Source organism: Streptomyces sp. JLYT201 (genome assembly GCF_059448825.1).
The window spans coordinates 6,892,688-7,005,777 of record NZ_CM182551.1; the positions used below are offsets into that span (position 1 = coordinate 6,892,688).

General features: G+C 73.9%; 99 protein-coding genes, 1 other RNA gene and 2 pseudogenes (2 of these 102 running past the window's edge). 54 read left to right on the forward strand and 48 right to left on the reverse strand.

What is annotated here, in order from left to right:
• Positions 1-208 carry the 5' portion of a glycine betaine/L-proline transporter ProP gene (proP, locus tag AC5WAM_RS29100; protein ID WP_495519351.1) on the reverse strand. It extends 1,283 nt beyond the left edge of the window, so only the first 208 of its 1,491 coding nucleotides appear in the window; it begins with the start codon at positions 206-208; the stop codon falls past the left edge of the window.
• 370 nt (positions 209-578) lie between these two features.
• Here proP and AC5WAM_RS29105 point away from each other — a divergent pair, with 370 nt between their 5' ends.
• Positions 579-2,789, forward strand: a complete 2,211-nt coding sequence (locus AC5WAM_RS29105) for a bifunctional glycosyltransferase 87/phosphatase PAP2 family protein (protein ID WP_495519352.1) — start codon at positions 579-581, stop codon at positions 2,787-2,789.
• On the opposite strand, the gene AC5WAM_RS29110 is transcribed toward AC5WAM_RS29105, so the two are convergent.
• Together AC5WAM_RS29110 and AC5WAM_RS29115 are read right to left on the reverse strand one after the other, a co-directional pair.
• Complete coding sequence (locus tag AC5WAM_RS29110) at positions 2,746-4,380, reverse strand: DUF8823 domain-containing protein (protein ID WP_495519353.1); 1,635 nt, start codon at positions 4,378-4,380, stop codon at positions 2,746-2,748. The two genes, AC5WAM_RS29105 and AC5WAM_RS29110, sit on opposite strands and share 44 nt — an antisense overlap.
• A 232-nt stretch (positions 4,381-4,612) precedes the next feature.
• Positions 4,613-5,857, reverse strand: a complete 1,245-nt coding sequence (locus tag AC5WAM_RS29115; protein ID WP_495519354.1) for a cytochrome P450 — start codon at positions 5,855-5,857, stop codon at positions 4,613-4,615.
• 293 nt (positions 5,858-6,150) lie between these two features.
• Between AC5WAM_RS29115 and AC5WAM_RS29120 the strand changes: the two genes are divergently transcribed.
• The gene (locus AC5WAM_RS29120) at positions 6,151-7,320 is read left to right on the forward strand and encodes a steroid 3-ketoacyl-CoA thiolase (RefSeq protein WP_495519355.1); all 1,170 of its coding nucleotides are present in this window, start codon (positions 6,151-6,153) and stop codon (positions 7,318-7,320) included.
• A gap of 263 nt (positions 7,321-7,583) precedes the next feature.
• Here the strand turns inward: AC5WAM_RS29120 and AC5WAM_RS29125 are convergent, their stop codons facing one another.
• From AC5WAM_RS29125 to AC5WAM_RS29150, 6 genes are all read right to left on the reverse strand, one after another.
• Positions 7,584-7,991 (reverse strand): aggregation-promoting factor C-terminal-like domain-containing protein, encoded by a 408-nt coding sequence (locus AC5WAM_RS29125; RefSeq protein WP_242717529.1) that lies wholly within the window; start codon positions 7,989-7,991, stop codon positions 7,584-7,586.
• Between the two features lie 384 nt (positions 7,992-8,375).
• Positions 8,376-9,182, reverse strand: a complete 807-nt coding sequence (locus AC5WAM_RS29130; protein ID WP_495519356.1) for an ECF transporter S component — start codon at positions 9,180-9,182, stop codon at positions 8,376-8,378.
• Between the two features lie 83 nt (positions 9,183-9,265).
• Positions 9,266-11,011 carry an ABC transporter ATP-binding protein gene (locus tag AC5WAM_RS29135; RefSeq protein WP_495523669.1) on the reverse strand — a complete coding sequence of 582 codons (1,746 nt, stop codon included), beginning with the start codon at positions 11,009-11,011 and terminating at the stop codon, positions 9,266-9,268.
• Between the two features lie 2 nt (positions 11,012-11,013).
• Positions 11,014-12,186, reverse strand: a complete 1,173-nt coding sequence (locus AC5WAM_RS29140) for an energy-coupling factor transporter transmembrane component T (protein ID WP_495519357.1) — start codon at positions 12,184-12,186, stop codon at positions 11,014-11,016.
• A 14-nt stretch (positions 12,187-12,200) separates the two neighbouring features.
• Positions 12,201-12,860, reverse strand: coding sequence for an SCO2322 family protein (locus tag AC5WAM_RS29145; protein ID WP_495519358.1), 660 nt, complete (start codon positions 12,858-12,860; stop codon positions 12,201-12,203).
• Positions 12,857-14,068: an SCO2321 family membrane protein gene (locus AC5WAM_RS29150; protein WP_495519359.1), complete on the reverse strand. Its 1,212-nt coding sequence runs from the start codon at positions 14,066-14,068 to the stop codon at positions 12,857-12,859. The genes AC5WAM_RS29145 and AC5WAM_RS29150 overlap by 4 nt, the downstream gene beginning before the upstream one ends.
• Positions 14,069-14,491: 423 nt before the next feature.
• On the opposite strand from AC5WAM_RS29150, the gene AC5WAM_RS29155 reads away from it, so the two are divergent.
• The gene (locus tag AC5WAM_RS29155) at positions 14,492-15,313 is read left to right on the forward strand and encodes an SDR family oxidoreductase (RefSeq protein ID WP_495519360.1); all 822 of its coding nucleotides are present in this window, start codon (positions 14,492-14,494) and stop codon (positions 15,311-15,313) included.
• Between the two features lie 25 nt (positions 15,314-15,338).
• Here AC5WAM_RS29155 and AC5WAM_RS29160 read toward each other — a convergent pair whose 3' ends face one another.
• Positions 15,339-16,430, reverse strand: a complete 1,092-nt coding sequence (locus AC5WAM_RS29160) for a Strvi_7410 family MBL fold metallo-hydrolase (protein ID WP_495519361.1) — start codon at positions 16,428-16,430, stop codon at positions 15,339-15,341.
• Between the two features lie 119 nt (positions 16,431-16,549).
• On the opposite strand from AC5WAM_RS29160, the gene AC5WAM_RS29165 reads away from it, so the two are divergent.
• Complete coding sequence (locus AC5WAM_RS29165) at positions 16,550-18,022, forward strand: aldehyde dehydrogenase (protein WP_495519362.1); 1,473 nt, start codon at positions 16,550-16,552, stop codon at positions 18,020-18,022.
• Positions 18,022-18,255 carry a ferredoxin gene (locus AC5WAM_RS29170; protein WP_138959463.1) on the forward strand — a complete coding sequence of 78 codons (234 nt, stop codon included), beginning with the start codon at positions 18,022-18,024 and terminating at the stop codon, positions 18,253-18,255. Before AC5WAM_RS29165 ends, AC5WAM_RS29170 begins: the two co-directional genes overlap by 1 nt.
• A 75-nt stretch (positions 18,256-18,330) precedes the next feature.
• Here the strand turns inward: AC5WAM_RS29170 and AC5WAM_RS29175 are convergent, their stop codons facing one another.
• Positions 18,331-18,960 (reverse strand): TetR family transcriptional regulator, encoded by a 630-nt coding sequence (locus AC5WAM_RS29175; RefSeq protein WP_366794778.1) that lies wholly within the window; start codon positions 18,958-18,960, stop codon positions 18,331-18,333.
• Positions 18,961-19,288: 328 nt separating this feature from the next.
• Between AC5WAM_RS29175 and AC5WAM_RS29180 the strand changes: the two genes are divergently transcribed.
• The 3 genes from AC5WAM_RS29180 to AC5WAM_RS29190 are packed head-to-tail and all read left to right on the forward strand — an operon-like array spanning position 19,289 to position 22,535.
• The gene (locus AC5WAM_RS29180) at positions 19,289-20,698 is read left to right on the forward strand and encodes a glycosyltransferase family 4 protein (RefSeq protein WP_495519363.1); all 1,410 of its coding nucleotides are present in this window, start codon (positions 19,289-19,291) and stop codon (positions 20,696-20,698) included.
• Positions 20,692-21,468 carry a class I SAM-dependent methyltransferase gene (locus tag AC5WAM_RS29185; RefSeq protein WP_366794780.1) on the forward strand — a complete coding sequence of 259 codons (777 nt, stop codon included), beginning with the start codon at positions 20,692-20,694 and terminating at the stop codon, positions 21,466-21,468. The genes AC5WAM_RS29180 and AC5WAM_RS29185 overlap by 7 nt, the downstream gene beginning before the upstream one ends.
• Positions 21,465-22,535, forward strand: coding sequence for a prenyltransferase/squalene oxidase repeat-containing protein (locus tag AC5WAM_RS29190; RefSeq protein WP_495519364.1), 1,071 nt, complete (start codon positions 21,465-21,467; stop codon positions 22,533-22,535). The genes AC5WAM_RS29185 and AC5WAM_RS29190 overlap by 4 nt, the downstream gene beginning before the upstream one ends.
• A gap of 22 nt (positions 22,536-22,557) precedes the next feature.
• Here the strand turns inward: AC5WAM_RS29190 and AC5WAM_RS29195 are convergent, their stop codons facing one another.
• On the reverse strand, positions 22,558-22,860 hold the full coding sequence (locus AC5WAM_RS29195; RefSeq protein ID WP_366794783.1) for a hypothetical protein: 303 nt from the start codon (positions 22,858-22,860) through the stop codon (positions 22,558-22,560).
• Between the two features lie 177 nt (positions 22,861-23,037).
• Here AC5WAM_RS29195 and AC5WAM_RS29200 point away from each other — a divergent pair, with 177 nt between their 5' ends.
• The 4 genes from AC5WAM_RS29200 (at position 23,038) to AC5WAM_RS29215 (ending at position 27,378) form a co-directional block, all read left to right on the forward strand.
• The gene (locus AC5WAM_RS29200; protein WP_366794784.1) at positions 23,038-23,589 is read left to right on the forward strand and encodes a hypothetical protein; all 552 of its coding nucleotides are present in this window, start codon (positions 23,038-23,040) and stop codon (positions 23,587-23,589) included.
• Between the two features lie 216 nt (positions 23,590-23,805).
• The gene (locus AC5WAM_RS29205) at positions 23,806-25,056 is read left to right on the forward strand and encodes a hypothetical protein (RefSeq protein WP_495519365.1); all 1,251 of its coding nucleotides are present in this window, start codon (positions 23,806-23,808) and stop codon (positions 25,054-25,056) included.
• The gene (locus tag AC5WAM_RS29210; RefSeq protein WP_366794787.1) at positions 25,053-26,609 is read left to right on the forward strand and encodes a substrate-binding domain-containing protein; all 1,557 of its coding nucleotides are present in this window, start codon (positions 25,053-25,055) and stop codon (positions 26,607-26,609) included. The genes AC5WAM_RS29205 and AC5WAM_RS29210 overlap by 4 nt, the downstream gene beginning before the upstream one ends.
• Positions 26,596-27,378, forward strand: a complete 783-nt coding sequence (locus tag AC5WAM_RS29215; RefSeq protein ID WP_495519366.1) for a hypothetical protein — start codon at positions 26,596-26,598, stop codon at positions 27,376-27,378. The genes AC5WAM_RS29210 and AC5WAM_RS29215 overlap by 14 nt, the downstream gene beginning before the upstream one ends.
• Positions 27,379-27,388: 10 nt before the next feature.
• On the opposite strand, the gene AC5WAM_RS29220 is transcribed toward AC5WAM_RS29215, so the two are convergent.
• The 5 genes from AC5WAM_RS29220 to AC5WAM_RS29240 all read right to left on the reverse strand — a co-directional run bounded on the left by AC5WAM_RS29220 (position 27,389) and on the right by AC5WAM_RS29240 (position 33,191).
• On the reverse strand, positions 27,389-28,399 hold the full coding sequence (locus AC5WAM_RS29220) for an LLM class F420-dependent oxidoreductase (protein WP_495519367.1): 1,011 nt from the start codon (positions 28,397-28,399) through the stop codon (positions 27,389-27,391).
• Positions 28,400-28,515: 116 nt separating this feature from the next.
• Complete coding sequence (locus tag AC5WAM_RS29225) at positions 28,516-29,379, reverse strand: hypothetical protein (RefSeq protein ID WP_366794790.1); 864 nt, start codon at positions 29,377-29,379, stop codon at positions 28,516-28,518.
• A gap of 223 nt (positions 29,380-29,602) precedes the next feature.
• Positions 29,603-30,643, reverse strand: coding sequence for an N-acetylmuramoyl-L-alanine amidase (locus tag AC5WAM_RS29230; RefSeq protein ID WP_495519368.1), 1,041 nt, complete (start codon positions 30,641-30,643; stop codon positions 29,603-29,605).
• A 10-nt stretch (positions 30,644-30,653) separates the two neighbouring features.
• The gene (locus tag AC5WAM_RS29235) at positions 30,654-31,328 is read right to left on the reverse strand and encodes a class I SAM-dependent methyltransferase (RefSeq protein ID WP_495519369.1); all 675 of its coding nucleotides are present in this window, start codon (positions 31,326-31,328) and stop codon (positions 30,654-30,656) included.
• A 108-nt stretch (positions 31,329-31,436) separates the two neighbouring features.
• Positions 31,437-33,191 carry an MFS transporter gene (locus AC5WAM_RS29240; RefSeq protein ID WP_495519370.1) on the reverse strand — a complete coding sequence of 585 codons (1,755 nt, stop codon included), beginning with the start codon at positions 33,189-33,191 and terminating at the stop codon, positions 31,437-31,439.
• A 413-nt stretch (positions 33,192-33,604) separates the two neighbouring features.
• On the opposite strand from AC5WAM_RS29240, the gene AC5WAM_RS29245 reads away from it, so the two are divergent.
• Positions 33,605-34,822: a lipid-transfer protein gene (locus AC5WAM_RS29245; protein ID WP_495519371.1), complete on the forward strand. Its 1,218-nt coding sequence runs from the start codon at positions 33,605-33,607 to the stop codon at positions 34,820-34,822.
• Between the two features lie 72 nt (positions 34,823-34,894).
• Positions 34,895-36,322, forward strand: coding sequence for a DHA2 family efflux MFS transporter permease subunit (locus AC5WAM_RS29250; protein WP_366794795.1), 1,428 nt, complete (start codon positions 34,895-34,897; stop codon positions 36,320-36,322).
• A 9-nt stretch (positions 36,323-36,331) separates the two neighbouring features.
• Here the strand turns inward: AC5WAM_RS29250 and AC5WAM_RS29255 are convergent, their stop codons facing one another.
• The 3 genes from AC5WAM_RS29255 to AC5WAM_RS29265 all read right to left on the reverse strand — a co-directional run bounded on the left by AC5WAM_RS29255 (position 36,332) and on the right by AC5WAM_RS29265 (position 39,123).
• On the reverse strand, positions 36,332-36,973 hold the full coding sequence (locus AC5WAM_RS29255) for a response regulator transcription factor (protein ID WP_138959446.1): 642 nt from the start codon (positions 36,971-36,973) through the stop codon (positions 36,332-36,334).
• A gap of 130 nt (positions 36,974-37,103) precedes the next feature.
• Positions 37,104-37,619, reverse strand: a complete 516-nt coding sequence (locus AC5WAM_RS29260; protein WP_138959445.1) for a lytic polysaccharide monooxygenase auxiliary activity family 9 protein — start codon at positions 37,617-37,619, stop codon at positions 37,104-37,106.
• 226 nt (positions 37,620-37,845) lie between these two features.
• Complete coding sequence (locus AC5WAM_RS29265; protein WP_495519372.1) at positions 37,846-39,123, reverse strand: sensor histidine kinase; 1,278 nt, start codon at positions 39,121-39,123, stop codon at positions 37,846-37,848.
• A 311-nt stretch (positions 39,124-39,434) separates the two neighbouring features.
• Here AC5WAM_RS29265 and AC5WAM_RS29270 point away from each other — a divergent pair, with 311 nt between their 5' ends.
• The 3 genes from AC5WAM_RS29270 (at position 39,435) to AC5WAM_RS29280 (ending at position 42,410) form a co-directional block, all read left to right on the forward strand.
• Complete coding sequence (locus AC5WAM_RS29270) at positions 39,435-40,307, forward strand: MaoC/PaaZ C-terminal domain-containing protein (protein WP_366794797.1); 873 nt, start codon at positions 39,435-39,437, stop codon at positions 40,305-40,307.
• 74 nt (positions 40,308-40,381) lie between these two features.
• Positions 40,382-41,458, forward strand: coding sequence for a Zn-dependent alcohol dehydrogenase (locus AC5WAM_RS29275; RefSeq protein ID WP_495519373.1), 1,077 nt, complete (start codon positions 40,382-40,384; stop codon positions 41,456-41,458).
• 10 nt (positions 41,459-41,468) lie between these two features.
• Positions 41,469-42,410: a 3-oxoacyl-ACP reductase gene (locus tag AC5WAM_RS29280; protein ID WP_495519374.1), complete on the forward strand. Its 942-nt coding sequence runs from the start codon at positions 41,469-41,471 to the stop codon at positions 42,408-42,410.
• Positions 42,411-42,599: 189 nt separating this feature from the next.
• Here AC5WAM_RS29280 and AC5WAM_RS29285 read toward each other — a convergent pair whose 3' ends face one another.
• Together AC5WAM_RS29285 and AC5WAM_RS29290 are read right to left on the reverse strand one after the other, a co-directional pair.
• The gene (locus tag AC5WAM_RS29285; RefSeq protein WP_366795596.1) at positions 42,600-42,755 is read right to left on the reverse strand and encodes a hypothetical protein; all 156 of its coding nucleotides are present in this window, start codon (positions 42,753-42,755) and stop codon (positions 42,600-42,602) included.
• 44 nt (positions 42,756-42,799) lie between these two features.
• Positions 42,800-44,104, reverse strand: coding sequence for a hypothetical protein (locus tag AC5WAM_RS29290; protein WP_495519375.1), 1,305 nt, complete (start codon positions 44,102-44,104; stop codon positions 42,800-42,802).
• Positions 44,105-44,322: 218 nt separating this feature from the next.
• On the opposite strand from AC5WAM_RS29290, the gene AC5WAM_RS29295 reads away from it, so the two are divergent.
• The 4 genes from AC5WAM_RS29295 (at position 44,323) to AC5WAM_RS29310 (ending at position 48,582) form a co-directional block, all read left to right on the forward strand.
• Positions 44,323-45,360, forward strand: a complete 1,038-nt coding sequence (locus AC5WAM_RS29295; RefSeq protein ID WP_495519376.1) for an ABC transporter substrate-binding protein — start codon at positions 44,323-44,325, stop codon at positions 45,358-45,360.
• Positions 45,361-45,565: 205 nt separating this feature from the next.
• Entirely contained in the window at positions 45,566-46,444 is an 879-nt protein-coding gene (locus AC5WAM_RS29300; RefSeq protein ID WP_495519377.1) for a Nif3-like dinuclear metal center hexameric protein, read from the forward strand.
• Positions 46,441-47,184, forward strand: a complete 744-nt coding sequence (locus AC5WAM_RS29305; protein WP_495523670.1) for a zinc ribbon domain-containing protein — start codon at positions 46,441-46,443, stop codon at positions 47,182-47,184. Before AC5WAM_RS29300 ends, AC5WAM_RS29305 begins: the two co-directional genes overlap by 4 nt.
• Positions 47,185-47,193: 9 nt before the next feature.
• The gene (locus AC5WAM_RS29310; protein WP_495519378.1) at positions 47,194-48,582 is read left to right on the forward strand and encodes a bifunctional RNase H/acid phosphatase; all 1,389 of its coding nucleotides are present in this window, start codon (positions 47,194-47,196) and stop codon (positions 48,580-48,582) included.
• Positions 48,583-48,674: 92 nt separating this feature from the next.
• On the opposite strand, the gene eda is transcribed toward AC5WAM_RS29310, so the two are convergent.
• On the reverse strand, positions 48,675-49,307 hold the full coding sequence (gene eda, locus AC5WAM_RS29315) for a bifunctional 4-hydroxy-2-oxoglutarate aldolase/2-dehydro-3-deoxy-phosphogluconate aldolase (protein ID WP_495519379.1): 633 nt from the start codon (positions 49,305-49,307) through the stop codon (positions 48,675-48,677).
• 72 nt (positions 49,308-49,379) lie between these two features.
• Complete coding sequence (gene yaaA / locus AC5WAM_RS29320; RefSeq protein ID WP_495519380.1) at positions 49,380-50,180, reverse strand: peroxide stress protein YaaA; 801 nt, start codon at positions 50,178-50,180, stop codon at positions 49,380-49,382.
• A gap of 170 nt (positions 50,181-50,350) precedes the next feature.
• On the opposite strand from yaaA, the gene AC5WAM_RS29325 reads away from it, so the two are divergent.
• Positions 50,351-51,799, forward strand: a complete 1,449-nt coding sequence (locus AC5WAM_RS29325; RefSeq protein ID WP_495519381.1) for an RNB domain-containing ribonuclease — start codon at positions 50,351-50,353, stop codon at positions 51,797-51,799.
• Here the strand turns inward: AC5WAM_RS29325 and AC5WAM_RS29330 are convergent.
• Positions 51,786-52,457 (reverse strand): hypothetical protein, encoded by a 672-nt coding sequence (locus AC5WAM_RS29330; protein ID WP_495519382.1) that lies wholly within the window; start codon positions 52,455-52,457, stop codon positions 51,786-51,788. The two genes, AC5WAM_RS29325 and AC5WAM_RS29330, sit on opposite strands and share 14 nt — an antisense overlap.
• A complete protein-coding gene (locus AC5WAM_RS29335) occupies positions 52,454-53,281 on the reverse strand; it encodes a MerR family transcriptional regulator (protein ID WP_366795605.1) in 828 nt (275 codons plus the stop codon). Before AC5WAM_RS29335 ends, AC5WAM_RS29330 begins: the two co-directional genes overlap by 4 nt.
• Before the next feature lie 124 nt (positions 53,282-53,405).
• On the opposite strand from AC5WAM_RS29335, the gene AC5WAM_RS29340 reads away from it, so the two are divergent.
• The 5 genes and pseudogenes from AC5WAM_RS29340 to rnpB all read left to right on the forward strand — a co-directional run bounded on the left by AC5WAM_RS29340 (position 53,406) and on the right by rnpB (position 56,855).
• Entirely contained in the window at positions 53,406-53,840 is a 435-nt protein-coding gene (locus tag AC5WAM_RS29340; RefSeq protein ID WP_495519383.1) for a DUF4260 family protein, read from the forward strand.
• 18 nt (positions 53,841-53,858) lie between these two features.
• Complete coding sequence (locus AC5WAM_RS29345) at positions 53,859-54,392, forward strand: TetR/AcrR family transcriptional regulator (RefSeq protein WP_495519384.1); 534 nt, start codon at positions 53,859-53,861, stop codon at positions 54,390-54,392.
• Positions 54,393-54,646: 254 nt separating this feature from the next.
• Positions 54,647-55,432 (forward strand): AraC family ligand binding domain-containing protein, encoded by a 786-nt coding sequence (locus tag AC5WAM_RS29350; RefSeq protein WP_495519385.1) that lies wholly within the window; start codon positions 54,647-54,649, stop codon positions 55,430-55,432.
• Positions 55,433-55,615: 183 nt separating this feature from the next.
• Positions 55,616-56,335, forward strand: a pseudogene (locus AC5WAM_RS29355) (DMT family transporter); the annotation flags it as partial.
• A 118-nt stretch (positions 56,336-56,453) separates the two neighbouring features.
• An RNA gene (gene rnpB / locus AC5WAM_RS29360) (RNase P RNA component class A) lies at positions 56,454-56,855 on the forward strand.
• 263 nt (positions 56,856-57,118) lie between these two features.
• On the opposite strand, the gene AC5WAM_RS29365 is transcribed toward rnpB, so the two are convergent.
• Positions 57,119-58,444 (reverse strand): tetratricopeptide repeat protein, encoded by a 1,326-nt coding sequence (locus AC5WAM_RS29365; RefSeq protein WP_366795608.1) that lies wholly within the window; start codon positions 58,442-58,444, stop codon positions 57,119-57,121.
• A 148-nt stretch (positions 58,445-58,592) separates the two neighbouring features.
• Between AC5WAM_RS29365 and AC5WAM_RS29370 the strand changes: the two genes are divergently transcribed.
• The 9 genes and pseudogenes from AC5WAM_RS29370 to AC5WAM_RS29410 all read left to right on the forward strand — a co-directional run bounded on the left by AC5WAM_RS29370 (position 58,593) and on the right by AC5WAM_RS29410 (position 71,369).
• Positions 58,593-58,772, forward strand: a complete 180-nt coding sequence (locus AC5WAM_RS29370; protein WP_366795609.1) for a hypothetical protein — start codon at positions 58,593-58,595, stop codon at positions 58,770-58,772.
• Complete coding sequence (locus tag AC5WAM_RS29375; RefSeq protein ID WP_495519386.1) at positions 58,769-58,972, forward strand: hypothetical protein; 204 nt, start codon at positions 58,769-58,771, stop codon at positions 58,970-58,972. Before AC5WAM_RS29370 ends, AC5WAM_RS29375 begins: the two co-directional genes overlap by 4 nt.
• Positions 58,973-59,138: 166 nt before the next feature.
• Entirely contained in the window at positions 59,139-59,639 is a 501-nt protein-coding gene (locus AC5WAM_RS29380; protein ID WP_366795623.1) for an NUDIX domain-containing protein, read from the forward strand.
• A gap of 150 nt (positions 59,640-59,789) precedes the next feature.
• A complete protein-coding gene (locus AC5WAM_RS29385; RefSeq protein ID WP_495519387.1) occupies positions 59,790-60,695 on the forward strand; it encodes a radical SAM/SPASM domain-containing protein in 906 nt (301 codons plus the stop codon).
• 18 nt (positions 60,696-60,713) lie between these two features.
• The gene (locus tag AC5WAM_RS29390; RefSeq protein ID WP_495519388.1) at positions 60,714-61,520 is read left to right on the forward strand and encodes a BUD32 family EKC/KEOPS complex subunit; all 807 of its coding nucleotides are present in this window, start codon (positions 60,714-60,716) and stop codon (positions 61,518-61,520) included.
• Positions 61,521-61,792: 272 nt separating this feature from the next.
• Positions 61,793-62,872: pseudogene (locus tag AC5WAM_RS29395) on the forward strand (sensor histidine kinase); the annotation flags it as partial.
• A 587-nt stretch (positions 62,873-63,459) separates the two neighbouring features.
• The gene (locus tag AC5WAM_RS29400) at positions 63,460-64,200 is read left to right on the forward strand and encodes a response regulator (protein ID WP_495519389.1); all 741 of its coding nucleotides are present in this window, start codon (positions 63,460-63,462) and stop codon (positions 64,198-64,200) included.
• Between the two features lie 326 nt (positions 64,201-64,526).
• Entirely contained in the window at positions 64,527-70,781 is a 6,255-nt protein-coding gene (locus AC5WAM_RS29405; protein WP_495523671.1) for a DNRLRE domain-containing protein, read from the forward strand.
• An 81-nt stretch (positions 70,782-70,862) separates the two neighbouring features.
• A complete protein-coding gene (locus tag AC5WAM_RS29410; protein ID WP_495519390.1) occupies positions 70,863-71,369 on the forward strand; it encodes a hypothetical protein in 507 nt (168 codons plus the stop codon).
• A 46-nt stretch (positions 71,370-71,415) separates the two neighbouring features.
• Here the strand turns inward: AC5WAM_RS29410 and AC5WAM_RS29415 are convergent, their stop codons facing one another.
• Complete coding sequence (locus AC5WAM_RS29415; protein ID WP_366795614.1) at positions 71,416-72,300, reverse strand: glycosyltransferase family 2 protein; 885 nt, start codon at positions 72,298-72,300, stop codon at positions 71,416-71,418.
• Between the two features lie 366 nt (positions 72,301-72,666).
• Here AC5WAM_RS29415 and AC5WAM_RS29420 point away from each other — a divergent pair, with 366 nt between their 5' ends.
• Together AC5WAM_RS29420 and AC5WAM_RS29425 are read left to right on the forward strand one after the other, a co-directional pair.
• On the forward strand, positions 72,667-73,134 hold the full coding sequence (locus AC5WAM_RS29420) for a hypothetical protein (protein WP_138959425.1): 468 nt from the start codon (positions 72,667-72,669) through the stop codon (positions 73,132-73,134).
• Between the two features lie 114 nt (positions 73,135-73,248).
• Positions 73,249-74,208: a phosphotransferase family protein gene (locus AC5WAM_RS29425; protein WP_495519391.1), complete on the forward strand. Its 960-nt coding sequence runs from the start codon at positions 73,249-73,251 to the stop codon at positions 74,206-74,208.
• Positions 74,209-74,215: 7 nt separating this feature from the next.
• Here the strand turns inward: AC5WAM_RS29425 and AC5WAM_RS29430 are convergent, their stop codons facing one another.
• Positions 74,216-74,995, reverse strand: coding sequence for an SAM-dependent methyltransferase (locus AC5WAM_RS29430; protein WP_495519392.1), 780 nt, complete (start codon positions 74,993-74,995; stop codon positions 74,216-74,218).
• 219 nt (positions 74,996-75,214) lie between these two features.
• Here AC5WAM_RS29430 and AC5WAM_RS29435 point away from each other — a divergent pair, with 219 nt between their 5' ends.
• Entirely contained in the window at positions 75,215-75,538 is a 324-nt protein-coding gene (locus tag AC5WAM_RS29435; RefSeq protein ID WP_366795617.1) for a nuclear transport factor 2-like protein, read from the forward strand.
• Between the two features lie 27 nt (positions 75,539-75,565).
• Here the strand turns inward: AC5WAM_RS29435 and AC5WAM_RS29440 are convergent, their stop codons facing one another.
• The 3 genes from AC5WAM_RS29440 to AC5WAM_RS29450 all read right to left on the reverse strand — a co-directional run bounded on the left by AC5WAM_RS29440 (position 75,566) and on the right by AC5WAM_RS29450 (position 78,182).
• Positions 75,566-76,450 carry a PhzF family phenazine biosynthesis protein gene (locus AC5WAM_RS29440; RefSeq protein WP_495519393.1) on the reverse strand — a complete coding sequence of 295 codons (885 nt, stop codon included), beginning with the start codon at positions 76,448-76,450 and terminating at the stop codon, positions 75,566-75,568.
• Between the two features lie 73 nt (positions 76,451-76,523).
• On the reverse strand, positions 76,524-76,991 hold the full coding sequence (locus tag AC5WAM_RS29445) for a lamin tail domain-containing protein (RefSeq protein ID WP_495519394.1): 468 nt from the start codon (positions 76,989-76,991) through the stop codon (positions 76,524-76,526).
• A 312-nt stretch (positions 76,992-77,303) separates the two neighbouring features.
• Positions 77,304-78,182 carry an SDR family oxidoreductase gene (locus AC5WAM_RS29450; RefSeq protein ID WP_495519395.1) on the reverse strand — a complete coding sequence of 293 codons (879 nt, stop codon included), beginning with the start codon at positions 78,180-78,182 and terminating at the stop codon, positions 77,304-77,306.
• Positions 78,183-78,314: 132 nt separating this feature from the next.
• Between AC5WAM_RS29450 and AC5WAM_RS29455 the strand changes: the two genes are divergently transcribed.
• The 5 genes from AC5WAM_RS29455 (at position 78,315) to AC5WAM_RS29475 (ending at position 85,658) form a co-directional block, all read left to right on the forward strand.
• Positions 78,315-79,946 (forward strand): alkaline phosphatase D family protein, encoded by a 1,632-nt coding sequence (locus AC5WAM_RS29455; protein ID WP_495519396.1) that lies wholly within the window; start codon positions 78,315-78,317, stop codon positions 79,944-79,946.
• A 218-nt stretch (positions 79,947-80,164) separates the two neighbouring features.
• On the forward strand, positions 80,165-81,463 hold the full coding sequence (locus AC5WAM_RS29460; protein ID WP_366796052.1) for a multidrug effflux MFS transporter: 1,299 nt from the start codon (positions 80,165-80,167) through the stop codon (positions 81,461-81,463).
• Complete coding sequence (locus AC5WAM_RS29465) at positions 81,412-82,593, forward strand: serine hydrolase domain-containing protein (RefSeq protein ID WP_495519397.1); 1,182 nt, start codon at positions 81,412-81,414, stop codon at positions 82,591-82,593. The genes AC5WAM_RS29460 and AC5WAM_RS29465 overlap by 52 nt, the downstream gene beginning before the upstream one ends.
• A gap of 47 nt (positions 82,594-82,640) precedes the next feature.
• Entirely contained in the window at positions 82,641-83,648 is a 1,008-nt protein-coding gene (locus AC5WAM_RS29470; protein WP_366796050.1) for a small ribosomal subunit Rsm22 family protein, read from the forward strand.
• A gap of 60 nt (positions 83,649-83,708) precedes the next feature.
• Complete coding sequence (locus AC5WAM_RS29475; protein ID WP_495519398.1) at positions 83,709-85,658, forward strand: glycoside hydrolase; 1,950 nt, start codon at positions 83,709-83,711, stop codon at positions 85,656-85,658.
• A 103-nt stretch (positions 85,659-85,761) separates the two neighbouring features.
• Here AC5WAM_RS29475 and ddaH read toward each other — a convergent pair whose 3' ends face one another.
• Complete coding sequence (gene ddaH / locus AC5WAM_RS29480; protein WP_346347257.1) at positions 85,762-86,589, reverse strand: dimethylargininase; 828 nt, start codon at positions 86,587-86,589, stop codon at positions 85,762-85,764.
• Positions 86,590-86,752: 163 nt separating this feature from the next.
• Positions 86,753-86,932 (reverse strand): DUF6243 family protein, encoded by a 180-nt coding sequence (locus tag AC5WAM_RS29485; RefSeq protein ID WP_366796047.1) that lies wholly within the window; start codon positions 86,930-86,932, stop codon positions 86,753-86,755.
• A gap of 182 nt (positions 86,933-87,114) precedes the next feature.
• Here AC5WAM_RS29485 and AC5WAM_RS29490 point away from each other — a divergent pair, with 182 nt between their 5' ends.
• Positions 87,115-87,759 (forward strand): TetR/AcrR family transcriptional regulator, encoded by a 645-nt coding sequence (locus AC5WAM_RS29490; RefSeq protein WP_138959413.1) that lies wholly within the window; start codon positions 87,115-87,117, stop codon positions 87,757-87,759.
• Here AC5WAM_RS29490 and AC5WAM_RS29495 read toward each other — a convergent pair.
• Positions 87,746-88,624: a glycerophosphodiester phosphodiesterase gene (locus tag AC5WAM_RS29495; protein WP_366796046.1), complete on the reverse strand. Its 879-nt coding sequence runs from the start codon at positions 88,622-88,624 to the stop codon at positions 87,746-87,748. The two genes, AC5WAM_RS29490 and AC5WAM_RS29495, sit on opposite strands and share 14 nt — an antisense overlap.
• Positions 88,625-88,794: 170 nt before the next feature.
• Here AC5WAM_RS29495 and AC5WAM_RS29500 point away from each other — a divergent pair, with 170 nt between their 5' ends.
• The gene (locus AC5WAM_RS29500) at positions 88,795-89,541 is read left to right on the forward strand and encodes a bifunctional DNA primase/polymerase (RefSeq protein WP_495519399.1); all 747 of its coding nucleotides are present in this window, start codon (positions 88,795-88,797) and stop codon (positions 89,539-89,541) included.
• A gap of 3 nt (positions 89,542-89,544) precedes the next feature.
• On the opposite strand, the gene AC5WAM_RS29505 is transcribed toward AC5WAM_RS29500, so the two are convergent.
• The 7 genes from AC5WAM_RS29505 to AC5WAM_RS29535 form a co-directional block, all read right to left on the reverse strand.
• Entirely contained in the window at positions 89,545-90,519 is a 975-nt protein-coding gene (locus tag AC5WAM_RS29505; protein WP_495519400.1) for an SCO2278 family lipoprotein, read from the reverse strand.
• 75 nt (positions 90,520-90,594) lie between these two features.
• Positions 90,595-91,467 (reverse strand): iron uptake transporter permease EfeU, encoded by an 873-nt coding sequence (gene efeU, locus AC5WAM_RS29510; RefSeq protein ID WP_495519401.1) that lies wholly within the window; start codon positions 91,465-91,467, stop codon positions 90,595-90,597.
• A 4-nt stretch (positions 91,468-91,471) separates the two neighbouring features.
• Entirely contained in the window at positions 91,472-92,743 is a 1,272-nt protein-coding gene (efeB, locus tag AC5WAM_RS29515) for an iron uptake transporter deferrochelatase/peroxidase subunit (protein WP_366796042.1), read from the reverse strand.
• A gap of 27 nt (positions 92,744-92,770) precedes the next feature.
• Positions 92,771-93,937, reverse strand: a complete 1,167-nt coding sequence (gene efeO / locus AC5WAM_RS29520) for an iron uptake system protein EfeO (RefSeq protein ID WP_495519402.1) — start codon at positions 93,935-93,937, stop codon at positions 92,771-92,773.
• A gap of 132 nt (positions 93,938-94,069) precedes the next feature.
• Positions 94,070-94,906 (reverse strand): heme ABC transporter ATP-binding protein, encoded by an 837-nt coding sequence (locus tag AC5WAM_RS29525; RefSeq protein WP_495519403.1) that lies wholly within the window; start codon positions 94,904-94,906, stop codon positions 94,070-94,072.
• A complete protein-coding gene (locus AC5WAM_RS29530; protein ID WP_495523672.1) occupies positions 94,903-95,985 on the reverse strand; it encodes a FecCD family ABC transporter permease in 1,083 nt (360 codons plus the stop codon). The genes AC5WAM_RS29525 and AC5WAM_RS29530 overlap by 4 nt, the downstream gene beginning before the upstream one ends.
• Before the next feature lie 5 nt (positions 95,986-95,990).
• Positions 95,991-96,977, reverse strand: coding sequence for a heme/hemin ABC transporter substrate-binding protein (locus tag AC5WAM_RS29535; protein WP_495519404.1), 987 nt, complete (start codon positions 96,975-96,977; stop codon positions 95,991-95,993).
• Between the two features lie 134 nt (positions 96,978-97,111).
• Here AC5WAM_RS29535 and AC5WAM_RS29540 point away from each other — a divergent pair, with 134 nt between their 5' ends.
• The 3 genes from AC5WAM_RS29540 to AC5WAM_RS29550 all read left to right on the forward strand — a co-directional run bounded on the left by AC5WAM_RS29540 (position 97,112) and on the right by AC5WAM_RS29550 (position 101,064).
• A complete protein-coding gene (locus AC5WAM_RS29540) occupies positions 97,112-98,608 on the forward strand; it encodes an HtaA domain-containing protein (RefSeq protein WP_495519405.1) in 1,497 nt (498 codons plus the stop codon).
• Positions 98,609-98,680: 72 nt separating this feature from the next.
• Entirely contained in the window at positions 98,681-100,234 is a 1,554-nt protein-coding gene (locus tag AC5WAM_RS29545; protein ID WP_495519406.1) for an HtaA domain-containing protein, read from the forward strand.
• Positions 100,235-100,326: 92 nt separating this feature from the next.
• Complete coding sequence (locus AC5WAM_RS29550; RefSeq protein ID WP_366796036.1) at positions 100,327-101,064, forward strand: PhzF family phenazine biosynthesis protein; 738 nt, start codon at positions 100,327-100,329, stop codon at positions 101,062-101,064.
• A gap of 107 nt (positions 101,065-101,171) precedes the next feature.
• On the opposite strand, the gene AC5WAM_RS29555 is transcribed toward AC5WAM_RS29550, so the two are convergent.
• On the reverse strand, positions 101,172-101,858 hold the full coding sequence (locus AC5WAM_RS29555; protein ID WP_366796035.1) for a biliverdin-producing heme oxygenase: 687 nt from the start codon (positions 101,856-101,858) through the stop codon (positions 101,172-101,174).
• A gap of 148 nt (positions 101,859-102,006) precedes the next feature.
• On the reverse strand, positions 102,007-102,864 hold the full coding sequence (map, locus tag AC5WAM_RS29560; RefSeq protein ID WP_138959401.1) for a type I methionyl aminopeptidase: 858 nt from the start codon (positions 102,862-102,864) through the stop codon (positions 102,007-102,009).
• Positions 102,865-102,934: 70 nt separating this feature from the next.
• On the opposite strand from map, the gene AC5WAM_RS29565 reads away from it, so the two are divergent.
• On the forward strand, positions 102,935-103,168 hold the full coding sequence (locus tag AC5WAM_RS29565) for a hypothetical protein (RefSeq protein ID WP_366796034.1): 234 nt from the start codon (positions 102,935-102,937) through the stop codon (positions 103,166-103,168).
• Positions 103,169-103,864: 696 nt separating this feature from the next.
• On the opposite strand, the gene AC5WAM_RS29570 is transcribed toward AC5WAM_RS29565, so the two are convergent.
• Positions 103,865-105,127, reverse strand: a complete 1,263-nt coding sequence (locus AC5WAM_RS29570; RefSeq protein ID WP_495519407.1) for an MFS transporter — start codon at positions 105,125-105,127, stop codon at positions 103,865-103,867.
• Positions 105,128-105,246: 119 nt separating this feature from the next.
• Positions 105,247-105,858 carry a hypothetical protein gene (locus AC5WAM_RS29575; RefSeq protein WP_172386028.1) on the reverse strand — a complete coding sequence of 204 codons (612 nt, stop codon included), beginning with the start codon at positions 105,856-105,858 and terminating at the stop codon, positions 105,247-105,249.
• 80 nt (positions 105,859-105,938) lie between these two features.
• On the opposite strand from AC5WAM_RS29575, the gene AC5WAM_RS29580 reads away from it, so the two are divergent.
• From AC5WAM_RS29580 to AC5WAM_RS29590, 3 genes are all read left to right on the forward strand, one after another.
• Positions 105,939-107,024: a sialidase family protein gene (locus AC5WAM_RS29580; RefSeq protein ID WP_495519408.1), complete on the forward strand. Its 1,086-nt coding sequence runs from the start codon at positions 105,939-105,941 to the stop codon at positions 107,022-107,024.
• A 37-nt stretch (positions 107,025-107,061) separates the two neighbouring features.
• Positions 107,062-107,766: an NADPH-dependent F420 reductase gene (npdG, locus tag AC5WAM_RS29585; RefSeq protein ID WP_366791455.1), complete on the forward strand. Its 705-nt coding sequence runs from the start codon at positions 107,062-107,064 to the stop codon at positions 107,764-107,766.
• A gap of 96 nt (positions 107,767-107,862) precedes the next feature.
• Positions 107,863-108,057: a hypothetical protein gene (locus AC5WAM_RS29590; RefSeq protein WP_366791454.1), complete on the forward strand. Its 195-nt coding sequence runs from the start codon at positions 107,863-107,865 to the stop codon at positions 108,055-108,057.
• Here AC5WAM_RS29590 and AC5WAM_RS29595 read toward each other — a convergent pair.
• On the reverse strand, positions 108,047-108,841 hold the full coding sequence (locus AC5WAM_RS29595) for a site-2 protease family protein (RefSeq protein WP_366791453.1): 795 nt from the start codon (positions 108,839-108,841) through the stop codon (positions 108,047-108,049). The two genes, AC5WAM_RS29590 and AC5WAM_RS29595, sit on opposite strands and share 11 nt — an antisense overlap.
• A 211-nt stretch (positions 108,842-109,052) precedes the next feature.
• Between AC5WAM_RS29595 and AC5WAM_RS29600 the strand changes: the two genes are divergently transcribed.
• Positions 109,053-112,433, forward strand: coding sequence for an AfsR/SARP family transcriptional regulator (locus AC5WAM_RS29600; RefSeq protein WP_495519409.1), 3,381 nt, complete (start codon positions 109,053-109,055; stop codon positions 112,431-112,433).
• Between the two features lie 28 nt (positions 112,434-112,461).
• On the opposite strand, the gene AC5WAM_RS29605 is transcribed toward AC5WAM_RS29600, so the two are convergent.
• On the reverse strand, positions 112,462-113,090 hold the 3' portion of the coding sequence (locus AC5WAM_RS29605; RefSeq protein ID WP_366791451.1) for an ABC transporter permease. The gene runs 226 nt beyond the window's last position; the window shows 629 of its 855 coding nt (coding positions 227-855); its start codon lies beyond the right edge, outside the window; it ends in the stop codon at positions 112,462-112,464.

Here is a 113,090-nt window from a genome sequence, read left to right on the forward strand (position 1 = left end):
TCACCGCGCGCCTGACGAGCGCCGGGTCGGTGACGGTGGCCTCGGGGGCCGGGGCGCCGCCGGGTCCCGCGGGGGGCGGCGCCTGCTGCTTGCTCGGGGCGACGGGGGTGGCGTACGGCAAGAGCTCGCTCGCCTGCCTTTCGATCGACGACAAGGACACAAGTCGACGACCATAGGTGTAAGCACCATCATTACGGAGAGTGGCCATCTCGTGCCATAGGGCTGTAAAAGTGGGTGTACGCAGCTCAAACGGATCAAGATGGGCCAGTGCGGACATGGCGGCTTTGTGATCTATGTCGCGTCCCGCCCCGGGAACCGAACCCCGGGGCGCCGAGAGTTCTGTGAAAGAGGGGGTGGCGGTCGTCGTGCCTGGTACGGGCCTTGTCCGGGCGGGCGCTCCGGGGACGGCCCCGGTTGGCCACCCCGGCCGGAAAGCCGGTAGAAAGCGGTGTGGCTGCCAGGTGAAGCGGGGGTTGCGCGCGTCTCTTCCCAGGGCGTGCGAGCCTCTTCAGGTGAGATCGAGGATCTCCTGGCACTTTGATCGAGGATGACGGATGGGGCGGGAGGGCCGACAGGGCGTGGCGAATGTTGAGCACAGGGGACCGGGAAGCGCCTTGGGCGCGGGGACGTCCGGCCCGCCCAAGGCGCGGATCGAGGCGATCCGTGTCGCCCTCTGGCTGATCGCCGCCGTCCTGGCGGTCCGGCAGGCCGCCGTCGTCCTGCGCACCCCCAAGGGCGAGCGGCTGACCGATCTGGAGACCTGGATCGGGCCGAACGGCGTGCTGCACGTGAAGGGCTCGCTGTACGACGCGGACAAGTTCACCGGCACGCCGTTCGCCGGGCTCGTCCTCAAGCCCTTCGCCAGCTCCGCCGAGCAGGCGCTCGGCTGGGCCTGGACCTTCGGCACCCTCGGGCTCGTCGTCGCCCTCGGGGTCGTCGCCGCCCGCGCCCTGCCGCAGCCCGTCTCCCGGCGCGCCTCGCTGCTCGCGGCGCCCGTCGCCATCTGTCTGCTCATGCTGTCCCTGCCGGTCCGCAACACGCTGCACCTGGGGCAGACCAGCATCATCCCGGTCCTGCTCGTGCTGCTCGGGTGCTTCGCCGCCCGGGGCGAGCGGGCCAGCGGCATCCTGATCGGCGTCGCCGCCGCGCTCCAGCCCGCCGTGCTGCTCTTCGCGCCGCTGCTGTGGTTCACCGGCCGCAGGAAGGCCACCGCGTCCCTCGGCCTCACCTTCGCGGGGCTGACCGCCGTCGCCTGGGCGGCCCTGCCGCACGACTCGACGACGTACTGGGTGCACCACCTGGCGGGCGCGGGCCTCGGCGCGAACCCGGACGCCAACGCCAACCAGTCCCTGCACGGCGCGCTGCTCCGCTTCGGCCTCCAGGGGCCGCTGGAGATCGGGCTCTTCCTGGCCCTGGGCGCCGCCGTCGCCTTCGTCGGCCTGCGCCGCGCCGTGCGGTACGCCGAGGACGGCCAGCTGCTGCTCGCCGTCGCGCTCACCGGCTGCGTGGCCGTCGCGGTGTCCCCGACGAGCTGGCAGCACCAGCTCCTGTGGCTGCTGCTCGCGGTCGTCGGCCGGGTCGGCAAGCGCGCGTCCGACCGGTACGTGTGGCCCATCGCCATCGTCCTGGTGATGACGCTGCCGTCGAAGATGATGCTCCCGAACATGTCGGTCCTGGACCCGCTGCGCGACAACGTGGTCCTGCTCGCCGCGCTCGCCTCCGCGCTGATCGTGCCGTTCCTGTCCCGGACGGCGCCCGAGTACCAGCAGCCGATCCCCACCTCGTACGCCGATCCCGTACCGGCGCGGTGGAAGTGGGTGCCGCTGTTCCCGTTCTGGCGGCGCGTGCTCACCCGGCCGAACCTGCTGCTCGAACTGCTCCTGATCCGCGTCGGCTACTCCGCCTACCAGCAGACCCGCCTCGCCGCGACCGGCGGCACCATCTCCGGGGGCCGCGAGCGGGCCGAGGCGCACGGCGAGCAGATCCACTCCATCGAGCAGTTCCTGCACATCGACATCGAGCACTGGTTCAACCATCTGACGGCACGGACGCCGTGGATGGAGAGCTTCTTCAACTTCTACTACACGTCGTTCCACTTCGTGGTGCCGCTGAGCGTCCTCGCGATCCTGTACCTGCGGCGCCCCGCCCAGTACCGCTGGGCGCGCTCCGCGCTGGGCTTCGCCACGCTGCTCGCGCTCGTCGGCTTCTGGGGCTACCCGCTCGCGCCGCCGCGGCTGATGGAGGACCTGGGCTTCATCGACACCATCCACGGCCCGCAGGACTTCTCGCAGCCGGACTACGGCACGCTGACGAAGCTCACCAACCAGTACGCGGCGATGCCCTCGCTGCACTTCGGCTGGTCCCTGTGGTGCGGTCTGACCATCGCGATCCTCGCCCCGAAGTGGTGGATGAAGGCCCTCGGTCTGCTGCACCCGTTCTTCACGGTGTGCGCGATCGTCGGCACCGGCAACCACTGGGTGCTCGACGCGGTGGGCGGCGCGGCGGTCGTCGGCGCGGGCTTCGGCCTGACCTATCTGCTCCAGGGGCCCCGGGTGAAGGAGGTCCTGAAGCCCGGTGCGCCGCGCCCCGGGCCCGGGATCCCGCAGCCCGCGACGGCGAGCCCGCCCGCGCGGGCCGCGGCGCCGGACCGCCTGACCAAGTCCGCGCCCGAGGAGACCGCGGCCGGGGCCGCCGGGCCCGCGGGGAGCGGGGACGGGCCCGAGCCGCCCGGCGGATCGGACCCCGTCAGCAGCGCGCCGGACGCGCCGGGCGGCCGTAGCCCGAGCTGATCGTGTAGGTGCCGGGGGCGGGCACCGTGAGCCGGGTGAAGTCGCCCTCCTTCGCCAGGCACGCGCCCTCGGCCCGCAGCCACGGCGAGTACACGATCCGCACCGTCACCGGCCCCCGCTCCGGGACCCGCACCACCACGTCCGTACTGGTGGAGCGGACCACGGAGGCGGGGGCCGACACCATCGGGACGGCGTTGCGCACCCGGAAGATCCGCCAGTGCCTGCCCTTCCACACCGGCTCCAGCCACTCGGGGCGGCTCCGGACGAGGGCGGCCTCGTCCAGGGCGGGACCGTCCGGGCGCCCGGAGGGCAGGACCACGAAGCCCACCGCCCACTTGTCGAGCCAGGCCCGGTAGGTGGTGGCGGAGAACGAGCCGTCGTAGAAGAGGCGGCCGCGCTCGATGTCGAGCTGGCGGTTCCAGCCGCGCGCCATGTTCACGTACGGGGCGAGCGCGGTGGCCTCGCGGTGGTTGCGGGCCGGGACCACCTCGACCCGGCCCCGGTCGGCGCCGAGCCGCCGCAGGGCGCTCACCACGCCGTGGGTGTCGGTGGCCCACGCCGGGACCACCGTCGACACCTCCAGGTCGTCGACGGTCTTCTGCGCCACCCACGCCGTCGACACGACGAGCGCCGTGACCAGCGCGACGCGGCGCAGCACCGGGAGCGCCGGGGTCAGCAGGGCGGCGAGCAGCAGCGCGGGCGCGACCAGCTCGGCGAGCCGCTCGACGTTCGTGCCGATCGGCGAGGGGATGAGGTACGTCAGGACGGTCCCGGCCGCGTACACGCCCGCGCCCCAGCGCAGCACCCGCCACTCGCGCGGCCCCGCGACGATCAGGACGAGGCTGAAGAGGACCGGCGGGAAGATCCGGTCCGCCCACATCAGGTGCTCGCCCTTGAAGGGGAACAGCACGGTCGTGGTGCCGACGACCGCGACGGGCGGAAGGAGCAGGACCAGGGCCCGGCCCCACTCGCGTACGAAGAAGTAGCCCGCGCCCGCCACGAGCAGGAACAGGCCCGCCACCGGCGACGCCATGGTGGCGAGCGCCGCGCACAGGGCCGCGACGGCCGGGCGCCGCGTGCCGAGCAGGGCGAGGACGGCGCCGAGCCCGAAGGCGAGGCCGAGCGCGAACGTGGTGCGCCCGGAGGCGACGTTGCACCACACGGCGAGCGAGGCGAGCACGGCGGGGGCGACCGGGCGGTCCACCCCGGCGCGCTCGATGAGCTTGGCGACCAGCCAGGCACCGGCGACCCCGGAGAGCACGGTGACGGTCTTCACGCCGAGCGCGGCCATCAAGTACGGCGAGATCACGCTGTAGTTGGCGGTGTGCATGCCGCCGTACCAGAACAGGCTGTACGCGGCCGTGCCGTGGTCGTCCGCGAAGCGGGCCCAGGCCTGCTGCGCGGCGAGGTCACCGCCGCCGGTGGCGAGGAACGCGGCCCAGATCGCGTACAGCGGGAGCGTGGGGGCGGTGGCGAGCACGGGGACGCGGTGGCGCCGGTAGAAGGAACGGACGACTCGGAAGGGATTCTTCCGGTCGGTGGGTGAGCTGCCGGCGGGAACGATCGAGAGGTCGGCAGAGACCACGGTCACCGTTTCCGTTCGAAGTCTTGACGCTGGTGAAGGGGTGGCGTTCACCCCCCAAGACGCTCCGGATGACGAAAACGTTGGCGCATTCTGCCGATCAAGTGAACATATGGCGGAATGACTCGGGCGGTTCGGGGCGGTACGAGCGTGATGCGCGGTTCGTTCGGGGCGCGGGATCCGGCCAGGGGAGGCAGGGGCGGAGCGTAGGGGATGGGCCCCTGCCTCCCGTGGGGCCCGGTCAGCGGGTGCTGACCCGGAGCTCCTTGACGCCGTTGAGCCAGGCCGAGCGGAGGCGTCGCGGGTCGCCCGTCAGGCGCAGGTCGGGCATCGCCTCGGCGACGGCGTTGAAGATGAGGTTGATCTCCAGGACCGCGAGGGACTTGCCGAGGCAGAAGTGCGGTCCGCCGCCGCCGAAGCCGAGGTGGGGGTTCGGGTCCCGGGTGATGTCGAACGCCTCGGGGTCCGCGAAGACCTCGGGGTCGTGGTTGGCGGAGGAGTAGAAGATGCCGACGCGGTCGCCCCGCCTGATCGCGGCGCCGCCCAGCTCGGTGTCCTCGGTGGCCGTGCGCTGGAAGGAGACCACGGGCGTGGCCCAGCGCACGATCTCCTCGGCGGCGGTCACCGGCCGCTCCCGCTTGAAGAGGTCCCACTGGTCGGGGTGGGTGAGGAAGGCGTGCATGCCGTGGGTGATGGCGTTGCGCGTGGTCTCGTTGCCCGCGACGGCGAGAAGGATCACGAAGAACCCGAACTCGTCGGAGGAGAGGTTCCCCTCGTCCTCCGCCGCGACCAGCTGGCTGACGATGTCCCCGGCCGGGCACTCCTTGCGCGCGGCGGCGAGGTTCATCGCGTACGAGACGATCTCCATGGCGGCCTCGGTGCCGACCTCCTCGGTGATCGCGTACTCCGGGTCGTCGTACCCCGCCATCTTGTTGGACCAGTCGAAGATCTTGGAGCGGTCCTCCTGGGGGACGCCGATGAGTTCGGCGATGGCCTGCAGGGGCAGTTCGACGGCGACGTCGGTGACGAAGTCGAAGCCGCCGTCGGCACCGGCGCGCTCCAGGGCGGTGCGGACGATCCCGTGGGCGCGCGCCCGCAGGGCGTCCTCCAGGGAGCGGACGGCGCGGGGCGTGAAGCCGCGCTGGACGATCTGGCGGACCCGGGTGTGCTCGGGCGGGTCCATGTTGAGCATGATCAGCTTCTGGACCTCGATCTGGTCGCGGCTGATCGACTCGTTGAAGCGGATGATCGCGGTGTTGAGGTTCGAGGAGAACAGCTCGGGGTGCGTGGAGACGTGCTTGACGTCGGCGTGCCGGGTCACGGCCCAGTAGCCCGCGTCGTCGTAGCCGGATATCCCGCGCCGCTGCGCCACCCAGCGCACCGGCTCCACCTGCCGAAGGCGCGCGAACTCCGGGAAGGGCACGCGGTCTTGGAGGACGTCCGGGTCGGTGAAGTCGAACCCGTCGGGCAGCGCGGGGCAGGGCATCGGGGGCTCCAGGCGTTCGGCACCGGTGTGGGCGGGCGGCGGGTGTGCGGCCGCCCGTGGTCTGACGGTCCATCAGGAGATGGCTCGAAAGGTAATAACCGGTTCTACAAGTAGCAAGGCTCGTGGGGCGGTTCGTTGCGCGCGCGGCGGGCCCGGGTGTGTGCACGACCCTTGCGGGAGAGGGGTGGGGCTCAGCAGACTGCTGACCGGAACTAGAACGCGTACCAGTTCTCGCGTGCTACGCGGGCGGGGTGCCGGGACGCCCCGCGGCATCCGGAGGAGAGGACGAGATCGTGGCCGCCGAACCTGTCATCGTCGAAGCCGTACGCACCCCGATCGGCAAGCGCGGAGGAGCCCTCGCCAACCTCCATCCCGCCTACCTCCTCGGCGAGACCTACCGCGAGCTCCTCGGGCGGACCGGCATCCACGCCGACTGCGTCGAGCAGATCGTCGGCGGCACCGTCACGCACGCGGGCGAGCAGTCCATGAACCCGGCGCGCACGGCCTGGCTCAGCATGGGCCTGCCCTACGAGACGGCCGCGACGACCGTCGACTGCCAGTGCGGCTCCTCGCAGCAGGCCAGTCACATGGTCGCCAACATGGTCGCGGCGGGCGTGATCGACATCGGCATCAGCTGCGGCGTCGAGTCCATGTCCCGGGTGCCGCTGGGGTCCGGCAGCAAGCACGGCCCGGGCAAGCCCTTCCCCGACGAGTGGAACGTCGACCTGCCCAACCAGTTCGAGGCCGCCGAGCGGATCGCGCGCAGGCGCGGGCTCACCCGGCGGGACACGGACGCCCTCGGGCTGCTCTCCCAGGAGCGGGCGGCCGCCGCGTGGGCCGAGGAGCGCTTCAAGCGGGAGACCTTCGCGGTCCAGGTGCCCACCACCGAGGAGGAGCAGGCCGCGGGGCAGGGGATGTGGCGGCTCGTGCACCGGGACGAGGGGCTGCGCGACACGTCCCTTCAGGCCCTCGCCGCGCTCAAGCCGGTCATGCCGAGCGCCGTGCACACCGCGGGCAACTCCTCCCAGATCTCCGACGGGGCCGCGGCCCTGCTGTGGGCCTCCAAGCGGATGGCCCGCGCCCTCAGGCTCAGGCCGCGCGCGCGGATCGTCGCACAGGCCCTCGTGGGGGCAGACCCGCACTTCCACCTCGACGGGCCCGTCGACGCGACCCGGGCCGTGCTCGGCAAGGCCGGGATGTCCCTGCGGGACATCGACCTCGTCGAGATCAACGAGGCCTTCGCCTCGGTCGTGCTCAGCTGGGCGCGGGTCTTCGAGCAGGACCTGGAGAAGGTGAACGTGAACGGGGGCGCGATCGCGCTCGGGCATCCCGTGGGCGCGACGGGGGCGCGGTTGATGACTTCGGCGTTACATGAGCTGGAGCGGCGCGACAAGGAGTTCGCGCTGGTGACGATGTGCGCGGGCGGTGCGGTGGCCACCGCCACGATCTTGCAGCGGCTGTAGCCGCCAGGGGGGCTCCGCCCCCCTGGGCCCCCGTATCGGCACTCCGCGCCTCGTCCTCAAACGCCGGACGGGCTGAAAGTCCCGGTGGCCGCCGGACGCCTTCTGCGGGCCCGCAGCCGACATCCGGTCCGCACCGGCGACGATTCAGCCCGTCCGGCGTTTGAGGACGAGCGCGCCAGCGCGATGAGGGCGGGCGGGTGAGGAAAGGGCGGCCACCCCGCCGGGGGTGACCGCCCTCACTGTTCAAGGCCCAGGGGCCAGGCTCAGTACCAGCCGTTGGCCTGCCAGTGGTTCCACGCCGCGCACGGGCTGCCGTAGCGCTCCTTCATGTAGGAGTGGCCCCACTTGATCTGGGTCTCGGCGTTGGTCTTCCAGTCGGCGCCCGCCGAGGCCATCTTCGAGCCGGGCAGGGCCTGGACCAGGCCGTACGCGCCGGACGAGGAGTTCGTGGCGGTGACGTTCCAGCCGCTCTCGTGGGAGACGATCTTGTCGAAGCACTGGAACTGGCCGGCGTCGCCGATCACTCGCTGCGCCACGGCCTTGGCCGAGTCGGACGCCGGGGCGGCCTGAGCGGGGGCCGCGGCGAAGACCATGCCGGTGGCGGCGGCGGCGAGGGCACCGCCGACGAGGGCCTTCTTGGGCGTGATGCGGCGGAGGAGCGTGACGGACACAGAGGACCTTCCGGTCGGGTACAGGACGGTCGCGGGGCGCTTGCCGCTCCGGCTCGTGAGGAGCGGGGGCAAATGCGTCGGCGCCGAGGCCTTGAGCTGTTTCCCGGAGTGCCCGGGGGGCTCGTGGACGGCCGGTCGGCGCCGTGCGACTCATCCAGAGAAGCAGGGCTGTTACGTCGCCGCAATGACCCCTCTTACTAGTGGCACTCGCATCTCGGACGAAGGGCCCCGTTGTGATCTGGCTCTCAATCCGCAGGTCAGAGCGTAAATTGGCGTGTACGTGACAGCGAAGTGCGGCTACGGGGTCCCGTAGTAGAGGACCAAAGTCCTGTGGGGCGGCTCACCGCCCACCCCCCTGTTTCCTCACGGAACGCGCAACGCCGCTCACGGCTTCGGGGCCTCGAATGTGACCGGCGCCTCGAACGCGGCCCGCCGCGTGGCCCGGCGCAGCGCCTTCAGGACGGCCGGGCCGAGCGCGAGGCTCAGCACGACGGTGAGCACCGCCCGCGGCAGGTCCCAGCCGAGCGACGTGGCCAGGCAGTACGCGAGGAAGCGGGCCAGGTTGTCGCCGACCGCGTCGCCGGGCACGAAGGAGACGCCGGTGGCGAGGCCGGAGATGTAGGGCCAGCCCTGGAGGTTCATCACGGTCCCGTACAGGACGGACGCCACCGCCCCGTACGCGCCGAGCAGCCACAGCTCACGGCGGCCGCGCAGGGTGTCGGCGCCCGGCAGGAGCCCCGCGCCCATGCACACCCACCCCATGGACAGCATCTGGAACGGCATCCAGGGGCCCACGCCGCCGGTGAGCAGCGCCGAGGCGAACATCGACACGGCGCCGAGGACGAAGCCGAAGCCCGGCCCGAGCACCCGCCCGCTCAGCACCATCAGGAAGAACATCGGCTCGATCCCGGCCGTCCCGGCGCCGAGCGGCCGCAGCGCGGCCCCGGCCGCGGCGAGCACCCCCAGCATCGCGATGGCCTTCGCGTCCAGGCCGACGTCGGAGATGGTCGCCACGACCACGCCCACCAGCAGGGGGAGCAGGGCCGCGAACAGCCAGGGTGCGTCTTGCGCATGTGCGCTGATCGTCGACTCGGGCCCGGCGAGCAGGGGCCAGGCGAAGGCCGCCACGCCGATGGCGCTCACCAGGGCCAGGGCGGCCACGGAGCGGGGGCCCAGCCTTATGGGGCGCACCTGGGCGTCCGGCCGGACCGGTTGCCCTCCGCGCGTTGTCCGTGGCCGGGCGCGCCGTTCCCGGCGCGCCCTCGGGGCGCTGCTCACCGGGCCGCCTCCAGCGCCTCGCGCACCTGTGTCACGGTGAGCCACCGCTGCGGTGCCAGGACCTTGGTGACCTGCGGGGCGAAGGCCGGGGACGACACGACCACCTCGGCGGTGGGGCCGTCGGCGACGACCTCGCCGTCGGCGAGGATCACCACCCGGTGCGCCAGCTCGGCCGCGAGCTCCACGTCGTGCGTGGCCAGGACGATCGCGTGGCCCTCGGCGGCGAGGCCGCGCAGGATCGTGACCAGACGGGCCTTGGCCGCGTAGTCCAGGCCCCGGGTCGGCTCGTCGAGGAGCAGCAGCGGCGGACGGGCCGTGAGGACGATCGCGAGGGCGAGGGCCAGGCGCTGGCCCTCGGACAGGTCCCGCGGGTGCGTGTCGTCGGCGATGCCCGGCAGCAGCTGAGCCACCAGGTCGCGGCAGCTGCCCGCGGGCGCGTCGGCGTCGTGGTCGGCGGCCGCGCACTCGGCCGCGACCGTGTCCGCGTACAGCAGGTCGCGCGGCTCCTGCGGAACGAGGCCGACGCGGCGGATCAGCTCGCGCGGGGCCGTGCGGTGGGGGGCGAGGCCGCCCACGCGGACCGTGCCGGCCGTGGGCGGCAGCAAGCCCACCAGGGCGGACAGGAGCGTGGACTTGCCCGCGCCGTTGCGGCCCATCAGGGCGAGGGTCTCGCCCGGCGCCACGGCCAGGTCGACGCGCCGCAGCGCCTCGACGCGCCCCCGGCGCAGCGCGAGCCCCTCGACCCGCGCGCCGCCCGCGGCCGCGCCCCGGTCCGCGGGCTCCCCGGGCGACGTCCGCCCGAGCCGCCACCACCGGGCCGCCGGGGCCGCGCGCCGCTCCTCGGACGCGGAGGGCGCGGAGGGCGCGGAGGGCGCAGAGGATGCGGAGGGCCCGGCGGACGCCGTGCTCCGCTCCGGCGGCACGGCGTCGGCGAGCCGCTCGCGCAGCCCGGCCGCCTTGCGCCGGGCGTCCCGCACGGTCAGCGGCAGCGGGGTGAGCCCGGCGAGCCGGCCCAGGGCCACGACCGGCGGATACACCGGCGAGACGGCCATCAGCTCGGCCGGATCGCCCAGGACGGGGGCCGCGCCGGGCGATGCCAGGAGCAGCACCTGGTCGGCGTACTGGACGACCCGCTCCAGGCGGTGCTCGGCCATCAGGACCGTGGTGCCCAGGTCGTGGACCAGGCGCTGGAGGACGGCCAGGACCTCCTCGGCCGCCGCCGGGTCGAGCGCGGACGTCGGCTCGTCGAGGACCAGGACCCGGGGGTGCGGGGTGAGGACGGAGCCGATGGCGACGCGCTGCTGCTGGCCGCCGGACAGGGTGGAGATGGGCCGGTCCCGCAGCTCGGCGAGGCCGAGCAGGTCGAGGGTCTCCTCGACGCGGCGGCGCATCACGTCGGGGGCGAGCCCGAGCGACTCCATGCCGTACGCCAGCTCGTCCTCCACCGTGTCCGTCACGAAGTGGGCGAGCGGGTCCTGGCCCACCGTGCCGACCACGTCGGCGAGCTCGCGCGGCTTGTGGGTGCGCGTGTCGCGGCCCGCCACGGTCACGCGTCCGCGCAGCGTGCCGCCGGTGAAGTGCGGCACGAGCCCGCTGACGGTGCCGAGCAGCGTGGACTTGCCGACCCCGGACGGGCCGACCACCAGGACCAGCTCACCCTCCGGGACGGCCAGGTCCACGTGCTCGACGGTGGGCCGTGCCGTGCCTTCGTACCGTACGGAGACGTCCTCGAACCGGATCATCGTCATGGGCTCTGCTCCTGGGCGGCGGCTCGGGACGGGCGGGGGGCGGGGGCCTGCGCGGGCGGCGGCACCGGCGCGACGAACGCCGGGAGCAGGCCGAGCAGGATCGCCGCGGCGGGCCACAGCGGCAGCTCCGGCGCGACCAGCGGGACGACTCCCGGGTGCAGGGCCGCGCCGCCGGGCGAACTCGCGGCGATCATCAGGCCCGCGACGGCGGCGCCGGACCCGGCGACGAGCCAGGCGCGCACGCCCCACACGTCGGGCCGGTAGCGGGTGCGCACCGCGCGCCGCCCGCCGAGCCACAGCCCGCCGAGCGCCGCGGCGAGCCCGGCGCCGAGCACCGGCAGGCCGTACGTCCCGCCGTCCGCGGTCAGCAGCCCGTACGTGCCCGCGCACACGCCCATGAGCCCGCCGAGCGTCAGGGCCGCCGTGGTCCTGCGCACCCGTGCGGGCACGGCCGCGGTGCGCCCGAAGCCGCGCGCGTCCATCGCGGCGGCCAGCGCCACGGACCGTTCGAGGGCGCCCTCCAGGACGGGCAGGCCGACCTGGAGCAGGCCGCGCACGCCGCGGTCCGCGCGTCCGCGCAGCCTGCGCGCGCCACGCAGCCGCTGGACATCGGCGATCAGGTTCGGCGCGAACGTCATCGCGACGACGACGGCGACACCCGCCTCGTACAGGGCGCCCGGCAGGGACTTCAGCAGCCGGGCGGGGCTCGCCAGGGCGTTCGCGGCGCCGACGCAGATCAGCAGGCCCGCGAGGCGCACCCCGTCGTACAGCGCGAACACCACGCCCTCCGCGGTGACCCGGCCGCCGATCCGCACGCCCTGCGCCCAGTCGGGCAGCGGCACTTCCGGCAGCGTCACGATGAGGTGGGTGCCCGGGATCGGCGAGCCGAGGAACACCGCGAAGACCAGGCGGACGCCGATGACGAACAGGGCGATCTTCACGAACGCCCCGTACGCGCGCGCCCACGGAGCGGAGGTGCGCCGGGCCGCGACGACGTACCCCGCGACCCCGACGAGCAGCCCGATGAGCAGCGGGTTGGTGGTGCGCGACGCGGCCGTGGCGAGCCCGAGGGCCCACAGCCACCAGGCGCCCGGGTGCAGGGCGTTGGAGCGGTGCGCCTCGGGGGCGAGGCGGCGCGGGGCGGCCCGCACGGCGCGTGGGCTGGTCATCGCGTCGGGCCGGTTCACCCGCGCCGGCGGCGGGCCTGCCAGACGGCGGCGGCGCCGAGCACGACCACGGCGGCGACCCCGGCGACCAGGCCGACGGACGGGCCGCCTTCGCCCTCGTCGGCGGCGCGCCCGCTCCGGTCGCCCTTGTCGCCGGACACCTGCTCGCCGCAGCCGGACTTCGGGTAGTCGGAGATGGCGCACAGCAGCGCGTTGTTGTCGTAGCGCAGGGGCTTGGCGACGGCGGCGAGCGCGTCGGCGCTCGACCCGCCGTCGTCGATGCGGGCGCACGCGGTGCGCGGCTTCGGCGGAGTCCGCCCGTCAGGGGCGTCCGCGGCCGTGCCGAAGTCGATGACGACCGCGATCCGCTTCTTGCCCGCCGCGGCCTTCGTGTCCGCGCAGACGGTGGCGAAGTCGGCGGTGCCGCGCGGCTTCTTCGCGGTCTTCGCGTCCGCGGACACGGCGAAGCGGAACCCGTCCACGTCCCCGTCGTCGGGCCGTGCGGTCGAGGGCCCCTGGGTGGCGTACGCCCACGTGCCGCCCCCGCCGCGCTGCCAGAACGACCAGTAGCGGTAGTCGGCGGCGTGGGCGGGGACGGCCGCGAGGAGCGCGAGCAGGGCGGCGAAGAGCACGGCCACCGCGCGGCGGGGGCCGGGTCCGCGACGGCGGTGTGTCACGGCTGGGACTTCTTGCGGCCGCTCAGGAGGAAGCCGATGCCCGCGCCCGCGGCCAGGCCGACGCCGACGATCCACCAGACGCTCACGCCGCTGCCGTCGTCGTCCTTGTCCTTCTCCTCGTCGGCCGCCTGCGCCCGCGGGGCCGGGCCGGTCGCGTTCAGCTGCTTCACCAGGTCGGCGCCGCCGAAGTCGCGCGGGTCGAGGCCCGCGGCGTGGGCGGCGAAGACCAGCTGCGCGTAGGCGGCGGGGCCGCCCTGCTTCGCCCAGTCCGCGGAGTTGTCGGCGAGCCACCGGGCGGACTTCTGCGCCTGCTCGCCCTGGCCCGCGGCGGCCAGGGCGACGACCGCGTCGGCGGTGTTGCCGACGTCCGGCTTGTCCGTGGAGCCGGGCAGCGACGAGGTGAGGTGGCCGGACTTGCCGAGGGCGTCGATGAGGTAGCCGGTGCCGTTGGCCGCGGCCTGGTCCGCCGAGGCGGCCTTGACGCACTTCGGCGCGGCGGCGTCCTTCTTCGGCGCGCTCACGACCAGGCCCTTGCCGAGGCCGCCGAGGACACCGGCCGCCGTGGCGTCGGCGTTCGGCGCGAGCTTGCCGGACTTGGCGTCGGCGAGGCCGAAGGCGCCGCCGTCCTTGCCGCAGTCCAGGGCGAGCTTCGTCAGCGCGTCCAGCGGGGTCCTGCCCTTCTGGGACTTCGCGGCGGCGGGCTTCTCCCCGGCGGCGGCGAGCGCGCCGATCACGATGCCGGTGGAGTTGGCGTCGCTCGGCAGGCCCGGGGTGTAGCCCCAGCCGCCGTCCTGGTTCTGCACGGACTTCAGCCAGGCCACGCCCTTGTCGACGGCCTTCTTCTCGCCGCCGAGCGCGGCCAGGGCCTGCACGGCCGCGGCCGTCGAGTTGCTGTCGACCTGCGCCTTGGAGTCGCAGGGCACGTCCGCGTCGGCGCGGTAGGCCGCGAAGCCGCCGCTGGCGCACTGCTGGCCGGTCAGCCAGTCCACGGCCTTCGCCGCGGGCGTGACCCCGGTCGTGTCCTGCGCGAGCAGGGCGTACGACTGCCGGAACACGCCGTCGAACTTCGGGTCCGACTTGCCGTACAGACCGGAGGGGAGCGCGCCGGAGGGCGAGGGCGAGGCCTCGTCGGCGAGGGCGGCCGGGGCCGCGGCCATGCCGAGGGCGACGGCGGCGGCCAGGGCAGCTGCGCTGCGGCGAACGTTCATGATGCGGCGGGTGCCTCTCCCTGCGGGGAGCCGGGCGGCACGGCACGACAGGGGCACCGGGCGGCTCCGGCTCCGTATGCCTCGACGGTGCCGGCCATCGGTACGGTCCCGATGACGCGAGCCGGTCACGCGTCGCACGAGGTGCTCCGGCTCGCCACGGGCGGGTGGTGCCACGGCGGCTCCTCCCGGACCGAGCGAAGCCAGGACCCGGGGAAGGTGCAGCGCCGGATTTCCACCGGCTTCCCCTCGTACGTACGTGATGACGACCCGCACACTCTACCGGCCCGTACGCCGCCCCTCCCGGCACGCGGCCCGGCGGACGCCGAGAGGGGGCGGGGCCGGTGATCGCGCTCTGGTGCGGTCCGTGCGGCGGGCGTAGCGTGGCGGGAGCCTCAGAACGCGGCAGTCGAGGGGAGCAGCACCGTGACGGACCCGAGCCGCGGGCGGCAGCACCGCGGGGACGACCAGGCCGCCCGCACCTGTCTGATCACCGGTGCCGCCTCCGGCATCGGCAGGGCCACCGCGCGCCGGCTGGCCGCGCGGGGCCACCGGGTCATCGGCGCGGACCTCAAGGACACCGACATCAGCGCCGACCTCGGCACCGGGGAGGGCCGCGCGCTGCTCGCCGAGGCGGCGGCCGACCTCGGCGGCGGGCGGCTCGACGCCGTGATCGCCTGTGCCGGGGTCGCCGCGTACGACCCGGTGACCGTGCGGGTGAACGCCTTCGGCGCGATCGCCACGCTCACCGGACTGCGGCCGCTCCTTGCCGCGGGCCGCGATCCGCGCGCGGCCGCCGTGGCGTCCGTGGCCGTCCTGCACCCCGCCGACCCGGCGATCGTCGAGGCGGTGCTCGCCGACGACGAGGCAGCGGCCGTCGCCGCCGCGCGCGCCGCGGTCGAGCGCGGCGAGGGGCAGCGGGTGTACGCCTCCGCCAAGCACGCCCTCGCGCGGTGGGTGCGGCGAGCCGCCGTGAGCGACGCGTGGGCGGGCGCGGGCATCCCGCTGAACGCGATCGGGCCCGGCATCATCCGCACCCCCATGAGCCGCCCCATGCTCGCGGACCCGGAGGTCCGCGCCATCGCGGACGCCGCCGTCCCCATGCCGCTGAACGGCTACGGCGAGCCGGAGCAGGTCGCCCCGCTGCTCGACTTCCTCACCTCGCCGGAGAACACCCATGTCACCGGCCAGGTGGTCTTCATCGACGGCGGCGCGGACGCGGTGCTGCGGGGGGACGCGAGCTGGTGACGGGGCGGGCCCGCGCCGCGGGGCCTCACACCGCCGCGTACGCCACCGGGTCGCTGCCCGGCACCGCCTGCGCCCGCCCCAGCTTCACCAGCCTGCGCACATGCGCCTCCGCCTCGGAGACGGCGATGGTGCGCGAGCCCGCGGGGATGTCGGCCCAGGGCCTGTTCCACTCCATGCGCTCGGCGAGCTGCCAGGGGGTGCGCGCCTCGGCGAGCAGCGCGAGCAGGCCCGCGAGCCGTGCCTCGTGGTGGGCGAGCAACTCCCGTACGCGGGCGGGCGCGTGGGCGAAGGCGTGCTGGTGCGCGGGCAGGACCTCCGCGACGCCGAGCCGCCCGATCCGCTCCAGGGAGTCCAGGTAGTCGCCAAGGGGGTCTCCCCTGCTCGAGCGAAGCCGAGAGCCTGGGGAAGGATCGGTGACCGTCCGGTCGTCGGGGTCCTCGTACAGGCCGATGTGCGGGGTGATGCCCGGCAGGAGGTGGTCACCGCTGAACAGGCGCCCGCGCCCGGGGAGCCGAGCCGGGTGCTCCTCCTCCAGGTGCAGGCACACGTGGCCCGGGGTGTGGCCCGGCGTCCAGATCGCGCGCAGTCGGCGGCCGGGCAGGTCGAGGAGCTCGCCGGGCGGGATCGGCCGGTCCGGCAGGGCGGGCAGGCGGGCGGCGAGGCCGGGCACGCGCCCCGCGTCGCGGGCGGCGGCCAGCGGTGCCACGTGTTCGGCGGGCGCGCCCGCGGCGGTCAGCTTGTCCACCAGATACCCGAACCACCGCCGCATCGGATACTCCCGGGTGCGCCGCACCACGTGCGCGTCGGCCTCGTGCATCGCGAGCCACGCCCCGGACGCGGCGCGCACCCGCGCGGACAGGCCGTGGTGGTCCGGGTGGTGGTGGGTGAGCAGCACCCCGTGCACCTCGGCGACCTCGGTGCCGCAGGCGGCGAGCCCCGCGACGAGCACGTCCCACGACGCCGGGTCGTCCCAGCCGGTGTCGATCAGGACCGGGCCCCGGTCGGTGTCGAGCACGTACACCAGCGTGTGGCCCAGGGGGTTGTCCGGGATCGGTACGGCGATGCTCCACACCCCACCGCCGTGCCCGGTCACCCCTGTGCCCGTCACCCGGGTCATCCGCCGCCCCCCGTCCCTGCCGCCGGAGCTGTCGGCCGCACGGCCGTTGCCCACTATAACTAGAACTGATATCAGTTCTGAAACAGCGTCAGAAAGCGTCCCGCAGGAGGCGGTCGGCCATGACGGAACTCGTGGAGCACGGACAGCTGTTCATCGGCGGGGAGTTGACCCGGCCGCTCGGCAAGGACGTCATCGAGGTCGTCTCGCCGCACACCGGCGAGGTCTTCGCGCGGGTGCCGCACGCCGCGACGGCCGACGTCGACCGGGCCGTCGCCCTCGCCCGCGAGGCCTTCGACGAAGGGCCCTGGCCGCGCCTTGCCCTCGACGAGCGGATCGAGGTCGTCACGAAGATCAAGGACGGCCTGGCCGCGCGGCACGAGGAACTGGCCCGGGTCATCAGCTCCGAGAACGGCACCCCGATCACCGCGTCCGTCCTGGTCCAGGCCCTGGCCGCGATGATGGTCTGGGACGCGGCGATCACCACGGCGCGGGAGTTCCGTTACGAGGAGGCCCGCGCGGGCGCGCTCGGCCGGATCCTGGTGCGGCGCGAGCCCGTGGGCGTCGTGGCGGCCGTCGTGCCGTGGAACGTCCCGCAGTTCACCGCCGCGGCCAAGCTCGCGCCCGCGCTGCTCGCCGGGTGCCCGGTGATCCTCAAGACCTCGCCGGAGACCCCCCTGGACGCGTACGTCCTCGCGGAGATCGTCGCCGAGGCGGGCCTGCCGGAGGGCGTGCTCTCCATCGTCTCCGCGGGCCGGGAGGTCAGCGAGTACCTCGTCGGGCACCCCGGCGTCGACAAGGTGTCCTTCACCGGGTCCGTGTCCGCGGGCAAGCGCGTCATGGAGGTCTGCTCCCGCCATCTCACGCGCGTCACCCTGGAGTTGGGCGGCAAGTCGGCCGCCGTCGTCCTGCCGGACGCCGACGCGGCGAGCGCGGTGGCGGGCATCGCGCCCTACGCGTGGATGATCAACGGCCAGGCGTGCGTGGCGCAGACCCGCATCCTCGTGCCGCGCTCCCGCGCGGGCGAGTTCGCCGAGGCCTTCGCCGCCGCCGCGTCGGCGCTCAAGGTCGGCGACCCGATGGACCCGGCGACCGAACTGGGGCCGCTGGTCGCCGAGCGGCAGCAGCGGCGCTCGCTCGACTACATCCGCATCGGCCAGGAGGAGGGCGCCAAGATCCTCGCGGGCGGCGGCCGCCCCGCCGGGTTCGACCGCGGCTGGTACGTCGAGCCGACGCTGCTCGGCGGCGTCGACAACTCCATGCGGGTCGCCCGCGAGGAGATCTTCGGGCCCGTCATCTGCCTCATCGAGTACGGCGACGAGGAGGAGGCCGTGCGGATCGCCAACGACTCCGAGTACGGCCTCAGCGGCAGCGTGTGGACCGCTGACGTCGAGCGCGGCCTGGACGTCGCCCGCCGGGTGCGCACCGGCACGTACGCGGTGAACACCTTCAGCCTGGACATGGCGGGCCCCTTCGGCGGCTACAAGAACTCCGGCCTGGGCCGGGAGTTCGGGCCCGAGGGGTACGGCGAGTACTTCGAGCACAAGATGATCCACCTGCCCGCCGGGTACGCGCCCGAGGGGGCCGGGGCCTGATGGGCGACCGCTGGCACGTCGAGGTCGACCGGTCGGTGTGCATCGGCTCCGGGATGTGCGTGAACCTCGCGCCGGACGGCTTCGCCCTGGACCCCGCCCGCCAGTCGCACCCCCGGCGGGCGGAGACGGACGCGTCCGAGCAGCTCCTGGCGGCCGCCGAGGGCTGCCCGGTCGAGGCCATCACGATCACCCTGCTCGGCAGCGGCGAAGTGGTGTTCCCGCCGGAGGAGTAGCGGGGTGCTGCCCGGGGCCGGGCGTGCGTTCCCCTGGGGGCTAAGGCGGGTCCGGGCGTGCGTTTCCTTGGGGGGCTACGCCGCGTCCGGCGCGGTCAGGTCGATCAGCCGGCACACCATCTCGATGTCGATCTTCACCTGGGCGATCGAGGCCCGGCCGGAGAGCCAGGTGATCAGCGCCGAGTGCCAGGTGTGCTCGATCACCCGCACCGCGGAGAGCTGCGCCGCCGTCGGCTGCCCGTCCAGGCCCATGGCGTCCAGGACGATCGCCGTCGTGAGCCGCGAGACCGTGTCCACCTCGGGGCTCACGGAGCGGTCGGCGAAAGTCAGGGCGCGCACCATGGCGTCCGCGAGGTGCGGCTCGCGCTGCAGCGCGCGAAAGGCCCGCATCAGGGTCTCCGCGACCCGCTCGGCGGACGTCTCCCCGGCGGGCGGCCGCTTGCGCAGCGTGGTGTGCATGTGCTGGAGCTGGTCCTGCATCGTCGCGACGAGCAGGTGCACCTTCGAGGGGAAGTAGCGGTAGAGCGTGCCGAGCGCGACCCCGGCGGCCTCCGCGACCTCGCGCATCTGGACCGCGTCGAAGCCGCCCCGGCTGGCCAGTTGGGCACTGGCGTGCAGGATGCGGCGGCGGCGCGCCTCCTGGCGCTCGGTGAGCGGGGGTGACACCGTCGCCCGCGCCCCGGCCGTCTTCGCGTCAGCTGTCATCGTCCCGTCGCCCCGTCAGTCCCGTCAGCCGTCCCTGGGGTCCCGGGGGTCCCGAGCCCGGCCCACTCGTCCGCAAAAGATCCCACAGTTCCGCCCCGTGGTCCCGCCCGTGGGACGCCGGGACCGCGACCGCGATGCGACCGTACAGCAGGGCGGTCGCCGTGGCGCGAATCACCTGATCCGGGCCTTCCGGCGTGGCTACCTGCCGGTAGATTCGAGCCCGTCCGGCGATCACGGGCGGTCGCGACGGGAACCAACTCTGAAACTTGTTCTACATTACCGTCCCGGCGTAGTCTCGCGGACAACTGAAGGAAGAAGGGGGCCGACAGTGACCGCTGAGGCCAGAGAGGCGGGCCCCCCGCCGGGCCCTGCGACGGACGGCGGCCGCGCCCTGCGCATCGCTCTCCTGACCTACAAGGGGAACCCGTTCTGCGGCGGCCAGGGCGTGTACGTCCGGCACCTCTCGCGTGAGCTCGCCCGGCTCGGCCACCGCGTCGAGGTCATCGGCGCCCAGCCCTACCCGGTGCTCGACGAGGGCGAGGACCTCGACGGGCTCAGCCTGACCGAGCTGCCGAGCCTGGACCTCTACCGTCAGCCGGACCCCTTCCGCACGCCCAAGCGCGACGAGTACCGCGACTGGATCGACGCCCTCGAAGTCGCCACGATGTGGACCGGCGGCTTCCCGGAGCCGGTCACCTTCAGTCTGCGGGCCCGGCGCGAACTGCGCGCCCGGCGCGGCGCGTTCGACGTCATCCACGACAACCAGACGCTCGGCTACGGCCTGCTCGGCGACCTCGGCGCCCCGCTGGTGACGACCATCCACCACCCGATCACCGTCGACCGGCAGCTGGAGCTGGACGCGGCCGCCGACTGGAAGCGCCGCGCGTCCGTGCGGCGCTGGTACGCGTTCACGCGCATGCAGAAGCGCGTCGCGCGCCGTCTGCCCTCGATCGTCACGGTCTCCGGGACCTCGCGCCAGGAGATCGTCGACCACCTCGGCGTCCGCCCGGACCGGATCAACGTCGTCCACATCGGCGCCGACACCGACCTCTTCTCGCCCGACCCCGCCGTGCCCCAGGTCCCGGGCCGGATCGTGACGACGTCCAGCGCGGACGTGCCGCTCAAGGGCCTGATCCACCTGGTCGAGGCGCTCGCCAAGGCCCGTACGGAACACCCCGACGCGCACCTCGTCGTCGTCGGCAAGCGCGCCGAGGACGGCCCGGTCGCCGCCGCCATCGAGCGCTACGGCCTCCAAGGGGCCGTCGAGTTCGTCAAGGGCATCACCGACGCGGAACTCGTCGACCTGGTGCGCTCGGCCCAGGTCGCCTGCGTGCCCTCCCTGTACGAGGGCTTCTCGCTGCCCGCGGCCGAGGCGATGGCCACGGGGACGCCGCTGCTCGCCACGACCGGCGGGGCCATCCCGGAGGTCGCGGGGCCCGACGGCCGCACCTGCCTCGCCGTGCCGCCCGGCGACTCGGGGGCGCTCGCCGCGGGCCTCGGACGGCTCCTCGGCGACCCGGAGCTGCGGGCCCGGCTCGGCGCGGCCGGGCGCGCCCGCGTCCTCGAACGGTTCACCTGGGCGCGGGCCGCGCAGGGCACGGTGGAGCGCTACCGCGCGGCCATGGCCGGCTCCGCGGGCACCGCCCCGGTCCGCCCCGCGGCCCCGCGCGGCGCGGCGCCCGCCGCCGCTCTCTCCGAAGTTGCTGGCCCCCACCACGAAAGCAGGACCCCGTGCTGACCGTCGACTTCACCCGCTTCCCGCTCGCGCCGGGGGACCGCGTCCTCGACCTCGGCTGCGGGGCCGGACGGCACGCCTTCGAGTGCTACCGGCGCGGTGCCCAGGTGGTGGCGCTCGACCGGAACGGCGAGGAGATCCGCGAGGTCGCGAAGTGGTTCGCGGCCATGAAGGAGGCGGGCGAGGCCCCGGCGGGCGCCACCGCGACCGCGATGGAGGGCGACGCGCTCAACCTGCCCTTCCCCGACGAGTCGTTCGACGTCGTGATCATCTCCGAGGTGATGGAGCACATCCCCGACGACAAGGGCGTCCTCGCCGAGATGGTCCGGGTCCTCAAGCCCGGCGGCCGCATAGCCGTGACGGTTCCGCGCTACGGCCCGGAGAAGGTCTGCTGGACCCTCAGCGACGCGTACCACGAGGTCGAGGGCGGCCACATCCGCATCTACCGCGCCGACGAACTCCTCGCCAGGATGCGGGAGTCGGGCCTCAAGCCCTACGGCACCCACCACGCGCACGCGCTGCACTCCCCGTACTGGTGGCTCAAGTGCGCGTTCGGCGTGGACAACGACAAGGCGCTGCCCGTCCGCGCCTACCACAAGCTCCTGGTCTGGGACATCATGAAGAAGCCGCTGGCGACCAAGCTCGCCGAGCAGGCCCTGAACCCGCTGATCGGCAAGAGCTTCGTGGCGTACGCGACCAAGCCGCACCTGCCGCGCGCCGCCGCCGCTCCGGCTCCCGCTACCGCTCCCGCCGACGCGAAGGCCGGGGCGTGACGAGTCCCGAGCGCACCGAACACCTGGTCCTGCCCGGTGTTCTGACGGCGCATCAGGCAGCGCACACGGTCCGCGGCATCCTCGCCGCGCAGCGCCCCGACGGCGCCATACCCTGGTTCCGCGGCCACCACCTGGACCCGTGGGACCACACCGAGGCGGCCATGGCCCTGGACGCGGCGGGCGAGCACGCGGCCGCCGCCCGCGCCTACGACTGGCTCGCCCGGCACCAGAACGCGGACGGCTCCTGGTACGCGGCGTACGCCGACGGCGACCCGGACGCCGTCACCGACCGCGGCCGCGAGACCAACTTCTGCGCGTACGTGGCCGTCGGCGTCTGGCACCACTACCTGACCACCGGCGACGAGGCGTTCCTCGACCGGATGTGGCCGGTGGTCGTGGCCGCCGTCGAGTTCGTGCTCGCGCTCCAGCAGCCCGGCGGCCAGATCGGCTGGAAGCGGGAGCCGGACGGCACCGCGGTCGCCGACGCGCTCCTGACCGGCTCCTCCTCCGTCCACCAGGCGCTGCGCTGCGCCCTCGCCATCGCCGAGACGCGCGAGGACCCCCAGCCCGACTGGGAGCTTGCGGCGGGCGCCCTGGCCCACGCGATCAGGTGCCACCCCGAGCGGTTCCTCGACAAGGACCGCTACTCGATGGACTGGTACTACCCCGTCCTCGGCGGCGCGCTCACCGGGGCCGAGGCCAAGGCCCGCATCGAGGAGGGCTGGGACCGCTTCGTCGTGCCCGGCCTCGGCGTGCGCTGCGTGGTGCCCAACCCCTGGGTCACCGGCGGCGAGAGCGCCGAGCTGGCCCTCGCCCTGTGGGCGCTCGGCGAGTCCGACCGGGCCGTGGACGTCCTGAAGTCCATCCAGCACCTGCGCGACGACGAGACCGGCCTGTACTGGACGGGCTACGTCTACGACGACGCGGCCGTCTGGCCCGTCGAGCAGACCACCTGGACGGCGGGCTCCCTGCTGCTCGCGGTGGCGGCGCTCGGCGGCGACGAGGCGACCTGCCGGGTGTTCTCGGGCACGGACCTCCCCGCGGGGCTCGACCCGGACTGCTGCTAGGGCCTGCCGGCGGGGCCCGCGCTCAGTGGCGGCGCAGCCGCCCCGCCACCAGGTGGCCGACCACGAGGTACACGACGGCGGCCAGGCCGTAGCCCGCCACGACCCGCGCCCAGCGCTCGTCGAAGGTGAACAGGTCGTGCGACCAGCTCGCGAGCCACCGGGCGACGTCGCGCACGACCTGCACCAGGTCGTTGCCCCGGTTGGCCTTCAGCAGGTCCATCAGGATCCACAGGACGATGATGACCGCCGCGACGTCCGCGATGACGACGATGACCTTCGCGGCGTCGGCGCCGCCTCGGGTGCTCTTGGTGAATCGGGGGGACATGAGGGGCGGGTACCGGCCTCCGCGCCGTTGAAACCCGGAGGGCCGGGGCCCCGGGGCCGGGGCCGGGAGGGAGGGCCGGGGCCGGGGCCTCCAACGGCCCCGCCCGCCTTGCGGGGCCGCTCCGGCGGGGTGAGGCTGCTGGCCGGGGGAGCCGTCCCCGCCTCCGGGAGGTCACCCGTGTTCCGCTCCGCACCGGCCACCGCGGTACGCCGCGCGCTCGTCCCGCTCCTGCTGTGCTGCGCCCTCCTCGCCGGGGCCACGGCCTGCGGCGGCGGCGACGGCGACGCGGCGAGCCCCACCGGCACCAGCTCCGCCGAGCGGCAGAAGTTCGCGAAGACCCGCTTCGTCACCAACGCGGGGCTCGCCGCCGGGGCGACGTACCAGTGGATCGTGAAGCCGTACCGGGACGGCCGCTTCAAGGCGGGCGCGGACGGGCGGAGGTTCGCCCTGGTCAAGGCGGGGATCGCCGGGGCCTTCAGCTACAACCGGCTCAGGGCGGCCCTGCGCAACGCCCAGGGCGACGCCGCCCTCGCCCGGGCCATGGCCCCCCTGACGGCGGGCATCGACGCGCTCAAGGGCCTCCCGTCCAAGCTCCGCAAGGGGGACTCCACCGAGGCGGTGGTCGGGTCCTTCGACGACACGATCAACTCCGTCAAGGAGGCGGGCCGCGCCGCGGGCGTGGAGGTGACGGACCAGGTCCCGTCGGCAGGTCAGCTCACCAAGGGCTGAGGGCTCCTCGTAGCCCCTCCGGCGTTTGAGGAGCGGGGGTCCGGGGGCGGAGCCCCCCCGGGTTCGGGAAGGGGCGGGTCAGGGGCGCCCCCGCGAGGGACCCAGTACCTGATGGCCCGTCATTCACCTTAGATTCAGGCGGAGTTACCCACTCCAAGGCACCCCGTTCGCGGCGGGGGCGCATGCTCCTGCCCCCGCACACGGCAGGAGAGCGCGGTGCCCGACAGAGCCAGCACGTCCAGCAGAGAAGAACCCCGCCTGGCCACCCGCCGCCCGGCGGCCCGGCGCCGCCGTTTCCCCCGGCACGTGCTCGCCGCGATGCCCCTCGCCCTCGCGGGCACCCTCGCCCTGCTCGTCTCGGGCAACGCCCTGCGCCCCTTCGAACGCATCACGACGATCGACGGCAAGATGGCGTCGAAGTCGGACTACTTCAAGGACCCCGAGGTCCAGCGACTGCTCCTGAAGCACGGCCTCCGCGTGGACATCCACCGCCTGGGCTCGCGCGGCATCGCCACGCAGTCGCTCAAGGGCATGGACGTCGTCTTCCCCTCGGGCCAGCCCGCCGCCCGCCTGATCATGCGGGGCCAGCAGCGCTCGGTGCGCACCGCCCGCCCGTTCGTGACGCCCCTGGCGCTCGGCACGTTCCGCGAGTACGCCCGGACGCTGGCGGCGGCGGGCGTGGCCCGCCCGCAGCGGGCGCGCGGCGGCGGGGACACGCTGTACTACGACCTCGACATGGAGGGGTTCCTGCGGCTCATCGAGCGCGACAAGACCTGGAACGGCATCGGCTACCGCGCCCACTCCGCGCACAGCAACAGCGGCCGCGTCCTCGTGCGCACCTCCAGCGTCTGCGAGTCCAACGCCGCTGGCACGTATCTGAGCATCCTCGCCTTCGTGAAGAACAGGAACCGGCCCCCGGGCACCGAGCGCAGACGCGGCGACGCGCGCGGCGGCGACCCGGTCCTCGACGTCGCCGCCAAGGTCAAGCCGCTGATCAACCTCCAGGGCATGGCCGCCGACGAGCAGGCCGACAGCTACTTCTCCGACGAGGGCGAGTCCATCGCGCCGGTGTCGCTGATCTACGAGCACCAGTTCCTCGCCCACCAGGTGGACTTCCAGAAGCGGCACCGGCGGGCCGACAGCCGCCGCGTGCTGCTCTACCCCTCGCCGCAGGCTCTCACCGAGCCGCAGCTCATCTCCCTCAACGGGCGGGGCGACCGGCTCACCGAGCTGCTGGAGTCCGACCCCGAACTGCGCCGGCGGGCCATCGAGCTGGGCTTCCGGGTGCGGTTCTCCGGCGAGGACAGCACCAGCGAGCAGCTGAACTCCTATCTGCGCGAGCACGGCGTGCAGGTGCCCACCCCCAACCCCGACCAGACGAAGGCCGACGCGCCCGACCTGGACGCCCTGGAGCGGATCATCAACTACGTCGGCACCTGCCCGCCCGTCACCGGCGGCCCCTCGTGAGGCGGCGCGCCCTCGCCGTCTGCCTGGCGCTGCTCGCCACCGCCCTGACCGGCTGCGGCCGGGGCGGGGACACCACGACCCTGCGGGTGCTCGCGAGCCCCGAACTCGCCGACGTGGAGCCGTTCCTCGGCGAGCTGAAGGACGACACGGGGGTCGAGCTCGACATCGACTTCAAGGCCACGGCCGACCTCTCCGAGCCGCTCGGCTCCTACGACCTGGCCTGGCCCGCGTCCGACCGCTCGTACCTGCTGCGGCTGCGGGAGCGCGGGCGGCCCGCCGCGCCGCCCGAGTCCACCGCGATCATGCGCTCCCCGGTCGTCGTCGGCCTCACCCGTGCCACCGCGGAGCGCGTCCGCGCCTCGGCCCGCGGCGGCCGGATCACCTGGGCGGACGTCGCGGACGCCGCCGCCGACGGGACCGTACGCTTCGGCATGGCCGACCCGCGGCGCAGCGACACCGGGCGCGCCGCGCTCGTGGGCGTGGCCACGGCCGCCGCGGGCACCGGCGGGGTGCTGCGCGAGCGGGACGTGTCCTGCGACCGGCTGCGCGGCTTCCGCTCCGGGCAGACGCTCACCGCCGCCAGCTCCCGCGCCCTGCTCGACGCCTACGCGCGCAGCCCCGGCCGGGCCAACGCCCTCATCGCGCACGAGGCGGAACTCCTCTCCCTGAACGCGGCGGGGACCCTGCGCCGCCCCCTGGAGATCGTGCACCCGGCGGACGGCATGGTCCTGTCCGACTTCCCGCTGATGCTCCTCGACGCCGAGCGGCACGAGGCGTACCGCAAGGTCGTCGACTGGCTGCGGCGCGCCGACGTACAGAAGAAGCTGGTGGAGCGCACCTGGCGGCGGCCCGTCGGCGCGGACGTGCCCCGGCCGCCGCAGCTGCGGTCCGCCATCGGCAACGCGCTCTCCTACCCCGACCAGCTCTCCGTCATCCGGCGCCTGATGGACGACTACGGCGACCCGGCCCGCCGCACCGGCGACCACGTGGTGTTCCTGCTCGACTTCTCCACGTCGATGCGCGGCGCGCGGATGGCGGACCTGCGCGCGGCCTTCGCCGGGCTGAGCGGCGCGGACCCCACGGCGGCGGGCAAGTTCGCCCGCTTCTACCGGGGCGAGCGGCTCACCGTGGTGCGGTTCGCGGGCCGCGTCCTTCAGGAGCGGACGGTGACGGTGCGCGGCGACGGCGACCTGCGCGCCCTGAACTCCTTCGTCGCGAGCGGCGGCTTCGGCGACGCGACGGCCGTGTGGTCGGCCCTCGACCGGGGCTACGACCGGGCCGAGGCCACCGTCGACGCCGACCCGGCCCGCCGCGCCTCGATCGTCCTGATGACCGACGGCGAGAGCAACTCGGGCCTGTCGTACGGCCAGTTCGCCCGCCGCTACGCACAACGGGGCGCCGCCGCGCGGTCGGTGCCCACCTTTCCCGTCCACTTGGGAGAGGCCGACGCCGGGGCGCTGCGGCGCGCCGCCGGGGCGACCGGCGGCCGCGTCGTGGACGCCGGGGCCTCCTCCCTCTCCCAGGCGTTCAAGGAGATCCGTGGGTGTCGTTGACAGCGCGTGGTGGGACCTGTGGTGGCCGTGGATGACCGTCTGGCTCCTGACGGCGGTGTGTGCGGGCGTGCTCGTGCGCCACGCCCTGGTGCGCCTCGGCTGGCTCCGGCGCGGCCCGCGGCGGGCCGCGCGGGGCCGCAGGACCTTCCACGGCATGTGCTTCTACCTGCACGAGCAGCGGGTGATGGACCTCTATCAGACGGGCGGCTTCTCGGCCGCCCTGGAGCAGGAGGTGGCCGACCGCACGAACGTGACGGCGGGCTTCAGCCTGTGGACGAGGTTCCGCGGCTCCGGCGGCACCGCCGGGCGGGACGTCACCAAGGAGCGGTTCACCTCGTACGTCCAGCAGAACACCCCCATCACGGTGATAGGGCTGCTCATGGACACCATGCGCCGGGAGGACGCCGTCGTCCACGCCGACCTCACCACGGGGCTGCTCGTCCCCAACCGGGCCCTCGCCGACAGCCTGCGCGACAGCGACGACGACCGCGTCGCGCTCAGCGCGGTGATGTCCGAGTTCGTCTCGGTCACCGGGCGCTTCACCGCGCGCGGCCTGCCCGGCGGCGACGTCGTCCTGCGCGCCCGCTACGGCGAGGGCCGCCCCGCCGCCCACGTCAAGATCACCTGCGCCGAGGACGGCATCCGCGAGGAGTTCCACGAGGAGGACTACTTCAGCGGCGAGTTCCAGGCCCGCTGCCTGGGCAAGGTCCGCACCTGGAACCGCGACGCGGGCGAACTGACCCTGGACCCGGTGGCGATCTTCCGCTGAGCCGCGGCGGCTAGGCGCAGAGCTCGGCGAGGACGCGCAGGGTGCCCGGTTCCCGGGCGAGGACGAGCAGGTCGGTGACGGGTCCCTTGCGCCAGAGCTCCAGGCGTTCGGCGATCCGCTCGCGCGGGCCGACCAGGGAGATCTCGTCGGCGAAGGCGTCCGGCACGGCGAGCACGGCCTCCTCGCGCCGCCCGGCCAGGAACAGCTCCCGCACCCGCCGCGCCGCGTCCGCGAAGCCCATCCGGGCCATCAGGTCGGCGTGGAAGTTCCGCTGCGCGTGTCCCATGCCGCCGATGTAGAAGCCGAGCATGGCCTTCACCGGCAGGAGCCCCTCCTGTACGTCGTCGCACACGGTCGCGCGGACGAGCGGCGCCACCATGAAGCCGTCCCGCAGCCCGGTGAGCGAGGCCTCGTAGACGTCCGTGCGGGTCGGGGACCAGTACAGGGGGAGCCAGCCGTCCGCGATCCGGGTCGTCTGGGCGATGTTCTTCGGCCCCTCGGCGCCGAGCAGCACGGGCAGGTCGCCGCGGAGCGGGTGCGTGATGGACTTCAGCGGCTTGCCGAGCCCGGAGCCGTCGTCCCCCGGGTACGGCAGCGGGTGGAACCGGCCGTCGAGGGCCACCGGGGCCGCGCGCCGCAGCACCTGGCGCACCACGTCCACGTACTCCCGCGTCGCGGTCAGCGGGGAGGCGGGGAACGGCCTGCCGTACCACCCCTCCACCACCTGTGGCCCCGAGAGCCCGAGCCCGAGGAGCACGCGGCCGCCGGAGAGGTGGTCGAGGGTGAGGGCGTGCATGGCCGTGGCGGTGGGGGAGCGGGCGGCCATCTGCGCCACCGCCGTGCCGAGCCGGATCCGCGAGGTGTGCGCCGCGATCCAGGTCAGCGGAGTGAACGCGTCCGAGCCCCAGGCCTCGGCGGTCCACACCGAGTCGTACCCGAGCCGCTCGGCCTCCTGGACGAGCGCGAGCTGCCCGGGTTCGGGGCCGCGCCCCCAGTACCCGAGCGCGAGTCCGAGCCGCATGGTCCCTCCCGGCCGTCACCTGACGGTACGTCAATTCCCGCTCCCGCCGGGACTGTACGCCAGCGGCCCCCCGCCCGGAAGGGCGAGGGGCCGCTGAAGGCTTGCGGGGGGCCGGGTCAGCCGCGCTGGATCCCGGTGGTGTCCTGAAGCACACCGCGACGCCCGTCCTGCGTCTGCGCCACCAGGCTCTGGCCGCGCTGCTCGACGGCCAGGTACCAGGTGCCCGGCGCCAGTTCGGCGATCGGGGTCGGCGAGCCGTCCTCCGGGTACAGCGGGCGCGGCACCGGCACGGCGAACCAGAACGGCGAGAAGTCCGCCGACGCGGGCTGCGCCTGCGCGGCGGCCGGCGGCGGAGTGGCGCCGCCACCCTGCGGCTGCCCACCGAACGAGGGCTGCTGCGGCTGCCCCGGCTGCGCACCGTAGGGCTGCGACTGGGCGGCCCCCGGGTAGCCGTAGCCACCCTGCGGCTGCCCGCCGTAGGGCTGCGGGGCGACGGGGCCCGGGGCGCCCATGAGGGGGGCCTTGAGGGCGGGGACGATGTTGGAGGCGACGGCGGCGGCGACGAGGACCAGAGCGCCGATCAGGCCGAGGATGAGGCCCACACCGGCGTCGGGGGATTCGACACCGTTACCGCCGCTGGCGCCGAACCTGGAGTTGAGAAGCTCGAAGAACTTGTCGTAGGACTGGCCGGTGTCGAAGATCGCGCCGAGCGAGCTCCAGGCGGCGGCGAAGGTGAGGCCGATGCCGAAGGTTCCGAGGTCCAGACCGGCGACCTTGCGCTGCGAGCCCATGGCGCGGCCCACGACGATGAGCCCGGCGCCGATGATCCCGGCGAGGTAGACGCTCATCAGCAGGTTGCCGTTGTCCCAGGCATTGGGAGCTTCGTCACCGTCAAAGGTGTCGAGGAACGAGGCGATGAAGAGCAACACCGCTGCTCCGATCACCACGCCGTCGCCTCGAGTGAGGGAGCGGAAATTCACTTCAGGTCCTTCGTCAGTCGTCTCGTCGTTAGAGGCGTCGCTGTCGCCTGGTCGCGGTTGGCTCGCGGGCGTGAAGCGGCGGGGGTGGCCCCTCATCGTACGGAGGACCTTATCGTCCGCCCGGCCGGGGTGTCTGCTTGAGATAAAGATCGTCACTCAGTGAAGATCTCCCGGTTGCCGTCCCGTGACGAGGCGGCAACGGACTCGTCGGGACCGCCCGTACTCAGCCGGTGAGGAAGCTCGCGATTCCGGCTGAAATGCCGTTCGCGGCCTTCTGGCGCCAGCCGGAGTTCGTGAGCAGTGCCTCGTCCTTCGGGTCGCGCATGTTGCCGCATTCGATGAACACCTTGGGGACCTTGGAGAGGTTGAGGCCGCCGAGGTCGCGGCGGACGTCGAGGCCGGTGCCGTCGCCGACGTAGTTGGAGGGGGCGCTCTTGGTGGCGGAGAGGAACTGGCCCGCGATGCGTTCGCCGAGGTCGCGGGAGGGGCCGACGATGGCGGTGGTGTCGGCGGCGCCGCCGCGGACCTTCGCGGGCAGGATCACGTGGAAGCCGCGGTTGCCGACGGCCGAGCCGTCGGCGTGCAGGGAGACGACCGCGTCGGCGCGGGCCGCGTTGCCGATGCGGGCGCGCTCGTCGACGCACGGGCCCCACGCCCGGTCGCCGTCCTGGGTGAGGCGGACCGTGGCGCCCTGCCGGTGCAGCAGGTCCCGCAGCCGGTGGGCGACGTCGAGGGTGAACCGGGCTTCCGTGTAACCCCGGTTGGTGGAGGTGCCGGTGGTGTCGCACTCCTTGGAGTTGGTGCCGATGTTCACCGGGCGGTTGATCTCCGTGGTGTGCCGGAAGTTGCCCGGGTTGTGGCCCGGGTCGATCACCACGACCTTGCCCTTGAGGGGGCCCGAGGGCGCGGGGCGGCCCCCCGACGGGGCCTTGCCCGACGGCTTGTCGTCCGCCTTGCCGCGGCCCTTGCCGTCGCCCTTGCCCTTGCCGGCCGGCTCGCCCTTCGGCTTCTCCGGCCCGTCCGGGGCGGGGGACTTCGAGGGGCCGTCCGCGGTCGGCTTCGAGGGCGCGTTCTGGTCCGAGCGGCTTGCCGACGGCAGCGATCTCGGCGGCTTGGCGTCCTCCGGCCCGCTCGTCGCGTCGTGGATGAGGTAGCCCGCGAGCGTGGCGGGCGCGAGCACGGCGAGGGTGACCGCGAGCGTGCGGCCGCCGCCGAAGCGGCGGGGCGGGCGCGGTGGCTGACTGTCCGGACCTACGTACGACACGACAGGGAGCCTATCCGCGGCCGGAGTCGCCCGCGCCGGTTCGGCGCAGGACGCGGAGGGAGTCGGTGACGGAGGCCTCTGTGAACGTCCCGGACTCAAGGGCCCTGAGGTAGACGCGGTACGGGGCCTGCCCCGTCCACTCGTCCACCGGGTCGGGGAACACGTCGTGGATGACGAGCAGACCGCCCGGCGCCACGTGCGGCGCCCACCCCTCGTAGTCCGCGTTCGCGTGCTCGTCGGTGTGCCCGCCGTCGATGAAGACCAGGCCGAGCGGGGCGTGCCAGAGCCGTGCCACCTGCGGGGAGCGGCCGACGACCGCGATCACGTGGTCCTCCAGGCCCGCCTTGTGCAGCGTGCGCCGGAAGACGGGAAGCGTGTCCATCCGGCCCACCTCCGGGTCCACGGTCTGCGGGTCGTGGTACTCCCAGCCGGGCTGCTGCTCCTCGCTGCCGCGGTGGTGGTCGACCGTGATCACACTCACACCGGCCGCGCGGGCCGCGTCCGCGAGCAGGATCGTGGAGCGCCCGCAGTACGTGCCGACTTCGAGCAGGGGCAGGCCGAGGGCCGCCGCCTCGCGCGCCGCCGCGTACAGGGCGAGCCCTTCGTGGACGGGCATGAAGCCCTTGGCCGCCTCGAAGGCGCCGAGGACCTCCGGTGCCGGGGCCTGAGCCTGAGTGGCAGCCATCGTCGTTCCTTCCGGGCTCGTCCTGCGCGGGATCCACCCGCGTGCGTACGGGCGCCCATGGTGCACCACACCCCCGGCGCCGGGGCGACGGGGGTGCGGCCCGACGGCTCAGGCCAGGACCTCGCTGTCGCCCGGCAGCGCCAGGTCGACCTCGACGGCCCGCTCCTCGCCGCGGTGCACGGCCGAGACGGCGCCCGGCGCGTGCCCGGCGGCGGTGGCCGAGAGCACGTACGCGCCGTCGGCCGGGACCGCGAGGGCGTAGCGGCCCTCGCCGTCGGTGAGGGCCGCGCCCGCCCGGCGGCCCTGCGGGTCGATCAGCGTGACCTGCGCGCGGGCGACGGGCGCCCCGGCGGGGGACAGGACCCGCCCCCGGAACCCGCCGGTGAGCGCCTCGGCGGCCCGGGCGAGCGCGGCGTCCTCCTCGCTGCTGGCCCGCAGCTGCGGGTGCTGCCCGGCGGCGGCCCGCTCCTTGCCCGGCAGGAACAGCGCGAACACGAGGCCGATCGCGACGGCCCCGGTGGCGATGAGGAAGGAGGCGCGGAAGCCCTCCATGGTGGGCACCTCGACGGGGCCCGCGGTGTGGGCGGTGTTGGCGAGCACCATGCCGATGACGGCGCTGGACACGGAGGTGCCGATGGACCGCATCAGGGTGTTGAGGCCGTTGGCCGCGCCCGTCTCGGACGGGTCGACGGCACCGATGATGAGCGCGGGCAGCGAGGAGTAGGCGAGACCGATGCCCGCGCCGACCACGACCGAGATGACGATGGTCTGCCAGGCGGCGCTCATCAGGCCGAGGCCCGAGCCGTAGCCGATGGCGATGACGAGCATGCCGAGGATCAGGGTGACCTTCGGCCCGTACGCGGCCGAGAGCCGGGCGTACAGGGGTGCCGTGAACATCATCGTCAGGCCGAGCGGCGCCACGCACAGGCCCGCGACGACCATCGACTGGCCGAGGCCGTAGCCCGTGGCGGTGGGCAGCTGGAGGAGCTGGGGGAGCACGAGCGAGATGGCGTAGAAGGCGACGCCGACCATGATCGAGGCGAGGTTGGTGAGCAGCACCTCGCGCCGGGCCGTGGTGCGCAGGTCGACCAGCGGCGCCGCGACGCGCAGCTCCATCACGCCCCACAGGACGAGCACCACCGCCGAGGCCGCGAACAGGCCGAGGGTCAGGCCCGAAGTCCAGCCCCAGTCACTGCCCTTGGTGATGGGCAGGAGGAAGAGGACCAGGCCCGCCGAGAGGCCGAGCGCGCCGAGGACGTCGAAGGTGCCCGGGGCGCGCAGCGGGCTCTCCGGCACCAGCAGGACGATGAGCAGCATGGCGAGCGCGCCGAGGCCCGCGGCCCCGAAGAACAGGGCGTGCCAGTCGGCGTGCTGCGCCACCAGGGCGGCGGCGGGCATGGCGAGGCCGCCGCCGACGCCTATGGAGGAGCTCATCAGGGCCATCGCCGAGCCGAGCTTCTCGCGGGGCAGCTCGTCGCGCATCAGGCCGATGCCGAGCGGGATGGCGCCCATCGCGAAGCCTTGCAGCGCCCGCCCGGCGATCATGACGACGAGGTCGTCGGTGAGGGCGCACACCAGCGAGCCGACGACCATGACCGCGAGGCTCGTGAGCAGCATCCGGCGCTTGCCGAAGAGGTCGCCGAGTCTGCCCATGATCGGGGTGGCGACGGCGCCCGCGAGGAGCGTCGACGTCATGACCCAGGTGGCGTTGGACGGCGTCGTGCGCAGCAGGGCCGGCAGGTCCTTGATGACGGGGACGAGCAGCGTCTGCATGACGGCGACGGTGATGCCGGCGAAGGCGAGGACGGGCACGACGCCGCGGGGTGCGCGGTCGGCGCGGGAGTGGGCCGTCGCGTGGGACATAGGGCTGGTGCCTCCGGGACGAAGGGTGGCGGGGCGGTGGGGCGGTGGCGACGGCCGGGTGGGGCGTCGCGCGCGGCGTGGGTGCGGGTGTCGTCGGTGTGGGTGTGAGGGACAGGACGTCACGCGTGTGGCAGGTGGGGCGTGCGGGACGCCCGCGGTTACATGCACGATGAACTTGTTTCCCCGGGCGACTATTCCGACGTACGTCGAACCAGGGGAACTCTTGACCTCCCATTGACCGCGCCTGTACGCGCGCCGATCGCCCGCCCCGCTCGCCGCCCGCCCCTCACTCTGCCCGCCGCTCGGCGCCCTACCCTCTCGCGCGCGCCTCGCGCCCCGCATCTGACCTTCCGTCAGATTGGAACGTGTTCTATTCTGCCGCCGTCCCGCAGGGCACTGCCAGGGAGGCACGGATGAAGGCGTACGTCGTCGGCGTCGGCATGACGAAGTTCGAGAAGCCCGAGACCAGGGACTGGCAGTACTGGGACATGGCGGAGGAGGCGGGCACCGCGGCCCTGGCGGACGCCGGGATTCCGTACCCGGTGGTCGAGCAGGCGGTCGTCGGCTACTGCTTCCAGGCCTCGACGGCGGGCCAGCGCGCGGTGTACGGGCTCGGCCTGACCGGGCTGCCCGTCTACAACGTCAACAACAACTGCGCGACCGGCTCGACCGCCCTGATGCTCGCCCGTCAGCTCGTCGAGGGCGGCGCGGGCGACTGCGTCCTCGCCCTCGGCTTCGAGCGGATGAAGCGCGGCTCCCTCGGCGGGGGCGGCGGCGACTTCGCCGCGTCGCCCGTGGCCCGCCACTACGGCGTCATGGCCGCCCGGCACGGCTTCGCGGCCACCCCACCCACCGCCCAGATCTTCGGCAACGCGGCCCGCGAGCACATGGAGCGGTACGGCACGACGCCCGCGCAGCTCGCGGCGGTGGCCGCCAAGAACCACCGGCACTCGGTGCACAACCCCCTCGCCCAGTTCCGGTCCGCCCCCACCGCGGACGAGATCCTCGCCGCCGAGGTCGTCCACGCCCCGCTCACCAAGCTCCAGTGCTCGCCCACCTCCGACGGCGCGGCGGCGGCGCTCGTGGCGTCCGAGCGCTTCGTGGAGCGGCACGGGCTCGCGGACCGGGCGGTCGAGATCCTCGCCCAGGCCATGGCGACGGACACCGAGGAGTCCTTCGCCTCCGGCTCCTGCCTCGACGTCGTGGGCCGCCCGCTGACGCGCGCGGCGGCGGACCGGGTCTACGCCCGCTCGGGCCTGACCGCCGACGACCTCGACGTCATCGAGCTCCACGACTGCTTCTCCGTCAACGAACTCCTCACGTACGAGGCGATCGGCCTGTGTGCGCAGGGCGAGTCCGGCAAGCTCGTCGAGTCCGGCGCGACCACGTACGGCGGGCGCTGGGTGGTGAACCCCTCCGGCGGGCTGATCTCCAAGGGACACCCCCTGGGTGCCACGGGCATCGCCCAAGTCGCCGAGCTGACCTGGCAGTTGCGCGGCGAGGCGGGACAGCGGCAGGTGCCGGGGGCGCGGACCGGGCTCGCGCACAACATCGGGCTCGGCGGCGCGGCGGTGGTGACGCTGCTGCGGCGGCCGGAGCGGGGCGGCGCGGGACCGGGACTTCCGGCCTAGGTCCCGCGCCCCACGGCCTACCCCGCCAATTTCCGATGTACGGGGCACGCGTCGGCTGTCAGCATGGAGCCCATGCTGGAGACCCCCGTCGACACCCCGATATCCCGGCGCGCCGCCGCCCCCCTGTGGCTCGTCGTGGCCGCCGCCTGCGCCGGACAGTTCCTCGTCGTCCTCGACGTGTCCGTCGTCAACGTGGCCCTGCCGTCCATGCGCGCCGACCTGGGCCTCAGCGCCACGGGCCTGCAGTGGGTCGTCAACGCCTACTCCATCGCCTTCGCCGGGTTCATGCTGCTCGGCGGGCGCGCGGGCGATCTGTTCGGGCGCAAGCGGATGTTCCTGGTGGGGCTCGGCCTGTTCACGCTCGCCTCGCTCGGCGGGGGGCTCGCGCAGGAGGGGTGGCAGCTGCTCGCCGCGCGGGCGGTGCAGGGCCTGGGCGCCGCCGTCCTCGCGCCCTCCACCCTGACCATCCTCACCTCCGCCGTGCCGGAGGGGGCCGCGCGGGTGCGGGCCATCGCCACCTGGTCGGCGGTCGGGGCCGGGGGCGGCGCCGCGGGCGGACTCGTCGGCGGCGTCCTCACCGACGGGCTCTCCTGGCGCTGGGTGCTGCTCGTGAACGTGCCCGTCGGCGTCCTCGTGTTCGCCGCCGCGCTGCGCTGGATCAGCGAGAGCCGGGCGAGCGGCGCCCGGCGGCTCGACGTGCCCGGGGCCGTCCTGGTCACCGCGGGCATCGCCACGCTCGCCTACGGCATCGTGCAGACCGAGGGGGAGGGCTGGACCGCCGCCGCGACCCTGGTGCCGCTCGGGGCCGGGCTCGCCCTGATCGCCGCGTTCCTCGGCGTCGAGGCCCGCTCCAAGGCGCCGCTCATGCCCCTGAAGCTGTTCCGGGTGCGGTCCGTCTCGGCGGCCAACGCGACCATGTTCGTCTGCGGCATGGGCCTGTTCGCGATGTGGTTCTTCATGACCCTCTACGCGCAGAACGTCCTCGGCTACACGCCCCTGGAGGCCGGGCTCGCGCTCATCCCCAGCTCCGTCAGCGTCGTCGTGGGATCCAAGGTCGCGCCCCGGCTGATGCGGGTCATGGGGGCGCGGGCGGTCACCGTCATCGGCGCCCTGACCGCCGCCGCCGGATTCGCCTGGCAGTGGCGGATGCTCGCCGGGGACGGCGCGCACGGCGCGTACGTCACCTCGATCATGCTGCCGGGCATCCTCATGATGCTGGGCGCGGGGCTCGCGGGCACCCCCCTCGCGTCCCTGGCCACCAGCGGGGCCGAGCCCGGGGACGCGGGGCTCGTCGCGGGCCTCATCAACACCTCGCGCACCATGGGCGGTTCGCTGGGGCTCGCGGTCCTCTCCACGGTCGCCACGGCCCGCACGGCGGGGCGGCCCGGCGCCGCGGCGGTCGCGGACGGCTACGCCCTCGCGTTCCTGTGGGGCGCGGTGTTCCTCGCCCTGGCCGCGCTCGTCGTCCTCGTCTGGATGCCGCGCGCCGCCCGCGACTGACCGGCGGGACTACAGCCACCCCTGGTGGCGGGCCTCCCGCACGGCCTCCATGCGGTTGCGCGTGCCCGTCTTGCCGATGGCGGCCGACAGGTAGTTCCGTACGGTCGACTCCGACAGGTGCAGCGCCGAGGCGATGTCGGCGATCGTCGCCCCGTCCACCGAGGCCCGCAGCGCGTCCGCCTCGCGCGGCGTGAGCGGGCTCGGCCCCGCGCTCAGGGCGGCCGCGGCCAGGGCCGGGTCGATGACGGTCTCGCCGCGCAGCACCTGGCGGATCGCCTCCGCGAGGTCCTCCACCGGCCCGTCCTTGACCAGGAAGCCCGCCGCGCCCGCCTCCATCGCCCGCCGCAGATACCCGGGCCGCCCGAACGTGGTGAGGATGAGCACCCGGCAGTCCGGGCACTCCTCCCGCAGCTCCGCCGCCGCGTCCAGGCCGCTGCGCCCGGGCAGTTCGATGTCGAGCAGCGCGACGTCGGGCCGCGCCGTGAGCGCGGTCCGCACGATCTCGTCGCCCGCCCCGACCTGCGCGACGACCTCGATGTCCGGCTCCATGCCGAGCAGCAGCGCGAGCGCGCCGCGCATCATGCCCTGGTCCTCGGCGAGGAGGACCCGGACGCATTTCGCGGGGCGGCGGTCTTCGGGCATCTCGTCCATGGCGTCAGGCTAAGGCCGGAACGCCAGGTCGGGGCAGCGGGCGTGGTCCCGCCGGCCGGCCGGACCCCCGGGGGCTTTCGGGTCCGGCCGGCCTGCCCCCCGTCCGGGGGTTCGGGCGTGCCCCGGAGCGTCAGCCCCTGATGTTGATGTCGACGCAGGCGTAGAACGCGTTGGCGGTGTCGTAGATGTTCCAGACCGCGAGCATCTTGTGGCGGCCCGTGATGCCGCCGAAGTCGACGGTGTGCGTGACGGTCGTGGGCGGCTGGCGGCCGCCGTCGTTGATCTCCTTGACCTTGCGGCCGTCGACGAAGTACTGCCAGGTGCTGGTGCGGTGCGGTGCCGTGAGGCGCCATGTGAACTGCTGCGACGCGTTGACGTCGGAGACCTTCCAGCCCTTGCTGTCGTCGTCCAGGTCGCGGAACCGCGCGTTGCCGCCGCTGCAACTGGTGAGGCCCTTGGGGCCCTCGACGCTCTGCGGCTCCCACTTGATCTCGCCGCACGGGACGGTGTTCGCCGCGCACTGGGCCTGGCGGCTCGGCGGCGAGTTGATGTAGCCGTGGGCGCTCGCCGGGGTGACCGAGGCGAGGACGAGGACGGGCGCGCACACCGCGCCCAGGCCCGCGGCCAGCTTCCGTTTGGTGTGCATCGTGTGCTCCCTCCGCGGTGGGGGATGAGGGGCAGACCGGCCCGGCGCCTGGGCCGGTCCATTGGCCTAGACCTTACGGATTGACTGAACTCCGTCAAGAGTTGCGACAGGTTCTGGCACACCGCTCGCCATGACCGCAGGTCCGTGGGGCCCGTCGCGGGCGGGCTCCCCGTCATGAGCGGGTCCCCCGGTCGGGGCAGGCCCCGTCAGAGGCGGGCGCCCCCTGTCACGCCCGAGCTGTCCCGGCCGCCCGGGCGGTCCCGGCCCACCCCGCCCCCGCCTCCGCCCGCTCCCCGCCCCCGGCAGGCAGCGCCGCCGTGACCCGGAAGCCGGAGCGCGGCGCCGGCCCCGACTCCAGGGAGCCGCCCGCCGCGGCGAGGCGTTCGGCCAGGCCCTTGAGGCCGCTGCCGGGCGGGGTCGAGCCGACGCCGCGGCCGTCGTCGGTGATCGCCAGGCGGGTCCGGTCCGCGGTGCCGGTGACCTCGATCTCGCACCGGCTGGCCCGGGCGTGCCGGACGACGTTGGTGGCCGCCTCGCGCACCACCCAGCCGAGCAGCGCCGACGACGGCGGGTCCAGCGGCGGCCCCGACTGGCGCACGACCGTCTCCACGCCCGCGGCGTCCAGCAGGTCGCGCACCCGGTCGAGCTCCGTGGCCAGCGAGGCCTCGCGGTAACCGGTGACGGCCTCGCGGATCTCGGTGAGCGCCTGCCTGCCGACGGACTCGATGTCCGCGACCTGGCCGAGCGCCGCGTCCATGTCGCGCGGCGCGAGGCGGCGCGCGGCCTCCGACTTCACCACGATCACCGACAGGGTGTGGCCGAGCAGGTCGTGCAGGTCCCGGGAGAAGCGCAGCCGCTCCTCCGCCACCGCGCGCCGCGCCAGCTCCTCCCGGGCCGCCCGCAGGTCCCGTACCGCCTCGGACAGGGACAGGATCGCCGCCGTCACCATCGTCGAGAGGAACGTGCCGTAGGCGATGTTGACGCCGTCCCAGCCCTCCCTGAGCCCGGCGACCGCGCCCGCGAGGGCGCTCAGGGCCAGGCCGACCGGGCCGAGGCGGCGCCCCCGGACCACCGCGCCGACGGCGAGGCCGAACAGCGGGAAGAACATCAGCCAGTTCCCGCCGTACCCCGCGGCGAGCGCGACGGTCAGCGCCCCCATCGCCAGGAGCGCGCCCAGCGTGGTGCGCGACTCCCGCTTGGCCTTGTCGAAGGCCCGGAACGCGATCGAGACGTACAGCGAGTTGAAGACCAGCAGCCCGATGGCCGCGATCCACGGGTTCGCGGTCCTGCCTTGGAGCAGATGGGAGAACGCGCCCAGGCCCATGAGCAGCCACGGGAGCAGCGCGAAGCCGTTGGGCGGGCCCGCGAGCGCCGTCCTGTCGTTCTTGCAGTTCCGCCGCTGCTCCCGCCAGGCGGCCTTCTGCCGCGGCCACTCGGCGTGCCAGGCGGCACGTGCCGCGCGCGCCTCGTGCAGTCGGCGGGTGACACCGCGCATCCAGGACATCTCGTACTCCCCCGATTCCGTTCCTTGCGTGAGGTCGACAGTACGAAACGCGGACCGGGGCTGCGTAGACCGCTGCGTACGGTCCTGGCCAGGACAAATGTCACGGGTGTCGATGGCGGCGACAGAACTGACGGCGCGTCAGGAAGTGGTCGTCGGCAGCCTTCCCAACTCCGGGGCGCTGGGCTATACAGGAGAGCGCCGGACTGGAACGCGTTCTAGAACGGGCTCCTCCGGCCCCGTCGCGACCTCGGTGCGGCCGACGGTGCGGACGGTCGCACCGAGGTCTCACGACCACCAAGGAGCCGCCACCCATGCCCATCGATGCCGCCAAGGCCCTGGCCGCCGAGCCCCGCAGCGCCGAGATCGCCTGGGGCCACAAGGACGTGCAGCTCTACCACCTCGGCATCGGCGCCGCCGCCAACCCCGACAAGGAGCACCCCGCCACCGACCCGGACGAGCTGCGCTACACGCTGGAGTCCCGGCTGCACGTGCTGCCCAGCTTCGCCACCGTCGCGGGCGCGGGCATGGGGGCCATGAGCGCGCTCTCCGCACCCGGCATCGACGTGCACCTGGCCGCCGTCCTGCACGGCGGCCAGGCCATCGAGCTGCACCGCCCCATCCCGGTGAGCGGCACGGCCACGCTGACCTCCAGGGTCGCGGCCGTCCACGACAAGGGCAAGGCCGCCGTGATCGTCCTGCGCGCCGAGGCGGTGGACGGCGACGGGCCGCTGTGGGCGAGCGAGGCACAGCTCTTCCTCCGCGGCGAGGGCGGCTTCGGCGGCGAGCGCGGCCCCTCCGCGCGGCTCGACCCGCCCGACCGGCCCTTCGACCGGACCGTCGAGCGCCCCGTCCGGGAGGACCAGGCACTGCTCTACCGCCTGTCCGGCGACTGGAACCCGATGCACGCCGACCCCGAGTTCGCCGCGCTCGGGGGCTTCGACCGGCCGATCCTGCACGGCCTGTGCTCGTACGGGATGACGCTCAAGGCCGTCGTGGACACCGTGCTCGGCGGCGACGTGTCACGGGTGCGCGGCTACCGCACCCGCTTCGCCGGGGTCGTCTTCCCCGGCGAGACCCTGCACATCGGCATGTGGGAGTCCGCGGGCCGGGTCCAGGCGGTCGTCACGGCCCTGGAGCGGGACGGGGCGCCGGTGCTCGCGGACACGGTCGTGGAGCACGACTGACGTGTCCGGCCGGGCACGGCCGACGTACGGACCACCGGTGCACGTACCCCAGAGGTGAGAGGAGCCCCACCCCCATGCGCGCAGCCGTACTGCACGAGACGGGCCAGGACAAGCTCGACGTGCTCGACGACGTCGAGGCCGTGGGCTTCGGCCCGGGCAAGGTGCGCATCCGCGTCCGGGCCACGGGCCTGTGCCACTCCGACCTGTCCGCGATGAACGGCGTCCTGCCGCAGCCCGCGCCGTTCGTGCCCGGGCACGAGGGCGCGGGCGAGGTCATCGATGTCGGTGACGGCGTCACGAACGTCAAGCAGGGCGACCGGGTCGTGGTGTGCTGGCTCCCGGCCTGCGGACGGTGTCCCGCCTGCCGGCGCGGCCAGACCGAGCTGTGCCTCGCCGGGTTCATGAACGCGGGCACGCCCAACTTCAAGCGCCCGCAGGGCGACGTCTTCGGCTTCGCGGGCACCGGCACCTTCACCGAGGAGGTCGTGGTCGACGCGGCCTGCGCGGTGCCCGTCCCGGACGACGTGCCCTACGACATCGCGGCGCTCATCGGCTGCGGCGTCACCACCGGGCTCGGCGCCGCGCTCAACACCGCCGACGTGGCGGCCGGTTCGTCCGTCGCCGTCATCGGCTGCGGCGGCGTCGGCGTCTCGGCGATCCAGGGCGCGCGGCTCAAGGGCGCGGCCCACATCGTGGCCGTCGACCCCGTGGCGGCCCGGCGCGAGGCGGCGCTGCGGTTCGGCGCGAGCGAGGCGGTGGCGCCCGACGCCCTCGACGACGCCAAGCAGCGGGCGACGGCGGGCGAGGGCTTCGACTACGTCTTCGAGGTCGTCGGCAAGTCCGCCACGGCCCGCGCCGCGTACGAGGCGACCCGGCGCGGCGGCACGCTGTGCGTGGTCGGCGCGGGCGCCATGGACGACCACGTCCGGTTCAACATGTTCGAGCTCTTCTTCGACGAGAAGCGCATCCTGCCGTCCCTGTACGGGGGCGGGGACGTGCTGCGGTCGTACGAGCGGGCCATCGCGCTGTGGCGCGCCGGACGCGTCGACCTCGCGGGCATGATCACGCACCGGGTGCAGCTCGCCGAGATCAACGAAGCCCTGGACCAGATGCGCACGGGCGCGGCCCTGCGGACCTGCATAGAGATCTGAGGGAGGCACCGTGCTGCAACCGCTCGACGGTTTGTCGGCCGTCGTCACCGGAGCGGGCCGCGGGCTCGGCCGGGCCGAGGCGCTCGAACTCGCCCGGCTCGGGGCGAGCGTCGTCGTCAACGACTTCGGACAGCCGGGCCGCGACGGCACCGGCGCGGCGTCCGCCGGGCCCGCGGAGGACGTCGCCGCCGAGATCCGCGAGGCGGGCGGCAAGGCCGTCGCCCACTGCGGGGACGTGGCCGACCACGCCCAGGCCCGCGCCCTGGTGGACCTGGCCGTCGAGACCTACGGCAAGCTGGACGTCCTGGTCAACAACGCGGGCATCCTGCGGGACCGGATGATCTTCTCGATGTCCGAGGACGAGTGGGACTCGGTCGTCCGCGTGCACCTCAAGGGCCACTTCAACACCGTCCGGTTCGCGTCCGCGCACTGGCGCGAGCGCTCCAAGGCGGCGGGCGGCCCCGTCTACGGCCGGATCGTGAACACCTCGTCGGAGGCGTTCCTCGCCGGATCCGCCGGACAGCCCAACTACGCCGCCGCCAAGGGCGGGATCGTCGGCCTGACCACGTCCACGGCGCTCGCCCTCGCCAAGTACGGCGTGACGGCCAACGCCATCTGCCCCCGGGCGCGTACGCGGATGACGTCCGACGTGTTCGCGGGCTTCGCCGAGCCCGCCGAGGGCGAACTCGACCCGCTGGCGCCCGAGCACGTGGCCCCGCTGGTCGGCTATCTCGCCTCGCCCGCGGCGGGGCGCGTCAACGGCCAACTCCTCGTCGTGCACGGGGGTGTGGTGGCCGTGATGGAGCGGCCCAGGATCGCCGCGGTGTTCCGGGCCACCGCGGGGGCCTTCAGCTCCGGGGAGCTGGAGGAGTCCCTGACCCCGTACTTCGCGGGCCGCCCGGAGGGCGAGACCTTCGCGGCGACGGAGGTGCTGGGGCTGAAGAGGGATTGATCCCCTAACCCGCCCCTTCCCGAAACCGGGGCTGCCGCCCCCGGGCCCCGCCCTTTTCGGCGCTCCGCGCCTCGTCCTCAAACGCCGGACGGGCTGGAAATCCAGCCCCTCCGGCGTTTGAGGAGCGGGGGTCTGGGGGCGGAGCCCCCAGGAAGCGGGAAGGGGCGGGCCTGGGGCGCCCCGCGAGGGCTAGGCCTCGGGGCCCTGCCGACGGTGGCGGCCGCTCGGCTCGGCCTCCTCGTCGTGCGCGGCCCCGGGCCCCCGATGGCGCCCGTGCCCCGCTTCCTCGCCGCCCTCGGCGAACCGCGGATCGGCCAAGGTCTCCGCCGTCGTGTCGGTCGTCATGAAACTCACCCCGTAGTAAAGATCGTTCGTACCGGCGGGCGAGTCTAACCGCCCGCCGCGCGCCCCCCTAGGGGTGCCTGCTGGAGGGGCACGGGCCGGGTGGCCCGGGGGGCGCCGCCCCGCCCCCCGGGCCCGTCGGAGCCGCGCGGGCACGCGCCCGCGGCGGCGGTCTGCGGCGGCGCCCCGGCGGTCTCGGCGGGCCGGGCGGCCGGGGCGCCGGGCACCTCGACCCGGGCGACGCCGCAGACCGCCGCCCCACCGGCGTACGGCAGGTGCAGCACGCCCTCGGGCGTCCAGTGGCCGACGCCGGGCAACCAGCCGTCGGGCGGGGCGAGTTGGTGGACCTTGCGGTCGGCGGGGCGCCAGGCGCAGAGCGCGGGGCGGGACGCGGGGCCGGCGGCGTCGAGGCGCAGGGCGACCGCGCAGGCCTCCGGGGTGAGGACCTGGCCGGGCTGGATCGCGAACGGCGTCGCCGCGCTGCCGGGAAGGCGCAGGCACTCGGGGAAGCGCACCGGGTGCGTGCTGCCCAGCACGCCCCAGCCGAGGCGCGGTTCGCCCGGCGCGTCGGAGCGCAGGAGCAGCAGTCCGCTGGCGGCGTCGGCGAGCAGCAGCCGGTCGTCGCTGTCGGCCGCGATCTGGAGCAGCGGCGTCACCTCGCCGCCGCGCTCCAGGTCGACGGCCACCGTCTTGGTCAGCCCGTCGAGCTCCCGGTCGAGCGCCAGCATGCGGTTGGTGCCGTCGAGCCAGACGCCGCCGGTGCAGCGGCCGGGGACCTCGGCGAGGTGCTCGGGCCCGAACGAGCCGCCCGCGACCAGCCACACCGCCGTGGAGCGCTCGCCCGCCGCGAGGGCGTACGCGTACGTGCCGTCCGGGGCGGGCGGCAGCAGCGTCAGCTCCGCGCCCGCGCACTCCACGCCGCCGAGCGCCACCTCGCCGGTGCCGGGCCCGGTGGGGTACAGGAGCGCGAAGACGTGGCGGCCCGCGGTCCGCCGGTGCACCAGGACGCGGCCGTCGGCCATCGGGTGCACCGCCGTGCCGGGCTCCTCGGGCTGGTGCCCCGGCAGCGGCACGGCGTACGGCTCGGGGGAGCCGAGCGTCCAGCGCTCGGGGTACCAGGAGCCGCCGGTGTGCGCGAGCCGGGCGGCGTAGGCGCCGTCGGCGGTGAGGACGGCGGCCGGGGCGGGTCCCCGCCGCGGGGCGGCGGGCGCCGAGGGGCCGGGGGGTCCGGGCACGAGGACCGTTCCGCCGCCCGGCACCGGGACGCGCCGCGGCGGGGGTCCGGCGGGCGGCGGGGGCGGCGACGCGGCCGGGGGAGTGGGCGGCGAGGGCTCGGCCACAGGCGCTGTCATGGGGGTCACCTCCGCTCGCGACGCTAGTTTTCGCACGTTCTGGCGTGGCACCCGAGGCCGGTCGCTTCACGCGTACGTGTGGTGATGTCCCGAATCGCCTGAGAAGCCGGGGGCGAGTGTGCTGGGTGGGGGAGCAGCTATGGTTAGGCAACCCTAAGTTGCGCCCGGGTCCGCCCCCTCGGTCCCCGTGCGCCCCGCACGTCCCCCTGGAGCACCGCATGTCCGTACGCCGCCGCCGACCCGCCCGCGCCGCCGCCGCGGCCCTCGCCGTGGCCGGGGCGCTCGCCCTCGCGGCCTGCGGCTCCGGCGTCGGCTCGGGCACGAGCGACCACGGCGGCGGCAGCAAGGCCGTGGCCCAGGGCGGCGAGGACTTCGCCAAGGCCGCCGAGCGGACCGCGCGGATGGGCACCACGGCGAAGCCCGGCCAGTTCCCGCGCACGCTCACGCACGCCCTGGGCAGGACGGAGCTGAAGCAGCGGCCGCAGCGGGTCGTGGTCCTCGACGTCGGCGAGCTCGACAACGTCGTGTCCCTCGGCGTCAAGCCCGTCGGCTACGCGCCCACCGAGGGCGACGACGGCGTCCCCGGCTATCTGAAGGAGCGGGCGGGCAGCCCCCAGGACGTCGGCACGATCAACTCCCTCAACCTGGAGGCGATCGCGAAGCTCAAGCCCGATCTGATCCTCGGCAGCGAGCTGCGCGCCGCCAAGCTCTACCCGCAGCTCTCGAAGATCGCCCCCACCGTGTTCTCCGTGCGCCCCGGCTTCACCTGGAAGGAGAACTACCTCCTGAACGCCGCCGCGCTCGACAGGTCCGCCGAGGCCAGGGCCCAGCTCGGCGCGTACGAGAAGAAGGCGAAGGCGCTCGGCGACGAGCTCGGCCCGAAGAAGCCGACCGTCACCATGCTGCGGTACCTGCCGGACCGCGTCCGCCTCTACGCGAAGGCGTCTTTCATCGGCACCATCCTCGAAGACGTCGGCCTGCCCCGGCCCGAGAACCAGCGGATCGACGATCTCGCCACGGAGATCAGCCCGGAGAGGATCGACGAGGCGGACGCCGACTGGATCTTCACCGGCGTCTACGGCGACCCGAAGAAGACCGGCCGCTCCGCCGCCGAGCGCAACCCGCTGTGGAAGAAGCTCGACGCCGTGCGGGAGGGCCGGGCGAAGAACGTCCCGGACGAGACCTGGTACCTGGGCCTCGGCGTGACCGCGGCCGACGCGGTCCTGGACGACCTCAAGGGGTACCTGGCCAAGTAGGGGCCCCCGGGCAACCGGCGCCCAGGCGTCCGGGCAACCTGGGCCCCCGGGCTGCCGGGCCCCCTGGCTCCCGGACCCCGGGCTCCCCGGCGCCTGTGGCGAAGATCACTGGGGCCGCGGAGCGGGGGCCGCCGGCGGCGATCGGCCAGGTCGGCGAGAGCGGCGCCGGTTCAGGCGCGCAGGACCTACAGGTAGCCTTTTGTGCGTGCCCCGTCTGTCTGAAGTCATCGCCGCGCTCGACGCCCTGTGGCCCGCGGAGCGGGCCGAGCAGTGGGACGCGGTCGGCACGGTCTGCGGTGACCCGGACCAGGAGGTCTCCCGGGTCCTGTTCGCCGTCGACCCCGTCCAGGACATCGCCGACGAGGCGGTCCGGCTCGGCGCCGACCTGCTCGTCACCCACCACCCGCTCTACCTGCGCGGTACGACGACGGTGGCCGCCTCGACGTTCAAGGGCCGGGTCGTCCACGACCTGATCAAGAACGACATCGCGCTGCACGTCGCCCACACCAACGCCGACACCGCGGACCCCGGCGTCTCCGACGCCCTCGCGGGCGCCCTCGGCCTGCGCGTCCTGCGCCCCCTGGTGCCGGACCCGGCCGACGGGCACGGGCGGCGCGGGCTCGGCCGGATCTGCGAGCCGGAACACCCACTGACCCTCGCCGAGTTCGCCGAGCAGGCGGCGAAGCGGCTGCCCGCCACCGCGCAGGGCGTCCGCGTCGCGGGCGACCCGGAGCAGCTCATCCGTACCGTCGCGGTCAGCGGCGGCTCCGGCGACAGCCTCTTCGGCGCCGTGCGCGCCGCGGGCGTCGACGCCTTCCTCACCGCCGACCTGCGCCACCACCCGGTGTCGGAGGCCCGCGCCGAGACACCGCTCGCGCTGCTCGACGCCGCGCACTGGGCCACCGAGTGGCCCTGGTGCGAGCTGGCGGCCGCCCAGCTCGACCAGATCTCCGACCGGCACGGATGGGGCCTTCGCGTCCACGTCTCGAAGACGGTCACCGACCCCTGGACCGCCCACGCGGCGTCGTCCCCCGCAGGGAGCGCCCCCGGCGCCCCTTCTGATTCCTTTGGAGCCCCCAACTGAACGCCGCGCCCGCCGACCAGATCCGTCTCCTCGACGTCCAGGACCTGGACGTCCGTCTCGCCCAGCTCGCGCACAAGCGCAAGTCGCTGCCCGAGCACGCCGAGATCGAGTCGCTGACGAAGGACTTCACGCAGCTGCGCGACCTGCTCGTGGCCGCGCAGACCGAGGAGAGCGACTGCGCCCGCGAGCAGACCAAGGCCGAGCAGGACGTGGACCAGGTGCGCCAGCGCGCCGTCCGCGACCAGCAGCGCCTGGACTCCGGCGCGGTCACCTCGCCCAAGGACCTGGAGAACCTCCAGAAGGAGATCGCCTCCCTCGCCAAGCGCCAGGGCGACCTGGAGGACGTCGTCCTGGAGGTCATGGAGCGCCGCGAGTCCGCGCAGGAGCGCGTCGCCGAGCTGACCGAGCGGGTCTCCTCCGTGCAGGCCAAGCTCGACGACGCGACCGGCCGCAGGGACGTCGCGCAGGACGAGCTCGACCGCGAGGCCGCCACGGTCACCAAGGACCGCGAGGTCGTGGCCGGGGCCGTCCCCGCCGATCTGCTCGCGCTCTACGACCGGCTGCGCGTGAAGCAGGGCGGCATCGGCGCCGCCAAGCTCCACCAGCGGCGCTGTGAGGGCTGCCGCCTGGAGCTGGACATCACCGAGGTGAACGAGATCAAGGCTGCCGCGCCCGACAAGGTCGTGCGCTGCGAGAACTGCAGCCGCATCCTGGTGCGCACCTCCGAGTCCGGCCTGTAAGGGGCGCGCGTGGCGCAGGAGTTCATCGTCGAGGCCGACGGCGGCTCCCGGGGCAACCCGGGGCCCGCGGGCTACGGCGCGGTCGTCATCGACGCCGTCACCGGCGAGACGCTGGCCGAGACCGCCGAGTACGTCGGCATCGCCACGAACAACGTGGCCGAGTACAAGGGCCTGGTCGCAGGCCTGAAGGCGGCCCGCGACCTGGATCCCGAGGCGACGGTCCGCGTCCGCATGGACTCCAAGCTGGTCGTCGAGCAGATGTCGGGCCGCTGGAAGATCAAGCACCCCGACATGAAGCCGCTGGCCGCCGAGGCGGCCGCGGTCCTGCCGCGTGCGCAGGTCACCTACCAGTGGATCCCGCGCGAGAAGAACAAGCACGCGGACCGCTTGGCGAACGAGGCGATGGACGCGGGCAAGCGCGGCGAGCAGTGGTCGCCCTCGGCGTCGACCGCGGACCTGCGCGCCGCGTCCCGCGCCGCCGCGGAGCCCGCGGGCCCGCCCGGCGACGCGGCCGCGGGCGCGGCGAAGGCCCGGGCGGCGCTCGCCGGGGCGACGGGCAGGGCCACCGGCGCGACGAGCGCGGGCGGGACGAGCGCGAGCGCGGGTGCCGTCGCCGCCGACGTACGCGCGGCGCACTCCGTGGCGGCGGGCGACTCCGGCACCTCCGCGACCTCCGGCACCTCCAGCGCCTCCGCCACCTCTGGCACCTCTGGCACCTCCGGCACCGGCACGGACACCGCGACCCCGCCCGTCGGCTGGGCCGCGCCCGCTGACCTCGGCGCCCCCGCGACCTTCGTGCTGCTGCGGCACGGCGAGACCCCGCTGACGCCCGAGAAGCGCTTCTCCGGCAGCGGCGGGAGCGACCCCTCGCTGTCCGAGGCGGGCCGGGAGCAGGCCGTCCGGGTCGCCGCCGCGCTCGCCGCGCGCGGCACCGTGCAGGCCGTCGTCTCCTCGCCGCTGCTGCGCTGCCAGGAGACCGCCCGCACGGTCGCCGCCCGGCTCGGCCTCGACGTCGAGCTGGAACCGGGTCTGCGCGAGACGGACTTCGGTGCCTGGGAGGGCCTCACCTTCGCCGAGGCGCGCGAGCGCTACCCCGACGAGCTGACGGCATGGCTCGCCTCGCCGAACGTCGCGCCGCCGGGCGGCGAGTCCTTCGCCGAGGTCACGAGCCGGGTCTCGGCGGCCCGCGACCGGCTCCAGGCCGCGTACGCGGGCCGTACCGTGCTGCTCGTCACGCACGTCACGCCCATCAAGACGCTCGTACGGCTCGCGCTCGGCGCGCCGCCCGAGTCGCTGTTCCGCATGGAGCTGTCGGCGGCCTCGCTGTCGGCCGTGGCGTACTACGCGGACGGCAACGCCAGCGTCCGGCTCCTGAACGACACGGGGCACCTGCGCTGACAGCGCCCCGAAGGGGCGCGGGGAACTGCGCGACCAGGCACGACGGGTCCGCAGCCGACTGGCAACCCAGCGCGGCCATTCCAGCGAAGCGCCTACCGTAGCCCCGCCGCCTCGCGCGCCAGGGACTCGACCCGCGTCCAGTCCCCGGCCGCGACGGCGTCGGCGGGCAGCATCCAGCTGCCGCCCACGCACCCGACGTTCGCGAGCTTCAGGTACGACGGCGCGGACGCCGCGGAGACGCCGCCCGTCGGGCAGAAGCGGGCCTGCGGGAGCGGGCCCGCGAGCGACTTCAGATAGGCGGTGCCCCCGGCCGCCTCGGCGGGGAAGAACTTCATCTCGCGGACGCCGCGTTCGAGCAGCGCGACGACCTCCGACGTCGTCGAGACGCCCGGCAGGAACGGGACGCCCGCCCCCCGCATCGCCTCCAGGAGCGTGTCCGTCCACCCCGGGCTGACCAGGAACCGGGCGCCCGCGTCCACCGCGGCCTTCACCTGGTCCGCCGCGAGGACCGTGCCCGCGCCCACCACCGCGTCCGGGACCTCGGCGGCGATCGCCCGGATCGCGTCCAGGGCCACCGGCGTCCGCAGCGTGACCTCGATGGCGGGCAGGCCCCCCGCGACGAGCGCCCGCGCGAGCGGCACGGCGGCGTCGACGGTGTCCACCACCACTACGGGGATGACGGGGGCGAGGTCCAGCACGGAGGCCTGGGCGGCGGGGGTGTCCATGGGGGCATCGTGCCTCGCCGCCACCACCCTCCGCAAAGCCCGTTGCACCCCCTGCAACAGCAGGGCGGGGCCTCAGTGGATGTCCCGCACCACCACGTCCAGGGACCACGCCGCGGTCGGCTTCGCGGGCGGCTGCGCCTCCACCGCGTAGCCGAGGTCCCGGAGCGCCTCCACCAGCTCGGCGGGGGACGCGGGCGCGGCCCCTGCGGTCAGGAGCGAGCGCACCACGCGGCCCTTCGTGGCCTTGTTGAAGTGGGAGACGACGGAGCGCCGCTCCACGCCGTCCACCACGCGCGCGTGCAGCACCCGTACCGTCGCTGTCCGCCCCGCGACCTCGCCCTTGGGCTTCCACGCCGCCGCGTACGCCGCCGACCGCAGATCCAGGACGAGACCGTCCCCGGCGGCCTCGGGGAGCACGGCCGCCATCGGGGTGCGCCAGTGCGCGGCGAGCGCGCCGAGGCCCGGCAGCTTCACACCCATCGAGCAGCGGTAGGAGGGGATGCGGTCGGCGACGGACACCGCGCCCCACAGGCCGGAGAAGACGAGCAGGGAGCGCGCGGCCCGCCGCTTCGCCGCGGCGTCGAGCGTGGCCAGGTCGAGCGCGTCGTACAGGACGCCCGTGTAGATCTCACCGGCGGGCCTGGCCCCCGCGGTGCGCAGCTCGGCGTTCTTGGCGACCTCGCCGCGCAGCCCCTCGCTGAGGCCGAGGACCTCGCGGGCCTTCTCCTCGTCGGCGGCGCACAGCTCCACGAGCTCGTCGAGGACGGCGGCGCGGGCCTCGGCCAGGCCCACGAGGGACAGCGACTCGGGCTTGAGCGGCGCCCCGCGCCCGGAGGCGGCCTTACCCTCGGACGGCGGCAGAAGGACGAGCAAGGGTCTTCTCCTTCGGAGGCTATGGACTGGGCGCCGCCCCAGCGTACGGTGTGGCGCCCCTGCAAGGGGCGCGGGACGCGGCTCCGCCGCGTGGGCGCGATCAGCCACAGGCGGCCCGCAGGCGAAGGAGTCCAGATGCCACCCCGAAGGGCCGGGCCTACGCTCGGGGTATGCCCCGGCGCAAGTTCCGCGTGACCGGCGCAGCCGAGGCCCCGCTGCGGGCCGCCCTGCGGGAGCTGCGCACAAGGCTGGACGTACCCGAAGAGTTCCCGGCGGGGGCCCTCGCGGAGGCGGAGCGCGCCGCCGCGGCCCCGCGGCTGCCCGACGAGGACGCGACGGACGTCCCCTTCTTCACGATCGACCCGCCCGCCTCGGTCGACCTGGACCAGGCCATGCACCTGTCGCGGCGGCCGGGCGGCGGCTACCGGGTGCGGTACGCCATCGCCGACGTGGCCGCGTACGTCACCCCGAAGGGCCCCCTCGACACCGAGGCCCACCGGCGCGTCACCACCCTCTACTTCCCCGACGAGAAGGTGCCGCTGCACCCGACCGCCCTCAGCGAGGGCGCGGCCAGCCTGCTGCCGGACCAGACCTGCCCGGCGCTGGTGTGGACGATCGACCTGGACGCGGACGGCCGCACCGAGTCCGCCGACGTGCGCCGCGCCCTGGTCCGCAGCCGCGCCAAGCTCGACTACGACGGCGTACAGGCGAGCATCGACGCGGGCACCGCCGAGGAGCCGCTCGCGCTGCTCGCGGACGTCGGCCGGCTCCGCGAGCGCCTTGAGGCCGAGCGCGGCGGCATCTCCCTCAACGTCCCCGAGCAGGAGGTCGTCGAGGGCCCGGGCGGCGGCACCTACGCGCTCGCCTACCGCGCGCCCCTGCCCGCCGACGGCTGGAACGCCCAGATCTCCCTGCTCACGGGCATGGCCGCCGCGCAACTCATGATCGACTCCGGTACGGGCGTCCTGCGGACGCTGCCGACCGCCCCGGACGGTGCGGTCGGCCGACTGCGCAGGACCGCGAAGGCCCTGGGCATCGACTGGCCGCACCACGTCCCCTACGCCGCGCTCGTCCGCTCCCTCGACCCGCGCCTGCCCCGCCACGCCGCGTTCCTCCAGGAGTGCACGACGCTGCTGCGCGGCGCCGGGTACACGGCGTTCAGCGGCGGCGAGGTCCCCGAGCTGACGACGCACGCCGCGGTGGCCGCGCCGTACGCGCACTGCACGGCGCCGCTGCGCCGCCTCGTCGACCGGTACGCGGCCGAGCTGTGCCTGGCCGCGTGCGCGGACGCCGCGCCCCCGGAGTGGGTGCTCGCGGCCCTGCCCGGCCTGCCCAAGGAGATGGCGGAGGGCACGCGGCGCGGCAACGCCGTGGAGCGCGCGAGCGTCGACCTCGTCGAGGCGGCTCTGCTCAAGGACCGCGTGGGCGAGCTCTTCGACGCGGTGGTCGTGGACGTGAAGGAGGCGGAACCCGCCGTCGGCACCGTCCAGTTGACCGACCCCGCCGTCGTCGCCCGGATCGAGTCGGCCGCGGCCCGGCTGCCCCTGGGTGAACGCCTGCGCGTCCGCCTCGCGCGGGCGGACCCCGCCGCGGCGAAGGTCCTGTTCACTCCCGCGTGACGAGGTCGCACGCCTCCGGCGGCACCGGCGCCGGACGGTCGGCCACCGGCTTGTGCCGCTCCTGGGCGCCGCGGAGCGCCTCGACGAGGCCCTTCGGGTCGTCGGCGTGCAGCCGCACCACCCGGGCGTACGCCGTCCGCCCCAACGGGCGGACGAACGCGACGGGTTCGGCGAGCTCCACGGTGACGGTCGTCTGGTTGCCGACGGAGACGTCGACCGTGCCGTCGGCGCCGCAGCGGAGCGCGCGCCCCTCGGGGTAGCGCCGGTCCACGCGGACGCCGCGGACGAGCGGGGCCGGGATCCGCAGATCGAGGAGCTGTCCGTAGCGCACCCTGAGCGAGCCGTCCGCGCCCGCCACATGGGGCCGCGTCACGCACGCGGCGTGCAGGGCGACGATCTGCAGCACGGTGTACGCGTCGACGAACAGCAGCGCGGCGTGCGCGAGCGGCCACGGCACGACGACGGCCAGCGCGACCGTCTCGACCACCGCGAGGAAGGCGAAGGCGAAGAGCGTCGGAGTCTGCGGGCCGGTGTACGCCGCCGCCCGGTCGCCGGGGCCGACTCCGTGGCGCCGCCGCGCCGCCCACAGGCCGAGGCCGCGCAGCCCCCGCAGCTCGTGCGCGAGCAGCCGCCGCGCCACCCGGACCGGCCCGGTCACGGCGACCACCGCGTCGTCCCGGTGAGCAGCTTCAGCATGTGCCGTACGGCCGCCGCCTGGGCGGGCGCGAAGTCGTCGAGGAAGGCGTCCCCGAAGGCGGTGCCGAGGCGGGCCCGCTCCCGCGGCGCGGGCCCGCCGCCCGGGCCGCCGGGCGCCTCGCGGTCCTCGCCCCCGCCCACGAGGACCGCGAGGATGCCGTCGGGCACGAGCCCGGCGAGATCCTCGCCGAGCGGCACGACCCGGGGGTCGTCGGCGGGCGCGTCGGCCAGCTCGTCCAGGCGCGCGTACACCTGCCGCATCCGGGCGCTGAGCCCGGCGTCGTCGGCGACCTCGCGCAGCGTCGCGTAGAGGCGCTCGCGCAGGCCCGGCTCGGCGATGGCGTCGAACAGGGCGAGGTGTTCGAGGTCCTTCGCCGCGCTCGCCGATTCGGCGGGCGACAGCCGCGCGAACAGGACGGCGAGCCCCGGCGACACGGGCCCGTCGCAGGGCAGCAGCCCCTCCCTGGACAGCTGGAGCAGCTCGGCGAGCCGGGTGCGCCGCTCCCGGACGGCCGCCTCCTGCCGGGCCAGGTCCTCGTCCAGCTCGGCGAGGACCTCGGTCAGCTCGCGCCCGGCGTCGTCCGCGAGCACGTCCCGCACCTCGTCGAGGCCGAGGCCGAGTTCGGTGAGGCGTTTGATCCGCGCGAGCACGATGGCCTCGCGCAGGCCGTACGAGCGGTAGCCGTTGGGCCGGCGCAGCGGCTCGGGCAGCAGCCCGAGGTGGTGGTAGTGCCTGATGGCGCGCGTCGTCAGGCCGACGGCCGCCGCGATCTCTCCGATCCGCATGCCCTCAGTAGAAACGTTGACGCCGCGGCAAGGTCAAGCCTGCGCCCGCACCTCGGCCTTGACGGCTAACAGTGTTAGCCATACGGTGTGGCTAACGCTGTTAGCCACACGTGGAGGAGACCTCATGGCCACCGTCGCCGCCCCCGCACCGAAGGCCCCGCACGCCCCGGCCCGCGCCGCCCTGCGCACGGCGCCGCGCTTCGGCTGGTTCGCCGGTGCTCTCTTCTGGACGGCCTTCGCCGTCCTGGAAGGGGTCGACCACGGCTGGCCCGCCGCCACCGCCGCACTCCTCTTCGCCCTCGCCCCGGACCTGGCCCTCTTCGTCGGCCTGAGCGAAGCGCCCCGCACGGCCCGCGGCCAGCTCCCGCCCCGGGCCGTCCCGTACTACAACGCGGCCCACCGCGCCCTGGTCCCCCTCGCCCTCCTCGTCGTCTACACCGCCGTGCCCCTCACCTGGCCCCCCGTGCCGGCGGCCTTGTGCGGCTGGCTCGCCCACATCTCGTACGATCGCGCCTTCGGCTATGGACTGCGTACGAAGGAAGGGTTCCAGCGTGGCTGACCGAGGAAGGGGTCCGGCGTGGCCGACCAGCGACTGACCGCCCGCGCCCGCGAGATCGTCACGGCGGCCCGCGCCCTCGTGGAGGAAGCGGGCCCCGAGGCCCTGACCATGCGCTCCCTCGCCGACCGGCTCGGCATCAAGGCGCCGTCGCTGTACAAGCACTTCCCCGACAAGGCCGCGGTCGAGGTCGAGCTGATCGCCCAGCAGCTCGCCGAGTCCGCCGCGGCCTGCGAGTCCGCCGAGGCCCGCGCGCCCGGCTCCCTCGCCGCCCTGGCCGACGCCTACCGGACCCACGCCCTGGCCCACCCCCACCTCTACCGCCTGGCCACCGAGCGCCCCCTGCCCCGCCACGCCCTGCCGCCCGGCCTTGAGGAACGGGCGGCGGCCCCGCTGCTCCGCGTCTGCGGGGGCGACGTGGAACAGGCCCGCGCCGTATGGGCGTTCGCCCATGGCATGGTCATCCTGGAGATCCACGGCCGCTTTCCCGAGGGGGTCGGCCTCGGGGAAGCGTGGAAGAGGGGAGTGGCGGCGTTCGAGGGAAGCGCCCCGTAGAGAAGCGCCCCTAGGGGGGGCGCGGGGCTTTGTCGACATGCGGCTCCCTCGTACGGTCGGGCCCCGTAGGGGCGCGGGGAACTGCGCGACCAGCCACGACGGATCCGCAGCGACGCGACGACCGGCAAGGCACGTCCAGCACGGAGGCACGGGGGGCGACGGGGATGACGGGCAGGGGAGGGGCACGTGGCGGCGAGCGCGGTGGCGGTGGCGAACGAGCGATCTGGACCCGAGCCCCCTTGGGGGGCGGCGCCATGCTGGACCTGCTGACCGCCCGCTTCGACCGGCACCGCTACGCCCCGCACGCCCACGAGGAGTTCACCGTCGGCGTCTGCGTGGCGGGCAGCGAGATCATCGACTACCGGGGCGGCCGCCTGGACATCGGCCCCGGCGCCGTGGTCGTCCTCGCCCCCGGCGAGCCCCACACCGGCCGCCCCGCCCCGGGCGACGGCTACGCGTACCGCGCGATGTACCCCGCCCCGCACCTGCTGGCCGACGCGGCCAGGGGCCTGCCGCACTTCAGGGAGGCGGTCGTGGACGACAGCCAGCTTGCGGCGGCCCTGTACGCGGCGCACACCGAGCTGAGCGCGGGCGGGGCCGCCGACCCCCTGACCGCGTTCGCCGCCGAGTCCCGGCTCACCTGGCTGCTCAGCACGCTGGTCCGCCGCCACGGCGGCGCCCGCCCCGCCCCCGGCGCGGTCCCGGGCGCGGCCGCCCTGGCCCTCGCCGTCCGCGACCGTCTGGCCGACGACCTCGGCACCCCGCCCACGCTCGCCGAGCTGGCGGCCGAAACCGGTCTGTCCCGCTACCAACTGCTGCGCGCCTTCCGTACGACGATGGGGATGCCGCCGTACGCCTGGCTGGCGCAGCACCGCGTCGCCCGGGCCCGCGCGCTCCTGGAGGCGGGACGCAGACCGGCCGAGGTCGCGACCTTGGTGGGCTTCGCCGACCAGGCCCATCTGACGCGCTGGTTCAGGAGGGTGCTCGGGGTGACGCCGGCGGCGTACCGGAGGAGCGTGCGCGGGGTCGCCGCGCCTTGAGCCCGGGCGTGCGCCCGGGTTCCGGGACCCGAGGCTCGGGGCACGCCGGGCTCAGGGCCTGGGGCTCGGGCCTGCAACAACGTTCAAGACATCCCCGCCCGCCGCCCGCACACTGCGGACATGACGGCACGAGGCTGGTTTCTCTTCTCGCTCATGGGTGTCCTGTGGGGCATCCCGTACCTGATGATCAAAGTGGCGGTCGACAGTGATCTGACACCGTCCGTGGTGGTGTTCACGCGCTGTGCGCTCGGCGCCGCGCTGCTGCTGCCCTTCGCGATACGCCAGGGCGGACTGCCCGGCGTACTGAAGACCCACTGGCGCCCGATGCTGGCCTTCGCCGCCGTGGAGATCCTCGGCCCCTGGTGGACCCTGACCGACGCCGAACGGCATCTGTCCAGCTCCACGGCGGGCCTCCTCATCGCCGCGGTGCCGATCATCGGCGCCGCCCTCGCCCGCTTCTTCGGCGCCGCCGAACGCCTCGGCGCCCGCCGCCTGACCGGGCTCGGCCTGGGCTTCGCGGGGGTCGCCGTCCTCACCGTCCCGCACCTGACGGGTGGCGACGCCTGGTCGCTCACCGAGGTCCTGATCACGGCACTCGGCTACGCCACGGCCCCGCTGATCGTGGCCCGTCACCTCCGGCAGGTGCCCACGCTCCAGCTGATCGCCCCGTGCCTGGCGCTCGCGGCCCTGGTGTACGCCCCCGCGGCGGCGGCGACCTGGCCGAGCGAGGTCCCGGACGCCAGGACGCTCACGGCCCTGGCGGGCCTCGGCGTCATCTGCACGGCCCTGGCCTTCGTGGTCTTCCTGGAACTCATCCACGAGGCGGGCCCGACCCGGGCGGTCGTCTTCACGTACATCAACCCGGCGGTCGCGGCGATCGCGGGCGTCGCCTTCCTCTCCGAGCACCTCACCCCCTCCTTCTGGGCCGCCTTCACCCTGATCCTGGCGGGCTCGTTCCTGGCCACGGCGGCCTCGGCGCCGCGGGGCCGGTCACGGCGGGTACCATGGTCGACACGGCAGACGAGCCGGGCGGACGGCCGCGTGGAGGTCCTTGCGGACCTCTCCGAGGAACGTCCGGGCTCCACAGGGCAAGGTGGTGGCTAACGGCCACCCGGGGTGACCCGCGGGACAGTGCCACAGAAAACAGACCGCCGGGGACCTCGGTCCTCGGTAAGGGTGAAACGGTGGTGTAAGAGACCACCAGCGCCTGAGGTGACTCAGGCGGCTAGGTAAACCCCACCTGGAGCAAGGTCAAAAGGAAACACCCCGGTGTTTCTGCGCGGACGACCGAGGGCTGCCCGCCCGAGTCCGCGGGTAGACCGCACGAGGCCTTCGGCAACGGAGGCCCTAGATGGATGGCCGTCTCCCCGGCCGCCGCGAGGCGCCCGGGCGACAGAACCCGGCGTACAGCCCGACTCGTCTGCCGGCGAACTGGAGAAGGGCCCCTGAACTGGCGTTCAGCTGGTCAGGGGCCCTTTCTTTTCCTGGCGCCACCTGTGAGAACTGCTCACTCTTTGTGGCTGCTTCGGCTTGGTTCTCGGTGTGCCGTGGCGATCCTGTGGTGGTCGACGGTGTCGCGAGAAGGCTGTCAGCGCAGCACGGTGGACGTATGGAGGGCGCCCCGACAGTCGTGCGTCGGGTCAGGCGCACGAGTGCGACGCTGCTTGAAGTTCGCCGGGGTGCTCCTCAGGCGGACTCTGCCTGATCCTGAGCCCGCTGATACACGTGCGCTGCTGTTGGATTGCGTAAATGCGGGCGAAGCAGGGATTTCATGTGCTGGATCTTCCTGTCAGCGCTGCCGGATGACACGAGCGGGTAATCATCAAGCACGCGCTCCCAGGTCGAGCAGGCCTCTTCCAGGTGCCCCAGTTCGAACTGGCGCTCAGCTAGCAGCGAGTTGTACCGGACGCTGCTTCGGCGGTAGTGCGAGTGACGAAGGCGGTCGGATTCCTTCAGGGACTCGATTGCACCGACCTTGTCACCAAGCGCGTACTTCACCTGGGATACGTGGTAGGCCAAGGACGACGGCGCGTAGCTGCCAAACGCCTTTGCCCTGGCCTCCGCCTTCTCCATGGCCACCTCCGCCTCGCGGATGTAGGTCAGCGCTTGATGCTTGGACCCAGTGGCAGCGTACGAGTGGGCTTGTTGCCCAGCCAGGAACGCGCGCATACGCGGCCCGGCGGCAGGTGCTGCCGCCGCAGCGGCATCGGCAAGGCGCTCGGCGCGTTTGGCGTGGCCGAGGTCGACTGCTTGGAGGCTCATTCCACGAAGAGTGGTGCAGTACGTCAGGTGATCCTCGGCGGCGCCAGCGTACTCAAGCGCCTTGAGGTAGTACTGCTGCGCCGCGCCGTGCAGCCCCTCGTCGACGGCCATAAACCCTGTCAGATACAGGAGATCCGCCGTGGCGGAGAACAAGGACTTCCGGACCGGCTCTGAGGCGTCTGCACGAAGGTGGGAGCCGACTGTGTTGACTAGGAAAGCCGCAGCCATGGGGCGTGCGTGGCGCCCGCCGAACTGGTCATCCAGTCGCGAAAGTTCTTCGGTCATGGCTCTTACCGCGTCCACCTCCCGGACCCCGATCCGATGTGCCCGACCCGACTCCACAGCTACAAGTCGTCCGGCCACGTTGGGCCAGTCCGGCACAGTGAGCGTGACCGAGAAGAGAGTGGCCCCCAACACGCCTCGGCGGGACGGGTCCATGTCGTACCTCCCCAGCTCGATCAGCTCATCCACGATATCCGTCTGCTGCGAAGGTTGGCCGGACTGAGGTTCGAATCCTGCTTCAGCACAGGTGACCGTTCGGGACAGCCGCCTGGAGAACGCTTCGACGATGAACCTGGGCACCTGTCCCCTGGGTATGGTGCCTCCGAGCCAGTGGTGGACGCCAGAGGCGTCGTAGCGCAGAGGTGTGCCGTCCTCAGCCCCCACACGGTTCACAGCCCGTGCGCATTGGCTGAGGGTCCATCCGCTCTCGCGCAAGAGGCGTCGCAGGGCCTCATTTGGCTCGGACATGGCCGTCAACTCCCCGCGCCAAAAGGCGCTTTCAGCGCTTTAAAACTGCCGCTGCGTCGCAACCGTACCGCTCTGTAGGCCGATGCGGTTGCGTAGAGGCAAGGGAGATCGCCAGGGATCGCGGTCGATCATCAGACGGAGTGACGCCATGGCCGATGAGCAGCGCAGTAACGCCGTTGGGCGGGCGGGTGACGTCGAAGAGCTGACGGCGCTCATAAGGGTCGGTGGCTTTCGGAAGCAGGTGCCGGACTGGTGGCCGCGTGTCTTCGACCCGCCTACGCCGCGGATCCTGCGCGCCGTCGAAGACGGCCTCGGGAGGCTGCTGTGAACCCGGACCGGGGGCAGATGGTCTACGACTCGGTGAAGCGGTCTGTCGGCAGGGTCATGGACGCAGAGGGGCCCTTCGTCCAGCTCCGTTCCCGGGCTGGGCTCGCCTGGGACGCCGAGCGCGAGAACCTGAGTCCGGCCCTGTCGGTGGACGAGCTTGCCGCAGCCGATCAGGTCGATCTCACGGCGTTCGAGCTGTGATGGCCGCGAAAACCCAAGCCTCTGGGCCTGGTTGCTGCGGAGTTGCAGCGGTCATCGCCGAAGTGTGCTTCATCGTCAGCGCCGTCCTGCTCGTGGCACTCGCCTTCACCCGTTCTTTGTAACTCAGCTTCGGCACAACGAAATAGGAGTAATGATGCACGGCGACATGGACCCGACCGGCCAGCCTCCGAGGCGACTCGGATGTCTGGTCTTCGTCCTCAATGAGGGGGAGGAGGTGTTGATGGTCAAGCCGAAGTACAAGCGCGCCGGGGAACGGCTTGGGTGGCAGCTGCCGGGCGGGAACGCGCATGAGGGCGAGGACATTGCCGCTGCCGCGGCCCGTGAGCTGCTGGAAGAGACAGGGCTGCGGCGTCCGATCTCGCATTACCTCTGTACTGATCAGGTCCCGGAGAGCGAGGAAGGCACGAGCACCGAAGGCATCAATTTCGTGTGCGACGGGGGGCAGCTGTCGGTTGCGGAGGCCGCGGCGGTCATCTTGCCGGACGCGGCCCGAGACGAGCTCGCAGCCCTGACCTGGGTGCCCATGAGCCGACTGCACCAGTTTGCGTTCCCGTATCAAGTCCGGCGGATCCGCAACGCTGCGAAGGCGCGCGCGTGGGGCCTGAAGCAGCCGCTCTATGTGCTCGGCGAGGCCGCCACCGCGTAGCCACAATTCCCGTCCGGTTGTGCCGGACGGTACGGCTCGCTCAGCGGCCCCGGCGCGGGTCCGAGCGGGGGAATCGCCCGACCTCTTGCGGAGCGACCGACACGTAAGGGGAGGGACAAGTGCGGTAGCCCTACGAGGGAAGGACGGCATGTGACGCCCATCGGAGCGAAGCGGGAAGGAACTCCTGGCGCCGAGTCGCTGTGGCTCGACGTGACTCGCAGGTGCCAGCTCAATTGCGGGCATTGCTACAACTCGTCCGGACCGGACGGTGACCACGGCACGATGACCCGGAACGACTGGTTCAGCGTGCTGGGCCAGGCGGCGGAGATCGGCGTCAGCAATGTCACGCTGATCGGTGGAGAGCCCACGCTGTACCCCCACGCGATAGAGGTAGCGGAGCGCGCTCTGGCTCTCGATATGAAGGTGGAGGTCTACAGCAACCTGGTTCACGTCTCGGAGCGTTGGTGGGCCGCGCTTCAGCGGGAGGGCATGTCGATTGCCACCTCGTATTACTCGAACAAGCCCGCGAGGCATAACCAGGTCACTCGTCGCCCGAGCCACGCCAGGACTCGCGACAACATCGCCAAGGCGATCAGCTTGGACATCCCGATCCGTGCCGGCGTCGTCGGGAACAGGAAGCGACAGATCTGGACCGCGAAGCGCGACCTTCGGATGATGGGCGTGGAGGAGATCGGCGCCGACCGGATCCGCGAGTTCGGACGGGGAGGCGGTGGTCAGGAACCGGACGCCTCGAACCTGTGCGGCATGTGCGGTGACCGCAGGGCCTCGATCGGCCCCAACGGTGAGGTGTCCCCGTGTGTTTTCTCCACCTGGATGGGTGTTGGCAACGTCCAGGACGCCTCGCTGGCCTCTATCCTGAGCGGCCCCGCGCTGGCTTGGGCGGTCGCCTCCATCGAAGGCGCACGCCGAGGCAAGGAGAAGACGAAGGCATGTCGTCCCGACTGTGTCCCCCAGAATCCGTGCGACCCACGCTGCGAACCGAACGCCGCGTGCCGCCCAGGGACCCCGCACAGCGAATGCAAGCCCAGGAACTGACGCACGAGGAGAACTGGCATGACCGGCCTTCCCGACTCGCACTTTGAGGAACTGATCCATCCGTACACGGGAGCAGTCGGTCACGTCCGGACTCCGGCCCGCGGATTCAGTTCGGACTTCGCCGCGGTCGTCGAAGGTGAGAAGGGCCGGTTCTTCGTCAAGGCCATGTTCAACGTTCCCGGAGGGCGGAAGGACTCCCTTCTCCGGGAACAGGCGATCAATCCGTTCGTCCAGCCCCTCTCTCCATCGTTGGTGTGGAGCGCGGGCGGTGACGAGGACGGGTGGATCATCCTCGGGTTCGAAGCCATCGAAGGTAGGGCATCGCGTTTCGAGAAGGGATCGTCAGACCTGAGCGCGGTGGTCGAGACCCTGGACCGCATCGCAGGACTGGGACTTCCTGAGGCCGCGAAGGGCTGGTCGGAGGACCGGTGGGACAGGTTCGCCACCAGCGCCTCTGAGGCGGCTCTCTTCCGTGGAAACACCCTGGTCCATTCGGACATCAACCCCAGCAACATCATCATCGGTGAACGAGGAACGTGGGTGGTGGACTGGTCGTGGCCCACCCGGGGAGCGGCGTTCATCGACCCCGGCTGTTTCGTCGTGCAGCTCATCGCAGCCGGGCACACGCCGGAATCTGCCGAAGGCTGGGCTTCCCGGTGCTCGGCTTGGACGAGTGCCGACCCGAGGGCCATCGATGCGTTCGCCCTGGCCAGTCTTCGGATGCACCGCTACTTCTCTGGACGGGACCCGCACGTTCCCTGGCTGACGGCCATGGCGGAGTCGGCGGAAGCTTGGGTTGAGAGGCGTCGACGACCGGATGCGTAGTCGTTGCCTGCCTCACTGTTTCCGTAGGTGCTCTCTGCCCGGTCGGGCGGCCTAGGGCCCCGGGCCGCCGCCCCGGCGATGGCCGCGTTGCTCCGATGTGGAGTACGTCACTCCGTAACGCCCCGCAATCCGGTGTCGCCGCCCCGAAATGGGTGTCGCCACGGATGGATTTCGGCCAGCCCCCTGTCCAAACTGGTCCGGTTCGACGGGAAACGTCGTGCGCGTCCGGTCCGGGAGGATGGGGGTGCTGTGGTGGGGAGAGAGGGAGTGCGGTGTCGTTGTTCTGGCGGATCTTTTCGATGAACGCCGTCGTGCTCGTGGTCGCCGCGCTGCTGCTTCTCAGCCCCATGGTCACCGTGTCCAGCCCGGTGCTGCTCGGCGAGGCGCTCGTCGTGCTCGGCGGGGGCGTGGCGATGCTCGTGGCCAACGCCGTGCTGCTGCGGGTGGGGCTCGCCCCGCTGAAGCGGCTGAGCCGGGCCATGGCCGCCGCCGATCTGCTGCGGCCGGGGGCCAGGACCGCCGTCGCCGGGCACGGTGAGGTCGCCCAGCTCATCAGCACCTACAACGCCATGCTCGACCGGCTGGAGAGCGAGCGCGCCACCAGCAGCGCCCGGGCGCTGTCCGCCCAGGAGGCCGAGCGCCGCCGGGTCGCCCGGGAGCTCCACGACGAGGTGGGGCAGACCCTCACCGCCGTGTTGTTGCAGGTGAAGCGGGTCGCCGACCGGGCGCCGGAGCCGCTGCGCGAGGAGCTGAGCGGGGTGCAGGAGACCACCCGCGGCAGCCTCGACGAGATCCGGCGCATCGCGCGGCGGCTCCGGCCGGGCGTCCTTGAGGACCTCGGCCTGGTGAGCGGCCTGCGGGCCCTCGCCGGGGAGTTCGGCGAGTCCGGCCTCACCGTCCACGACCGCTTCGACCCCCGCCTGCCCCGCCTGGACGGTGAGGCCGAACTCGTGGTGTACCGCGTCGCGCAGGAGGCCCTCACCAACACCGCGCGGCACGCGGGCACCGGCCGGGCCGAGCTGGCCCTGCGCTGCGTACGGGACGGGGTGGAACTGGTCGTCCGCGACGGGGGCCGCGGCCTGCGCGATGCCGCGGAAGGCTCCGGCATCCGGGGCATGCGGGAGCGCGCTCTGCTCCTCGGCGGACGGCTGACGGTGGGGGCGGACCCGGCCGGGGCGGATCCGGCCGGGGCGGATCCGGCCGGGGCGGATCCGGCAGGGGCGGATCCGGCAGGGGCCGGTACGGGCACGGTCGTACGCCTCTGGATCCCGGCGCGCCGCACCACCACACGCCCCTCCGGGGCCGACTGCGCTGCCGCATCCCCCGCATCCCCCGCATCCCCCGCATCCCCCGCATCCCCCGCGTCCGCCGCGTCCGCCGGGTCCGTCGGGATTGACCGTGCCGCCGCGTCCGCCGTACCCGCCGCATCCGCTGCGTCCGCCGGGTCCGCCGGGATTGACCGCGCTGCCGCGTCCGCCGCGCCCGTCGGGGCTGGCCGCGCCGTCGGTTCCGCCGGGTCCGCTGGTTCCGCCGGGTCCGCTGGGTCCGTCGAGGCTGACCGCGCCGCCGGGTCCGCCGGGTCCGCCGGGTCCGCCGGGACCGACCGCGCCGCCACATCCGTGGCACCCGCCGGGGACGACCCCGCCGCCGCATCCGCCGCAACTGCCAGGACCGGCCCTGCCGCCCCATCCGCCGCACCCTCCGAGACCAACCGCGCCGCCGCCCCCGCCGGGACGGCCCGCGCCGCCGCGTGCTCCCCCGGGCCCGACGGCCCCGCCCCGTCGACGGGGACGGCCTCCGCTGCCGTGCCCGCCGTCGGCGCGACCCTCAGCGCACCCACCGCACCCACCGCATCCAACGCGCCCGCCGCGTCGGCCGACCCCCCGACCACACCCCCCACCCCCTACGCCCCCGTCACCCCCCACCCAGAAGGCCCCGCATGACCGGCACGACCGTGAGCATGAGCGCGACCGCGACCGCGACCGCGACCGCGACCGCGACCGCGAACGCCAGCGCGAGCGCTGCCGCTTCCGGCGCCGCGCGGATTCTGCTGGCTGATGACCATGCCTTGGTCCGCCGTGGGGTGCGGCTGATTCTCGACGGGGAGGAGGACCTCTCCGTGGTGGCCGAGGCGGGGGACGGGGCCGAGGCGCTCGCGTTGGCCAGGGAGGTGCGGCCGGATCTCGTGGTGCTCGATGTGGCGATGCCGCGTCTCACGGGGCTGCAGGCGGCCCGGGAGCTGTCCCGGCTGCCGGACGGGCCCCGCATTCTGATCCTGACCATGTACGACAACGAGCAGTACTTCTTCGAGGCCCTCAGGGCCGGGGCGTGCGGGTACGTGCTCAAGTCCGTCGCCGACCGCGACCTCGTCGCCGCGTGCCGGTCCGCGATGCGCAACGAGCCCTTCATCTACCCGGGCGCGGAGAACACCCTCATCCGCAAGTACCTCGACCTGCTGCGGCAGGGCCGGGCGCTGCCCCGCAAGGCGATCACCGACCGCGAGGAGCAGATCCTGAAGCTCGTCGCCGAGGGGCACACCTCCAAGGAGATCGGCGATCTGCTGACCATCAGCGCCAAGACCGTGGAGCGGCACCGCGCGAACCTGCTCCACAAGCTCGGCCTGCGCGACCGGCTCGCCCTGACCCGGTACGCCATCAGGGCAGGCCTGATCGAGCCCTAGCCCGCGCTCCTGAAGGACCCCGCCGACGGCCCCGTACGACCGCCGCTCGGCGATGCCGTGCTGCCCACGCACCCGCCCCACCTAAACGCCCGCGCACACGCCCCGGCCGAGCGCCCCACCGAGCGCCCCACCGAGCGCCCCGCCGCGTGCCGCGCCCAGACCCCACACCCCCCCCACAGCCACCACCACCGCACCCACACCAAGGGGAGACTGTGCACCACCGCAGTGAACACGCGCCCGTACCCGAGGACACCGGGTACCGAAGACGCCGCCGGTTCGGCGACGGGCCCGCGCCGAAGGCGATCGCCACCGGGCTCGCGCTGCTCATGGCCGTGTCGTGTCTGTACGGCGCCGAGGCCGCGACGGCCGCGCCCGCGGAGCCCACCGCGGACAAGGCCGCGAAGCCCGCCGCCACGACCGCCGCGGACATCGCGTCGGCCCGGGTCGCCGCCCGCCTGAACGGCAAGCGGGTCGAGGCCCTGGCGGAGCGCACCGAGACGTCGACGACCTGGGCCAACCCGAACGGCAGCCTCACCACCGAACTGACCGCGGGGCCCACCCGGTTCGAGGACGAGGAGTCCGGCCGGTGGCGGGACGTCGACCTCGACCTGGTGAAGAACGGCGACGGCTCGGTGGAGCCGAAGGCCCACCCGCGCGGCCTGGAGCTCGGGGCGCCCGGCGGCAAGCGCCTGGCCCGCATCGACCAGCACGGCACCGCCCGCGACCTGGTCACCCTCGGCGAGGGCGAGCAGCGCATCACGCTCCGGTGGCAGGGCGGTCTGCCCGCGCCGAAGCTGGACGGCACCCGCGCCACGTACGAGAACGCCGTGCCCGGCGCCGACGTGGTGGTCGAGGCCACCCGCACCGGCTTCGAGCAGTTCGTGGACATCAAGCGCAGGCCGACCGAGCGGAACTACGGCTACACCCTGCCCCTGCGCGCCAAGGGCCTCAAGGTCGTCCAGCACAAGGACGGCAGCCTCACCTTCACCGAGCGCCGAGGCAAGAAGGACCAGCGGCGGGCCGTCATGCCCGCGCCCGTGATGTGGGACGCCACCGTCGACCCCGTCTCCGGCGAACACACCCGCCGCGCCCCGGTGAAGATGAAGGCCGTCCAGGTCAAGGGCGGCGTCGACCTCGTCGTCACCCCTGACGCGGACTTCCTCGCCGACCCGAAGACCACGTACCCCGTCACCGTCGACCCGTCCACCTCCGCCCTGGCCAACGTCTTCGACACCTACGTCCAGCAGGGCGAGACCCGGGACTGGTCCACCGACACCGAGCTCGACTTCGGCAACCCGGGCACGAAGAACGCCAACGGCACGCCGCGCACGGCGCGTTCCTTCATCTCCTGGGACACCCGGCCGGTCCAGGACGCGCTCGTCATGGACGCGAAGCTGTCGCTGTGGAACTTCCACTCGGCCAACGAGAAGGACTGCAAGGCCCAGCCGTGGGAGGTGTGGTCCGCCGGAGCCGCGTCCACGTCCTCGCGCTGGACCGCGCAGCCCGCGTGGACCGCGAAGAAGGCGACGTCGAACGAGACCCGCGGCAACCCGGCGTGCACCGCCGCGCCCGACGGCTGGATCAACGCCGACGTCACCGGCCTCGTCCAGGAGTGGGCCTCGGCGAAGGCCGCCCGCGGCCACATGGGCCTGCGCGCCGCGAACGAGACCGTGGTCGCGCAGTGGAAGCGGGTCAACTCCGCGAACGCCGCGACCCGACCGCCCAAGCTGACCGTCACCTACAACTACCGGCCGCGCACCGGCACCAAGCAGGAGGCGGGCCCGCCGTACTTCTCCTACGGCGGCGCGTACGTGGTGAACAGCCTCACCCCGACGCTGCGCGACACCTTCACCGACGCGGACGGCGACAAGGTCAACGGCACCTTCCAGATCTTCGACACCGCCACCGACAAGCAGGTCGGCAACGTACTGGTGTCGAAGTGGGTGCCGTCCGGGCAGGTCGCGTCGGTGACCGTGCCGACGGGCGTGCTCGCACACGGAAAGACGTACAAGTTCCGTACGTCCCCCTATGACAACGCGCACTACAACACCGGCTGGTCGGCGTGGAAGACCTTCACGGTCGACACCTCCGCGCCGTCCGCGCCCACGAAGGTCACGTCCACGGACTACCCGAAGGACGCCTGGGTGAAGGGCGCGGGCAAGCCCGGCACCTTCACCGTCACGCCGCCCGGCTCCGACCACAACTGGCTGGAGTGGTCCCTGGACGGCGTGACCTGGACGAAGGAGCCCACCGGCGGGGCGAGCGCGGCGAAGAACATCTCCGTCACCCCGCCGAAGGACGGCACGCACACCCTTCAGGTACGCGCCGTCGACAAGGCCGACAACAAGTCCGAGGCCGTCGAGTACACCTTCCACGCCGGTCCCGGCGGCTTCGTGCAGCCGTCCGACGGCGAGCGCACCGCGCGGCGCCTGCCGCTGCTCGCCGAGGCCGACGGCGACACCTTCGACGAGGTGTCCTTCTCGTGGCGCCGCGCCGAGGCCGACGACTGGGTGCGGATCCCCGCCGAGGACGTCAGCGCGGGCGGCAGCGCCCTCGACGGCTGGCCCGTCGCCCTCACCAAGGGCCGCAGCGACAAGCTGGTGTGGAACGCCACCGACACCGTCGACCCCGACGGCAGCGTGCAGATCAAGGCCGACTTCACCGGGCCGAAGGGCGCCACGGGCAGCACCGCGCCGCTCGCCGTCGTCGTCGACCGGAACGCCAGCGACGCCGCGACCGCCGAGACCGGCCCCGGCTCGGTGAACCTGCTCACCGGTGACCACACCCTGTCCGCCACGGACGCCTCCGCGTTCGACCTGTCGGTGAGCCGCACCGCCTCGTCGCGGACCCCGGACAAGGGGGCCAAGCAGGAGAACCAGGCGCCGATCTTCGGCAAGGAGTGGGTGGCGGGCACCGCCGCCGAGCTGACCGACTCGGACTTCTCGCACCTGCGGAAGATCTCCGCGACGGCCGTGGCCGTCGTCGACGCCGAGGGCGAGGAGACCCACTTCACCGCGAACGCGGCCAAGAGCGCGTGGATCCCGGAGCCCGGCTCCGAGGACCTCACGCTCAAGGGCGGCGTCACCGGGTCGTTCACGCTGACCGACACCGAGGGCACCGTCACCGAGTTCACCCGCACCGACGCCGCCGCCACCACCTGGCAGGTGTCCAGCACGCTCCTCGACGGGCTCGCCAACTCGACGACGACCATCGTGTCCGAGTCCGTGACCGTCGACGGCAAGAAGCTGGCCCGCCCCAAGCGCGTGGTCGCGCCCACCTCGGCCGCCTCCGCCGCCGCCTGCACCGCGACTCCGGCGACCAAGGGCTGCCGCGTCCTGGAGTTCGTGTACGCGGACCGCACGACCGCCTCCGGCGACTCCTTCGGCGACCACGAGGGCCGGGTCAAGGAGCTGCGGCTGTGGGCCACCGCCCCCGGCGCCGCCGAGGCCACCGCCAAGTCCGTCCAGAAGTACGCCTACGACGGCGCCGGCCGGCTGCGCCAGGCCTGGAACCCGCAGATCAGCCCGGCCCTCAAGTCCGCCTACGACTACGACGCCGCGGGCCGGGTCACCACGTACACCCCGCCCGGCGAACTGCCCTGGACGTTCACGTACGGCAAGGCGGGCAGCACCGCCACCGCCGGTGAGGGCATGCTCCTGAAGGCGTCCCGCTCCGGCCTGAAGCCGGGCACCACCGGCACGCAGGAGGGCACCGCGAGCACCGCCGTCGTCTACGACGTGCCGCTGACCGGCGCCAAGGCCCCGTACAAGATGGGCGCGGCCGACGTGAAGACGTGGGGGCAGCTCGACGCCCCGACGGACGCGGCGGCGGTGCTCCCCGCCGACGCCGTGCCGTCCGCGCACTCCGGCGACGAGCTGGCCCCGGCCGCGTACCGGCGGGCCGACGTGCACTACCTGGGCGTGTCGGGCCGCGAGGTCAACACGGCGACGCCCGGCGGGCACCTCACCACCACCGAGTCCGACCGCTTCGGCAACACGGTGCGCGAACTGAGCGCGGCCAACCGCGCGGTCGCCCTGGGCCTGACCGCCGCCGACAAGGCCGTCCAGGCCGACCTGGGCCTGGCCGGACTCACCCCGGCGGAGCGCGCCGACCTGCTCGCCACCCGCTCCCTGTACAACGACAGCGGCACCCGCAAGCTGGAGGAGCTCGGCCCGCTGCGGCGCGTCGACCTGACGGCCGACCTGAAGTCGGGCGCCACCACCCTGGTCCCGGCGGGCACGTCGGTCGCCGCGCGCGGCAGGACCCTCAACGAGTACGACGCCGGGCGCCCCTCGGACGGCACCGCCAAGGTCAAGGACCAGGTCACCAAGGTCACGACGGGTGCCGAGGTCCGTGAGCACCCGGGCGTCCTCGGCGAGAGCCGCGTGACGCAGACGGTGTTCGACTGGGCCAAGGGCCAGCCCGCGAAGACGATCCAGGACCCGGGCGGGCTCGCGCTCACCACGACCACCGAGTACGACGCGCAGGGCCGGGTCGTCAAGCAGCTCCTGCCGGGCGCGAACGGCTCGGACGCCGGGACCCGCGTGACCACCTACTGGTCGGCGACGGGCAGCGGCCGCTGCGCCGGGCGCCCGGAGTGGGCCGACCTGGTCTGCGAGGTCGCGCCCGGCGGCGACGTCACCGGCGGCGGCAGCCAGCCCAAGGAGCTGCCGACGTCCACCACCGAGTACGACTGGTGGGGGAGCCCCGCGAAGGTCACCGAGACCGCGAACGGCGTGACCCGCACGACCACGACCACGTACGACGACGCGGGCCGCCAGACCAAGGTGGCCGTGACCGGCGGCACGGGCGAGCAGGTCCCCCAGTCCACGACCGAGTACGACCCGGCCACCGGACAGGCCGTGCGGACGACGTCGCCCACGGGCGGCAGCCTCACCAAGACGTTCGACAGGCTGGGCCGCCAGGTCGCCTACACCGACGCCGACGGCGGCACCACCACCACCGAGTACGACCTGCTCGGCCGCCCGGTGAAGGTCACCGACACGGCGCCGTCCACCGTCACGTACACCTACGACACCGCGGCCGAGCCCCGCGGCCTGGCCACGAAGACCGTCGACTCCGTCGCGGGCACGTTCCGGGCCACGTACGACGCCGACGGCTCCGTGGCGAGTGAGCAGCTGCCCGGCGGCTACACCCTCACGCAGACCGAGGACACCGCGGGCGCGGTCACGGACCGCACGTACACGCGGGACAGCGACGGCACGACCGTCTACTCCGACACCGTGACCAAGTCGGTCCACGGTCAGGTCACCGAGCACGCGGGCTGGTCGGGGCAGAGCTACCGCTACGACGCCACGGGGCGGCTGACCACCGTCGAGGACACCGCGGAGACGGTGTGCACGCGCCGCGCCTACGGCTTCGACGCGCGTGCCAACCGCACGTCCCTGACCACCGCGTCCGGCACGCCCGGCGCCGACTGCCCCGCATCGGGAGGCACCACCGCCAAGCACGCCTACGACAGCGCCGACCGGCTCGTCGACCCGGGGTACGCCTACGACGCCTTCGGCCGCACCACCACGGCCCCCGGCAACGGTTCGCTCGGCTACTACGCCAACGACCTGGTGCACCGGCAGACGGAGGGCGGCAAGCGGCAGACCTGGCAGCTCGACGCCGCGCTGCGGTTCCGCTCCTGGACCGTCGAGTCCGGCTCCGGCTCCTCCTGGGCCAAGGAGCAGTCCAAGGTCAACCACTACGACAGCGACGGCGACAACCCCCGCTGGATCGTGGAGGACACCGCCACCGGCGCCCTGACCCGCATGGTGGACTCCGCCTCCGGTGACCTGGCCGCCACCACGGACAGGACCGGCGGCGCGGTGCTCCAGCTCACCACCGTCCACGGTGACGTGGCGCTCCAGTTGCCCCTCGACCAGAGCCGGGCGCCCGTCGCGCTCGACTCCGACGAGTACGGCAACCCGCGCACGGGCCAGGCCGCGGCCCGCTACGGCTGGCTGGGCGGCAAGCAGCGTTCGGCCGAGACCCTCACCGGCCTCACCCTGATGGGCGTGCGCCTGTACCACCCGGCCACCGGCCGCTTCCTGTCCGTCGACCCGGTCTACGGCGGCGGCAACAACGCCTACGAGTACGTGGGCGGCGACCCCGTCAACCGCTTCGACCTCGACGGCAAGTGGTGGAAGAAGGTCAAGCGCGGCCTCAAGCGGGTCGGCCGCAACGTCCGCAAGAACTGGCGTACGTACGCCGGGTACGGCGCGACGGCGGCGTGCATCGTCGCCTCGGCGGGCACCTGCGCGATCGCGAGCGTCGCGGTGTTCGCCGCGACGTCCGCCGCCGACGGGCGCGGCGGCAAGTGGCGGACGAAGAAGTACTGGCGGTCGACGGCCAAGTCGGCGGCCTGGACCGCCGTGGGCGTCGGCGCGGGCCGCTTCGCCGCGGGCTCCTGGTGGAAGTCCAGCAAGGGCTTCTCCCGGGGCGGCAGGCACGCCGCGGGCCGCGGGCGGCACGCCAAGCGGTTCTCCTACCGCAGGACGGCGTGGGGCTACGCGGGCAACGCGTGGACGGGCACGCTCACCTGCGGGATGAGCTGGAAGTTGCGGTACTGCTAGCGGCAGTCCCGCCCGGTCAGGGGGCGCCGCGCCGCGCGCGGCGCCCCCGCCGGGCACCGAGAGGATGAGGCGTACAGACACATGCACTACACCAACCGGCCCGTGCGACGGGCCTCGTGGGCGATCGTCGCGATGATGGCGCTCGTCGCCGCCCAGTTCCTCTTCGGCGGCGAGGGGCCGCGCGACGCCTGGGACGTCGCCCTGGCCCTGGCCCTGCCCGCCGGGGTGACCTGGGCCCTCGTCCGCACCGGTCTCACGCCGTCCGTGGCGTGGGACGAGAAGCGGCTCGTGGTCCGCAACCCGTTCTTCGTGTACGAGGCGTGCCTGGCCGACGTGCGGCTGCTCGGCCGGGCGGGCCGGGGCGGGGCGCTGCACGTCGAGGGCATCGGCACGGTGCTTCCGTGGGCGATGACGCGCTCGGTGTTCGACGGGCGCAGGGCCGAGGCCGCGCGGCGCGAGCTGCGGCAGGCGGTGCGGCGGGCCGAGGGCGCGGCGTCGGCGCCGGTGCGGCGGCGGTTGCGGGTGGAGTGGACGGACGTCCTGGTGCTGCCGATCCTGGGGGCGTTCGTCTGGGCGTTCCTGCCGTAGTCAGGTCCGGCGGGGCCGTGGCCGGGGGCGGTCAGACGAAGGGCGGTCAGATGAGGGGCGGGCGCCCCAGCTTCGTCATCAGCCACACCGTGCGCCAGCGCATCGGCCGCCGCTCGCCGCACGAGGTGCGCAGGCCCTCGACGAAGCCGCCCGCCCAGGCGCGCAGGCCGCCGAGGGAGCGGGTGCGCAGGAGCGTGAGCAGGGTCCACACCGCGAGGTAGAGGGGGACGAGCGGCAGCGGGAGGCGGCGCCGGGCCAGCCAGACGCGGTTGCGGGCCGTCATGCGGTAGTAGACGGCGTGCCGGGCGGGGGACGTCTTGGGGTGCTGGAGCAGCAGTGCCGGTTCGTACAGGACCTTCCAGCCGTCGTCGAGCGCGCGCCAGGCGAGGTCGGTCTCCTCGTGGGTGAAGAAGAAGTCGGCGGGCCAGTCGCCGGTCCGCTCCAGCATCTCCATGGAGAAGGCGTGGCCGCCGCCGAGGAAGGACGTGACCAGGCCCCGGCGCATCGGGTCCTTGGCGCGCAGGCGCGGCACGTGGCGGCGCTGGGTCTCGCCGTGCTCGTCGGCGATGCGGAAGCCGACGACGCCGAGGCGCGGGTCCTCGGCGAACAGGCGCCGGACGGTGCGGAACACGTCGGGGTCGACGAGCAGCCCGTCGTCGTCGAGCTCGATCGCCACGTCCACGTCGCCGAACTCGCGCAGCCGCCGCAGGGCGACGTTGCGGCCGCCGGGGCAGCCCAGGTTCTCGTCGAGCGCGATCGTGGTGACCTCGCCGGGGTGGGCGGGGAAGTCCGGCAGCTCGGTGCCGTTGCCCACGACGACGACCCGGGTGGGCGGGACGTCCTGCTTGGCGATGGACTCCAGGAGGGCGTCGACGTCCTTGGGGCGGTTGCCCATGGTCACGATGGCCACACCCAGGCGCGGTTCGGACACGGGGAGCCCTCCAGATCGGGTCGCAGGGGTGGTCGGGGCGGTGCGGCCGCGGCCGGGGGAGCGGTGCGCCGCCTCGACGGTCCTGGCGATGGTAGCCGTTCACCGGTGTGTTCATCGCACGACGGGGCGCGTTCATGGCATTCACTCCGGCGCGTGCGCCAGGTGGCGCAGTGAAAGGCGCCAGCGGCTCGACCGGTTTTGGTCGTGACATGTCAAAAATCAAGAAGGCGTCCCTTGTGACCTCAGGGGGAGCGTGTCTCAATGCCCCCAACCCAATTCGCTGACGCACCGTCAGCCGCCGTGGTGCGGGGGCGTGTTCAGCGAGTCGGCACCCCACACTCCCCCCATGCGAAGGCAGGTCATTCCATGCGGCACGGCAGACTCGCCCTCTGTTCGGCACTCGGCACCGCGGCGCTCACGCTGAGCGCCCTCGCGCTCTCCCCCACCGCGACCGCCGTGGACCCGACGACGGCGACCCTCGACTTCGAGTGCGGCTCGTTCGGCTCGGGCGCGGCGACCCTCAAGGCCACGCAGAACGGCACCAGCGCCACCATCGAGCTCTCCACGTCCGCGATCACCGCGCCGGTCAACGTCGGCGCGGGCGCGGTCAACTCCACCCTCACCCTCACCAAGAACGGCACCGGCACCACCACCTTCACCGGCCGCGCCAACCCGGCCATCCCCGCGGGCAGCCCCATCTCCAGCGGCCCGCTCAAGGGCACCGTCGCCTCCGGCGACAGGCTCTCGGCCAAGTCCCTCAAGGTCGTCGTCTTCGGCATCACCGTGACCTGCAACGCCACGTCCGAGCAGAAGCCGGGGCCGTTCGTCTTCTGACCGCCTCGCAGGTTCGACGCCCCGCAGGGGCGCCGCCGCCCGGACGGCGGGCGGCGGCGCCCCCACCCGCAAATCCCGTTGCCGCCGCGCCCGCGCCTGCCTACCGTTCCGATCATGCTGCCCCCCGTACGCACCGACGAGGAGTGGGACGCGATCGTCCCGGACGAGGCCGTGATGCGGCCCGGCGCGGCGGACCTGTGCGCCCGGCTCGGCGTCGCGGGGGCGCCGCTGACCCGCTTCCGCGAAGGCTCCCAGCCCGTCTACGCCGTCGGCGACGACCTCGTGCTCAAGCTCTTCCCCGCCGCCGCGGCCGACGACGGCGTCACCGAGGCCCGCGTCCTCGCCCACGTGCACGGCCGCCTGCCCGTCGCGACCCCCCGGGTCCACTCCTTCGGCGCGTACGAGAACGGCTGGCGCTACGTCCTGATGTCCCGGCTCCCCGGCGAGGGGCTGCACCACGCCTGGCCGCGCGTGCCCGGGGCCGACCGGGAGCGGCTCGTGGAGCGGGCCGGGCGGACGCTCGCCGCGCTGCACGCCCTGGACCACGCGCCGCTCGCGGACGCCCTCGGGCCCGGCGACTGGGACGCGTTCCTGGCCCGGCAGCGCGCGGGCGCCGTCGAGCGGCAGCGCGCGCGGCACCTCCCCGAGCACTGGCTGGAGCAGATTCCGGACTTCCTCGACGCGGTGGCGGGCGCGGGGGAGGGCGCGGGGGAGCCGCCCGCCGCCGGGGCCCGGCGCGCCCTGCTGCACACCGAGTTCATGCGCGAGCACCTGCTCGCCGCGCCCGCGCCGGACGGCCGCTGGGAGCTCACCGGGCTCTTCGACTTCGAGCCCGCGATGATCGGCGACCCGGCGTACGACTTCGTGGCCGTCGGCCTCTACGTCACGCGCGCCGACCCCCGCCTCCTGGCCCGCCTCACCACGGCGTACGGCCGCGCCTTCGAGCCCCGCCGACTCCTCGCCCACACGCTGCTGCACGTCTACAGCAACCTGCCCCGGTACCTGCGCGAGCTGCCCGCCCCGCCCGAGCCGACCCTCGACGCGCTGGCCGAGCACTGGTTCGGCCGGGGCTAGCGCCGGGCTAGTCCACGGGCACGAGCGTCAGATAGGCGATGCCGAGCAGGCCGCGGTAGCCGCGCAGCCAGGTCCCGCGGTGCCGGTCCGCGCGCTCGCGGGCCTGGGCCGCGCGCGGATGTCCCGCGTTGGCGGCGAGCCAGACCTCGGTGTCCGCCAGGTACGCCGACTCGAACTCCTCCCACTCCTCGGCGTTCGCCGTCTCCACCCACATCGGCCGGAAGCCCGCGGCGACCGCCGCGTCCGTCAGGTCGCCCAGGCGCAGATGCTCGTCGGCGCGGGCGCCCGGCCACATCGCGGCCAGCTCCGCCGCCGTCGGCGTGCGCTCCCAGAAGCCCTCGCCGAGGACGACGCGCCCGCCGGGGCGCACCAGGCGGCGCAGGGCGCGCAGCGCGTCGGCGGTGTGCGGGGGCGCGGCGTCGGCCGGGCGCAGGGTGTGGGCGGAGCCGAGGCAGAGCACGACGTCGGCCGGGCCGCGCGCGGTGTCCGTGGCCGACTCGGCCGCGAACTCCACGCGGTCCGCGAGCCCCCTGGCCCGGGCCAGGGCCCGGCCCCGCTCCAGGTCCTCCTCGTTCAGGTCGACCCCGACGGCGGTGGCGGCGGGCGCGGCCTCGAGGAGGCGCAGCGTCAGCTCGCCCCAGCCGCAGCCGAGGTCGAGCACGGTGGGCCGGTCCGCGGCCGTCAGGGCCTCGGCGGCCCGCGCCACGATGCGGGTGGCCCGCGCCTCGGACAGGGGGCCGTGGAAGGTGAGGCGGGTGAGGCGGGGCGGGGCGTCTGTGGAGGTCATGGTGGGGCACGCTATGCGTTCATGGGCGCCCGGTGCGCGGTATTTATGCCCGGCGGCGGCTCCCCGGGCGCGCCTCCTGGGGGCTCCGCCCCCAGACCCCCGCTCCTCAAACGCCGGAGGGGCTGGAACCCCTGCCGTGAGCGGCACCGTCCAGCGCCCTGGTCACGGAGCGTGCGGGTGCCGGTGGCGGGTCGGGCGCGGCGGTGTGACCGTGGACGCATGACCATTCCGGTGAACCAGCTCAGCGACCCGACGGTCAGGGACTTCGTCACCGCCCTGAACGCGGGCGACAGGACCGCACTGACGAACCTGCTCACACCCGACGCGACCATGTCCGACGACGGCTCCGACCGGAACCTCATGGAGTGGCTCGACCGCGAGGCGTTCTCGTCCGGCGGCCACATGGACGTCGAGTCGGAGGCGGACGGCGGCCGCGCCCTCGTGGCCAACTACCGCAACGACACCTGGGGCGCGATGCGCACCAAGTGGACGTTCACGGTGGACGGCGGGAAGGTGTCCCGGTTCGAGACCGGACAGGCCTGAACCGGGACCGGAGGGTGCCGCTCCCGATCAGGCCGGGATGCGCACCGCCGCGCCCGACACGCGCACCCGGGTGTCCCCCTCGCGCAGCGTCACCGTGAGGACCCCGGGGCGCCCCATGTCCACGCCCTGGTGCAGGGTCAGCTCCGCCGCGGCGGGCACCAGGCCGAGTTCGCGCGCGTAGGCGCCGAACGCCGCCGCTGCCGCGCCGGTCGCCGGGTCCTCGACGACGCCGCCGACGGGGAACGGGTCCCGTACGTGGTAGACGGACGGGGTCTCCCGCCAGACCAGCTGGACCGTCACCACGTCGAGCCGCAGCATCAGGGACCTCAGCCGCTCGAAGTCGTAGTCCAGGTCGGCGAGCCGCTCGCGCGTGGCCGCCGAGATGACCAGGTGCCGGGCGCCCGCGTAGGCGATCCGCGGCGGCAGCTGCGCGTCGAGGTCGCCCGCCGCCCAGCCGAGGGCGGCGAGGGCCTCGGTGACGTCGGCCGCGGCGGCCTCGCTCACCTTCGGCTCGACACTGGTCAGGGTGGCGCGCAGCACCCCGTCGACCGCCGTGACGGTGATCGGCACGGTGCCGGCCTGGGTCGCGAACGTGAAGTCGCCGGGCCCGTGGAGTTCGGCGAGGGCGACCGCCGTCGCCACGGTGGCGTGGCCGCAGAAGGGGACCTCCGTCTGCGGGCTGAAGTAGCGCACGGTGAAGGCGCGGCCCTCGGGTTCGAGACCGGCGGGCCCAGGTGTCAGGAACGCCGTCTCGCTGTAGCCGAGGTCCGCGGCGATCGCGAGCATCCGCGCGTCGTCGAGCCCGTCGGCGTCGAGGACGACTCCGGCCGGGTTGCCCCCGTCGGGGTCGGTGGCGAAGGCGGTGTAACGCAGGACGTCGGTGGTCAGGGCGTGCTGGTCTGATGTGCTCATGCCGCACGATAACCCGCGTGCGGCCGGGGGCATTCCCGGCCGCACGCGGATGTGCGCGTGAGCCCGTGCGGGATCAGTGGCAGTTCTTGGAGCCCCCGTCGCGGGTGGTCCAGGAGCAGGAGTCGAGCTGCGAGCCGTTCGGCTTGATCAGGCGGGCCTTGTCGGTGGTGTTGTTCCACACGTGCCAGCTGCGGCCCCAGTAGCGCACGCCGGAGGCGTTGGTGCCCTTGCCGGTGCGGACCTTGACGGTCTTGCCCGCGCCTATCTTGTAGCTGCCGAAGGTGTAGGTGTAGTTGGTGTTGTCCTTCAGCTGGTAGCCCTTGAGCTGGATCGGGCTGTGGCTGTTGTTGTGGATGTTCACCCACTCGCCGTTGACCGAGGCGCGGGCCGTGGTGTCCCGGCCGGGGCTGTCGTACTGGATGAAGCCGAGGTGCAGGCCGCCCTGGTGGCGCGGGGCCGCGGTCGCCGGGCCTGCGGCGAGCAGCGGGGCCGTGAGTGCGGTGGCGGCGAGGACGGCCGTGGCCGCCGAACGAATGCGCAACGTGTGCTCCGTGTGTGAAGTTTCCGTGGAGAGCTGCCGAGCCTAGCGGCTGGCCGCGGGCCCCGAGGGCGGATTCCGGCGGTTGGCCAGAGCCTGGTCCCCAGCTCGTCCGAAATCCGTAGGGGCGTCATCCGCCGCTCGGCGCAGGGCGGTTGCGCGCCCCGGTGGGCATGGTGATCCGCTGCGGTACGGATGTACCGCGCCATCACGTCGGACGTCTGCGGCCTCGTCGTGGCTGGTCGCGCCCACGCGGCGGAGCCGCGCACGGACACAGCCCCGCGCCCCTGCAGGGCGCTCCCCGGCGTGCGGCCCTCAGCCCCGCCCCACATACGGCATCGTGGTCGCGAGCACCGTGGCGAACTGGACGTTGGCCTCCAGGGGCAGCTCCGCCATGTGCCGCACCGTGCGCGCCACGTCGGCCACGTCCATCACCGGCTCGACCGCGACGTCCCCGTTGGCCTGCGGGATCCCCGAGCGCATGCGCGCGGTCATGTCCGTCGCCGCGTTGCCGATGTCGATCTGGCCGACGGCGATGCGGTACGGACGACCGTCCAGGGACAGGGACTTGGTCAGGCCCGTGAGGGCGTGCTTGGTGGCGGTGTACGCCACGGAGTGCGGGCGCGGCGCGTGCGCGGAGATCGAGCCGTTGTTGATGATCCGGCCGCCGTGCGGCTCCTGCTCCTTCATCTGCCGGAACGCCGCCTGCGCGCACAGGAACGCGCCGTTGAGGTTCGTGTCGACGACGTGGCGCCAGGCGTCGTACGGCAGTTCCTCGACGGGGACGCCGCCGGGCCCGAACGTACCGGCGTTGTTGAAGAGCAGGCCCAGCCGCCCGAACCGCTCGCGCACGGCGGCGAAGAGCGCGGCGACGTCGTCGGGCGCGGAGACGTCGGTCCGTACGCACAGCGCCCGTTCGCGGACGGCGTCGCCCTGTTCGGCGGCGGCCAGGGCGACCGTCTCGCGCAGCGGGTCGTCCCGGCGGCCCGCGAGCGCGACGGACCAGCCCGCGCGCAGCAGTTCCACGACGACGGAACGGCCGATTCCGGAGCCCGCGCCGGTGACCACGGCGGTCTTCGCGGCGGCGTCCGGAGCGGCCTGGGGGGTCGCCTTCTCAGCCGTCTCAGCTGCCGCGGAGGCCTCCTGAGGGTCCGTCCGGGAAGCGCTGGGGGAGGCCGTTCGCTCTGCGTTCATGGCCCCGCAGCGTACGGGAGGGTCCGCAACTCGGACATCATCTGCTCGACATATGGCTGTTGTGTACGTGACAGGCCATCGTCGTCCCTCGGCACTCCAATGCACCGTACAGCCATTGTCCGGGAGGGGCACATGTCAGCTTCAGGTCACCACGCACCCGAACTCCGCGCGGCAGCACGCCACTTGGGCCGCCGTCGCTTCCTGACCGGTACCGGCGCGGCCGCGGCGCTGGCCTTCGCCACCAACCTGCCCACGGCCGGTGTCGCGGGCGCCGCCGAGCTCGACGCCGCACGCGTCTCGGACGACCCGTTCACCCTGGGCGTCGCGTCCGGCGACCCGCAGCCCGACTCCGTGCTCCTGTGGACCCGCCTCGCGCCCGAGCCGTACGAGGAGGACGGCGGCCTGCCCGCCGAGCGCGTCACCGTCCAGTGGGAGTTGTCCCGCGACCCCCGCTTCCGCCGCTCCGTCAGACGCGGCACGGCGACCGCGCACCCCGAGTTCAACCACTCCGTGCACGTCCAGGTCGACCACCTCGACACCGACCGCGCGTACTACTACCGCTTCCGCACCGGCAAGTGGACCTCCGAGACCGGCCGCACGCGGACCGCGCCGCACGCGCACGGCCGCGCCGGCGCGCTCACCCTGGCCGCCGTGTCCTGCCAGGCGTACCACGACGGCTACTTCACCGCGTACAAGCACCTCGCGGAGGACGACGTCGACGTCGTCTTCCACCTCGGCGACTACCTCTACGAGTACGCCGTGAACTCCGTCGGCGGCGCCCGCAAGTACACCGACCGCGTGCTGCCCGACGTCTTCAACCGCGAGACGCAGACCCTCGACGACTACCGCCGCCGGTACGCGCTCTACAAGTCAGACCCCGACCTGCGGGCCGCGCACGCCGCGCACCCCTTCGTCGTCACCTGGGACGACCACGAGGTCGAGAACAACTACGCCGACGACCGCGACGAGAACGGCAACCCGCCCGAGGAGTTCCTCCTGCGCCGCGCCTCCGCGTACCGCGCGTACTGGGAGAACCAGCCGCTGCGCCGCCCGCAGCGGCCCGCCGGGCCCGACATGCAGCTCTACCGCCGCCTCCAGTGGGGCCGCCTCGCCCAGTTCGACATCCTCGACACCCGGCAGTACCGGTCCGACCAGGCCTACGGCGACGGGGCGCACGTGCCCGGGCCCGAGTCGCTCGACCCCAAGCGGACCATCACCGGGGCCGGCCAGGAGCGCTGGCTCATCGACGGCTGGCGCCGCTCGCGCGCCCTGTGGAACGTCGTCCCGCAGCAGGTCACCTTCTCCCAGCGCAAGCTCGACCTGAACCCCGTCGCCAAGGTCAGCATGGACGCGTGGGACGGCTACGCGGCCTCGCGGCAGCGGGTCCTCGACGGGGCGAAGGCCGCCGACGTCGAGAACCTCATGGTCCTCACCGGTGACGTGCACGTCGGCTACGCCTTCGACATCCTCGACGACTTCGACAAGCCGTCGTCGAAGATCCTCGGCACGGAGATCGTCGCGACGTCCATCGCCAGCGGCAAGGACGGCGCGGAGCGGCCCGCCAACTGGGAGACGTACACCAAGGCCAATCCCCACCTGAAGTTCTACAACGGCCGCCGCGGCTACGTGACCGTGGCCCTGGGCCGCGACGAGGCCCGCGCCGACTTCAAGACGGTCTCCGCCGTCACCACGCCGGGCGCCCCTCTCGCGACGGCCGCGTCCTTCGTCACGGAGGCGGGCAACCCGGGCCTGCACCCGGCGTAGCACCCCGCTTCCTGGGGGCTCCGCCCCCAGACCCCCGCTCCTCAAACGCCGGAGGGGCTGGATCTTTCAGCCCGTCCGGCGTTTGAGGACGAGGCGCGAAGCGCCGTTTTCGGGGTCCAAGGGGGCGGAGCCCCCTTGTTCGGGAAGGGGCGGGATTGGGGGCCGCCCGGCAGGGCCTGCGACGATAGGGGGACACGACAACTACCGGGAGGGGCGCGATGGCGGAGACACAGGCAGAGGGACAGATACGGGAGGCGGCGGGGCCCCAGGACCCCGCCGCCCGCCGCATCGCGACAGGGGCCCTCGTCACGCTCATCCTCGGCGGCCTCACCGCCATGCCCCCGCTCTCCATGGACATGTACCTCCCGGCCCTGCCGGAGGTCACCGACGCCCTGCACGCCCCGGCCGCCACCATCCAGCTCACCCTCACCGCCTGCCTCATGGGCATGGCGCTCGGCCAGCTGGTCGTGGGGCCGATGAGCGACAAGTGGGGCAGGCGCCGCCCGCTCCTGACCGGACTGCTCGTCTACGTCCTCGCGACGGCGATCTGCGCGTTCGCCCCGACCGCCGAGCTGCTCATCGCCTTCCGCCTGCTCCAGGGCCTCGCGGGCGCCGCCGCGATCGTGATCGCGCGGGCCGTGGTGCGCGACCTGTACGACGGCGTGGAGATGGCCCGGTTCTTCTCCACGCTGATGCTGATCTCCGGCGTCGCCCCCGTCGTCGCGCCGCTCATCGGCGGCCAGGTGCTGCGCCTGACGGACTGGCGCGGCATCTTCGTCGTCCTGACCGTCGTGGGCGTCGCCCTGACGCTGCTCGTGTGGCGCAGCCTGCCGGAGACCCTCGCCCCCGGGGACCGGCACGGCGGCGGCACCGCCGAGGCGCTGCGCACCATGCGCGGGCTCCTCGGGGACCGCGTCTTCACCGGCTACATGGTCGCGGGCGGCTTCGCCTTCGCCGCCCTGTTCGCGTACATCTCCGCGTCCCCGTTCGTCATCCAGGAGATCTACGGAGCCTCGCCGCAGACCTTCAGCCTCCTGTTCGGCGTGAACTCCGTCGGCCTGATCGTCGTCGGCCAGATCAACGGCAAGCTGCTCGTGGGCCGGGTCAGCCTCGACAAGGCGCTCGGCTTCGGGCTCGTGGTGATCACGCTCGCCGCGACCGCGCTGCTGCTGATGACCAGCGGCGTCTTCGGTGACGTAGGCCTCGCCGGAGTGGCCGCCGGGCTCTTCGTCCTGATGTCGGCGATGGGCCTGGCCATGCCCAACACCAACGCCCTCGCGCTGATGCGCACCAAGCACGCCGCCGGGTCGGCCTCCGCGCTGCTCGGCACCTCCTCCTTCCTGATCGGCGCGATCGCCTCGCCGCTCGTCGGCATCGCGGGCGAGAAGACCGCAGTGCCGATGGCCGTGGTCCAGCTGGCGTGCGGGCTGGCGGCCATCGGCTGCTTCGTGGGACTGTGCCGCCCGTGGCAGCGGAGCACCAGTACTCAGGAGGAGCCGGAGGGGGCGGACCGCTGACGCCGCCCCGGGTCCTGCGCCCGGGCGCCGCGGACCGCGCCGGACTCGACCCCGACGCCCTCGCCCGCCTCGTCCACGACGTACGGGAGCTGACGCGCGGCCCGCGGCCGTGGTGCGCGGGCGCCGTGGTCCTCGCCGGGCGCGGCCCGGTGATCGCCGTGGCCGAGGCGGCGGGCTGGGCGGTGCGGTACGCCGCGTACGACGAGCGGGCCGACGCGGGCGTCGAGCTGCCGGCCGGGCGGCGGGTGCCGATGACCGTGGACACGCCCTTCGACCTGGCCTCGCTCACCAAGCTGTTCACCACCGTGGCGGCCGTGCAGCAGCTGGAGCGCGGCACCCTCGGGCTCGACGAGCCGGTCGGGACGTACGTCCCCGAGTTCACGGGCGCCGCCGCGCACGGGACCACCGTGCGCCAGCTCCTCACCCACACGTCCGGGCTGCGGCCCGAGCTGCCGCTGTACGACCTGCCCGACGCGGCCGCGCGGCTGCGGGCGCTGCGCGCCGAGGCGCCCTCGGGCCCGCCGGGCACCTACCTCTACTCCGACCTGAACCTGCTGCTCCTCCAGCACGTCCTGCACCGCGTCACCGGACACCCCCTCGACGTGCTCGTCCGCGACGGCATCACCCGGCCGCTCGGCATGGCCGCCACCGCCTTCGGGCCCTGCCCCGGCGCGGCCGCCACCGAGGACCAGCGCGGGCCCTGGGCTAAGGCCGACCGGGGCCTGCTGCGCGGCGAGGTCCACGACGAGAACGCGTGGGCGCTCGGCGGCGTGGCGGGCCACGCCGGGCTCTTCTCCACCGCGCGGGACCTCGCCGTGTTCTGCCGCGCGCTGCTGTGCGGCGGCGCGTACGGCTCCGCCCGCGTCCTGGGGCCCGCCTCCGTCGACCTGATGCTGGCGCCGCCCGGGCTCGGCTTCGCCGTCGACCAGCCGTGGTTCATGGGGGAGCTCGCGGGCCGTGGCGCGGCCGGGCACACCGGCTTCACCGGCACCTCCCTGGTGCTCGACCGGGCCACGGACACCTTCCTGGTCCTCCTGGCCAATACGGTCCACCCCCGGCGGCGGCCCCCCGCCAACGCCCCGCGCGCCCGGGCGGCCACCACCCTGGCCCGCGCGCTGTGCCCCCGGTGACCCGCCGGGGCGCCGGGCCTCCCCGCCCCGGTGTCTAAAATCGACAGGTGCACGACCACCTTTCCCCCGCCGAGACCCTCCGCACCGCCCTCGCCGACCTGCTGGAGGACCTCCCTCCGCGCGCCGCGGCCCAGGCGGTGGACCGGCTGATCGCGAACTACCGGGGCGCCACCCCGACCGAGGCCCCCGTCCTGCGGGACCGCGCCGACGTCACGGCGTACGCGGCGTACCGGATGCCCGCCACCTTCGAGGCCGTGCACTCCGCCCTGCGGGCGCTGGCCGCCGCGGCCCCCGAGGGCTGGGCCCCCGCCGGGCACACCGACATCGGCGGCGGCACGGGCGCCGCCACCTGGGCGGTCAGCGCCACCTGGCCGGGGGAGCGGCCCGTCACCGTCATGGACTGGGCCGAACCCGCCCTGGACCTGGGGCGCGAGCTGGCCGCCGCGCACCCCGGCCTGGCCGCGGCCCAGTGGCAGCGCGCCCGCATCGGCGCGTCGCTCACCGTGGCGCCCACCGCCCTCGTCACCATCTCGTACGTCCTCGGCGAGCTCACCGGCGAGGACCGGGCCTGGGTCGTCGACGTCGCCGCCCGTGCCGCCACCGACGCCGTGGTCGTGGTGGAGCCCGGCACCCCGGACGGCTACGCCCGCGTCCTTCAGGCCCGGGAGCGGCTCGTCGCCGCCGGGTTCCGGGTGGCCGCGCCCTGCCCGCACAGCGACACCTGCCCGATCGTGCCCGGCAGCGACTGGTGCCACTTCTCCGCCCGGGTCAGCCGCTCCTCCCTGCACCGCAAGGTCAAGGGCGGCTCCCTGGCGTACGAGGACGAGAAGTTCGCGTACGTCGCCGCGGTCCGCGCCACCGGACCCGCGGCCGAGGGCCTCGCGCCCGCGCCCCGCCGCGTCGTCCGCAAGCCGCAGATCCGCAAGGGCCAGGTCCTCCTCGACCTGTGCGAGGCTCAGGGCGCGCTGCGCCGGGAGACCGTGACGAAGCGGCACGGGGCCCTCTACCGGGAGGCGCGGGACGCCGCCTGGGGCGACGCCTGGCCCGAGGCGTAGGCCCAGCGCCGGGCCCCGGCTCTTAGAAGCCCCTTAGAACCGGTGACTATCCACGTCACCATGCCCCTCAAGACCACAGCCCTCGGGCTCGTCCTCGCCCTCGCCGCCGGGGGCGCCCCCGCCGCGGCCGCCCCGGACCGGGCCCCCGGCACCGGCGTCGAACTGGCCGTCCGCGGCGGCACCGCCGTCGTGGACACCGCCACGCTCGCCGTCCGCGCCCGCACCCGCGACGGCCACGACCGGCTGCTCTCGGCCGCGTCCGCCACCCCGCTCGGCGCGCCGGAGCCCGTGCGCAGGCTCGACGGCGGCCGCATGCGCTGGAGCTACCCCGAGCGCGGCCTCGACGTCACCGCCCGCTCCGACCACGGCCGCCTCGCCCTGAGCTTCGCCGCCCGCCGCGACACCACGCTGCGCTGGCCCGTCACCGGCGTCGGCGCCCCCGCCGCCGCGAGCCTGCAACTCCCGCGCGGCGAAGGGCTCGACATCCCGGTGGCCGACCCCTTCTGGACCACCGGGGGCGGCCGGCTCGCGGGCACGAGCGTCGACGTGGGCGCCGACCTCACGCTGCCCCTGTGGGGGTACTCCGCCGGGCGGCACGGCGTCAGCTACCTCACCCCGACCGACCTCGGCACCTCGCTCGCCTTCGCCGAGGACCACGGGCGCCTGCGCGCCACCGCCACGCACGCCTTCCGCCGCGCCGAGGGCACCCGCGCGTACACCGTCACGCTCGCCCTGACGGACGGCAGCCCGGTCGCCCCCGCCGCCGACTACCGCGCCTACCTCGCCGAGCGCGGCCGGCTCGGCAGCCTGCGCGCGAAGTTCCGGCAGAACCCGGCGGCACGGCGGCTCCTCGGCGCGTTCCACGCCTATCTGTGGGGCGAGGCCCGCACCGCCGCCGGGGTGCGGCGGCTGCGCGCGCTCGGCGCCGACCGCATGTGGCTCGGGTACGACGCCGGACCGGGGCCCATGGACAAGAAGGCGGTGGCCGCGGCGAAGGCCGCCGGATACCTCGTCGGCCCGTACGACACCTTCGCCAACGGGCAGGACCCGAAGACCGCCGACAGCCCCACCTCCGTGTGGCCGGGGCGGGTCTACCCGGACTTCTGCGTCCGGAACGCCGACGGCACCCCGCACACCGGATTCGGCGGCCGCGGCTGCTATCTGAGCTCCGCCGCCTTCGAGCGCGCCGAGCCCGCCCGCCACTACCTGGCCGACCGCACCCGCGCCATGGTCCGCAACGGCGCCGACAGCTACTTCCTCGACGTGGACGCCACCGGCGAGCTGTTCCGCGACCACTCCGCCGCCCACCCGATGACCAAGGCCCAGGACCGCGCCCACCGCCTCGCCCGGATGCGCCGCATCGCCGGGTCCGGCCTCGTCCTCGGCTCCGAGACCGCCCAGGCCTGGGCCAACCAGGCCGTCGCCTTCGACCACGGCAGCGCGACCCCCGTCGCCGACGGCCTGTGGACGCTCCAGAAGGACCGGGAGAAATGGGGCGGCTACTACCCGGAGAACGCCCCGAAGGCGTTCTTCAAGCCGGTACGCCTGCCCGCCGACCTGAGCCGGGCCATGTACGCGCCGCGCTACCGCGTCCCGTTGTACGGGACAGCCCTGCACGGCTCGACCGTCAGCGCCGAGCGCTGGGAGCTGTCGTACGAGAAGCTGCCCGCGGAGAAGACGCGGCGCGCGCTGCTCGCGATGCTGTACGACCGGCCGCTGAACTACGTCCTGGACGGGCCCGCGCTGACCCGCCACGGCCGGGAACTCGCCGCGCTCCAGCGCTACTTCGCGCCCCTGCACCGGGCGGCCGGGGCCGAGCGGCTCACGTCGTTCCGGTGGCTGACCGGCGACCGCTCCGTCCAGCGCACGGTCTTCGGCGACGGCACCCTGACCGTCACCGCCAACTTCGGCACGAAGACCCGCGCGGGGCTTCCGGGCGGCTGCGCGGACGCGAAGCTGCGCACGGACACGCGGCCGCGGCGGCTGTGTCCGGCGGAGCTGAATTCCTGAAGGAGAGGTGCGGGCGGTTCACAGGCCGCCCGCACGGGGAGCGCCCCGAAGGGGCGCGGGGAACTGCGCGACCAGCCACGACGGCCCGCAGTCGAAGGACGGCCTAACGCAGCCGCAGCTCCTGCGTGCAGCACTTCACGCTGCCCCCACCCTTGAGCAACTCGCCCAAGTCCATGCCGATAGGCTCATAGCCGCGGTCGCGCAGCGGCTGGAAGAGCCCGGTCGCCGCCTGCGGAAGCAGGACGTGCAGCCCGTCGGAGACGGCGTTGAGGCCGAGGGCCTCGGCATCCGCCTCCTCGGCGATCAGCGCGTCGGGGAACAGCCGCTGGAGCACGGCCTGGCTGCCCGGCGAGAACGCGCCCGGGTAGTACATGACGTCGTCCGTCGTGTCGTCCAGGACCGCGAGGGCGGTGTCCAGGTGGTAGTAGCGCGGGTTGATCAGGTCCAGGCCGATCACCGGGCGGCCGAAGACCTCCTGGGCCTCGCCGTGCGAGAGCGGGCTGGCGCGGAAGCCGCGGCCCGCGAGCACGTACGAGGACGTGACGGCGAAGTCGCCCTCGCCCTCGTTGATGTGGGTCGGCTCGTGCACGTGCTCGAAGCCGTGGGCGCGGAACCACTCCAGGTGGGCCGCCGCCTCGGCCTGCCGCTCGGGGTAGGCGAAGCTCGCGCCGAGGACCCGGCCGTCGACGACGGTGGCGCCGTTGGCCGCGAAGACCATGTCCGGCAGGTCGGGTCGGGGCTCGAGCTCCTCGACGGTGTGGCCGAGCGAGCGGTAGCGGTCGCGCAGGTCTTCCCACTGGGCGATGGCCAGCGGGACGTCGACGGGTTTGGCGGGGTCCATCCACGGATTGATGGAGTACGTGACCTTGAAGTGCGCCGGTGGGCACATCAGGTAGCGCCGGGGTGTGGCGCGCCGGGCAGCTTGACGCAACGAAGGCTCCTCACGAACCGCAGGGGCTATTGCTGCCCATGGTGCGGTCTGAGAAGCCTTCGCGCAGTGATCTGCGTAGCTCGAACTGTGGTGTGGACGCGAAATTGCTCATGAACCGGAGGTTCCGGCGGTCAGGAGCCTCCGTTCTCGGGGGCATCCCGCGTCATGAGTCGTGGTTCGCCGCCCGGCCCTCCTGGAGTCTGCGCAGCAGCTCACGCTTCTGTTCCTGGGGGCTGAGCCCGCCGCCGACGCGGCCCGCGCCCTTTCCGCCGCGCAGGGCCGTGCGCGACAGATTGGAGCGGGTGCCGCCCACGCCGAGCATTCCGGATCCGCCTCGGGACATGGTGTGACCTCCGTGAGTCGTCGAAGTAGTCGTCGGCACCCCTGTCGCACCGACGAGTGGCGAGACGTTGCGTCTCGTCATGCCTCGACAGTAACCGAGACGCTCCGTCTTGTCGAGGAGGTTGGCGGCGTCGTCGGCGTTGGTGAGACGCGGCGTCTCGCGGCGCTGCTACATTCGACGGCATGGCCCAGAAGACCGCACCTGACTCCACGCGCCGCAGCGAGCGTTCCCGCCGCGCGATCTACGACGCCGCTCTCGCCCTGGTCGGCGAGGTCGGCTACGGCAAGATGACCATCGAGGCGATCGCCGCCCGCGCGGGCGTCGGCAAGCAGACCATCTACCGCTGGTGGCCCTCCAAGAGCGCCGTCCTGCTCGACGCCTTCCTGGACCTCGCCGAACAGGCCAACGCCCAGCTCAGCGAGGAGGCCGGGCTCGCGGAGCCCGCGACCGACATCCCGGACACCGGCGACCTCGAAGCCGACCTCAAGCTCGTGCTGCGCGCCACCGTCGACGAGATGACCGACCCCAAGTTCGACGCCCCCGCCCGCGCGCTCGCCGCCGAGGGCGTCGTCAACCAGGAGCTCGGGGCCGAGTTCGTCGAGAAGCTCCTCGAACCCCAGCTCCAGCTCTATGTGAAGCGCCTGCGCAGCGCCCAGGACCGCGGCGAGGTCGCCGCCCACATCGACCCGCGCATCGCCCTCGAACTGTGGACGGGCCCGCTCGCCCAGCGCTGGATGCAGCGCACGGGCCCGCTCACCCACGCGTACGCCGACACGCTCGTCGAGTACGCCCTCTACGGCATCGCGCCCCGCGTCACCGCTGGTTGAGCGGCCCCAGCAGGCGCCGGGACGCCTTCCGCACACCCTTGACCGGGGTCCGCGAGAGCAGCCCCGGGGCGTCCGTGATCACGCCGTTGCAGCCGAGCCGGAGCACCCGGTCGCGCTGCGCGGGCGTGGTCACCGTGTGCGCCCACACGCGCGGGACGCCCGAGTTCACCGCCCGCCGCAGGTCCTCGTCGCGCGCCTTGTAGTCCACGTCCAGCACGTCGACGAACGACGCCCAGCGCTCCGGGCGGTCCGAGCGCAGCTGCCGCTCGGACCGCCACAGCTGTGCGAGCAGGCCCAGGTGGTGCGCGCGCCGGGCCACCCAGGGCTTGTTGGAGTTCACGAACACCGAGCGGGCCAGGCCGCGCTCGTGGATCAGTGCGCTCAGCCGGTTCAGGCTCTCGGGGTCCTTCGCCTCCAGCATCAGCATGACCCGCCCGCCGAACCGGTCGAGGACCTCCGTCACCGTCGGCGGCCGCTCGACCCGCCACAGGCCCGGCACGTGCCGCTGCGGGCGCAGCCGCACGTGCTGCCACTCGCGGGCGGTCAGCAGGTGCACCGGCCCCGTCGCGTACGTCGTGCGGTCCAGGGTGGCGTCGTGCAGCACCACCAGGGTGCCGTCGGCCAGCATCCGCGTATCGGCGTCGAGCACCTGTGCCGTGCCCCGTTCGAACGCCGTCATCAGGCCCGACATGCTGTTCTCCGGCACCTCCAGGGCGCCGCCCCGGTGGGCGGTGTAGACGAACGGCGGCAGCGCGTCGACCGTGAGGGGGCCGCCGCCCCACTCCAGCGGGGCCAGGAAGGCGGTGGGCCCGGTGAGGGCCAGGGCGGTGACGCCCGAGAGTGACAGCACAGTCCGTGTGACCATGGCGACCACGGTAGGAGCGGAAAACACCACTTCGCCCGCAATGACGCGCTATGTCACCCCCCGCCTTGCATCACCCCAGCTACCCCGGATGTGGGCTACGGCCACCCGGGGAGCAGGATGGTGGGACCATAGGTCATGCTGTTCCGCACGACGGCGAGGTGAGGGGATAGATGGGCGCAGAGTTCGGCCGGACGTCCGGCGCGCAGAGCAGGATCTCCCAATGGCTTCGCCGACGGGCATGTGCGGGCGCGGACGGCGACGCCGAAGCCACGCGCCGTGAGGACCTGCTGCTCGCCGTCGCCGCGGCGGGGCTGCCGCTCGCGCCGGCCGCGCACCCCGCCGGATACCGCTGTTCCTGCGACCGCATCGGCTGTCCCACCCCCGCCCGGCACCCCGTCTCCTTCGCCTGGCAGACCCAGTCCACCACCGACCGCGGCCAGATCGAGCGCTGGGCCCGGCACCAGCCGCAGGCCAACTTCATCACCGCGACCGGCATGGTGCACGACGTCCTCGACGTGCCCCTCGAAGCCGGGCGGGCCGCCCTGGAGCGGCTGCTCGCCGACGGCATCGAGGTCGGGCCCGTCGCCGAGTCCGAGGGGTCGCACGGGCAGGGGCGGATGCTCTTCTTCACCGCGACGCGCGGCACGCCGGAGGACGAGGACGAGTGGTGGCCCTGCGAGCTGGACTGCCACCCGGAGACGATGGACGAGCACCCGGGGCTGCGCTGGCACTGCCGCGGGTCCTATGTCCTCGTGCCGCCCGCGCGACTGCCGGGTGACCTCGCGGTCGGCTGGGTGCGGGGGCCCGAGTTCGCTCTGCCCGACCCGTTGACCCTCCTTGAGATCCTCACCGACGAGTGCGCCCGGTACGCGGGGGAGCCCCAGGGAGACGTGGCCGCCTGGCCGCTGCGCGGCTGAGGGCTATGCGCCCTTCGCCCCCACCAGGCCCTGCATGCGGCCCAGTATCGTGATCGCGCCCTGCTTCCTGGGCGTCAGGGAGACCTGGTTCGAGACGCGCTCCAGGGTGACCGACTGCTTGGCCTCGCCCTTCATGAGGGCCTTGACGTCCGGTTCCACGCTGACCGTGAGGCCCTTGGACGCGGTCTGCTTCTCGTAGTGGTGGGTGGAGAAGAAGACGAGCGCGCCGCCGTCGCGGGTGCGCAGGCCCAGGGGGGCGAACGCGCCGGAGTTCCGGGGCTCGTCCAGGTACTGCACGGCCAGGCCGAGGCGCTTGCCGTTCCGGTCGCGGGCGGCCTTCCACTGCGTGGTGTGCGGGCCCGGGGCGAACGCGTCGCCGCCGGACCTGAGGAACGCCGTGTACCGCGCGCCGAGCCGCCGGGGCGCCGTCGCGAGACCGGCCCGGCCGGCGGCGACCGGCTCCGCGTACCCGTCCTCGTCCCGCTTCAGGTCCGGGATCCGGTCGGGACGGACCAGGTTCAGATACGTGGCCTCCCACAGCTGGTCCCCGCCGGCCCGGGTGAAGACGATCAGCCAGCGGTAGCCGTGCGGCTTGCGGTTGCTGAGCGCGTTGACCATGAAGAACCGGGGCCAGCCCGCCTTCTTCGGGACGGCGTACTCGACGTCGGTGAACCGCAGCGGCACGTGCCGGGGGTTGCCGTCCGGGTGCTGTGCGCGCCGCGCCTTCAGGCCCGCCTGGTTGATGGCGCCGAGCGGGCCGGTGACGCGGGCCGCGTCCAGGGCGGGGTCGTAGGCCCGGTCGGCCTTGTTGTAGGCGCGCAGGAATTCCTTGAGGGCGCGGGCCGCCTCGGACTCGGTCGCGGCCGGGACGACCTCCCGCTCGCCGTGCACCGTCACGCATCCGCTCGCCGTCGTCGACAGGGCGAGCACCGCTGCCGCCGAGGCACCGAACCGCCCGAGCCTGCGCACCCTGATCATGGGACCCCTTCGCTCTCCCCGCTCCCGGGCCCGAACCCTACCGGGGCCCCGCCGGGAGCGGGCGCGGGGGCGGCGTCAGGAACCGGAGGCGTCCGCCTTCGCGGCGTCGGCGGCCTGCGGGGCCCGCTCGGCGGGCTTCCGGGAACCCGCGCGGGCCGGTGCGAGGAACAGCGCGAGGACCGGCACCAGGTACAGCGACCAGATGACGACCTGGAGGACCGTCGGGTTCGGCTGGAAGTTGAACACGCCCTTCAGGAGGGTGCCGTACCAGCTGTCCGGCGGGATCGTCGTGCTGATGTCGAACGCCTTGTCCTCCAGGCCGCCGAGGAACCGCGCCTCCTGGAGGTCGTGCACGCCGTACGCGAGGACGCCCGCCGCCACCACGACGAGCATCGCGCCGGTCCAGGTGAAGAACTTGGCGAGGTTGATGCGCAGGGCCCCGCGGTAGAACAGCCAGCCGAGCGCGATGGCCGTGAGCAGGCCGAGGACCACGCCGAGCAGCGGCGCGTGCGTGCCGTCGTTCGACGCGCGGACGGACGCCCAGACGAACAGGGCGGTCTCCAGGCCCTCGCGGCCCACGGCCAGGAACGCCGTCGCGACGAGGGCGGCCGTGCCCATCCGCAGGGCCGCGTCGAGCCGTCCGTGCAGCTCCGCCCGCAGGTGCCGGGCGGTGCGCCGCATCCAGAAGACCATCCAGGTCACGAGCCCCACCGCGAGGATCGACAGGGAGCCGCCGAGGGCCTCCTGCGCCTCGAACGTCAGCTCCTGCGAGCCGAAGGTGAGGGCGCAGCCGAAGCCGAGGGACAGCGCCACGGCGACGCCGATGCCGGTCCACACCGGGGCGAGGGCGTCGCGCCGCTCGGTCTTCACCAGGTACGCGACGAGGATGCACACCACGAGGCTGGCTTCCAGGCCCTCCCGCAGGCCGATCAGATAGTTGCCGAACATCGCCTCACGCCTTCCCGGTGAACAGCGCGCGGCCCCACCAGTCGTCCTTGTCCCGCACCCCGGGCGGGATCGCGAAGACCGCCGAACCCACGTGCTGGATGTATTCGTTGAGCGCGTCCTTCGCCGCGAGCGAGCGCTGCACGGGGATGAAGCCCTCGCGCACGTCGCGCTGGTAGGCCAGGAAGAACAGGCCCGCGTCGAGGCGGCCGAGCCCGTCGGTGCCGTCGGTGAAGGAGTAGCCCCGGCGCAGGATCGTCGCGCCGCCGTTGGAGTCGGGGTGCGCGAGCCGTACGTGCGCGTCGGGCTTCATCGCCTTCAGGAACGGCTCGTCGCGCTCCTTGGCCTTGCCGACGGCGGCGCCCTCGCCCTTGTCGCGGCCGAACACGTCCTCCTGCTCGCGCAGCGAGGTGCGGTCCCAGGTCTCGACGTTCATGCGGATGCGGCGCGCGACGAGGTAGGAGCCGCCGGTCATCCACTCGGGGCCGTCCTTCTCGCCGACCCACACGTGCCGGGCGAGGCGGGCCCCGTCGGTGCCCGCGATGTTGCGGGTGCCGTCCTTGAAGCCCATGAGGTTGCGCGGCGTCTGGGCGTCGGGCGTGGTCGAGGACGTCTTGCCGAAGCCGAGCTGCGACCAGCGGATGGCGACCTTGCCGAAGCCGATGCGGGCCAGGTTGCGGATCGCGTGCACCGCGACCTGCGGGTCGTCCGCGCAGGCCTGGACGCACAGGTCGCCGTCGCTGCGGGCCCGGTCGAGGTTGTCGCCGGGGAACTTGGGCAGGTCCACGAGGGCCTTCGGGCGCCTGCCCGCGAGGCCGAACCGCTCGCCGTGCTTCTCGAACAGGGAGGGCCCGAAGCCGAGGGTGAGCGTCAGGCGCGAGGGTTTGAGGCCGAGCGCCTCGCCGGTGTCGTCCGGCGGCGCCTCGGCGAGCCCGCCGAACGCGCCCTCGCCGACGGCGTGGCCCGCGGTCATCCGGGCCGCCGCCCGCGTCCACTCCTTCAGGAGCGCCACGAACTCCTCGCGGTCCTCCGTCTTCACGTCGAACGCGGCGAAGTGCAGCCGGTCCTGGACGGGCGTCGCGATGCCCGCCTGGTGCGGGCCGTGGAAGTCGACGGCCGCGCCGGTCGAGGCCGCGGGCACCGCGTCACCGGCGCCGGACTCCTCACGGGTCACCGCGACCGCGCCGCCCGCGGCCGCCGCGCCGAGCACGAGCCCGGCGCCGCCCCAGCCGAGCAGGGAACGCCGCGACGGCGCACCGGTGCTGGTCTCTTCAGACATGGTTGAGCCTCCCCTCCCTGGGACGCGTCACTTGGAGGTGACGACGGCCGCCGCGAGCTTCGACAGCGGCTCCGCGAGCGCGTTCACGCCGTCGAGCAGCTCCTTGCGGTCCGCCTTGCCGACCTTGTCGTACGCCGTGAAGTCGGAGGAGTCCGCGGTCCCCTTGCCGGCGCGGTGCCGGTCGAGGAGCTCGTCCAGGGCCGCGAACTGCTTGTCGAGCTCCTTGGCGAGCGCCGGGTCGTTCTCCGACGCCACCGGCTTGAGCAGGGTGTAGGCCTTCTCGGCGCCGTCCACGTTGGCCTTGAAGTCGACGAGGTCGGTGTGCGAGTAGCGCTCCTCCTCGCCGGTGACCTTGCCGGTGGCGACCTCGTCGAGGAGCTCCTTGGCGCCGTTGGCCATGGACGTCGGGGTGATCACGGCCTTGCCGACGCGCTTGCGCCAGTCGGCGAGGTCCTTGTCGAGCCGCGTCGCGAGGTCCTTCTCGCGCTGCCCGATCTTCTTGTCCTGCCAGAGCGCGCGCTCCAGGCGGTGCCAGCCCGTCCAGTCCTTCGCGGGGTCCTGGTCGTCGCCGAGCCCGTCCTCGCGGACGTCGACCTTCGGGTCGATGTCACCGAACGACTCGGCGACCGGTTCGGTGCGCTCCCAGCCGATGCGGGAGGGCGCGTACGCCTTCTTCGCGGCCTCCAGGTCGCCCTTCCTGACCGCGTCCGTGAAGACCTTCACCTTGGGGAGCGTCTCGTCGGCCTGCGCCTGGACGTAGGAGCGGTATTCGGCCACCGCCTTGTCCAGGCGCGGGTCGCGCTTCGCCGTGCCGGCGCCGCCGGTGGCCTTCACGGCCTGGCGGATGCCCTTGCCCTTCATGCCGGGCTTGCAGGCGATGCGGTAGTCGCCCGCCTTCACCTCGGCGGTGAGGGTCTGCCGGGTGCCGGGGCCGATGTTCTCGCGCTCGCTGACGATGCGGTCGTCGGGGAACAGGAGGTAGACCTCGGTGACCTTGGAGCCCTTGTTCTCGACGGCCAACTTCACGTGCCCGGCGGGGAATTCCTTCTTCGACACCTCGCACTTGTCGTCGCTCGCGGTCACCTTGACGGTACCGTCGCCGCCCTTGCCGTCGCTCTTCTCGGTGCAGCCGGTGAGGGCGGCGAGGGCCGCCGCCGCGGTGGCGGCGGCGAGGGGGAGGCGGGCGCGGTGCATGAAGGCTCCAGACGGAAAGAAAGTGAGGGGAGCCTAACTTAACCGAGCCTTACTTCGGGCATGACCAGGAATGGGCAAAGGACGGGTCAAGCGATGTCCTGAAATCGATGGTGATCGTTGGCGCGGTCACTGTCAGTTCCCCTCTCGCACCGGCGTGACCAGCGGCTTTCCGGTCCGAGGATGGGGAAACACCTCGATCGGCTGGCGATACACACCGGACAGCAGCCCCGCGTCGAACACGTCACACGGGGCGCCGTCCGCGGCCACGGCCCCGCCGTGCAGCACCACCGCCCGGTCCGCGTACGCCGCCGCGAGCCCCAGGTCGTGCAGCACGACGACCACCGCGTCCCCGGCGGCGGCGCGCTCCCGGCAGATCCTGAGGACCAGCTCCTGGTGGCGCAGGTCGAGCGCGGCGGTCGGCTCGTCGAGCAGCAGCAGCGGCGCCCGCTGCGCGAGCACGCGGGCGAGCGCGACCCGGGCCCGCTCGCCGCCGCTGAGCGCGGAGAACGGCCGCGCCGCGAACCCGGCGACCTCCGTGGCGGCCATCGCCTCGCGCACCACCGCCTCGTCGTCGTCCTCCAGGCGGGTCCCGGCCCAGGGCGCGCGCCCCATCCGGACGACGTCCTCGACGGCGAAGGGGAAGGACAGCACCGCCGACTGCGGCAGCACGGCCCGGTGCAGGGCCAGTTCGCGCGGGGGCCAGTCCCCGGCCGCCCGGCCGCGGATCAGCACGGTGCCGGAGGCGACCGGCAGGTCGGCGGCGAGCGCGGCCAGGAGGGTGGACTTCCCCGCGCCGTTGGGGCCGACGAGGGCGAGCACCTCGCCCGCCCGGGCCGGCACCGACACGCCCCTGAGGACCTCGCGGCCGCCGAGCGCGAGCCGCGCGTCCACGGCCTCGGCGAGGACGTCGCCGGGTGCCACGGGCCCGGGCAGCGCGCGCCCGCGCCCGCCGAAGAGCCGCCCGATCATGCCCAACCCCCTTGCTTGCGACGGGTCCTGCGCAGCAGCCAGAAGAAGAACGGGCTGCCGAAGAGCGCGGTGAGGACGCCGAGCGGCAGCTCGGCGGGGGCCGCCACCGTACGGGCGGCGAGGTCGGCGCCGACGAGCACCACGGCCCCGCCGAGCGCGCTGCCCGGCACCAGGAAGCGGTGCCCCGGCCCCGCCGCCATCCGCAGCAGATGCGGCACGAGCAGCCCCACGAACGTGATGACCCCGGCCACCGCCACGGCCGCCGCGGTGAGCAGCGCCACCACGAGCACCAGGACGATCCGCAGCCGCTCCACGTCCACGCCCAGGTGCCGCGCGGGCCGCTCCCCGAGCGCGAGCAGGTCGAGCCTGCGGGCGTACAGGGGAGCGACGAGCAGCCCCGCCGCCGCGCACGGCAGCACGGCGAGCACCTTCGGCCAGGTGGCCTGGGCGAGCGAGCCGAGCTGCCAGAACGTGATCTGCGAGACCTGGGCGTTGTCGGCGAAGAAGATGAACAGGCCGATCAGCGCGCCCGCGAAGGCGTTCACGGCGATGCCGGTGAGGATCAGCGTCACCACTTCGCTGCGGCCGCCCTCGCGCGACAGGGCGTACACGAGCAGCACGGTGGTCAGACCGGCGGCGAACGCGCACACCGTGACGGTCCAGTTGCCGAGGAAGCTCAGGCCGAGCGCGATCGAGGCGACCGCGCCCGCGGCCGCGCCGGCGGAGATCCCGATGACGCCCGGCTCGGCCAGCGGATTGCCGAACACGCCCTGCATCAGCGCGCCCGCGCAGCCCAGCGAGGCGCCCACGAGGAGTGCGAGCGCCACGCGCGGAAGGCGCACCTTCCACAGCACGCTCTCCGGCACCCGCTCGAGGGCGTGCCCGCCGAGCCCCGCGCGGTGCTGGACGGAGGCGAGGACGTCGCCGAGCGGGATGTCGTACGCGCCGAGCCCCGCGGACAGCAGGCACAGCACGGCGAGCACGGCGGCCAGGGCGGCGGTGAGCAGCGCGGGCGTCCCGCGCCGCCCGCGCCGGGCGGTGGCGGTCTCCCGCGCGGGGGCCGCCGCGGACTTGGTCAGGAGACTCACTCGGCGTCCCCGTACAGCTGGTCCACGAGGGAGGCGAGCACCCGGTCCGTGCGCGGGCCGTAGTTGAGGAGCACCCCGTCCTCGACGGAGACGACGCGGCGGTCCATGCCCGCCGGGGTCTCGGCCACGCCCGGGATCTTCACCAGGCCGTCGACGCCGCCGACCGAGTCGAGCCCCTTGGACATCACCAGGATCGCGTCGGGCGCCGCCTTCGCGAGGGCCTCGCTGGTGATCGCCGTGAAGTCCTTCTTCAGGCCCGACTCCTTGCCCGCGTCGACGGCGCCCGCCGCTTCGAGCAGCGACGGGGCGCCCGAGTCGCGGCCGCCGAGCAGATACACGGAGGCCGAGCCGCGCAGATAGAGGAAGGCCACGCGCGGCTTCTTCGCCCCGGCGGGCACGGACCGGCGTACCTTGTCGAGCCGTTGTTCCGTACGGGAGGTGAGGGCCGCGCCCGCCTTCGGCACGCCGAGGGCCTTCGCGACCGCCTCGATGCGCGGGCCGACGTCGTCCAGGCCCTTGGCCGGGTCGAGGACGACGAGCGGGACGCCCGCGTCCCGGATCTGGTCGACGGCCTCCGCGGGGCCCGTCGTGCTCTCGGCGAGGACCACCGTGGGCTTCAGGGAGAGCACGCTCTCCGCCGACACGTCGTGGGCCCGCGTCACCACGGGCAGCTTCTCGGCCTGCTCGAAGGTCGCGGTGATGTCCCGGCCCACGACGTGTCCGCCGAGGCCCAGAGTGAAGACGATCTCGTTGAGGCCGCCGCTGAGCGGCACGATCCGGCTGGTGTCCTCGACCGTGACCTTCTTGCCGTCGGCGGACGCGACGGTCGCCGGGAGCGTCTGCTCCGGTGTGCCCTTGAGCGGTTCGATGCGGTCGGCACGGGCGGTCCTCGCCTCGGCGTTCCCGCCTCCTGAGCCGCCGTCACCCGGGGATCCGCAGCCGCTGAGGGCGAGGGCGAGCACGGCCGCCAAGGTGCCGGCCATCCGGAGTGAGCGCGACTTACGCACCGAAGTCCACCGTCCTGTCGTGTGGTTCCCTGATGACGAGATCTTAGATTAGGTTAGCCTTACCTAACGATCTAGGGCTCGCTCGTCATCGTTCCACTTGGAGGTGCCCCTTGCCGTCAAGACCGTCGCGCCCGCGCCGCGGCCACGGCGCCCGTGCCGTCGTCGTGGCCGTTCTCGCCGGACTCGTCACCGCTCTGCTCCCGGCGGCCGCCGCCCACGCCGAGGAGCGCACGGTGCGCGGCGGCAGGCTCGACTGGGGCCTCAAGTCCTCCTTCCAGAGCTATGTCACCGGGCCCATCGCACACGGCAGTTGGAACCTCACGGGCGGTGCCGCCACCGTCGGCGGCAGCCAGTTCCGCTTCCACTCCGCCAAGGGGTCCTACGACCCGGCGAGCGGCGCCTTCAGCGCCGGGTTCTCGGGCGGGGTGCACTTCACCGGCCACAAGAAGGGCTCCTCGTACCAGCTCGACCTGGCGATCGGCCGCCCCACCGTGAAGGTCTCCGGCGGCTCCGGCACGCTCTACGCCGACGTCGTCAGCAAGGCCAAGGGCTCCGGGAAGGTCACCTCGGCCACGCAGGTGCCGTTCGCCTCGCTGAACCTGTCCGGGATCGACATGAAGGGCGGCTCGGGACCGATCGCCCTCACCCACATCCCCGCCACGCTCACCGCGCAGGGCGCGAAGGCCTTCGCCGGGTACTACACGGCGGGCACGCGGCTCGACCCGCTGAGCCTCTCGGCGGACCTCACCGCGGCCACCGGCGGCAAGCCGTCGAAGAAGCCGAAGACGTCGGACGAGTCCCCGAAGAAGTCCACGGACGAGTCCCCGAAGAAGTCCGGCGGGAAGGCCGGGGCCGCCGGGCGCATCGAGGACGCCGCCGTCGACTGGGGCGTGCGCCGCACCTTCCGCGAGTACGTCTCCGGATCCATCGCCCAGGGCAAGTGGTCCCTGTCCGCCGGGGCCCAGGACGGCGGCGCGCTGTTCCGCTTCCCGCGCGGCGAGGGCTCGTACGACAGGAAGAAGCGCACCCTCGCCGCGGACTTCACCGGTGCCGTCCGCTTCACCGGCAAGCACGGGCTCGACATCGGTCTGAGCCGGGTCGCGGTCGGCGTCGAGGACGGCAAGGGCACGCTCTACGCCGACGTCGACAGCGGGGACTTCACCAAGAAGAAGGCGCCGCTCGTCACCTTCACCGGCGCGGGCCTCGCCGACCTCGAGCCGAAGGACGGCCTCATCGCCGTCACCGAGGCGCCCGCGAAGCTCACCGCCGACGGGGCCAAGGCGTTCGGCTCCCTGTACAAGGCGGGCACCGCGATGGACCCCGTCTCGCTGGCCGTCGCCGTCGACCAGAAGGCGGAGCTGCCCGCGCTGCCCGACCTCGGCTCGGCCGCGGAACCCAAGGCCGCGAAGGCCCCGGACGCCGGGCCCAAGAAGGAGAAGGCCGCCGCGTCCGCCGCCGACACGTCGGACTCGTCCGCCGCCCTGCCGATCACCGTCGGCGCCGTCGCCGCCCTGCTCGTCGCGGCAGCGGTCGCCTTCGGCGTCGTCCGCAAGCGGCGCGGGGCCCGCGCGACCGGCACCGCCGACGACTCCACCGGCACCCCCTGAACCACCCCGTCCCCACCCCCGCTCCCTCTCCTTCCCTCCCTACTCCCTCCCTCCACTCCAAGGAGCACACCCATGGCTGCCCCCCGCCGCCTCATAGTCCGCGCGGCCGCCGTCGCGACGGCCGTCACGCTCGGCGCGAGCGCGCTCACCCTGCCGGCGTTCGCCGCCGACGAGCCCGTCGCGGAGCCCGCCGCGGGCTCCCCGCAGGCGCCGCCCGCGTACAGCATCGTGGACGGCACCCTGAACTGGGGCTTCAAGCAGAGCTTCCGCAGCTACGTGGTCGGCATGGCGCAGGGAAAGATCACCACCAGCGGCGGCGCCCAGCAGGCCCCGCGCAACGGCGTGTTCACCTTCGGCGGCGCCAAAGGCACGTACGGCGTGGGCAACCACGCCCTGAAGACCTCCTTCAAGGGCGGCGTCCGCTTCGCCTCCACGGCGCACCGCTTCGACATCGCCATCGCCGACGTGAAGGTGCGCACCAAGGGCAGGACCGGCGCCATCCAGGCCGACGTCACCCTCAACGGCGCCAAGCAGAACGACATCGACCTCGCCACCCTCGACCTCAACGGCATCCGGCCGGGACACGGCCAGGGCGGCACGGTGACGTTCAAGGACGTCCCGGCGAAACTGACCGCCAAGGGCGCGAAGGCCTTCAACGGCATGTACCGCAAGGGCGAGGTGCTCGACCCCGCCACCCTCACGGTGAAGCCCGGCGCGCCCGTCCCCGGACCGGGCCCCGACCCGAAGCCGACCCCGTCGACCCCCACGAAGCCGAAGCCGACCCCTTCCACCCCGACGAAGCCCAAGCCCAAGCCGACCCCGACCGCCGCCAAGCCGAAGAAGGTCGTCGGCGGCAAGATGTCGTGGGGCATGAAGGAGAGCTTCCGCCGCTACATCGCCGGCGGCGGCAAGATCACGACGGCCGGCGGCGCCAAGAAGAAGTCCGACGGCTTCGACTTCCCGCACGCCAAGGCAGAGTGGAACGCGAGCGCCAGGACGGTGGACGCCTCCTTCGGCGGCAGCGTGCGGTTCCGGTACTCGGGACACGGCATCGACATGACGTTCAGTGACCTCAGGGTCAAGGCGAGCGGCACGAAGGGCACGCTGTACGCCGACGTGAAGGCGCAGGGCCGCTCCCGTGACGACGTGAAGTTCGCGACGCTCGACCTGTCCCGCGTCTCGTACGCCGCGAAGAACGACGTGGTGCTCCTCAGCAAGGTCCCCGCGAAGTTCACGGCCGCGGGCGCACGGCAGTTCGCCAACGACACGGTGGGCTCCCCCTACAAGGCGGGCGACCCGATCGACCCGGTGACCGTCGCGCTCACCCTGTCCGACCGGGCGAGCATCCCGCCCGCCGCCGCGGACTCCTCCGGCGCGTCCGGCCCGTCGGGCTCGGTGGGGTCCTCCGGCTCCGGCGGCGCGTCCGGCACGGGCGGCGGCGTCGTGCCCGCCGGGTCCGTGGGCGGCGGCGGTTCCGTCGGCGACGACACCGGGGCCCTCGCGGAGACCGGCTCCGACACGCCCTCGGGCGCGCTGCTCGGGATCGCGGGCGCGGTGGTCGCGGCCGGCGCGGGCGCCGTGTACGCGGCGCGGCGGCACCACCCCGGCCACGGCGCGCGGGCGTGAGGCCACCGGCCTGACCCGGGCCGGGGTGTGACGACCCCAACTCCTGCTCCGGCGCCGCACGTCCGTGCGGCGCCGGATGCTTGAATGCCCGAATGACCGAAGAACAGCGGCCGGGCGCACCCGGCGCGGCGGACCGGACCGGCGTGCCCGTCGGGACCGACGTGCACGCCGGAGTCGACGTCCTGCGGGTCTTCTGCGGCCCCGACGGCCGGTACGGCAACGAGCTCGGGGTCGTCAGGAACGGCGGCCGCGTTCCCACGCGCGAGGCGCGGCAGGAGCTGGCCGGGAAACTCGGCTTCAGCGAGACGGTGTTCGTCGACGATCCCGAGCGCGGGCACATCGACATCTACACGCCCACCACGCGGCTGCCCTTCGCCGGATACCCCTGCCTCGGCGCGGCCTGGCTGCTCGACGTGCCCGAGCTCGTCACCGAGGCCGGGGTCGTCGAGGCGCGGCAGGACGGGGAGTTCACCTGGATCGCGGCGCGGGCGCAGTGGGCGCCGCCGCGGACGCTGCGCGCGTACGGTTCGGCGGCCGAGGTGGAGGCGCTCGCGGTGCCGCCCGCCGGGGAGTGGATCTACGCCTGGGCGTGGGAGGACGAGGCCGCGGGGCGGGTGCGGGCGCGGGGCTTCCCCGGGCGCAACGACGGCATCCGCGAGGACGAGGCCACCGGGGCGGCGGCCCTCCTGCTCACGCACCAGCTGGGCCGGGCCCTCAACATCACGCAGGGGCGCGGCTCCCAGCTCATCACGGCCCCGGGGCCCGACGACCTCATCGAGGTGGGCGGCCGCGTGGCCCTGCCGTCGCACGCCACCTGGCCGTCGGCCTGAACGGGGCCGGGTCACCCGGACCTCGCGCTGCCGGAGCATCAAGCCCGTCCGGCGTTTGAGGACGAGCGCGCAGCGCGAAAATGCGGTGGCCCGGCCCGGTCAGAGGGCTACGCCGCGTGCGGGAACTCGGTGGCGAGGTCCTGGAACAGGGCCGTGTTCAGGGCGAACGCCCGCTTGCACTCGTCGACGATCCGGTGCCGCTCCAGCTCGTCGGGCACGGTGGCCTCGATCCCGTCGAGCAGCTCGCGGTAGTCCCGCTTGAACGCGGCGGGGTTGGAGATCCCCTCGAAGACGTAGAACCGGACCCCGTCGCCCTTGCGGGCGAACCCCCAGGCCTTCTCGGCCCGGCCCCGGATGATCTGTCCGCCGGAGAGGTCCCCGAGGTAGCGGGTGTAGTGGTGGGCGACGTATCCGCCGGGCCAGGTCCGCGCGCACTCCTCGACCCGGGCCGCGTACGCGGCCGTCGCGGGCAGCGCGCTGACCCGCTCGCGCCATCCCGGGCCCCGCAGATGGGCGAGGTCCCGCTCCAGCTCGGCGACGCGCAGCAGCTCGGGCCGTACGAACGGCCCCGCTACGGGGTCCTCGCGCAGGGCCTCGGCACCGTCCTCCAGGGCGCGGTAGACGAACCACAGCTGTTCCGTGTAGCGCGCGTACGCGTCCACGCCCAGGCGGCCGCCGAGCAGGTCGCTCATGAACGTCGACGTCTCCGCCTCCGTGTGCTGTTCGTGGGACGCGGTGCGGATGAGCGTCGAGAACGACAGCGGGGCGGTGGGCTGAGGGATCGCCGAGTCCATGCGGGACCTCCGGGTGCCGAGAGGGGCGGGAAACCAGTGTGACCAGCATCGATCATGCAAGTTAGGCTTACCTAAGTCAACTGGTTCCCGACACCCTGTCGGTAAATTCCCGACGCTCTGTCGGTAAAACGTTACGCACCCGTTCGATTCACGGCAGGGTGAGGATCTCCGTCCCGCTGTCCGTCACCACGAGCGTGTGCTCGAACTGCGCGGTGCGCTTGCGGTCCTTGGTCACGACCGTCCAGCCGTCGTCCCACATGTCGTACTCGTGCGTCCCCAGCGTCAGCATCGGCTCGATCGTGAACGTCATGCCGGGCTGGATGACCGTGGTCGCGTGCGGGCTGTCGTAGTGCGGGACGATCAGGCCGGAGTGGAACGACGTGTTGATGCCGTGGCCGGTGAAGTCCCGGACCACGCCGTAGCCGAAGCGCTTGGCGTACGACTCGATGACGCGGCCGATGATGTTGATCTGACGGCCGGGCTTGACGGCCTTGATGGCGCGGTGCAGGGCCTCACGGGTGCGCTCGACGAGGAGCCTCGACTCCTCGTCCACGTCACCCACCAGGTACGTCGCGTTGTTGTCGCCGTGCACGCCGCCGATGTACGCGGTGACGTCGAGGTTCACGATGTCGCCGTCGCGCAGGACGGTGGAGTCCGGGATGCCGTGGCAGATGACCTCGTTGACCGAGGCGCACAGCGACTTCGGGAAGCCGCGGTAGCCGAGCGTCGAGGGGTAGGCGCCGTGGTCGCACATGTACGCGTGCGCGATGCGGTCGAGCTCGTCGGTGGTCACGCCGGGAGCGATGGCCTTCGCGGCCTCCTCCATCGCGCGGGCGGCGATGCGGCCCGCCGTGCGCATCAGCTCGACGGTCTCCGGGGTCTGCACCTCCGGCCCGGTGTACGGCGTCGGGGCGGGCTTGCCGACGTACTCCGGGCGCCTGATGTTCCCGGGCACGGAACGGGTGGGAGAGAGCTCCCCTGGTACGAGCAGTGACTGGCCAGACATGCCAGCGAGTCTAACGAGCCCGGATGGGGCAGCATGGCGGGAGAGAACGGGGGAGACGGGAGCTGTGGCCATGGCGCTGTTCAAGAAGCGGACCGCCGGGAAACCGGGCGAGTGGTACTACTGCCTGGAGCACAAGAAGGTCGAGGAGGGACCGGACTGCCCCGGCAAGGACCGGTTCGGGCCCTATGCCTCCCGGGAGGAGGCCACCCACGCGATGGAGACGGCGGCGGAGCGGAACCTGGACTGGGACACGGACCCTCGCTGGCACGATGCCCCCGGGGACCCGGACCGCCCCAACCCCTGACCCCACCGGGGCCCCGCCCCCGCTACCGCGGCGGTTTCTCCCGCCCGCCCACTCGGCTCTCCCCTGCTGCGCGGGGCCCGGCCCCGCCGCTTCGCGCTGCCGCCGGGCGGGCGCCACCGCCGCTACCGCGGCGGATTATCCCCGCCCGCCCACCCGTGGCGCCTCGGCCTTGCCCCACCGGGCCCCGACGCGTCGCGCTCACCGCCCGGTGGGTGGTTTCCGCCGCTACCGCGGCGGGATCTCCCGCCCGCCCACCCGGGTCTCCTCGGCGTTGCCGGGTCCGGCCCCGACGCGGAGCGCTCGCGGCTGGGTGGGTGGTGCCCCAGGGGCTCCCGCCCCGGGTGGGGGCGGGCGGGTGGGCCCGCCCCGGCCGCGCGCAGCGCGACACCACGGGCCGACCGCCGCCCCCCCGCTGTGGGCAATCGTCCCGCAGGGCGGGACGGGTGGGCACAGCCCCCAGCTACCGAGCAACCGCTGAAGCAAGGGCCAGACCCCGGCGCGGACGGGCGGGTGGGCGGGAGACGACCCCGGCAGCGCGCAGCCCGGCTTCCCGCCGCGGGCCATCGACACAGCCACAGCTACCGGGCAACCGCTCCTCCAAGTCCGGCTGCGGCAGGGGCGGGCAGGCACGGCCCCAGCTGCCGAGCACCCGTTGCGGCAAGGGCCGCAGCAAGGCCCGGCCCCGTACCGTCCGGGCTAAGCGGCAGCGACCCGGCGGCGGGTGGCGTCCTCGTCCGTGGCCGAGTCGTAGGAGAGCAGCGAAGGCAGCACCGCGCACAGCGCGCCCACCGCGCCCACGCAGACGAGCCCGCCGGACCAGATGGCCGACCGCGTGCCCGTCCACCCGGCCGCCGCCCCGGCCCGCACCTGCCCGAGCTGCGGCCCGACGCTGTAGGAGAGGACCTCGATCCCGGCGAGCCGCCCGCGCAGCTCGTCGGGGATGGTCTGGTTCCAGATGGTGCTGCGGCCCAGACCGCTGAGCATGTCGCCCGCCCCGGCGAGCGCGAGGGCGACCAGGACGAGCCACACGTTCGACAGGAGCCCCGCCGCCGTGATGGCGAGCCCCCACCCGGCCGCCCCGCACACCACGAGCACCCCGTGCCGCCGCACCCGCGACGTCCACCCGCTGGTGAGGCTGAGGAGCAGCGACCCGACGGCCCCGGCGGCGTACATCAGGCCGAGCGACCACCTCGCGTCCAGGTCGTCCGCGAGGAACGGGAAGATCGTGTTGGGGAAGGCGAAGACCATGGCCGCCCCGTCGATGGCGTAGGTGCCGAGGAGCACGGGCCGCGACCACGCGTACCGCGCCCCCTCCGCGAGCCCCCGCAGCGACGGCTTCCGCGCGCCGTGCGCGGCGGGCGCGGGCGAGAGCCGGGTGCACAGCGCCACGGAGACGGCGAAACCGACGACCGTGACGGCGTACGCGCTGGCGTGCCCGGCGTAGGCGACGACGACACCGGCGAGGGCGGGCCCGGCGATGGCGCCGACGTTCCAGCGCAGCGAGTTGAGCGCTGCGGCGGCCGTGAGCTGGTCGTGCGGCACGATCCTGGCGAGGAGCGAGTCGAGCGCGGGGCGCTGGAGCCCGGCGAGCCCGGAGACCCCGGCCGCCACCAGGTACAGGGGCCACAGGAGCGGCTGCGGCAGCAGCGCGTTGACGAGCAGGACGAGGGCGAGCACGCCGAGCGCGGCCTCCGTCAGGAGGATCACCTTGCGCCGGTCCACCGCGTCGGCGAGCGCCCCGCCGTACAGGCCGCAGACGATCAGCGGGACCAGCTCGACCGCGCCCATCGCCCCGACCGCGAGCGGCGAGTCGGTGAGGTCCTTGATCTGGAGCGGCAGGGCGATCAGCGCCATGAAGCTGCCGAAGTAGGTGACCAGGCCCTGGACCCACAGGAGCCGGAAGTCCCGGCTGGAGCGCCAGGGGGAGAGGTCGGGCAGTATCGCGGCGATTCGTTTCACAAGGGGACATGGTCAGCGGGACGGCGACGCCCCGCAAACGATTTCTCAACCGACCGGAGACCCTGACTCCGCCCGCAGACCCGCACCACGCCCGCGGTCCCCGCCCCTCGGCCCCGCCCTCACCACCGCGTCGGCGGCGGAGCCGTCAGCTGGTCCGCCAGCCGGGAGAGGCGGTCGCGCACGCGGCGGCGCCCCCGGGGCGCGGGCAGGCTGTTCTCGCCCGTCGCCGCGCTCACCAGGTGCTGGACCGTGTCCAGGTCGAGGTCCCCGGCGCGCGGCACGGTGAGCGCCTCGTGGGCGAGCGCCCCGAGTTCGTCACCCGCGCCCGTGTCCGGGCCGAGCGCGAAGACCGTCGCGCCCGCGCGCCGCGCGTCGTGGACGCGGGACAGCAGCCCCGGCGCGGGCGTGCCGGGCGCGACCACGAGCAGCGTCTCGCCGCGCCGCGCGGCCTCGACGCGGCCGAGCCCCACCGACAGGTGCGCGGGCGCCCCCGCCCGCGGCCGGTGACGCACGAGCGTGGGCGTCAGCTCGGGCGTGCCGGACCAGGCGGCCTCGTCGGTGAGGTGCGCGGCCAGATGCCACGGCTCGTACTCGTGCGTGCCCACCAGGAGCAGGCCCCCGCCGTGCGGCACCACACCGGCGCGCAGCGCCCCGGCGAAGCGGCGCGTGGCGTCCGGCCATTCGGTGCCGTTCAGAACTTCGCGCAGCAGCGCGACCCGTACCGCGTCCATGGAGGCGCATACTGCCTCAACAAGTCATTCGTACAGCCGCAGTTCACTCCGAATTCCCCCGAGGAGGGGAAGGGGCGGGGATGGCAGTGGAGACAGTTGAGGCGTCCGTCCCGTTCCGGGCGGGCCGCGAAGGGTACGCCAGCTTCCGCATCCCGGCGGTCGTCGTCACGCACGACGGCTCCGTCCTCGCCTTCTGCGAGGGCCGCGTCGGATCGCAGGAGGACTTCGGGAACATCGACATCGTGCTGAAACGGTCCACCGACGGCGGCCGCACCTGGGGCCCGCTCCAGGTCGTCGGCGCCAACGGCACGGACCTCGCGGGCAACCCGGCGCCCGTCGTCCTCGACACCGGACGGATCCTGCTCGTCCAGGTCAGGAACGCGGCCGCGGCCTCCGAGGACGCCATCCGGCGCGGCCAGGTGGCCGCGGCGGACGGCCGCAGGGTCTGGGTGCAGCACAGCGACGACGAGGGCCTGACCTGGTCGGTGCCCCGGGAGATCACCCAGCAGGTGAAGCAGGCCGACTGGCGCTGGTACGCGACCACGCCGGGCCACGCGATCCAGCTCGGCGGCGGCCGGATCGTCGTCCCCGCCAACCACTCGCTGCCGCCCACCGGCACGGACAACGGCACCGAGGGCAAGTACAACGGCGGCCACTGCCTGCTGAGCGACGACCTCGGCCAGACCTGGCGCATCGGCTACGTCGACGACAACACCAACGGCTACATCAACGTCAACGAGACCACCGCCGCGGAACTCCCCGACGGCCGCGTCTACTTCAACACCCGCAACGACTCGCCGGCCCCCGGCAACCGCGCCGACGCCCACTCCCGCGACGGCGGCGCGAGCCTCGTCAAGCCGTTCCGGCCGCAGTCCTGTCTGACCGGGCCCGTCGTCGAGTGCAGCGTGCTCCAGCTGCGCGACCCCGACGTGCTGCTCTTCTCCGGACCCGCCGACCCCGGCTTCCGCGCCCGGATGAGCATCCACAGGAGCGACGACGACGGCACCACCTGGCAGCCCGTGCACACCGTCGACGGGCTGCCCGCCGCGTACTCCGACCTCGTGCGCCTCGACGAGGACGCCGTCGGACTCCTCTACGAGACCGGGGACTTCGGCGCGTACGAGACGATCACCTTCCGCAGGGTGCCGCTCGACCGGCTCACCTGACCGCGGTCGCCGCGGACGCGGACGTAGGGTTCTGACCATGACTTCCACGGAAAGTGTGCAGAAGGCGCCCGCCAAGGACCCCTGGGACCTGCCCGACGTGTCCGGGCTCGTCGTCGGGGTCCTCGGCGGCACCGGTGACCAGGGGCGCGGCCTCGCCTACCGGCTCGCCCGCGCCGGGCAGAAGGTGATCATCGGCTCCCGCGCGGCCGAGCGCGCCGAGGCCGCGGCCGCCGAGCTCGGCCTCGGCGTCGAGGGCGCGGACAACGCCGACTGCGCCCGGCGCAGCGACATCGTGATCGTCGCCGTGCCCTGGGACGGCCACGCCAAGACCCTCGAAGCCCTGCGCGAGCCGCTCGCGGGCAAGCTCGTGATCGACTGCGTGAACCCGCTCGGCTTCGACAAGAAGGGCGCGTACGCCCTCAAGCCCGAGGAGGGCAGCGCCGCCGAGCAGGCCGCCGCGCTGCTCCCCGACTCGCGGGTGACGGCCGCCTTCCACCACCTGTCGGCCGTGCTGCTCCAGGACGCCTCGATCGAGGAGATCGACACCGACGTGATGGTGCTCGGCGAGAGCCGCGCCGACACGGACCTGGTGCAGGCGCTCGCCGCCCGCATCCCCGGCATGCGGGGCGTCTTCGCCGGACGCCTGCGCAACGCCCACCAGGTGGAGTCCCTCGTCGCCAACCTGATCTCCGTCAACCGGCGCTACAAGGCGCACGCGGGGCTCCGGGTCACCGACATCTAGGCCCGTGCCCGGGCGTGCGGGGCATGGGGGACACTGGTGCGGTACGTCCGTCCGGAATGCCGCATCCGTCGTGCTGTGATCAGGGAGCCGAACCCCATGCCCCGCCTAGCGCTCTACACCCTCGTCGTCTGTGTCCTGGCCGTCGCCGCCGCCGTGGTCTCCTTCGTCCAGGGCAGCCTCCTCGGCATCGTGTGGGTGTTGCTCGCGGGCCTGTCGTCCAACATGACCTGGTACTACGTCCGCCGCGCCAAGCTGGAGCGGGCGGCGCGCGAGGCCGCCGCTAGCCGCTGATCGCGGGGATGTCCGGGGTGCCCTGCCAGAAGCGGTAGAGCCGCTGGCCCCAGTAGGTGTCCCACTCCTCCACGCCGAGGCCGCGCAGGACGGCGTCCACCGCGTCGAAGAAGGCGTCGTTGACCTCCGGGATCCACAGGATGCCGAACACCGCGAGCAGACCGAACGGCGCGAAGGGCTCCACCTGGCGGCGGACCGAGTACGACAGCCACGGCTCGATGACGCCGTAGCCGTCCAGGCCCGGGATCGGCAGGAAGTTCAGGATCGCCGCCGTCACCTGGAGCAGCGCGAGGAACGCCAGGGCGTAGCGGAACGTGTCCGGGACGCCGTCGAGCGCGTCCAGCCAGAACGGGGCCGTGCACACGATCGCGAACAGCACGTTCGTCAGCGGGCCCGCCGCCGAGATCAGGCTGTGCCGCCAGCGGCCCCGGATCCGCCCGCGCTCGATGAACACGGCGCCGCCGGGCAGACCGATGCCGCCCATGATCACGAAGAGCACGGGCAGCACGATGCTGAGCAGCGCATGCGTGTACTTCAGCGGGTTCAGGGTCAGATAGCCCTTCGCCCCGACGGAGATGTCGCCGCCGTGCAGGGCGGTGCGCGCGTGCGCGTACTCGTGCAGGCACAGCGACACCACCCAGGCCGCCGTCACGAACAGGAAGACGGCGAAGCCGGGGTTGTCCGCGAAGCCGGTCCAGGCCGCCCAGCCGCTCACCGCGGTGACGGCCGCGATGCCGAGGAAGACGGGGCTGACCCGGCGGTCGCCGTGGGAGTGGCCGGTCATGGTGCGGGGCTCCTGAGGTTCGTGCGGTCGCCGTACGCCCGGAGCGGGCGGGCGGCAGGCCTGCGGCCTGCGCGGCGTGCCCGACCGTACAGCAGGAGTACGTGAACGTCCGGCGACGGCGGGGTGGTTCCACGAGGCGGCGGCGCGGGCCCCGTGGCGCCCGGGCGGAGCCTGGACCCGGGCCCGGAGCGCGAACGGCGACAATGGGGGCGTGCGATATCGCGTTCTAGGCATCACCCGGGCCCTGCGCCCCGACGGCACCCTCGCCGCCGTCGGTGGTGCCCGACTGCGTGCCCTGCTCGCGGCGCTCGCGCTGCGGCCGGGGCGGACCGTCCCGGTGGCCGTCCTGGTCGACGAGGTGTGGGGCGGCGAGCCCCCGGCCGACGCCGCCGGCGCGCTACAAGCCCTGGTGGGCCGGCTGCGCCGGGCGCTCGGCGCCCAGGCCGTCGCCTCGGTGGACGGCGGCTACCGACTGCGGGCGGCGCCGGACGACGTGGACGCGCACCGCTTCGAGCGCCTCGTCGGCGAGGGCACGCGCGCCCTCGCCGACGGTGACCCGGCCAAGGCCGCCGTCGTCCTCGACGACGCGCTCGCGCTCTGGCACGGGGACGCCTTCGCCGATCTGCCGGACCACGCCGCGCACGCGTCCCGCTGGGCGGCCCGGCGCCTGGAGGCCCGGCGCGCCCGCCTCGCGGCGGCCGTCGCCCTCGGCCGGGCCGAGGACGCCCTGCCCGAGATCACCGCCCTGTGCGACACGCATCCGCTGGACGAGCCGCTCCAGGCGCTGCGCCTGCGCGCCCTGCGCGCGGCGGGCCGCGCCGCGGAGGCCCTCGCCGCCTACGGCGACGTCCGCCGCCTCCTCGCGGACCGCCTCGGCACCGACCCGGGGCCCGAACTGCGCGCCCTGCACGAGGAGTTGCTGCGCCCCGGCGCGGCCGCGGACCGGGCCGGACCCACCGCCCCGCGGGAGGGCGCGGTCCAGGAGCCGACGGCCGCCGCGGGGGCGGCCGCAGCGGCCGCCCCCGGCAACCTCCGCGTCCGGCTGACCTCCTTCGTCGGCCGTGCGGGCGACATCGACGCCATCCGGGACGACCTGCGGCGGGCCCGGCTCGTCACCCTGGTCGGCCCCGGCGGGGCCGGGAAGACCCGGCTCTCCCAGGAGGCCGCCGAGGGGATCGAGGCCCCGGACGGGGTGTGGCTCGCCGAACTCGCGCCCCTGGACGACCCGGAGGGCGTGCCGGAGGCCGTGCTCACCGCGCTCGGCGCCCGCGAGACCGTGCTGCGCGGCGCGGGCGCGGAGGAGCTGCGCGCGGCGGCGGAGCGGCTCGGCGACGACCCGGTCCTCAGGCTCACCGAGTACTGCGCGCCGCGCCGCATGCTGCTCATCCTCGACAACTGCGAGCACGTCATCGACGGCGCCGCCCACCTCGCGGAGCGGCTCCTCGCGGCCTGCCCGGGGCTGACCGTCCTCGCCACCAGCCGCGAACCCCTCGGCGTCCCCGGCGAGGCCCTGCGCCCCGTCGGCCCGCTGCCGGAGCCGTTCGCCCTGCGGCTGCTCGCCGACCGGGGGCAGGCGGCGCGCCCGGGCTTCCGGGTGACGGACGACCCGGAGGCCGCCGCCGAGATCTGCGCGCGGCTCGACGGGCTCCCGCTGGCCATCGAGCTGGCGGCGGCCCGCCTGCGGATGCTCACGCCGCGTCAGATAGCCGACCGCCTCGACGACCGCTTCCGGCTCCTGACGAACGGCGCCCGCACGGTCCTGCCGCGCCAGCAGACCCTGCGCGCCGTCGTCGACTGGTCCTGGGACCTGCTCGACGGCTCCGAGCGGGCCGTCCTGCGCCGCCTCGCGGTCTGCGCGGGCGGCTGCGACCTCGCCGCGGCGGAGGCGGTGTGCGCCGCTCCCGGGGCCGCGTCCGGGGCCGCCGCCGGGGCCGCCTCCGGGGCCGCGGACGTCGAGGTCGACCCGCGCGACGTGCCCGACCTGCTCGGCTCCCTCGTCGACAAGTCCCTGGTGGTGGCCGCCCCTTCGGCCGCGGGCGGCGGCATGCGCTACCGCCTGCTTGAGACCGTCTACGAGTACGCCGTCGAGCGGCTCGACGAGTCGGGGGAGCGGGCCGCCACCGAGCGCGCGCACCTCACCTACTTCCGGGAGCTGGCCCGCCGCACCGACCCCGAGCTGCGCGGCCACGGCCAGCGCGCGGCCGTCGCGGTCCTGGAGAACGAGTACGAGAACCTGCGCACCGCGCTGCGCCGCGCCGTGGCCGCCCGCGACGAGCACGAGGCGCTGTGCCTGGTGCACGCCCTGTCGTGGTTCTGGCTGATGCGGGACCTGCGCACCGAGGTCAGACACTGGTCCCGCGAGGTGATGGCGCTCGGGCCCGACCCGTTCGCGGAGCCGGTCGCGCCGGTGGAGCCGCTGCACGAGCGCTGCACGGACGCCCCGCCGCCGATGCGGCCCGAGGTCCTCCAGGAGGCCCGGCGCGGGGTGCACCTGGTGCACATGTCCTGCATGGACATGGACCCGGACGCCTGGCAGACCCCCCGGGCCGAGGCGAAGCTGCGCGCCATCCGCGAGGCCTACCGGCCGGGCCTGCCGCAGACCTGCCGGAACCCCGGGAGCCTGTGGTTCTACGCCGTCCTGCTGAGCGGCGACGTCCACCGGGTCCGGGAGATCGTGGACCGGACCGTCGCCGCCTGCCGCGACTTCGGCTACACCTGGGAGCTGGCCGGGGCCCTCCAGTGGCGCGCCAACGTCCTGGCCAACCGCGTCGACTGGGCGGGCGACGCCTGGCAGGACGCCGACGAGGCCCTGGAGATCTTCACCCGGCTCGGCGACACCTGGGGCATGGCCGAGGCGCTGTCCTCGCGCGCGGAGGCCCATGAGCGGCGCGGCGCCTTCCGGCGCGCCGCCGAGGACTTCGCGGCCGCCATCGCCCACGCCGAGGCGCTCGGCGCCAAGACCCAGGTGTCCCTCCTGACGGCCCGGCTCGGCGCGGTCTTCGTCGAACTGGGCGAGACCGAGCGCGGCGAGCGGCTGCTGCGGCGCGTCGTGGACGACAGCGTGGGCCGTCTCGACGGGGCGCTGCCCGCCGCCCGCATCTTCCTCATCGGGCTGCTCGGCATGCGCGGCCACGTCCGCGAGGCCCGCGACCAGCTGATGCTGCTGCGCAAGGAGTTCAAGGCCGTCGGCTTCGCCGTCTTCGACGGCACGGTGCTCGCCGTCAGCGCCTGGCTCGACACCATCGAGGGCCACTACGAGGGCGTGCTCGCGGGCGCCCGCGCGACCCTGGAGAAGGCCGCCGACCCGCTCTCGCAGATCGTGGCCCCGCAGCTGCTCGCCGTCCATCTGGGGACCGTGGCCCACGCGTTCGCCCGCACCGAACCGGGCCGGGCCGCCGTCGCGGCGCGCCTGCTTGCGGTGGCCGACGCACAGCTGCCGCCCGGCCACGTGCGGACCGTCTTCGAGCGGGAGGTGCGCACGGCCGCCGAGCGCGCGGTCCGGGCGCCCCTCGGCGACGCGGCCTACGCCGCCGCGTACGCCGAGGGCTCCGGCCTCACCTGGGAGGAGGCCGTCGCGGCAGCGGGCCTGTGACGCCCCGGCCGGGCCGGCGCCGCCGACGTCACGTCTTCGTACGGAACTTGTGGATCGCGATCGGCGCCATGATCGCGGTCAGGGCCACCGACCAGATCAGCGTCACCCAGATGTCGTGGGCCACCGGCAGGCCGCCGTTCATCAGGCCGCGCGCGGCGTCCGCGAGGGACGACAGCGGGTTGTAGTCCGTGAACGCCTGGAGCCAGCCGGGCATGGAGTCGGTCGGCGCGAAGATCGACGAGCCGAACTGCAGCGGCAGCAGCACCAGGAATCCCATTCCCTGAATGGCCTGGGCGCTCTTCATCACGACGCCCATGGTGAGGAAGATCCACATCAGGCCTGTTCCGAAGACCATGGCGAGGCCGACGGCCGCGAACAGGCCGGGGACGCTCTCCACCGAGAAGCCGATGCACAGGGCGACGACGAACAGGATCCCGGTGGCGACGAGCATGCGCATGAGCTCGACCACGATCTTGGCGATCATCACCGAGGAGCGCCCGATCGGCAGCGACCGGAAGCGGTCCATCACACCGGTCTGGAAGTCCTGGTTGAAGCCGGTGCCCACACCCATGGCCATGTTCATCCCCATCATGGCCATCAGGCCGGGGATGACGTACTGGATGTACTCCTCGCGGCCGCCCCCGAGCGCCTGGCCGA

Excerpts from the sequence above, each read along its gene's own strand:
- AC5WAM_RS29325 (WP_495519381.1), top strand. The coding sequence starts at position 50,351 with ATGCCCCGGCGCAAGTTCCGCGTGACCGGCGCAGCCGAGGCCCCGCTG.
- AC5WAM_RS29485 (WP_366796047.1), bottom strand. The coding sequence starts at position 86,932 with ATGTCCCGAGGCGGATCCGGAATGCTCGGCGTGGGCGGCACCCGCTCC.
- AC5WAM_RS29450 (WP_495519395.1), bottom strand. The coding sequence starts at position 78,182 with ATGAACGCAGAGCGAACGGCCTCCCCCAGCGCTTCCCGGACGGACCCT.
- AC5WAM_RS29575 (WP_172386028.1), bottom strand. The coding sequence starts at position 105,858 with ATGGACGCGGTACGGGTCGCGCTGCTGCGCGAAGTTCTGAACGGCACC.
- AC5WAM_RS29285 (WP_366795596.1), bottom strand. The coding sequence starts at position 42,755 with ATGACGACCGACACGACGGCGGAGACCTTGGCCGATCCGCGGTTCGCC.
- AC5WAM_RS29275 (WP_495519373.1), top strand. The coding sequence starts at position 40,382 with ATGCGCGCAGCCGTACTGCACGAGACGGGCCAGGACAAGCTCGACGTG.
- AC5WAM_RS29595 (WP_366791453.1), bottom strand. The coding sequence starts at position 108,841 with ATGACCGGCCACTCCCACGGCGACCGCCGGGTCAGCCCCGTCTTCCTC.
- AC5WAM_RS29460 (WP_366796052.1), top strand. The coding sequence starts at position 80,165 with ATGGCGGAGACACAGGCAGAGGGACAGATACGGGAGGCGGCGGGGCCC.
- AC5WAM_RS29410 (WP_495519390.1), top strand. The coding sequence starts at position 70,863 with ATGCACTACACCAACCGGCCCGTGCGACGGGCCTCGTGGGCGATCGTC.
- AC5WAM_RS29550 (WP_366796036.1), top strand. The coding sequence starts at position 100,327 with ATGACCGAAGAACAGCGGCCGGGCGCACCCGGCGCGGCGGACCGGACC.
- AC5WAM_RS29565 (WP_366796034.1), top strand. The coding sequence starts at position 102,935 with ATGGCGCTGTTCAAGAAGCGGACCGCCGGGAAACCGGGCGAGTGGTAC.
- AC5WAM_RS29335 (WP_366795605.1), bottom strand. The coding sequence starts at position 53,281 with ATGCGGATCGGAGAGATCGCGGCGGCCGTCGGCCTGACGACGCGCGCC.
- AC5WAM_RS29270 (WP_366794797.1), top strand. The coding sequence starts at position 39,435 with ATGCCCATCGATGCCGCCAAGGCCCTGGCCGCCGAGCCCCGCAGCGCC.
- AC5WAM_RS29340 (WP_495519383.1), top strand. The coding sequence starts at position 53,406 with ATGGCCACCGTCGCCGCCCCCGCACCGAAGGCCCCGCACGCCCCGGCC.
- AC5WAM_RS29475 (WP_495519398.1), top strand. The coding sequence starts at position 83,709 with ATGCCCCTCAAGACCACAGCCCTCGGGCTCGTCCTCGCCCTCGCCGCC.
- AC5WAM_RS29135 (WP_495523669.1), bottom strand. The coding sequence starts at position 11,011 with ATGATCCGGTTCGAGGACGTCTCCGTACGGTACGAAGGCACGGCACGG.
- AC5WAM_RS29455 (WP_495519396.1), top strand. The coding sequence starts at position 78,315 with ATGTCAGCTTCAGGTCACCACGCACCCGAACTCCGCGCGGCAGCACGC.
- AC5WAM_RS29500 (WP_495519399.1), top strand. The coding sequence starts at position 88,795 with ATGGGCGCAGAGTTCGGCCGGACGTCCGGCGCGCAGAGCAGGATCTCC.
- AC5WAM_RS29555 (WP_366796035.1), bottom strand. The coding sequence starts at position 101,858 with ATGGACTCGGCGATCCCTCAGCCCACCGCCCCGCTGTCGTTCTCGACG.
- AC5WAM_RS29495 (WP_366796046.1), bottom strand. The coding sequence starts at position 88,624 with ATGGTCACACGGACTGTGCTGTCACTCTCGGGCGTCACCGCCCTGGCC.
- AC5WAM_RS29370 (WP_366795609.1), top strand. The coding sequence starts at position 58,593 with ATGGCCGATGAGCAGCGCAGTAACGCCGTTGGGCGGGCGGGTGACGTC.
- AC5WAM_RS29115 (WP_495519354.1), bottom strand. The coding sequence starts at position 5,857 with ATGCCCTGCCCCGCGCTGCCCGACGGGTTCGACTTCACCGACCCGGAC.
- AC5WAM_RS29220 (WP_495519367.1), bottom strand. The coding sequence starts at position 28,399 with ATGCGGCTCGGACTCGCGCTCGGGTACTGGGGGCGCGGCCCCGAACCC.
- AC5WAM_RS29260 (WP_138959445.1), bottom strand. The coding sequence starts at position 37,619 with ATGCACACCAAACGGAAGCTGGCCGCGGGCCTGGGCGCGGTGTGCGCG.
- AC5WAM_RS29580 (WP_495519408.1), top strand. The coding sequence starts at position 105,939 with ATGGCAGTGGAGACAGTTGAGGCGTCCGTCCCGTTCCGGGCGGGCCGC.
- map (WP_138959401.1), bottom strand. The coding sequence starts at position 102,864 with ATGTCTGGCCAGTCACTGCTCGTACCAGGGGAGCTCTCTCCCACCCGT.
- efeB (WP_366796042.1), bottom strand. The coding sequence starts at position 92,743 with ATGTCTGAAGAGACCAGCACCGGTGCGCCGTCGCGGCGTTCCCTGCTC.
- eda (WP_495519379.1), bottom strand. The coding sequence starts at position 49,307 with ATGGACACCCCCGCCGCCCAGGCCTCCGTGCTGGACCTCGCCCCCGTC.
- AC5WAM_RS29240 (WP_495519370.1), bottom strand. The coding sequence starts at position 33,191 with ATGTCCCACGCGACGGCCCACTCCCGCGCCGACCGCGCACCCCGCGGC.
- AC5WAM_RS29365 (WP_366795608.1), bottom strand. The coding sequence starts at position 58,444 with ATGTCCGAGCCAAATGAGGCCCTGCGACGCCTCTTGCGCGAGAGCGGA.
- AC5WAM_RS29265 (WP_495519372.1), bottom strand. The coding sequence starts at position 39,123 with ATGTCCTGGATGCGCGGTGTCACCCGCCGACTGCACGAGGCGCGCGCG.
- AC5WAM_RS29590 (WP_366791454.1), top strand. The coding sequence starts at position 107,863 with ATGCCCCGCCTAGCGCTCTACACCCTCGTCGTCTGTGTCCTGGCCGTC.
- AC5WAM_RS29545 (WP_495519406.1), top strand. The coding sequence starts at position 98,681 with ATGGCTGCCCCCCGCCGCCTCATAGTCCGCGCGGCCGCCGTCGCGACG.
- AC5WAM_RS29420 (WP_138959425.1), top strand. The coding sequence starts at position 72,667 with ATGCGGCACGGCAGACTCGCCCTCTGTTCGGCACTCGGCACCGCGGCG.
- AC5WAM_RS29440 (WP_495519393.1), bottom strand. The coding sequence starts at position 76,450 with ATGAGCACATCAGACCAGCACGCCCTGACCACCGACGTCCTGCGTTAC.
- AC5WAM_RS29140 (WP_495519357.1), bottom strand. The coding sequence starts at position 12,186 with ATGACCAGCCCACGCGCCGTGCGGGCCGCCCCGCGCCGCCTCGCCCCC.
- AC5WAM_RS29400 (WP_495519389.1), top strand. The coding sequence starts at position 63,460 with ATGACCGGCACGACCGTGAGCATGAGCGCGACCGCGACCGCGACCGCG.
- AC5WAM_RS29505 (WP_495519400.1), bottom strand. The coding sequence starts at position 90,519 with ATGATCAGGGTGCGCAGGCTCGGGCGGTTCGGTGCCTCGGCGGCAGCG.
- AC5WAM_RS29245 (WP_495519371.1), top strand. The coding sequence starts at position 33,605 with ATGAAGGCGTACGTCGTCGGCGTCGGCATGACGAAGTTCGAGAAGCCC.
- AC5WAM_RS29150 (WP_495519359.1), bottom strand. The coding sequence starts at position 14,068 with ATGAACGTTCGCCGCAGCGCAGCTGCCCTGGCCGCCGCCGTCGCCCTC.
- AC5WAM_RS29290 (WP_495519375.1), bottom strand. The coding sequence starts at position 44,104 with ATGACAGCGCCTGTGGCCGAGCCCTCGCCGCCCACTCCCCCGGCCGCG.
- AC5WAM_RS29430 (WP_495519392.1), bottom strand. The coding sequence starts at position 74,995 with ATGACCTCCACAGACGCCCCGCCCCGCCTCACCCGCCTCACCTTCCAC.
- AC5WAM_RS29390 (WP_495519388.1), top strand. The coding sequence starts at position 60,714 with ATGACCGGCCTTCCCGACTCGCACTTTGAGGAACTGATCCATCCGTAC.
- AC5WAM_RS29350 (WP_495519385.1), top strand. The coding sequence starts at position 54,647 with ATGCTGGACCTGCTGACCGCCCGCTTCGACCGGCACCGCTACGCCCCG.
- AC5WAM_RS29490 (WP_138959413.1), top strand. The coding sequence starts at position 87,115 with ATGGCCCAGAAGACCGCACCTGACTCCACGCGCCGCAGCGAGCGTTCC.
- efeU (WP_495519401.1), bottom strand. The coding sequence starts at position 91,467 with ATGTTCGGCAACTATCTGATCGGCCTGCGGGAGGGCCTGGAAGCCAGC.
- AC5WAM_RS29160 (WP_495519361.1), bottom strand. The coding sequence starts at position 16,430 with ATGACCCGGGTGACGGGCACAGGGGTGACCGGGCACGGCGGTGGGGTG.
- AC5WAM_RS29525 (WP_495519403.1), bottom strand. The coding sequence starts at position 94,906 with ATGATCGGGCGGCTCTTCGGCGGGCGCGGGCGCGCGCTGCCCGGGCCC.
- AC5WAM_RS29235 (WP_495519369.1), bottom strand. The coding sequence starts at position 31,328 with ATGGCTGCCACTCAGGCTCAGGCCCCGGCACCGGAGGTCCTCGGCGCC.
- AC5WAM_RS29295 (WP_495519376.1), top strand. The coding sequence starts at position 44,323 with ATGTCCGTACGCCGCCGCCGACCCGCCCGCGCCGCCGCCGCGGCCCTC.
- AC5WAM_RS29170 (WP_138959463.1), top strand. The coding sequence starts at position 18,022 with ATGGGCGACCGCTGGCACGTCGAGGTCGACCGGTCGGTGTGCATCGGC.
- AC5WAM_RS29435 (WP_366795617.1), top strand. The coding sequence starts at position 75,215 with ATGACCATTCCGGTGAACCAGCTCAGCGACCCGACGGTCAGGGACTTC.
- AC5WAM_RS29405 (WP_495523671.1), top strand. The coding sequence starts at position 64,527 with ATGGCCGTGTCGTGTCTGTACGGCGCCGAGGCCGCGACGGCCGCGCCC.
- AC5WAM_RS29195 (WP_366794783.1), bottom strand. The coding sequence starts at position 22,860 with ATGTCCCCCCGATTCACCAAGAGCACCCGAGGCGGCGCCGACGCCGCG.
- AC5WAM_RS29425 (WP_495519391.1), top strand. The coding sequence starts at position 73,249 with ATGCTGCCCCCCGTACGCACCGACGAGGAGTGGGACGCGATCGTCCCG.
- AC5WAM_RS29535 (WP_495519404.1), bottom strand. The coding sequence starts at position 96,977 with ATGGCCGGCACCTTGGCGGCCGTGCTCGCCCTCGCCCTCAGCGGCTGC.
- efeO (WP_495519402.1), bottom strand. The coding sequence starts at position 93,937 with ATGCACCGCGCCCGCCTCCCCCTCGCCGCCGCCACCGCGGCGGCGGCC.
- AC5WAM_RS29165 (WP_495519362.1), top strand. The coding sequence starts at position 16,550 with ATGACGGAACTCGTGGAGCACGGACAGCTGTTCATCGGCGGGGAGTTG.
- AC5WAM_RS29255 (WP_138959446.1), bottom strand. The coding sequence starts at position 36,973 with ATGGACGAGATGCCCGAAGACCGCCGCCCCGCGAAATGCGTCCGGGTC.
- AC5WAM_RS29250 (WP_366794795.1), top strand. The coding sequence starts at position 34,895 with ATGCTGGAGACCCCCGTCGACACCCCGATATCCCGGCGCGCCGCCGCC.
- npdG (WP_366791455.1), top strand. The coding sequence starts at position 107,062 with ATGACTTCCACGGAAAGTGTGCAGAAGGCGCCCGCCAAGGACCCCTGG.
- AC5WAM_RS29175 (WP_366794778.1), bottom strand. The coding sequence starts at position 18,960 with ATGACAGCTGACGCGAAGACGGCCGGGGCGCGGGCGACGGTGTCACCC.
- AC5WAM_RS29380 (WP_366795623.1), top strand. The coding sequence starts at position 59,139 with ATGGACCCGACCGGCCAGCCTCCGAGGCGACTCGGATGTCTGGTCTTC.